This is a genomic window from Mucilaginibacter gynuensis (genome assembly GCF_039541195.1).
GTDB classification, from domain to species: domain Bacteria; phylum Bacteroidota; class Bacteroidia; order Sphingobacteriales; family Sphingobacteriaceae; genus Mucilaginibacter; species Mucilaginibacter gynuensis.
In genome coordinates, this window is sequence record NZ_BAABFT010000001.1 from 576,715 (window position 1) to 692,057 (window position 115,343).

The window sequence follows — 115,343 nt, forward strand, 5'->3', positions numbered from 1 at the left end:
TTTACAAACAGACTTAGTGTTCGGTTATGAACAGCACGTTCGCTTCTATTACATTTTGCGGGGCGCACTTACTCCTAATTAAAAAGGCACCGTATTTTCGGTGCCTTTTTAATGTTACTGAGCCATATATAACTCAATATATGTAAACTGGGTTAGTAAAGCCCCTCTCCGCTCAATCAAACCTGTCCAGGTTCATTACTTTAGTCCAGGTTGCTACAAAGTCCTTTACAAACTTATCCAGCGCATCGCTGCTTCCGTAAACTTCTGCAACCGCTCTTAGTTCTGAATTGGAGCCCAAAGCGAGATCGGCACGGGTAGCCGTCCATTTTACCTCGCCGGTGATGCGGTCGCTGCCTTCATAAACTTCTTTATCGGCAGATGTAGCTTTCCACGCCGTGCGCATATCTAACAGGTTTACAAAGAAATCGTTACTAAGCACACCCGGATTGGAAGTAAATACGCCATGTTTTGAACCATCATAATTGGTATTCAACACGCGCAGACCGCCTAATAATACGGTTAACTCAGGCGCTGTAAGCGTAAGCAAATGGGCCTTATCTACCAGTAATTCTTCGGTAGATACCGGGAATTTAGATTTGCGGTAATTACGGAAACCATCGGCAGCAGGTTCAAGATAACCGAACGATTCTACATCGGTTTCTTCCTGCGAAGCATCCATCCGGCCCGGTGTAAATGGAACAGTGGTTTCTTGTCCGGCATCTTTAGCGGCCTTTTCAACCGCCGCGCTGCCCGCCAACACGATCAAATCGGCTAATGAAACCTTTTTACCGTCAGCTTGTGCCGCGTTAAACTCTTTCTGAATACCTTCCAACACATCCAGTACTTTTTGTAACTGCGATGGGTTATTTACCTGCCAGTACCTTTGCGGAGCAAGGCGGATACGCGCACCATTGGCGCCACCGCGCTTATCAGTACCACGGAAAGATGAAGCCGAAGCCCATGCCGTAGAAACCAGTTCAGACACGCTTAAGCCCGATTCCAATACTTTTGACTTTAATGCTGCTACATCGCTATCAGTTACAAGCGCGTGATCAACCGCCGGGATAGGATCTTGCCAAAGCAATACTTCCTGCGGAACATCAGGACCGAGGTAACGTGCGCGCGGCCCCATATCGCGGTGCGTTAATTTAAACCATGCACGCGCGAAGGCATCTGCAAAAGCGTCAGGATTTTCGAGAAAACGCCTTGATATTTTTTCGTACGATGGATCAAACCTCAAAGCAAGATCGGTAGTCAACATGGTTGGCAGGTGCTTTTTGGTGCTATCATAAGCATCCGGAATAAAAGCTTCCGCATCCTTAGCCACCCATTGGTGCGCGCCGGCCGGGCTTTTAGTTAACTGCCACTCAAAGCCAAACAGGTTTTCAAAAAAGTTATTGCTCCATTGCGTAGGCGTTTTTGTCCATATCACTTCCAGTCCGCTGGTAATGGTATCGGCACCCTTGCCCGAACCATAGCTGTTACTCCAGCCAAAACCTTGCAGTTCTACATCTGTAGCTTCAGGCTCCTTGCCCACGTGATCGGCCGAAGCCGCGCCATGGGTTTTGCCAAAACTGTGGCCACCGGCTATCAATGCAACTGTTTCTTCATCGTTCATGGCCATACGGCCGAAAGTATCGCGAATATCTTTGGCTGCCGCAACAGGATCTGGGTTACCATCCGGGCCTTCGGGATTTACATAGATCAAGCCCATTTGTACAGCGGCAAGCGGTTTTTCGAGGTTGCGTGAATGAACGTCGCCATCGGCATCATCGTCAGATACCAGTACGCCATGCCCCTCTTTTACACCAGGCGAACCATGCGCGTAACGCAAGTCGCCGCCCAGCCAGGTAGTTTCAGAACCCCAGTATACAGATTCATCCGCTTCCCATACATCTTCGCGGCCACCGGCAAAACCAAAGGTTTTAAAACCCATTGACTCCAACGCAATGTTGCCGGTAAGAATCATCAGATCGGCCCAGGAAATCTTTTTGCCGTATTTTTGTTTGATAGGCCAAAGCAACCTGCGTGCCTTATCCAAACTTACGTTATCGGGCCAGCTATTTAACGGCGCGAAACGCTGCAAGCCTGCACCTGCACCACCACGACCGTCGCCCACGCGGTAAGTGCCCGCGCTATGCCATGCCATACGGATGAACAAGCCACCATAATGCCCAAAATCTGCCGGCCACCAATCCTGCGAGTCGGTCATTAACGCGTGCAGGTCTGCTTTTACCGCTTCCAGATCAAGACTTTTAAATGCTTCGGCATAATTAAAATCGCCATCCATCGGATTGGATAAGGAAGAGTGCTGCCGCAGGATATTCAGCTTTAACTGATTGGGCCACCAGTTGTGGTTACGGGTACCGCCACCGCCTGTGTTATGTTTCATACTGCCGTTATGAAACGGGCATTTACTGATGTCATTCGATTGGTTTTCCATAGTTAGTTATAAGTTTATAAATTGAACACTTATTGTACCTGTTGGTTGTATTACGATATAAAATTATGACATTGATTATAACAATCACAATCATTTAATTCTATACAGAATAGCTAAAATCTATTTATCATATATCAAACCATAAATAATTACTATTACCCAATTAAGTAAGATGATGATCTACGCCGGTAAAAACCTTTCCAGTTCTTTAGCCAGGTGTTGTACATAAGGTTCATTGAGTATATCCCTCCTGCTTTCGTGCTCGCCGGGTATACTTATTGCTTTTATCCCATTAGTAATAAGCGTTTTCCATCCCAAGTGTGGCACCGTGTAAATATCCGGCGATCTGAAAACTACCATTTTACCGTTATAAGTTTTTGGGCGATAGCTACACTGTAATATATAAAGTGAGTTACCGGTATATTTTCGTGCCAGTACATCAGGGGCTTTGTGTTTAGTATTTAAATACAACTTAAATAGCGCACCCGAAACTTTATAGTTTACTACGAATACGGGCCCCATCAATTTACTTTTGGCCTGCACCCAAAATCTTTTAGCTATATAATCGAACTTTCCTTTCCAGTTCAGTTCTTTAATATTATTAAGGTGCCGGGATATTTTATCCAACCGGCTTGGCTGTGGTTTATTTTCATTGGTTACCGAAGCAGGTGCCGGGCGGCGGTAATAAGGTGAAATACCATTAAAGTTTGCCAGCAGCGCTACTTCCTGCCCTTGCTGTTGCAGCTGCTGTGCCATCTCAAAAGTGATCATGGCACCTAAGCAATATCCCGCAAGATAATAAGGCCCTTCGGGCTGTACCTTACGGATCTCCTCAATATAATAGGCCGCTATGGCTTCCATATTGTTAAATGGCAGGTCGGTACCGTCAATACCTTTGGCCTGGATGCCGTAAACAGGCTGATCACTATCTAAATGCAGCGCGAGGTTACCGTAAAACAAAACATGGCCATGCCCGGCGTGTACACAAAACAATGGCGTTTTATTACCATGCGGCTGAATAGGGATCAATGATTTTGAACCGGAAAAGGCTTTTACCGGCTCATCAAGTACTGTAGCCAGCAGATGTATGGTAGGCGCGGTAAATATGGCTGAGAGTGGGAAGTTCCGTCGGAAAGTATCTTTTATCTTTACAAAGATCATGGCAGCAAGCAGCGAATTGCCCCCTATTTCGAAAAAATTATCGTGAATGCCGATCTTACCTGTATTTAATACGCTCTCCCATATTTCGGCTAATTTTATTTCGGTGGAGGTTACCGGGGCGGCAAACTTCCTTGAAAAATCTGCTAAGCCTGCCAGCTGTTTTTTATCGATCTTACCGTGTCTTGTCAACGGCAGGTTTTCCAGTTCTATACCGGTACAGGGCACCATGTAGGCGGGTAGTTTCTGTTTTAAAAATTGTGACAGGTTATCTTTATTATAGGAACTATTAGGGACAATATATTGCACCAGGCAACTATTGCCCTTGCTACAGGGTAAAGCAAGCACCACCGCGTGGCTTACCATACCGCTTTGTAATAAAACACCTTCTATTTCGCCGGGCTCAATACGGTGACCGTCTATTTTTATTTGCTCATCTACCCTACCCAAATACTCAATATTGCCATCGGATAGCCATCTTACCTTATCGCCGGTTTTGTACATCCGGTCGGTTGGCAGATAGGCAAACGGATTGACTATAAACTTTTCGGCAGTAAGATCGGGGCGGTTCAAATAGCCGCGTGCAAGGCCGTTGCCTGCTATGTAGAGCTCACCTGTTATACCAACGGGCACGGGTTGCAGGCTATCATCCAGGATATAGACTTGCGTATTTGAGAATGGCTTGCCTATGGGCACGGTTTGATAATCGGCATTGAGATTTACCCTATGTATGGTTTTCCCGATAGTGACTTCTGTTGGCCCGTAATGATTATAAACAGCGCCGCGGTAGTTTACATTGCGCAGATGATTCAATATGCCCAAAGCAAAGGCTTCGCCACCGAAGATCATTACCTTTTTCGCCAGGGCAATTTTTTGAAGCCCTGCGTAGGAAAGCCATAAGGATGGGACTATCTTGATGCCATCGATCTCATTATCGTTCAAATAAGCGACAACCCGCTCGCTATCCATAATTAAGGACTTTGGTAGCACATGCAGGCATGTTCCCATCGAAAAGCAGGAATGTATTATAGAATGCCCGGCATCGAATACCAGCGGCGAAAACAACGCGAAAGATTTACAGCTTTTCAACCCAGCACTTTCAATAACGCCGTAACAATGGTCAATTAAAGCACGATGCTCAATCATCACTCCTTTGGGCCTGCCTGTAGTACCTGATGTGTAAATAACGTAAGCAAGATCATTTGAATTGACTACAACATCGGTCAGATTGTTTGTTGGGTAACTTTCAAGCTTCAGCTCGTCATCGTCTAACACTAAAAGATCAACTGCTTTAAATTCAGCCAAAGCGGCTTTGCTTTTATGGTTACATAATACCAGTGTGGCATTGGTATCTTCCAGCAGGTAAGCTACCCTGTCGGTTGGGTAATCAGGATCAACAGGTACATATGCCCCACCTGCTTTCAGTATACCCAAAATAGCGACAAACATTTCTATAGAAGGATGCATGCAAAGCGGCACGAATATACCCGGTTTTACGCCTTTTTCTATTAGGTAATGCGCTACCTGATTCGCGCGCCTGTTTAATTCGGCATAGGTTAGGTGCTCATTTTCAAACACAAGCGCTTTAGCTTGCGGGGCTTCGGCGGCTTGCTGTTCAAATAACCAGTGTATACATTTATCAGCAGGGTAATTTACATGCGAAGTATTCCATCCCGATGTCAGCTGCTGAAATTCGGCCTCGCTTAACATTGGCAACGTGGCAATGGCGGCCGACGGGTTTAACGTAGCCGCCTCTAACAGCGCCTCAAAATGTTTGGCAAAACGCTGTATAGTTTCGGCTTCAAACAATTCCGAATTATAAGTTAAGGTGATATTAACCTGGTTGCCGGTGTCTTCTACATACAAGGCCAGGTCTATCCCGTGCCGGGCATTTTCCGGAATGCTTACATTGGCTGTCCAGTCTTCAATTTCCTTGCTGCCAATCAGTGTATTTCTGTACGAGTATATAAGGTTATATAAACTCCCCTGCATGCTTTCGGCCTGGTTACCTAAAGCCTCCTGTAACAACTCGTAAGATACATCAGGGTGGCGGGCGTATTCAGAAGTTACCTCGTTAACCTTTGTAAGCAGTTCAATAAAATTAATATCATCCTGAAATTGAATATGAAAAACTTTTGTGTTATGATGGGTATCGTTAATATCCCCTTCTTCATCAACCCGGTACTCAATGGCCGGTAAACCAATAAGCATTTCGGTTTGGCCGGTATACCTGTATAAAAGAACATTATAAACCGTTAATAGGGTTGAATAAGTATTAGTGCCCAAACGCTCGTTCATTTGCCTGAGCGTTTCGCTAAGCGGGTAGCTTATTACAAAAGAAACGTGTGCCGTTTTACTCGCTCCAACTGAGGATCGCGGAAAATCAACAGGCATGGTTATTCTCGGTATGCCCGAAATTAACTGGCGTTTCCAAAACTGTACGGCATCTTCAGCGAGATCCATTGTTTCCTCGTGTTCGGCATCGTGTTTTATGTCGAAATTTTGTGATAAGCCGTCCAAATTCGGGGCTACAGAAAAGGCATTAATATCCTGGTCAAGTTTGTTTAGGTTCATACGATAGGATTTAAAATTGGTTTATAACTTACTGACAGACAGTAGAAATAAATTTACATAAAACCTTTTCAACATAGTAGAGCTATTATGTTTATTTGATAAAAATTTTTCCACATTTTTTATAGGTTGTTAATATGTTTTGGGGCTTCAAACAATGGCTGCGCAAACAAAATCAGTAAATACCGGTTTTAGCTTCACCATTTTGCTCAATAAACGACCTGCCGGAAATAAAAACACATAAGGCGGCGTTAAAGTTGATATCATGACCCGGGAAAATCATCATTATACACGGCCATTTATTAAAGGAAAGATCATCATTATATTTTTGCTGGCCTGCTTCGCGCTGTTAACGGCGTGGGGTATCAGCAAAATCGCCTTTCAACAAATGATGGTAGCCGTTGATAATATATCTGAACCTAATAACAGGCTGCGTTTGGTGAATGAGCTATCGGTAAAAATAGGCCAACTCGATCAAACTCAAAAAGCACGGCTGGCCAGCAACAAGCACAATACGGGAGGTTTTTTCAGCGAAACCAAACGCATAAACCGCCTGATTGATACCTTACAAAGCCAGTATACTCATAAGGATGGGCAATCGGCACGGCTTAACAAGCTGAAAAAGCTCCTATCCGAACGCGACAGGCTTTTTGTGCGTTACATAAAGGTGCGTGAAACCATGATGAACGACCGGCTTTTTACAGCACAGGTGCAATCATTAAACGACCTGCTCGATCAGAATGCTTTGCAGGCCGATAGCGGGGTTATCAGTACCGAAAAGAAAACATCAACCACCATACTTACCCCCGAGGGCGAAGCACAGAAAGATACCCGCAGTTTCTTTGGTAAACTATTTGGAAAGAAGAAACCAGAGGAGGCAAAAACCTACAAGGTTGTTGAGCAGGAACTGAATATTGAGCGCGATACCACCGCCCAGGCCATTAAGGATAGTATTTTGCAAAGCATGGGTAATGCCGTAGAGCAGCTCGAAAAAATGCAGCGTAAAAAGAGCGCGCAATTTATTAACCGCGAAAATATCCTGATCAATGCTAACAATGAGCTCATCAGCCAGATACAGTCTATCCTAAAACAGGTAGAACACGAAGTAATTGCGCAAACTACCTACAACAACAAGCAGGCACAAGCCATTGTAACCGGCAGCATAAAAAAAACGGGCTTTATTACGCTGGGCTTTGTGGTGCTTACCGTAATTTTATTGTACCTCATATTAACTGATATTACACGAAGCACCCGTTACCGTAAAGAACTGGAAGAAGCGCGCGACGAAGCCGAATACCATAGCCGCGCCAAGCAGCGTTTCCTGTCGAACATGAGCCATGAGATCCGCACTCCCCTGCAATCAATATTTGGTTATGCCGAACTGGCCCGCTTGCAGCAGCAAAGCAACAAGCATCATATTGAGGCCATCTACCAATCGTCGAAACACTTAATGCAGATAGTGAATGAGGTGCTGGATTATAATCGTATCATATCGGGCAAGTTTACTTACACCAACAAGGTATTTGATATGCGCGGGTTACTGCAAGAGGTAGAATCAGTAATGAAACTGCCTGCCGAAAATAAATCGCTTAAGTTCACCGGTAATTATCACCTGCCTACTAACAGCCTTGTTAACGGCGACCCGTTCAGGTTAAAGCAGGTGCTGTATAACTTGTTGGGGAATGCCATCAAATTCACCGAGGAAGGTGAGGTATTGTTTACGGTATCTTATGTGCAGAACGGCGATGGCTTGCATTATACCTTCCGGGTAAAGGATACAGGTGTTGGCCTTTCGGCAAATGATATCGACCGTATATTCAACGAATTTGAACAAGCCGAAACTCCCGGCCAGCGGCAGGATAAAGGTACCGGCCTTGGCCTTGCCATTTGTAAAGAGCTGGTTGAATTGCAAGGCGGTAGTATTAATGTAGAAAGCTCACCGGGTAAAGGCTCGGAATTTATTGTTCTGCTTACTTTTACACGCGCTAGTGAGGCAATTAGCAAAACAGGGACATCTGCTAATCCACAGCTTAAAACAACAAAACCTGCAAAAGTTTGGGTGGTAGATGATGATCATTTGATACTCGATCTGTGCGAATTACTGTTAGAAAAGAACGGGATACCGCATAAATGTTTTAACTCGTCGACCGATTTATTAAGTGCGCCATGGGATGATGAGGTACGTGTTATTTTTGCCGACATACGCATGCCGGGGATAGATGGCAAGGAACTTTGTGCAGCCCTAAAAAAGAAAGTACCTGCCGATACTAAAATATACGCGCTTACCGCGCAGGCTTTACCACAGGAACAAACAGCAATATTATCAGCCGGATTTGATGGTATACTTACCAAGCCTTTTTCTGAACATGATATTTTACAGTTGTTGGGGATCAATACCACACATACCGATGCCGGTAAAGCAGCATCGTCAAACCCCGGCCTGGATATGACCATGCTTAAAAGGATGACCTTTAATGATGAAAAGCAGCTGGCCAATATCCTGCATCGCTTTACGGCTGATACCCGCAGCGATATTGCAGAGCTGGAAGACGCGTTGGCAAGTGAAACTGATACCGAAAAAATAGCTTTACTGGTACACCGAATGGCTGGCCGCACCGGGCAAATTGGCGCCCGTGATCTATCGGTAGCGTTAAGGCGGGTTGAGCAGCTGCTGATGGATGATGCTTTATCGGCAAGTGCCGGTGTGCAATTGCAGGCGCTCCTATCTGAAATGCAGGATCTGATTGATTATATTGATACAGCCTACCCGGCAACAATGGAAGTTTAATCGTCTTTTAAACCGTAGCGCTCCATTTTACTATACAGCGTTTTACGATCAATATTCAACATTTTTGCCGCTTTTGATTTATTGAACTTAACCTTTTGCAGCGTTTCCTGTATCAGGGTTCGCTCATTGGCTTCGTTCACTGCTTTCAGGTCGGTATCATTTGCTTTTGCCTGTTGATGGGTAAACAATAGCATCTCATCAGGTAAAGATTCAATACCAGCATCGGTTCCCGGGGTTAAAAGCACCATACGGCGTATCACATTTTTTAATTCGCGCAGGTTACCCGGCCAGTCGTAATTATGCAGCAGGTCGCTGGCTTCGGCAGATAGCGTTTGTACATTGCGGTCGAGTTCCTTATTGGCACGCTTAATAAAGTGACTCATAAAGAGCGTTAAGTCGCTGCCGCGCTGGCGCAGGGCCGGCATATTTATTTTAAACTCGTTAATGCGGTGATAAAGATCCTGCCTGAAATCGCCGTTGCTTACGCTATTGATCAGGTCTTCATTAGTAGCCGATATCAACCTGATATTGGTATTCAGTTGCTTGGTACTGCCAAGCGGCTGTATCACGTGTTCCTGCAAGGCACGCAGCAATTTCACCTGTACTTCGTAGCTTAAGTTTCCTATCTCATCTAAAAATAAAGTACCACCTTCGGCTGCTTCAAACAGTCCTTTTTTATCGGTAATAGCCCCGGTAAAAGCGCCCTTTACATGGCCGAACAATTCGCTGGCCGCAAGGTCTTTAGATAACGCGCCGCAATCAACCGCTATAAAAGGTTTGCCTGCCCGTTTGCTTTGCAGGTGTATAAATTTGGCGGCATGCTCTTTACCTGTGCCGCTTTCGCCCTGTATCACCACCGCCATTTCTGTTGGGGCAACCAGGTCAATATAATCGTACAGTTTTTTGGCTTCGTCGCTGGTACCGCGTATAAAATCGCCTGTTGCCGTTTCTTCTTCGGTACCGGTTTCATCTTCACCTTTTAGGGCGCTTTTGATCACCATTAGCAATTCATCGGGGTTAACAGGCTTGGTGATATAATCAAACGCGCCCGAACGCATGGCCTTTACGGCGGTGCGTACATCGTTAAAACTCGTCATTACAATGGCGGGCGCATGAATATCCTGTTTACGGGCATTCAGCAAGAGATCCAGGCCGTTACCATCAGGTAAACGGTAATCGAGCAGGAAGAGATCATAGGTGTGTTTACTTAGTAAAGCTGTAGCATTTTTTACGGTATTGGTATCATCAACCTCATAGCCGTATTTGCTTAAAAACCCCTGAAGGAGTTGAGAGAAAGTGGAATCGTCTTCAACAAGTAGTATTTTAGCCATAACAAGTAACGGCAAAAATAGCGAAAGCCGGGTAAAAAACCCGGCTTTCTTGCTTATTATTGAAACGCTGGTTGTTTATTTAACCGGTCTGCCATCTTTATCTAAACGAACAAATCTTGCATCGGTACCTTTTTTAAGGTTAACCAGGTAGAATTCGCCGGCAGATGTTTTTACCAAAGAAGCATCGGTTGGAGTCCACTCGCTTACCGGGGCACTTTTTAAAGTTTTGGTAACTGCTTCAGGCAAATCAGTTAATTTAACCTCTGTTTTAGATACTTCCTGTGCAGTAGCTACTGATTCGGTAGTAGTGGCAGGCGCAGTAGTTGTAGTAGCCGGTGCTGTTGTAGCAGGCGCAGTGGTCGACTGATCTGTTGTTGCCGGAGTACCTGGTGTGGTAGCCGGTGAAGTAGTTGTACCTGGTGCAGGAGTGGTAGTTGCAGGGGTCGTGGTAGAAGGTGTAGTTTGTGCTTTAACAATTGAAACGCTTCCTAATGCAGCTACAAATGCTGCTGATAAAATGATCTTTTTCATATTAGATGTATATATTATTATTTGTTATTTGATACAGTATAATACACAACCATGCCAAATGGGCCACAACATGCCAAACACTGATAATCAACCAATTAAAAAATAAGCGCTAATTAAAAAATGGGGAGTATGGCAACAATGTGTTGCCATACTCCCCATTTTTAGCTTTTATAGTAAAAATTCGGAGTGTACAATAAGCAGCCCGTTGCTGTTAAAGAATAGCATCCTCCAAATTCCCTACAGAATTGACCCCGAATTTGGCCTGTAAAAAGATTGTGTATGATGTCAGCAGATATTATTCAGGATGTATCCTTCTTTGTCAATGGTCTTTTTGACAGGGCCTTGCCAAAGGAACTTACCTTCCATCAAAAAAGACATACTGAAGAGGTGGTTGAGCAGGTGCTTTTTATTGGCGAACAAAGTATCATTCTTGAGGAGCAATTGCAGATGCTGGAGATTGCCGCGTGGTTTCATGACAGCGGTTATTGTTATACCTATATAAACCACGAAGTAAAAAGTATTGATATAGCAGTTGATTTTTTAAAAACACGAGACTGCCCTGCCGATTACATTCAAAAAATAGAATACCTCATTACAGCTACCCGTTTACCACAAAATCCGTTCTCGCGGGTAGAAGAAATTATTTGTGATGCCGATATGGCCCACCTCGCCAGCGATAATTACCCTGCCTATAGCGAGAGGTTACGCAAAGAGTGGGCAATATACCTCAACAAAACATATACCGACGAGGAATGGGATAAACTGAATATCGATTTTCTAACTAAACACCATTATTTTAGCAAGTATGGTCAACAGGTTCTTGAACCATTAAAGCAAAAACAATTGCGCAAAATCAAAAGCAAATGGGAGCAATAAAAACCTTTCATCCACCATATAAAAAATATTAGATAGCTTAGATGAAACTTAACCGATCAACGATGAAATGGCTCCCCGTTTTGTTACTCTTTATACTTAGCAACAGCCAATTGCGCGCCCAAACCAAAACGCTTGATTATTATCTGGAGCAAGCGGTAAGCAACAGTCCGCTTTTAAAAGACCTTAATAACCAGGTGGCAAGCAGTAAATTGGATAGCCTGGGTTTACGTGCCAGCTACCGTCCGCAGGTAAATTTAAACACTGCTGGTTACTATGCCCCTGTAATAAAAGGCTATGGCTATGCCGAGGCCATCACCAACAAGCAAACATTTAATGCTTTGCTGGGTGTAAATAAGCAATTGGTGAGCAAGGGCTACATGAACGCGCAAGTAATGGCCATTACCTTACAGCGCGATTCGCTGATCAATGCCGGTAAACTAAGCGCGCAGGATTTAAAACGTACCATTATAGGCCAGTACATTACCGCTTACGGCAGCCTGCAACAGGTTAAGTTCAACATTGAGATTGTCAAACTTTTATCCGGTGAGGAATCGCTGCTTAAGAAACTTACCCGTAGCAATGTATATAAGCAAAGCGAATACCTGGCTTTTTTGGTTACTTTAAAACAACAACAATTACAACTATTACAGGCGCAGTTGCAGTACAAAAATGATTTTGCCACACTTAATTATATTGCCGGTATTGCAGATACTTCGGCGGTTGAACTAAGCGATCCATCCTTACAAAGAGCGACTTCGGCACAAGTGCATAACAGCATCTTTTTTAAGCAATACCAGTTGGACAGCTTGCGGCTTGCTACAAGCCACAGTCTGGTTAACTACAGCTACCGGCCGCAGGCAAACATATTTGCCGATGGCGGTTACAATTCCGATTTTTTGGTACAGCCGTATAAAAACTTTGGCGCCAGTGTTGGCTTTACCATTACTATGCCTATTTATGATGGCGGCCAGCGCAAACTGCAATACAAAAGGATAAAGCTGGAAGAAGAAACAAGGCAAACTTATAAAGCATTTTTTAATACCCAATACCGCCAGCAGATCAATCAACTGAACCAGCAGATCAGTGAAACCGAAAAACTGATCGGCGAAATAAACGCGCAAACAAAATATTCGGAAAGCCTGATAAAGGTTGATACCCAACTACTGCAAACCGGCGATGTTAAAATTGCCGATCTGATATTGGCCATTAATAACTATTACTCGGTAAAAAACCTGCTTACGCAAACAAGCGTTAGCCGCCTTCAACTCATCAATCAGCTAAACTACTGGAACAAATAGTATGAAACTAAACCTACGCGCAAAGGCGCACATTAGCCGCATTGGTTTTTTTATATTGGCTGCACTGTTGTTTTCGGCCTGCCAAAGCACGCCCCCTGCTGATGCCACCGCCGAAACGGAAACCGAAACACCGGTAAAAGTTACCTCAGTAGATAACAGCTCGCTTACCGATTACATCGACCTGAATGCTACCGCCACTTTCTTACAAAAAAGTTATGTTAAAGCCACTGCTATAGGTTACCTGCAAAAAGTGAACATTCAGCCGGGGCAATACGTAGGGCAAGGCCAGTTGCTGTTTGTTATTAAAACCAAGGAGGCGCAAAGCATCGGCAATACCATCAACGTGCTCGATACTACTTTTAAATTCTCGGGAGTAAGCCGCATCCGCGCGGCCGAGCATGGCTATATTACCCAGCTAAACCACCAAACCGGCGATTACGTGCAGGACGGCGAGCAACTGGCCGTTATCAGCGACAGGGCGAGCTTCGTTTTTGTAATGCAGCTGCCTTACGAGTACCGCAATTATTTAGCCATAAGCCAGGATGTGGCATTAACCCTGCCCGGCGGCGAACAGGTTACAGGCAAGGTAAGTTCATTTATGCCCGCTGTAGACAGCCTTTCGCAAACACAGGGTGTAGTGATAAGAACTACCGGCAGCAAAATAATACCCGAAAACCTGGTTGCCAGGGCTCGCATTGTAAAAACTAATAAAACCAATGCGGCTTCACTGCCCAAAAGCGCGGTACTTGCCAACGAAACCCAAACCGATTTTTGGGTAATGAAACTCATTAACGATACCACCGCTGTAAAAACACCTGTAAAAAAAGGGATTGAAACTACCGACAAAATTGAGATCCTGTCACCGGTTTTTTCGCCGGGCGATAAGATCATCATTACCGGGAATTACGGACTGGCAGATACCGCTAAAGTTAAGATCATTAAATAATGGAGAGATCAGCCAATACACATTTAGAAAAAACGGAGAACTTCTTCATTTTCTATCGTAAACCACTGCTGCTGGTTTTAGCACTATTGATAACGGGCGGTATTTTCGCCTATACCAAACTACAAACCTCGCTTTTCCCCGAGATCACTTTCCCTAAGATCAAGATCATTGCCGATGCAGGGCTGCAACCGGTAAATACCATGATGATCACCGTTACCAAGCCTCTGGAAAACGCGGTAAAACAAGTGCCCAACCTGCAACTGGTACGCAGCACAACCAGCCGGGGCAGTGCCGAAATTTCGGCATATATGGATTGGAATGCGGATATAGACCTGAGCAAACAGCAAATAGAATCGCAGATAGCCAAAATACAGAACACGCTGCCTCCCGACGTTAACGTATCGGTAGAGAAAATGAACCCCTCTATACTGCCTGTAAGCGGTTATACATTAGAAAGCCACGAACGCTCCCCTATTGAGCTGAAACAACTGGCTACATTTACGGTAAAACCATTCCTGTCGCAAGTGGCAGGAGTTTCCGAGATCAGGGTAATTGGAGGGAAGAATAAAGAATACTGGCTGGTATTGAAACAGGATAAGATGACCGCGCTCTCGCTTACGCCCGATATGATCAGCGCGGCGCTATCGCAAACCAATTTCATCAAATCTGAAGGTTACCTTGCCGATTACAAGATGCTGTACCTTACCGTAACCGATGCTACGGTAAGCGCGAAAGATCAGCTGGAAAATATGGTGATCAGCAATAACAGCAAGAGGGTAATTCAGTTAAAAGATATTGCCACCATACAGGTGAGCGAAGGTATTGAGTACACCAAGATAAACGCCAATGGGCACGATGGGGTATTGATAGCCGTAATCAAACAGCCTAATGCCAACCTCATTTCCCTATCAACAGATATGGCGGCCAAGGTAAGTGCCCTGCAAAAAATACTCCCTAAAGATGTTACCATTAAACCATATTATGTTCAGGCCGATTTTGTAAACGATTCGGTTAAAAGCGTTACCGACAGCGTTTGGATAGGTTTGCTGCTGGCCATTGTGGTGGCTATCATATTCCTGCGGTCGTTAAAAGCGAGTGCTACCATCCTCATTACTATCCCTGTAACCCTTGGACTAACCCTGATAGTGTTGTATGTAATAGGCTATACCTTTAACATCATGACGCTTGGTGCCATAGCCGCCGCTATCGGACTCATTATTGATGATGCCATCGTGGTGGTAGAGCAAATCCATCGTACCCACGAAGAGCACCCCGAGCAGCCTACCAGCAGGCTGTTAAAAAAGGCCATCGATTATTTGTTCCCGGCTATGCTGGGTTCATCGGTAAGTACTATCGTTATCTTTCTGCCCTTTTTGCTGATGACGGGCGTGGCGGGCGCTTACTTTAAGGTGATGACCAATACCATGATCATTACCCTCGTATGTTCATTTTTTGTTACCTGGATAGGTTTACCGGTTATTTATTTGTTGCTTACGCGTAACCAGTTGGGGCATTCATCAACCAAAAAAGAAGAAGTACACGAGGTAAAAAGGCAAGGCTGGGTATCATTCTTCATTATGAGGCCAATATTGAGCATTCTTATTATAGCAGGCTTGGTAGCGGTGATCGTGCTGGTGCCATCCAACTTACAAACCGGTTTCCTGCCGGATATGGACGAACGCAGTATCGTATTGGATTATACTTCGCCGCCGGGCACCTCGCTCGAAGAAACCGACCGCATGCTGCGCGAGGCGGAAAAGATCATCATCAAACACCCCGATGTGGCGGCATATTCGCGCCGTACAGGTACGCAAATGGGATTTTTTATTACCGAACCCAATACCGGCGATTATCTGATACAGCTTAAAAAAGGCCATCAAAAAACAACGGAAGAAGTAACCAGTGACTTGCGTGCCGAAATTGAGCGCACACAACCTGCTCTTAGGGTTGATTTTGGCCAGGTGATCACCGATATGCTGGGCGACCTCATGAGCTCTACCCAGCCCATCGAGATAAAGGTATTCGGGAATGACCAGCATGTATTGCAAAACCTGTCGAGGCAAATAGCCGAGCAAACAACCGCCGTAAAAGGTACTGCCGATGTATTCGACGGTATTATCATCGCCGGCCCTTCTGTTAACATCGTGCCCGATTATACCAGGCTGGCTCAATATAATATTACCCCTGCCGCGCTGCAATTTCAGGCGCAAACCGCTTTAGATGGCAATATTGTGGGTAACCTGTACGAATCGCAGCAACTATCACCCATCCGCATGGTGTATCCCGGCAACAGATCGTTAAACATCGCGGCCATCAAAAACCTGAATATCTTTTTGGCCAATGGAAAACTGGTGCCTATAAGTCAGCTGGCCACGGTAGATATTAAAGAAGGTGATGCCGAGATAGAACGGCAGGATCTGCAATCAATGGGTGTTATTACCGCCCGGTTGGATAACAGCGATCTGGGTACGGTTATACCTGCCATTCAAAAAAATATAGCAGCCCATGTTAACCTACCTAATGGTTACCATGTTGAATACGGTGGCGCTTATGCCGAGCAGCAACAGTCATTTAAAGAGTTGCTGATCATCCTTGTCACCTCTTGTTTACTGGTATTCGGGGTTATCTTGTTCCTGTTTAAAGAGTTCAGGATTGCGTTTTTGATACTGGTAATGGCGGTTTTGGGTATATCGGGAAGCTTTTTAGCATTGTATTTAACCAACACGCCATTGAACGTGGGCAGTTATACCGGACTAATTATGATAGTAGGTATTATTGGTGAGAATGCCATATTCACCTTCCTGCAATTCAGGGAAAGCGCAAGGGATAAAACTATTGACGAGGCTATCATTTACTCCATATCTACCCGTTTAAGGCCAAAACTAATGACGGCGCTGGGAGCCATTATAGCACTGATGCCGCTTGCCTTGGGTATTGGCGCGGGCGCTCAGTTACACCAGCCATTGGCTATAGCCGTTATCGGGGGCTTCCTGATCGCTTTGCCACTGCTGCTGATCGTGTTGCCGAGTATGATCAGGATCTTTTACAAGCAGGATAAAAATAATGCGCCGGTGATAACAGACTGATAAATCCATAATCTCTACAGAATTATTGATGAATTTTCGCAAAAAAACAACATGAAAAAAAACATCTTATGGTTTGCTATACTGGCTATGTTCAGCCTGGCGCCTGTATGCCTTAAAGCTCAAAATTATGTTCCGCATAGTACCATCGCACTGCCGGGTGACGGCAAATACGATTACCTTTCAATAGACCAGGTTCACCGTAACCTGTTCATTTCACATGGTAACTCGGTAAACATTGTTAATCTTGATACCGAAAAACCGGTGGGTGTTATTGCTGATTTGCAAGGTATACACGGTATAGCTATTGATAATAAAGCGAATAAAGGTTTTATCAGCGACAGCAAAGCCAATGCCGTGGTAGTGTTCGACCTCGTATCTTTTAAAAAGATAAAATCAATACCCCTTACCGGTGCCGAAGGCTGCGATGCCATTATGTATGATAGCTACTCCGATCGAATCTTCACATTTAACGGTGAAACCAGTAATGCCTCGGTAATTAACCCCGTAACTTTAAAACAAGTTGGTACCGTAAAGTTAAGCGGTGCCCCCGAATTTGCGATAGCTGATGGTAAAGGAAAAATATACAACAACCTTGAAGACAAAAGCAGCCTTGACGTGATTGACAGCAAAACACTGAAGGTGATCAAAAATATTCCCTTAGCCCCTTGCGGAGGACCTACAGGTTTGGCGTTAGATGGTAAAAATCAACGCTTATTTACCGTTTGCAGGGAAAACAAAGGCATGAGCGTGCTCAACATCAGTACCGGTAAAGTAATAGCCACCCTGCCTATCGGCGAAGGTGTAGATGCTGTTACTTATGATGCGGCTACACAACTGATCTTTTGCTCAAACGGTGATGGCACAACCACTATTATCAAACAAAAATCGGCAGATGAGTACAGCGTTGTACAAACCCTTAAAACACAGGAAAGGGCTAAAACGATGGCACTTGATGCAAAAACCCATAAAATTTATTTCAGCGTTGCCGAATTTGAAAAGGGTACCCGCAATGTAGTTCCCGGTACTTTTAAGCTAATGATATTTAAACAGCAGAATTAATCTTTTAACATAAACTGGATTTTACAAAAGCGGGCGAACCTATATTTGTTTGCCCGCTTTTGTAAACAATACTTTAAAACAAGTGTAAGTACCTTATATTACCATCTTAATTACTGTTAATGGAACCAACTGCCCGCAAAAAGAAAATATTATTGTATGTGATGATTGGCTTAATTGTTGGCTTTTTGTTGATTACCGCTTTTGTAGTATTACTACCTACTACGTTTATCGATATTAAGTTCTCAGAAGAGATACAGGAACATCGTAATCCGTTACTGGATACTATTATGAAAGCGATAAGCTGGCCCGGCACTGTACCGGCCTCTCCCATTATAGTATTTGTTACGGCATTGCTGTTTTACCTTTTCCGGTATAAAAAAGAGGCTTTGTTTGTGTTATTAACCTTATTATCAGGCTTGCTCAGCACTATTATTAAATGGCTTGTTAACAGGCCACGCCCATCAGATACATTGGTAATTATAATGGGCAAAAGCAGTCAGCAAAGCTTTCCGAGCGGGCACGTGCTTTTTTATGTGATCTTTTTCGGCTTTATCACCGTGTTAATGTTCGAGCTAAAATCTATCGCGAAGCCGTTAAGATTAAGCATAGCCGCCGTATGTATTTTTCTTATCTTTTCTATCCCTGCATCGCGCATATACCTTGGCGCGCATTGGTTTACCGATGTATTGGGTGGCTTTATATTGGGAATACCATGCCTGTATCTACTGGGTTATCAATACATTAAACGAACCCGCGTGTAATTCCCCGGGGTATGTTAAGTTTTCATTTTAATTAGACCAATTATAAACAATGCCATATATTTGCAAGTGTTAACTGTACACTTACTCATATATTTATTTGATGAAACCCCTATTTACAATTTTACTGGCGTTATTGTCAGTCTTCTCCTTCAACTCAAACGCCCAAACAACAACCGGTAATATCTCCGGTAAATTAACCATGGTTGACGGGCAGCCACTGGCATCGGGTGCTGTAACCCTTGTTGAACTGGCCAAAACAACACTAACTGACGAGCAAGGTCAGTATACTTTTAAAAATATAACACCCGGTAACTATACCATCAAAATACAAGTGCTTGGTGCCGCTCAAAAAGATTTGCCGGTTACGGTGATTGCTGGTCAGCAGGCTATTGTTGATTACCAGTTGCCGAAAGAGAACGTTACCTCCTTACAAGAGGTAACCATACCGGGCAACAAAAACAAATTCTTTAAAAAAGAAAGCGTTTACATAGCCAGGCTTCCGTTAAAAAACCTCGAAAACCCACAGGTTTATAACAGCGTATCAAAAGAACTGATACAAGAGCAGGTAGCTTTAGATTTGGGCAGCATCTCTAAAAGTGTTCCCGGTGCCGGTATCCCGATGATTGCTAACCAGGGGCGTGTAACCTTCCGCTCCCGTGGTTTTGAAACCGAGCCCAACGCACGCAATGGTGTTGCAGGTGCCGCGTTCTCTTCCATTGATCCGGTAAATCTGGAGCGTATCGAAGCCATCAAAGGCCCGTCTACTACATTGTTCGGTACAAGTATCTCCAGCAGCTACGGTGGTTTATATAACCGTGTTACCAAAAAACCTTATAATGATTTTGGCGGCGAAGTTGGCTTTAGCGCAGGCAGCTGGAACCTTAACCGCCTTACACTTGATGTAAATACTCCGGTAAATGCCGACAGAACTGCTTTATTCAGGTTAAACGCTGCTAATACGCATCAAAAAACTTTTCAGGATCAGGGTTATACTAACAACCTGACTATAGCACCAAGTTTTTCTTACCAGATAACAGATCGTCTTTCATTATTACTTGATTTTGAATTTGGACAGGAAAAAGGAACATCAGTAGTTCGCTTTAACCCATTCACCGGAAGCGGCTTAACACAATCAATTGTTGATATTGGCTTCCCCTATAACAAAACATTCCTGGGTAACGATTTAACTTACTCAACGCAAATGATGAACATATTTGCGCAAATGAACTATAAAATATCTGAGCATTGGACATCACAAACCGTGGTTTCAAGGGCCCGTTCAACCATTAACGGTTATATAACTGCATTAAACGGACGTGCAAACAGCACCTTGCAACCGCAGATAATAGTAGGTAATACCAACTTTATAGCAACCGATGTTCAACAAAATTTCATTGGTGATTTCAAGATCGGCCAGTTCAGGAATCGCCTGGTTGCCGGTTTAGATTATTACAACAACTATAATGATTTTGACCGCGTTACCGTTAACCTGCCTGCTATCAGTTTCCTTAACCCACCTACCAACTACAGGGTAACCCGTTTCCGTATCGACTCTATTGCTACCAACGGCGGTACTTTACGTAAAGAAAAGAACCGTGATAATACCTACGCCATCTACGTATCGGATGTATTTAACATTACCGATAACTTATTGGCCATGGCAAGTTTACGTGTTGACCGTTACCAGTATCTGGGTGTATACAATGTAAATACCGGCCAAACCGCGGGCGGATTAGGTGCCAATGGTATATCTGCCGGTCCGTACAGCCAAAATACAGTATCACAAAAACTGGGCTTGGTTTACGAAGTGTTTAAAGACCGTTTTTCGGTTTTTGGTAACTATATGGGTGGTTTCTTTAACCGTAGCGGTCAGTCAAAAGACGGTACTCCTTTTAAACCTGAACGCGCTAACCAGTTAGAGTTTGGTGTTAAAGGCGATCTGTTTAACCACATTTTGGCGGGTAGCGTTAGTTACTACGATATACGCGTAAAAGACATTTTAAGAACCGATATAAGTGATACCAATTACTCATTGCAGGATGGTACACGTACCAGCCGTGGTGTTGAGGTTGATCTTACCGCCAACCCATTCACCGGCTTTAACATTTTGGCCGGCTATACCTATAACTACAGCGTTATCACCAATGCTAACGCAGATGTGAATGGCCTTCGCCCGGATGGATCAGGACCTGATAATATGGTAAACTTTTGGTTAAGCTACCGCTTGCCTGCTGGTAACCTTAAAGGTTTGGGCGCGGGCTTTGGTGGTAACTACGGCAGCCAATCGTACCAGTTAAATACGCAAACAACCAAGGTAATTATACCTTCATACACTATGTTTGATGCTACCTTATTTTACGATCAGCCAAAATACCGTGTTAGCTTTAAGGTGAACAACTTAACTAACGAAAAAGCGTGGTCGGTACGTTTAACACCACAAGCGCCGGCTCAATTTATTGGTAGCCTGAGCTTAAAATTCTAAATAGATAAATGGGGCGCAATGCCGGTATCATTAAGTTAAGTGTTTAATCAACTCACCCCGACTACGCTACGCTGGTCGACCCTCTCTGCTTCGCAAAGAGGGTGAAAAAGACCACCTTCTTTGCGCTTGCGCAGAGAAGGTGGTCAAGCGAAGCAAAGACCGGATGAGTAAAATTATATCAAAAGCTTAACTTAATGATATCAACGCAATGCCCCATTTTTAATTCATTACCAAATGAAAGCATTTAAAAAGATTACCGGTTGGCTGCATTTATGGCTTGGATTGATATCGGGTATCATCCTTATTGTGGTAGCGCTAACCGGCGCTTTGTTAACTTTTGAAGAAGAGCTCGACCCTATCTTCTTTAAAAAATCGCGGGTGGTTGAAGTAAGCGGCACACGTTTACCTGTTGATAGCCTGGTACAGATAGCCAACACTGCCTTTCCGGGCAAGAAAGCAGCAAGGCTCATTATACCCGAAACCGCCGACCGCAGCGTTACTGCCCGCATTGGTGCGAGAGGCAAAGGGCTTAAAATAGCCTATATCAACCCTTACACCGGTGCTATATTATACAAAGGCCCGTACGAGAAAGAGTTTTTTCAGCAGGTGCGTAACCTGCATCGTTATTTACTGATGGAAGAAACCGGCAAAGTGATCACCGGTATTTCTTGTTCTATCTGTTTGTTTTTGGTGATCAGCGGTATTATTATCTGGTGGCCCGCCAATAAAAAAGCCATCAAACAACGCTTTAAAATTAAATGGGATGCATCAGGTAAACGTTTAACCTGGGATCTGCATTCTGTATCGGGTTTCTATATTTCTTTGTTTTTATTATTGATCACCCTCACCGGTTTCGTGTGGAGTTATCAGTGGGCCGAAGATTTGATCTATACCCTTGCCGATGGTAAGCAAACCAAAGAAGCCAAGGTTAAAAACCTTGAAAAATTAAAGGTAGCCAAGCCAGGCATTTACCAGGGAATGCTCGACCAAACCAACCAAATTTACACTTATACAGGCACTGTCGCCTTTAACTTACCGGCAAAACCCGCTTTGGCAGTTACTGTACAAAAAGAGTTGGAAGAAAGCGTGAACAGACAGGTTGACGCCGCAAGCTTTGACAGCCATACGGGCAAATTCATAAGCAAATTACCTTATGCCAAACTATCCAACGGCACCAAGATCCGCAGAATGATATTACCTATCCATACCGGAAGTTTACTGGGCTGGCTTACTAAATTGCTTTATCTTATTGTGTGTTTATTCACCGCCAGCCTACCGGTAACAGGCTTGCTGATATGGTTGAACAGAAAAAAGAAGTCGAAAACAAAATCGCCGCGCAGAAGATCAACGGTGGCAAAGCCGAAACTTGTACCTGCTAAATAACAGCTATCCGAATTATCACTTAACCATCAGGCTGTAGTTGCACCTGTGCCTGATGTTTGAGTATGCTATACCTTTGTAATTACCCGCACCGGCCTCTTCCCAATCCTGCCTGATGATGTATAGGCCCGGCATGGTGGTTTTAAATACAGCCTCTCCTTTTTCGTTAACGGTCAATTCCTTTTCCCAGTTTTCAGGGTTAAACACACGCAGTTTTGTGCCGTTTGCAGCAAGTGCATTATTATTAAAAGCTTTTACGGTTACTATCCCCTCTTGCACAGTTGTTAAAATATCCAACAATTGAACAGGCTTTAAAACAGGTACGGCTGTGCCCACCAAGAAATCGGCACAGAGATAATCTATCGGGCGTACATTTTTGCCGCCGGTTTTCGACCTGTCTACCACGGGGTGGCTGTCATTTATACCCAGTATGCGGTAGCTGCCATTGTGCGTTGGCACAAATGTACCTTCCCAGCAATCGGCCTTGCGCGAAATAGGAACGTCAAGTTTTTGGCCTTTATCATCAATTACACTCATTTTAAAATCACCGGCAAGGGTTAATTCATTGCCTCCATCGCGATGGCGAATGCTGTACTCATCAATATGCCCATAAATAACCCTTATCGTAACCGCGTCGTTTACTTTACCCGAACCTATAACTTCCATCCAATAGGCGCTCGCTTTGCTTAAAGCAGGGAAAAGGATCGTCAGCATGGTCATCAAAAAAAGCGCTTTCTTCATACGGCAAAAATAACAACTACAGACTGTAAACATGAGTTATTTGACTGTTCTTTGGTCTGCAAAAAAATAAAATCATATATATCAGTAAAAACAAAACTATTTGTGCTTTATAAACGTAACTACAGCATCGATTATTCATTTAACAACATATCACCATGGGATTAGGCGCACCAGAGATCATTTTAATTATTGTAGCAGTATTACTGTTATTCGGCGGAAAGAAAATACCTGAACTAATGAGAGGTTTAGGCAAAGGCGTAAAAGAGTTTAAAGATTCGCAAAACGGCGTTTCTGAAACACTTGCCCCGGCACCTGTAAGAACAGAAGAAAAAATCTAATAAAAACAAATGCCGCTCTCAAAAATGAAGCGGCATTTGTTTTTTATCAATTTGATTTTGGCTGATATAGTTGGTACTTCGACCAAAAATCTTCCGACTTTGATAAGGCGGTACGGTCAATAGCACCGCCCTCTCCCGCTCCTCCGCGGCCCGGGCGACCACCACCGCCACCCATACCGCCGCCACGGCCTCCGCCACCTCCCATTCCACCACGACCACCACCGCCGCCCATACCTCCGCCTCGCATGCCACCTCTTCCGCCACCACCGGGGCCACCTTCACCATTTGATGGTCGCGTAAATCCGTTGATCTTGATATTAAATGCCCATACACCTTTAACAATATCGGCGGCATCAAAAAACTTCACCGGGATAGCAGCTTCGTATACCATATTGCCATCGGCATCATAATCAAGCGCCGCCCTAAAACCGTAAGTATTTTGAATGGAGAGGTAATCGTAATCTATCTCCTTAAAACCCGTCACTTTAATTTTTTGAAGTTTAGTGAGGTAAGCCTTGTGTTGTTCTTCACGTGTATCCTCATTGGGTTGCTCGCCCGGTTGGGAAGCTTGTTCGCCGGCCGGCATCGCAGGTGGGCCGCTCTCAGGGTCGCGGGATGGAAATGTAAGTGTATAAGCCGCTTTCTTTTTCCCTTTAACATTAATGCCCCAGGTAAGGCCCGCCATTAAAACCCGTTGCTGCTCGGTACGGTCGTTAAAACGGATGGCGAGGTAAACAAATTTGGCATCGTTGGCTATGGTATAGTTCCACTTTTTTTCTTCGTTAAAATACCGCAAACTATCGCTCCAGTCTTTTAGGTTACCATCTATTGTGATAGTTTCCGCAGGCGGAAGTAAGGTTTTATCGCTTTGGCTCATCGCATTATTTGCCAATAGTATACAAAGGAAAATCGCGACAAAAATTGGTCTGTTCATACAAATATTCAATTACGCGTGCTATGTAATAAAACATTGGCACTCTGTAAAAAAATGTAGACCAAAGCCTGTAATGTGTAGATGAAAACGGTAGTTAATTATTGTAGATTATCGCTTCAACAACTTAAAACGGCGCTCAACCATAGGCAACACTGTGGTAGCTTGCTCCCTTAGCGAAGTCGTTCTTTTCATGTTGCTATTGGCTGCTACAGGTATTTGCCCTGTATTGATATAATTGATGGTAGCTTTGAGGCAGGTTTCCTCGGGGTTGCCTAATTCATACAGGTTATCGGGCACAACGGGAATATCAACCTGCATCCCGGTAAAATAACCGGCATTATCGGCGGCGTTCTTTATCAAAAAGTTCGACATAAAAACCGTGTACTCATCAATATTGATACCGATAAATCCAACAGGCTTGCCGTAAGTTGTACTGCCAATCAGTTTCACATTGAGGTAAGGCCTTAAACAATTGATCAGCAATTCACTCGCTGATGCCGTTTGCCCGGAAACGATGAAGTAGATATTTTTCAAATTGCTAAGATTGCCTTTTTTACTGAAGGTATAAGTATTACCCACTTCCGAATAATCAACATCGGCCATAGTGGCCAATCTACCCTGGTAGCTTACAGGTTTTCCGTTTGCATCAAAATATGGCTGATGCTGTAATATCGTAGCCTTACCCTGCTGCATTTGGCTATTGAATTGCTCGTTATACATCACCTTACCGTTAAATGCAGGCGGAATTAACAGATTGGCCACGTATTCGGCAGTTTCGATATAACCGCCGCGGTTGCTACGCAGGTCAATGATAATATCGGCAGAATTAGCTGCGGCTATCTGTGCAAAAGCAGCGTCAATGTATGACTGTGCATTAGCCAGCGAGGGAAATGATGATAAAGCTATGTAACCCACCTTTGTATCGCCCGCGTTTAGTAAGGCCACTGCCGCAACCGGGTTTCCGCTTACTTCATTAGTATTGGCAACGGCCAATGCAAGTCCGGATAATGTGGAGCCTCTATTTGCCAGATATGAGTATTTGGCAACGTTGGCGGTAAGGGCGTTTTCAAAAGGCAGGCTGTTGGCCGGGTTTATTTTGAGTTGTGTTATATCAAACAGTTCTGTTTCGTAAGCCAACAATTGTGGATTGATACCTGCATATTTTATCCGGGGATTAAACGTCGTGTAATCCGGTAGCGCATCGTTCCACAAATACATTTGTTTGGCATACAAATAAATGGAATCTAAAGTAAACTGAAACCGGGTACCGCTGGTTGGCGAAACAATGGCATCCGCATCTCCCTTCACCATAGGCTCTTTTGAACAGGAAAGAATGCCGATTGGTATACAAAGATTTAGCAGGTAGATCCACTGTTTCGCTTGCCCAAATTTCATCTTACTTAAATATAGCTGTTATATTATTTAACAAAATGAACAACATCTCCGGCCTCTACAGAACCCCAGGCCTCTGAACCGTGCGTTTCATCTTTACTGATTAAAGTGATGGTTCTGGTAAAGCCAACAATTACATCTTCAGGTATTTTAAACTTTACGTTTGTAGCCGTTTGGCTGCTCACCGGTAAAACAAGGTATTGAGAGTCAGAAAAATCTTCGGCAACAATATCGAGTATGGCATAGCCAATTTGATTAGTATAATATTTAGATGTAGGGCCGTCCAATATATTTATACTTAGCTCGTCGCCAGCTTTTAATGATTTGCCGCGATCGAGAAATACTAATTCATTACTACGTAAAATAGGGATACCAACTTGAAAGGGGCCTTTTGTTATAGTTTGCGTTCCGTTAATGAGTTTAATATCGTAACTGCCGGTATCCAGCGTTAATGGTGTTGGATAAATAGAGAGGCTGGCATTTGTAAAGGTATTGAACGATGAACCCCAAAGTCTTGTTGCCTTATTGTCCTTTTTATTAATAACATATAGTTCAGTTACGTTGGTATCGGGTATTATGTATTCGCCGGTAATATTCAATGCACCACCTAAATATTGCTCTAAACTAAAGTTAAGATCCAAAGGTGGTTGGTTAATAGCCGGTGAAAGCGTAAACTGTTGCGTGCTGCCATCCTGTGCTGTTACAGTAAAGGTAACACTGCTGTTAAAAGGAATTTTTTTACCGGACGCGGGCGATATACTTGCATTGGCAGATACGCTTATCTCGGGTGTTATAGAATCGGGCACGGTTTGTAACGGCGGCCAATATACAATAACGCGGTTGTTTACAATTACGGCTTTCAGCGGATCGCCTTTGGCATCCTTAATTGTAAAATTTTCAATAGTGTTATAAGGTGTTTTTACATATTCTTTTTTACAAGAAGATGCAAAAAGTGCGATGATGACTATAATTAAAAGTAAAATATTCCTGTTCATATAAAAACGTAATTTATCGGATGTTGAAAGAAGCCACCCGGATATTACCCGGATGGCTATTAAGCATTTGGTATGCAGATTACAAGTTGTTCAATGTACCGTATTGAATAACATAGATACCGCGGTTAGCAGTAGGGCCGCCATCGCCTGAAACTGAATTGAATTTAACAGCATAGCTTGGCAATAAACCTGTTTTTGAAACCACGCCGATGAAAAATCCGGCTACCAATATCGGGTGATTAGGATTTGCAACATCATAAGTATACCAACCATCGTTTGAAGTGCTGGTTGTTGCCTGGCCAATGCTTGCTTTTGCAATACCTGAAGTTGTAAAGTCAGTAATTTTTAATGTTGACCATGTTTTTGAGGTATTGTAGTAGTAATACAGCTTGTATTTGGTAGTATCAACAGCTTGTGCAAATGAGTTATTGTAGCTTACCAATTTTAATACACGTGAGCCTGCTGTTGAAGAGGTATCGGTAGTTGGCGTACCGGTTAAACCAAGGTAAAGCGTAGCATAGCCTGTTGGCGGGAAAACAGTTGGGTTACCATAGTGGCCGTAAACAGTACCGGTTACATTGGTTGTGGCGGCTGCTTGCTCGTTAACGGTGTTTAATTTAGCTACGTTAGCATCTTTTTTACAAGAAGCCAGTACAAATGATAAGGCTATAACTGCTAATCCTGCTTTTGCTATGTTTTTGAAATTTGAATTCATGGTATTTGTTTTTGAACTTAATTTTTTATTATTTTATTAATTATTTAGCTGAAGGCTGGCTGGGCAACATTTATTGTAATTGCTACTACTAATAGGAATTACTTTATTGCTCATCCGGCTTTCTTTTTACCGGTTATTGGCGAGATTGCACCGGTATACTCGCTTTGTTATTTATTATTGTTGTTCTATTTTTTTGCTATTCCTTTCTTCATTGGCGTTTGTTTTAGGTAAATTTTTCGTGTGAATTATATTAATCGCTTACGTACGCTAAGCGGCTTAATGCTTGTTATTTGGCGGTAACCGTCATGGCCTGTGTACCAACATGCGGAGCCCAGCCTTCAAACTCAAATGTTATTCGTGGCCTGTCGGCAAAAGCGGTATAAACGCCAACAGGGAAATCGTCGGGCACTTTTATGGTTACAGACAGGGCGTTAGAACTTACAATAGCGAAATCATACACTTTACCACCAAGTGTTGCCTTTACCGATTTTAAATTGAGTAATAAGCTTTGATAGGCATTGTAAGTAAGATTATCGCCCTGTTTTACTGTAACCGAAGGAGTAGTAACATAGGGTTGACGATGTATAATGTGTACAGGCTGCCCCAGCTTAACATCGTGCCCTAAAAATTTTACGTTAACATCAAAATAACCTGTATCCGCATCGGCTGGTATATTAATGTACTGCATAGTGTAAAGTCCATCATCGGTACTTAAGAAAATTTGAGCGGTTGAATTATCTAAGGGGATAACTTTTGATGAGCTTTTGGCAACCAGCGACACGTTGAGGTTTTGCGGATTCCGGCTGAATAAATTGCCCCTTATAATTGGCAATGTACCTAACGGGTAAGTTACCAGGTTAGATGGATCGTTGTAAATAAGTTCAAGTGAAGGCGTATTTTGCTCAACAATAATCAGTTTATAAACCTTCTGTGAACCATCGGCACCTATTACGGTATAGGTTTGGGAGGTGCTACCGAGTTCAACCGGCAAAATCTCGTCTTTAAGCTTAGCGCCGTCTTCAACTTTAATCAATGGGTCGATAATGCTGAGGTTATAATAAAATGGCACATATACGGTAATGGTATTTTGCTGATTATCAATTGCGCCATAAATTACCGTATCGGTAAGGTTTGAGACCTTGTACTCCACCATGGTATTTTTGGCGAGCGGTTCAAAGTCTACCGTTTTTGTACAAGATGTAATGATGGCGATAACTGCCGTAAAAAGAAGGAGAAGTAAATGTTTCTTATTCATAATAAATTTCGGAGGATTATTTAATTTGTCAATTCGGTACAATTGCTTTTACCTGCAACCTTATCATATTGGTCGGACTTGGTTCATGCTATATAAAGTTTAGTGTAGTTTTCAGACTTCTTTATTTTTAATCAGTCTAAATAAACACAACAAATATAGGCCACTGATTCGATATAATATTTACTAAATCGGGATAATCTTTTCCGAAAACGGGACAGTATTTTATGTTATACGGAAGTTTTTTAAGGAATAATTACGACACAATAACTATTAAGCAATAGTTATTTATTTATTAAAACACTGTATATCAGCATTATGATAAATAACATCATATACCTGCGAACGAAATCCGGTTGCCGGGCGGCTATTCCTGATAACGTAAATGGTTTGGAGATGAATAATTATAGAATGGGGTTGGCAAATAAATGCCGGGGCATTGAGGATGACTAAATGCGAAATATTACACTACCTATTTTAAGGTAGCGTAATTATAAAACTTCAACCTGCCGTTACCTTCAACATTGATGGTTTGGGTTTCAGTTGCACCCTGGGCATTTTTCAGGCTGATGGTGATCTTGTTGTCCCCCTTTTGCAGTGGGATGCGGGCGTAAGAGATAGAGGCCGGTAAGCTTTGCCAGTTGCGGGTATCGGCTTTTTCTGATAATAAGCTATACAGTTGTATACCATAACCAATGCCTTCCAGCAGATCGTTGGTTTTACCATTGCTTTTGGCTGCCGCGCGAATAGAGTATTCGGCTATTTTTTTAACCGCCAGGCGCGATAATATCTTACCCATTTCGTTCAGCATGCGCTGTTGCAGCGTTTTAAAAGCCAGTTCGTTAATATCTTCGGCTTTAGAAAAAGCTATTTGCTCGTTATTGGTGGTAAGTGTAGCACTGGTGTAATAGGGTGCCTGGGCAATGTATTTAGGAAATGCGGCCCGCAAGCTTTCTACCGATTTGGTGTTCACCTTGCTCCTGTCGCCATCATAATTAAACGGGATCAGTATTCCGCCGCCTGCATCGGTAAAGAAGAGGTCGCCGTTACTGTTCCTGATCAGGCTGAAAAAAAGGTCGACCTGTGTTTTGATGGGCGCGCGTCCGTTCTCCCAAAAAAATATAAGCTCGCCGCCTTCCGATGGTTTGGCAGGTTCGTATTTGATCCCGAAGGTACGCTCAAACTCATCGGCCTCGGTATTAAAGCCATTTAATTTAGCTGTGCGGATGACATCTTGCTGCAAGCCTAATGGCATGGTGGTACCATAATAAGTTTTATCCGGACTTTTTAGGTATACCTCCGCGGCGTTACGGTATGAGATGAAGGCGTTATTGATATCGTTATTACGCTCGTAAAGCATGCCCTGCAAGGTGAGCGAAAATGCGTCGTTAGAGTAACGGGAGTCTTTATTGTTAAACTTATCGCCCTGTGCTTGTGCCTGTAAGGTAATGCGGCGTGCCTCTACAATAGCATCTTCCGTTTTATTCAGGTACAGGTAATTAAGCGCTTTATAATAATGGATCATGAATTTCTCAAAATCCTCGCCTTTATATTTCTGAGCTGCCGGGTTAAGCAATACGCCTACCGCGTCGTCACCCACACTGGTCAGCCCCTGGTCAAGCAGTTGATCGGCTTCGTTAAAATACTTGTTGCTGGTATCGTACTGCGCGTTGAGGTGACTTATACGGCCTTTTTCCATCAGATAAAGCAGCTTATTGCGCGATTTTTTTAAGGCGCCGGTATTGCTAAGGTCTTTTTCGGCCTGCTGATAGTTACCTGCTGAAACACTTTTATAATAAGGCGCAATACTTTGATTATAGGTTGAGCAACCCAATAAAAAAAGCATCAGCCCGAAAACAGATGATGCCCGGAAAATATACGTACGTATGTTGATCATTATAAAAGGCATATTGCCCCGAACGAGATAATATCGCGTTCGGGGCAATGTATATTATCAGCTTAGTTTTTTACGTATTTAGCTATTTTTTTCTCACCTATCCAAACTACTTCGTTGGTTTGAATATTGGTAAGCTCAAGATTTACCTGGTAGTAAACCACTTTTTTCTTTTTGTGCGAATCAACAATTGAGTTAATTGAACCTTGCAAAATATAATCGGCACCATTTTCCAAGCCGAATTTTTTCATGCTTGATACGGTGGCGTTAGTTTGCTGATCGGCTTTTTCGGCACGTAACTCTTCACGTTTTTTACCGCCTTGTACCAAACGTACTTTTTGCGATTTGATAAAAGCGCTTTCAATATCAGCCAGGAAAGTTTCGGCTTCAATATGCTCGTGGCTTTTGTTTTGTACAAAACCTACAATCACTACCGGCTTTTTGCCCTGATGATCGCTGGTATGGGTATCTATCCAGTTGGCGCCTAATATTTGTGTAGTAAGGTCGTTGGCAGCCATTCTCGAATCGCTGTTATTCCAGTTGCCGCTTACATCTATAGTTTCCTCGGTGCTAACACGTGTTACCTGTCTTGAACATGAGGCTATAAATATCCCTGAAACTGCTATAGCAGCAACCGTTAAAATCCTATTAAATTTCATTTGAATTGTTATTAATTATACTGTTTTAGATTGAATGCTGCATTATTTGTTACCAGCCAAAACCAACGCCAATACTGGTGCGGCCTCCCCAGCCACCACGTCCCCAGCCGCTGCCGTAACCCCAGCTGCTAAAAGGCGAGTAATAGCTGCCGCCATATAAACCCCATGACGGTGAATAATCATAATAACCATTCATACGTTCCTGGTGTCTCCACTCCCGGTTTTGCTGGCGGCGTTCCAGCTTGGCTTCGTACCAATCGTAAGCCTTGTAGGTATTTTGTACGGTGGTGCCGTGTAAGCTATTAAGGGTATCGGCCATGCGGGTGTATTTCACCTGGCTTACCAAATATCTTGGATTTTGATCGGCTACCAAAGCGGTTTGGGCCTTTGCTATGCCACTATACAGGCCGCATAACAGTACGCAAACCATCATAATGATATTCCTTTTCATCACTTTTAATTTAATTAAGTAAAGTTACGCAAATTGCAGTTGCAAATATTATAAAGCAAGCCCCTATAAGTTAATTTATGTTAATATGAATATATTTTTACTTAGTGATGAACTGCGCCACTTTATAAACACAATTAATAGCCCCGTTACACATACAATAACGGCATTTTGACCCTGAATCGCCCTTTTTTGTTTAATCAACCAAAAAATAAACTCACAGTCTACCTGTACAATTTACCTTACGCCTGCTGTGGCAATACCACACTTTCATAACAATATTGAGAAAAATACCGATATAAAAACATAAGTACCTATATTAGATGTACTTATACCGTATTATCAATTCCTCTGAATAGTGTGAAAGCTATTACTATGAAAAGCGTTTAGCGGAATTCTTGTTGCTACAATTTCACTTTGATCTTTAACTTTCAGGTTATGCAAATTCTTCCGTCTGCGAAATCGGCTGTATTGGCTGTTTCCCTTACCCTCATTTTTTTTATATCGTGGGAGGTTTACCTACGCCAAAAAGGTGTAGCTGCCGATTATGATGATGGCCCCGAACTTTGGGCCGATAAACGCGCCATGGTGTACGAACCATCAGATAAGGCTACCGTTTTTGTAGGCTCATCGCGCATTAAGTACGACCTTGATATACCAACCTGGGAAAAACTTACCGGCACACACGCCATACAACTGGCCATGCCCGGCTCAAACCCAAGGCCAATGTTCGACGACCTCGCTAACGACCCTAAATTTAAAGGCAGGCTGATAGTTGACATAACAGAAATACTCTATTTTAACCCCGCTCCTTTCTTCACCATATCGCCAAACGAAGGCATCAACTATTACAAGAGCGAAACGCTGGCCCAAAAGGCAAGCTTTATACTTAACAGACCGGTTGAAGGTAATCTGGCCTTTTTAAACTCCGATTACCTTTCGCTCAATGGCCAACTAAATCATTTACATATTCCGGACAGGCCGGGTGTTTTTCCGCCGCTTAATTTTCCGTGGCAGTTTGGCCCTACCATGTTCGACAGGCAAAATAAAATGACCGACAGTTTTGTGGCCGATACCAACCTGCAAAACCAGGTTAAAGGTGTATGGGCCATGCTGGGGAAAGACCGTACACCACCCCTTAGCGGCAAACCGTTGGATGAGATTATGCAGACGGCAAAAAGCAATGTAGATAAAATAAAGGCACGTGGAGGCGAAGTCATATTTACACGTACGCCATCAAGCGGCCCCATGTTTGTGGGCGAAAGCATGGGTTTTCCCCGTAAATTATATTGGGACAGACTGCTGAAAACTACTGGTTGCCAGGGAATTTACTTTGCTGATTATCCCGGCACGGCAAAACTGATTTGCCCCGAATGGTCGCACTTAACCCCTAAAGATGCCATTGTGTATACTAACAATTTAGTGGCTATTCTGCAAAAAGAAAAAGGCTGGCAGTTTACCGCAAGCAATTAATAAAACTGATTCATCTTTAACCAAACTAACCATGGTTTTTAATTCCTATACCTTTATTGTATTTTTTGCCATTATGCTGCTTCTGCATAATCTGCCCATATCGTGGAAAGCAAAAAAGACAAACCTGTTACTGGCCAGCTACCTGTTTTATGCCGCCTGGAATCCGCCTTTTATCCTCCTGCTCTGGCTCTCAACCGTAGTTGATTTTTTTGTGGGAAGGGCGCTTTACACCCAACCCAACAAACATAAACGCCGCGTTTTGCTGGTAGTAAGTTTGATTGGCAACCTGGGCATGCTTTGCTTTTTTAAGTACGGTAATTTTTTGCTTGATAACTTTGTACAGTTAAGCAATTTAGTAGGTTTTGATTATCACCCGGCCAAACCGAATATCATATTGCCGGCAGGTATATCGTTCTATACCTTCACTACGCTTTGCTATACTATTGATATGTACAAGCGCAAAAGCGAACCTGTGAAATCGCTGCTTGATTTTTCGTTATTCGTTACCTTCTTTCCGCATTTAGTGGCCGGGCCTATTGTACGCCCGCCGCAGTTGGTGCCACAGTTTGAAACACCCAGAAAAGCTACTTCAGAACAATTAATGAACGGCCTGTTGTTGCTAACCCTCGGTTTGTTTATGAAGGTAGTTTGTGCCGATATCTTGCTATCCGGCGCGGCAGATACGGTTTTTAGTTCGCAGGGAGGTTTCGGGGCGTTAGATGCCTGGACAGGCGTACTGGCATTTTCCGGGCAGATCTTTTTTGATTTTGCAGGATACTCTACCTCTGCCATAGGCGTAGCCTTATGCCTGGGCTTTGTATTACCACAAAACTTTTGGTACCCCTACGCGGCTATCGGCTTTTCCGATTTTTGGCGCAGGTGGCATATTACCCTATCGGCTTGGCTGCGCGATTACCTGTACATCCCGTTAGGTGGTAACCGTGAAGGTAAATTCAGAACCTACCTCAACGTAATGATCACCATGCTGGTTGGCGGCTTGTGGCACGGTGCCAGCTGGACATTTGTAGCCTGGGGAGGTTTGCATGGTTTGTATTTATGGATCGAACGCGCCATTAACGATAGCCGGGCAAGCACATCCTCTCAACCTGAAGGCGGCGAAAACGCACCTGTAATTGCCACCGCCTCCATGGGCATTAGCCTGAGCGGTAAAAATTCCGCAGGGTTTTTATACGCGTTGTTAACCTTTTTACTGGTTTGTATTACCTGGGTATTTTTCAGGTCGAGCACATTTAGCGGGGCATGGCAAATTTTAAGTGCTATGTCGGGCCGTGTACCGGCCGCCGGGCCCCCGTTACTGGCTACCATAACCATTATAAAGGTGGGCGTGGTAATAAGCCTGATGCTGGGTTTCCATTGGTTTATGCGGAACAGCAGCGTTTTAAAAACAACAGCCAAAATGCCGTGGTGGCTCACAGGCGTGGTTTGGTCGGTAATGCTGATATTAATCGTTTTAAGCCAGGGTACCAGTAAGTCTTTTATTTACTTCCAGTTTTAAAAATAAACCCGGAAGGCAATACAGCGCACACAAACAGCTAAAGCTATTGTTATACATAGGCCGGGCATTTACTAAAAGCCCGGCCTTTCAAGCTTTATATGGCAATACCTCCATCAAACGACTGGCGTTTCAGGCTGCACGAAATCATTTACGAATCAAACACCCGCGCGGGCAAAGCTTTTGACGTAGGCTTGCTAATAGCCATATTTACCAGTATACTTATCGTAATGCTGGATAGTGTGGCAAGCATACACCAACACTATGGTAAACTATTGCACACGTTGGAATGGGGTTACACCGCGCTCTTCACCATTGAATATATTCTACGGTTAGTAAGTATAAAACGACCAATACTTTATGTAGTAAGCTTATTAGGTATTATCGACCTGATCGCCCTCATCCCTTCTTATTTAAGCATATTCTTTATCGGCGCACAATCGTTACTCGTTTTTCGGGCACTGCGATTATTACGGGTATTCCGGATTTTTAAGCTGGGGCATTTCTTAACCGAAATAAACTTTTTAAAAGAGGCGCTGAAAGGCAGCGTACGCAAGATCAGCGTGTTTCTGCTCACGGTGCTTACCTTAACGGTTATACTGGGTTCGATAATGTATTTGGTAGAGAAACGCGAGAACGGTTTTTCAAACATTCCCGAAAGTGTTTATTGGGCCATCGTTACCATTACTACCGTTGGTTATGGTGATATTTCGCCGGTAACACCTATGGGCAAATTTGTAGCATCGGTAGTAATGCTTATTGGTTATGCCATTATAGCGGTGCCCACGGGCATCATCACACATGATATTGCCATGGCTGCCCGTCAAAGAAAAGATCTGCCCGAAGCATGTCCATCCTGCGGTCGTGAAGGCCATGAAGCAGATGCCTTGTTCTGCAAGTATTGCGGCTCGTCTTTATTCAGGTAGATATACATTAACGATCAGATCCTAAAAAACACAAAACCCCGGTAAGATCAAGCCTTACCGGGGTTTCTATTCCATATCTATTAAACTTCTTCTACAACTTTGTCAACGGCTGCGGCCCTACATAGATACTGCCATTGTTCATCATGGTTTTACGGGTAATGCTGATGAATTTACCTTGCGCGTCGCGGTTAATGTACGCACGTGAACTGTTAGGGCCAATGTTGCTGTTTAATCCTGTAATTACCAATACATCAGGCTTAAGCTCTTTTATTATAAAGCTTTCAGCTGGTTTACGCGGCTCATTGCGGTTCCATGTAAGGTTACCTTTAGCGTAAGTTACGGTTACGTTGTTGGTGTATTTACCTACCAGTTCGCCGTATTTACTTTTCAAATCGGTAGCTTTTTTAGTAGCAAAAACGCCATCATCCAATATCCATTGAGCGGCTTCTTTCTGGGTGCTGTCCGAGCCATTGCTTGCCATATTCTGTAAGATAAGCCTGCGGGCAACGGCCAGCGCATCTTCCTTACCACTTACTACATCGGGGATAACGCCTGTGCCTTCCCAACCAACATTACTGTTAGGGGCAACCACCATTTTAAATGGTGTAAATACAACCAGGTTATTTTTAAGAGCGACGAACGTACCTGCAATACCAGCGCCCGCTGTAGTTTCGCCCACTATGGTAGCGCGGCGTAATTTCTGCATAGCATAAGCAAAACCTTCAGATGCCGAAGCTGTGCCGGGACCAACCAGTATATATACCGACGTATTGGTTAAACGCTTGCCCGGTACATACGAGTAGGTCCACTCCTGCTCATCCATTTTGCGGTCTTTATAAAAACCGTTCAGGTAAAACTGCTCCTGACCCGGAAAATAAAAGTACGATGCCAAAAAGCGACCCATTTGCCCTGTACCACCCGGATTATGACGGATATCCAATATGATATTTTTACTGTTTGCGGACATGTTCATAGCAGCAGCTGCTGTTTCAAACGCTTCTTGTGAACCGTAGAACGGCCCAGGAATATCAACATAAGCAGTTGAGGTAGCGCCATCTATCTGTACACTTTTAAAACCATAGTTTGATTTACGTTGCGATTCGGCTTCAGAATTTCTGCCGCCACCACCACCTTCACGTGGTTCGGTCAGGTTTTTATAAGTATCCACATTGCGCATAATACGCAGGTGAACGTCTTTATGGGCCTTGCTTAAATCTTCGGTCAGTCTTGAAGCCAGTTCGTCTTCGCTCAGGTTATTGTATCTGCCGGCGGCTTCGTTTTTGGTAAGCGCGTCTTTATACTGCTTGCTTATTTCGGGGAAAGGATATACTTCAACAAGCTTATTGCCTAATTTTTCAACTATTTCGTGCCTGTCGGCATCGTTTACGGTTTGCGCGTAAGCGCTTACGCCGCCCAATAAAAGCAGCGCGGGAATGAGGTAGGTTAATTTTTTCATTTAACGGCAAATATAAGTGTTGAAACGAAGCTGCAAAATGCTTTACGATCAAAATTTGATAAAACGTTATACCAATTGATATACAGGCACTATTGAATTTAATTTCAGTATCCATTTATTTGACGTATGTGTGTTACGCGATGCCGGGATCAATCTGCTCAAAAACAACATTACAAACCCTCATCACTGCTTTATTTCTTTAATTTTTAAAGCGGCCAAATTATTATAGCTACTTTATCGTTATCATTACCGTTAGATATTATTTTTGAAAAGCCATAACAATTAAAGCTTTTCAGATGTAACTTACAGCAGCAATGAGTAAAGTATTTACAATAACGGAAGGATTAGAAAATTTGGGTGCACTGCGCACGGGCGGACAAGGCTCGGTATACAAAGGCAGGCGCACCGGCACTATATATTCGGCAGTTAAGCTTATACCTACACCGGTACACACCGAAAGCCTCGACGATAAAAATTACCGTAATTTTCAGAACGAAGTAACCAAACTGCAAAAGGTAAACGAAAAACCCAACCCCAACGTAGTAAAAATATTAAGCTGGGGTATTACCGAAAGCGGCTCGTTCCCGTTCATCGAGATGGAATATATCGACGGTCCCGATCTGGGTGAACTGTTACAACCGCCTCACGAAAAGATCTTCACCTTAAAAGAACTTATCAAGGTAGCCGATCAGCTCTCCTGCGCTTTGGTGCACTGCCACATGGTGGGTGTAAAACACGGCGATATAAAAAGCAACAACGTAAAATATAACGTACATACCGGCAACTACGTACTGCTCGATTTTGGTTTGGCCATTATGAGCGAGGAACAACGCCGTAGCAGCATACGCCATGCCGGGGCCATTGAGTTTATGGCACCCGAACAGCACGACGGTAAAATGATGCTGCAAACGGATGTATATAGTTACGGTGTGATATTGTACGAATTGCTTACCGGGCAGGTGCCTTTCCCGCTGCAATCTGAAAATGATGCCGGGCGCAACGCCGTGATGCTGGGCCACATGGAAAGCCCTGTGCCCGATGCCATGCAATTGCGCAAGGCCAACTTGCCCGAAGGCTGGTCGGCACAAAGGAAGGCGCAGGAAATGCAGGTGCCTGTTTGGCTGCTGAACCTCATCTACAAGTGTTTGCAAAAGAACCCGGAAGACAGGTTCTCCAGCGGCATGTCGTTGCATGATGCTATTGTGAGTGGCAGCCTGGCTAATGTAGCTGCGGGGCAAGCGCCTGCTGTTAATCCGGTGGTTTTACCTGCGGCAAACTCAAATGCGATAACCGAACCGGTTGCGGATGAATCGAAAGTAACGCTATCTAAACCGGTGTTTTACGCCATGATATCTATGCTCATCATTTTCATGGGCTTTTCTATTTATGCTACCTTTTTGAAAAAGGATGCCCGTTTAAAGGATAACAGCACACAGGATTCGGTAAAGATGAAGAAGGATACGCCGAAGGTAGAACCCAAGTATGAAGAACCGGTGAACGAGTATGCCAACCCGATGAGCCAGGATTCGCTTCAGGATAACGGCAACGAGAACAAACAACCCGAAATTTTACAACCCCAAACAAATACGGATAGTGCCGTGGGGAATCAACCCGATACGGCTGCGAACCAATAAACCAGTTGCTGCACAATCAAACAACGTTTGTTGTTTTTACGTTCAGTTAGCATAAAATATTTTTACATCAATAATGGAACCCAAAAATAACTTTTGGCAGCGCTTAGGCATACAGGATTGGTTTTTAACCAATGATGCCCCTACTATTACCGGCAAAGCCCAGCCCCTTACGCCCGATACGGTTTATAATTACATTATTGAAAAATTTGAGGAATCGATAAGGGAACTCTCTTTTGCCGGGCGTGTGGTTTTTTACCACGAGTTCATCATCAGCTTTAATACAGAAGATTATAACGAGTTTGTGCAAAACAAACAAGGCATTTTCGGGCTGATAGTGCATGAAAGCGTAAAGAAGTTTTACGAGATACTGCGCACCTATCGCGAAGCGGGCAAAACGGTTGAACCATCGGGCTCCAAATGGGTATTCAGGCTGGTTACACACCCCAGCTATGTACGCGGCGATAAAGGCTTTATAGGTAAGCTATTACCCGATAATAGCAACAGCACCAAAAAATCGGAGAACCTGCGGGTAACCTTTATCCCGAGGCAAACGGGTATAGCGCAAACTTTTGATGTGAATGATGATATTTTGAAGGGCTTTACCTATTACAGCGATGGCTATATGGAAATTCCGTATGAGGATCACCTGGAAGCACCTGAAAAAGAAAGCCCGAAAAAAGAGCAGCCTACACTTGCCCGTTTAGAAACCATTATACCAGATAAGCAGTTCGCGGGTAAAAAGGTGGAGTACCTGATGAAAGACGATGACATCATCGTATCGGGTAATGACGAACCACGCGAAGAAGATAACATCTTCGTTATCCCGTCGGAATGGGTTAACTCACCGCATTTGCAGATCCGCTTTAATAAAGCCGACGGTAAATTTTACGTGGCCTCATTCGGTGAGATCACCACGCTGAATGAAAACGTGATCAGCCGCAGTGACGTGAACGCGCCGGTTTGGGTTGAACTGCCTGTTAATTCGCGCATGCTGCTGAACGGAATTATCGGCTTAAATCTGTTTAAAGGCTAAGTATTATGTCGCAAATATTATCCATTGGTCTGTTAGTAATTGTGGTTTGCCTGCTGGCAACGCACTTTATCGACATTAAAAACTCGGGGAAACAAAATGGCTGAAAACTTTTTTGGACTTACCGATACCGGTAAAATACGCACCAATAACGAAGATACCTTTATTGCCCAAAAGGTGATGAATAACCGTTATGTGCTGGGCTGCGTTATTGATGGCGTAGGCGGATACAACGGCGGCGAAGTAGCCGCTGCCATAGCGCACGACGAGATCGTTGCTGTACTCCAACATACCGATGATGAGGTAATACCGGCCATGATCAGCGCGTTTAAGCTGGCCAACAGGCGCATCATCGAAAAAAAGGCACAGGATAGCTTAAACGATAGCATGGCCTGTGTATCAACCATGGCACTGGCCGATGTTGCCAACAACTTGTTTTACTATGCCCACGTGGGCGATACCCGTTTGTATTTGTTGCGCGATAACTCGCTGGTAAAAATATCCAAGGATCACTCCTTTGTGGGTTTTTTGGAGGATACGGGCAGGCTTACGGAGACGGCCGCCATGCAACACCCGAAACGTAACGAGATCAACAAGGCATTGGGTTTTGACATCCAGATGGATACTGACGATACTTATATCGAAACCGGGCAATCGCCATTTTTACCGGGCGATATGCTGCTGCTATGCAGCGACGGGCTGACAGATATGGTAGATAAAACCGAGATCACCGATATTATTACCCAGCCGACATCCTTACAACAAAAAGCCAAAAGCCTGATAACTGCTGCCAACAACAACGGCGGCAATGATAACATTACTGTGGTACTGGTGCAAAACGACAAAGCGCCACAAGTAATTACGGCCACCAAACCGGCAAGTACAACCAAGCTTCCGGGCGAAAATGGCAAAGGAGATACAACCGTTCGGGAGCTCAAAGCTACCGGCACACAGGTTCAACCTTCAGCGAAGAAAGGCAGTTTTTTCACCAAGTTTTTCGCTGTGCTCGCGCTGATATTTTTAATTGCCGCGGTAGGGTTTTACTTTCAATGGAAAAATTCAGAAGTGCCCGAAAAGCCAATTGCCGCGGTTGTTAAACCCGGCCGTAACGCGCAGGAACTAAAGCTGCAAAAAGCTATAGATAGTTTGAAAGGCGATACCCTCGTGCTTTCAGCTGCCGATTATAAAAGCCCGGTGATATTGAGCGACGCGTTGCGGATTCAGAAGGATAGCCTGTATATTAAAGGCAATGGCGTCCTTATTACAAAAGATACTACTTACAATGGCCCGGCATTGTCGCTTTCTGCCAGGTGCCGTTTAACGTTGCTTGATAGCTTACAGTTTAAGGATTTTAAAACCACCGTTTTAATGGTGAATAGTACCCTGGTGCTGAAACATGTGCAATTTGGCAATAGTCCGTTCCCGGTGCAAAGGGCCTATGTTTTACCCAACGGCAAATATATATCAACCCAGTTACCGGCGAATACCATTAAAGTGGATACGTTGATCAAAAAAACAAGCGCGGCCAATGGAGCAAAGTAAGATCATTCCGTCGGTATCGCGCGGTAAGGAGCGGCTGTTTTTATTATTGATCACCATTTTGCTTTCGCTGCTGTTTTACAGGTTGCATACAGTACTGCAACTACGCTTTGCTGATGTTGACAAACGCTTGCAGGATGGCACCATGATCAACCTGAACGATAAAGCGCCGGCCGCAAGCCTGCGCAGGCTATTGCAAAAAGGTTATTACTTTGATGATAAACGCGACATAGCGCTTATTGAAGCTACTGTAGCCCAAAACATAAACATCGGCGACCAGATAGATAATATTGGCGAACTCAACAAACGCAAATACTATATTGGTGCCGATGAGGCTTTTCGCCGTGGTGGCGAATCATTTAAAAAGCGGGTGAGCGCGTCGCGTTCGCTATTGGGATATACCGGTGAAGATTCTTTACGTTTTACGCAGGAACAAACAGCCCCCCCTTCCCTACCTGCCGAAACCAACCTGGGCATAGGCACTTACAGCATCAGCGGCAGCATACAAAACAAAGAGCATTCCGTGCCCGGCGTACTGGTAAAACTCGAAATGATATTACCGCAGGACAGCCTGCTTACCGACGAACTTGCCGAAGACATTACCACAAGCACCAAACACGGCAACGGCTTTACCGAAACATTTTTACCCGATAGCGCAGGCAAACCACGCTTGCAATCAATAACGGCATACGCCCGCACAGGTACCGATGGGCGTTTCAGTTTTAAAAATCTGCCCAATAGTAAAGCATTTAAAGTATTGCCTTTGCAGCCGGGCTTTCAGTTTGGCACCTCGCAGGGTGTGCAAAATTTAGATGAAGATGTATCGCTTACTTTCCATCAATCGCCGCATACGATCAGGTTATTTTCTACGCGCGACTTTAACATCCTCAAAAGAGAAAAATCGCTCATCATCCGTACGCCGCAAGAATTTAATGAATGGTTTTGGATTATTGCGGGCAGCTTCATAGGCGGCTTTGTAGTCATCCATATATTATTATCATGGAAATTTAGCCAGGCTGATCAGTTGATACTACCCATAGTAATGCTGTTAACGGGCTTGTCGTTCTTGACGCTGCTTAGTTTGCAGGATCCACTTCGCGACCGCTTTTTAGCTAAGGATACCCTGGTGTATTTGGGCATTGGCATGGCAGCATTGATAGTGATGCTGAATATAAAACTTCGCCGTTTCAACACCGATTCGTGGTTATACCGGATGCTGCTATTCAAAAACACACGGTCGGCGGCCAGTGGCTGGCCATGGGCTTTGCTGGCAATCACGCTATTGGCCATGACCATCGGTTTCGGTACCGGTCCCGAAGGCAGCGGCGTTAAGGTGAACCTGTTTGGCTTTCAGCCCAGCGAAATTGTCAAATACCTGATCATCTTTTTCCTGGCAGGTTTTTTCGCCGTAAACGAAAAGCTGATCAGCGAATATGCGAGCTGGACAAAGCGCTGGTCGTTCTTTTCAACCGCGCTGATAGCCATTTTGGTAACCTTGATGCTGTTTTTATTGCTGGGCGATTTGGGTCCGGCGATGGTAGTTTGCTTCACCTTTATCACGCTCTTCTCCTTCTCCCGTGGCGATTTTGCCTTTATGGCGGGCGCGGTAGTTATATACGTTATTGTATCGTGGGTGGTAGGCAATGTTTGGCTCTCTGCTACTATAACCGCTGCTATTGTAGCCTTGCTGATACTGTTTCAACGCAGGCAATTGAGCGAATCGGCAGTGATGGTGCTGGTAATTATGGCCGCATTTTTAACTATCGACCAAATACCCTATTTAGGCAAGCTGTTTCCCGGCCCGGTTGAGCGCCTTACCGACCGCAAAGCCATTTGGGAAGACGCCTGGAACAACGAGGTTTACGGCGGCGACCAGGTAGCCAACGGCCTTTGGGCGATGTCGAGCGGTGGATTTTCAGGGCAAGGTGTTGGCGAAGGTTTTGCCAAAACCATCCCCGAGGCACATACCGATATGATACTCCCTTCTATGGGTGAAGAATTTGGCTGGACGGGCATTGTATGCATCTTCCTGCTGTTTTTATTATACCTGCACCGCTCCATTATCATCGGCCGGCGAACGGGTGCGCCATTCCTGTTTTACCTCTGCGCAGGCATAGGCATATCTACATTCGTTCAATTTTTGCTGATCGCGGGCGGCTCTACCGGGGCATTGCCGTTATCGGGGGTGTCGTTGCCTTTTCAAAGCTATGGTGGCTCATCATTAGTGGCTAACCTTTTGGCATCTGGCTTTTTACTGTCGGCATCATTGGTTAGGGGCACGCCGGTGCAAATGAGCTACATCTCTAAGCAACAGGATAAAAATTTGGTACCCGCGCTTATCGCAGCTTGTTTGGGCATCCTGCTGCTTAGCGTAAGTGTATCGCGCTACTTGTTCAACAATAAAAAATGGGTGGTACAACCCGCCTTGGTTGCCGATAGAAGCGGTTCGCGCATGTTCAGTTATAATCCGCGTATAGCCATATTAATGAACAGATTACAGGCCGGGGCGTTGTATGACCGTAACGGCTTGCTATTGGCTACCAGTAACCCTAATCTCATAAAAAAACAACGGCTTAAACTTGCCGCAGCGGGTATTGATTATAATTTGGATTCGGCCGTGCATAAGCGGTTAGACCGATATTACCCATTTGAAGAACAAATGTTTTTTTGGACGGGCGATGCCAATACAGGTGTATTCAACGGCAGCATCAATGGCTACTTTGCCGAATACGAACACGCCGCCGAACTACGTGGCTTTAAACTGCCTGCTACCAAGTTTGATGTAGTAGCCAATCGCTATCGAGAGGATAAGTTTTTAGCCCGCGGCGTAAAAGAAATGACGGTGGTGAAGAAAGACTATGCACAGCTTGCCCTGCTCCTGCTGGCCGGTATTAACAGTCCCGAAGTAGCAGCCTTTAAAAACCGCAACCGCGATGTAAAACTGACCATGGATGCAGGCCTGCAAACCAGCATTCAGCAATCTATAGCTACCGATACTTCGTTGTTTGACAATCGCGTTTCGGTAGTGATCATGAAGGCCGGTACGGGCGATGTGCTCACATCCGCCGTTTACCCGCTGCCGCCTGTACACGATTGGGAAAAGCTGACCATGACCACCGCCGAACAAAACCAACTGGCTAACTGGATGACCACATCCGATCTTGGGTTTACCCTATTTACCCAGCCCGGCTCTACCGCCAAGGTATTAACCTCCCTGGCAGCGTTCAACAAACTCGGCCTGGCCGCTGCCGAAAAAACGTATTCCGTAAGTATGAATGAACGTGTACGTACCAAAGGCATCGAACCCGATGAAACCGGTATAATCACTTTGGAACGGGCAGTGGTAAAATCAAACAACGTATACTTTATTAAACTGGCCAACGAAGAGCATTTGCAGGAGCAAATGGCCGATCTGTACATCAAAACCGGGATGTTTTTACATGGTGCGGGCGGTTATTATTATAACAAACAGGCCACTAACGAAAAACAGGAAGAAAAATGGCGCGAACTATGGCGCAAAACCGAGTTTAATACCAAGCCGCGGTACGATCCTAATAACGTGCATAAAACACGTGCCAAGGGTATTTCGGGCATGGCCTGGGGACAGGGCGAATTGATCGCGAGTCCTGCCGCTGTTGCCCGTATGGTGGCGGGTGTAGCCAATAACGGCAATATGATAGGCAACCGTTTTGTGCTGAAGGTAAGCGATTCATCAACCACGGTAAAACCGGGTATAAAACTGGTGAACAATGCGCAATACGCGCAGCTGATGCGCAAATATATGATTGAGCAGAGCGCGCTAAAAACTTATACCCTCGGCATTTCGGTAGCGGGTAAAACCGGTACGCCCGAACGGATATGGAAAGGCGAACAGATCAACGATGGCTGGTATGTATTTTTTGCGCCGATGGCAAAGGGGAATGATAACGTGGTGGTGTGTATCCGGGTGGAAGCTACCAAAGGCTCGTCTGACGCTGTTAAGCTGGCAGGCAAGCACGTTATACCATTTTTGCTAAAAAAGGGTTATATTAAAAGTATTGTACAGCAAACAAATGAATAAGCTGTAAGTTGAACTAAAATTGAGCACTATTAAACTGATAAAGGCAGTATGATATTTAATCTTTTTAAAAGCGATGCAGATGAGCGCCCTACCGATGTGAAAGGTATACGCCATGCTTTGCTCCAATTTATTAAACAGGAACTGCAAAAGGCCGAAGGCGGCGAAGGCAATAATATTAAGGGCGTACTGCTTTACCTGTCGTGCAATTCGGCCGAAAGGCATGTTTATGAAACAGCCTTGTATACCGATGAACCCGGTAAGTTTAAGGATGAGATACAACGCATTGCCGATGATTACGCGCTTGAGTTACCGCCCAACTGGACATTGGAAGTAATATTTGATGAAACCATTCCGCCAGAAGCCGTAAAGGCTGCCAATGTGGATGCCGCGTTTTTTGTGAAGACCAGTAAACACTTCATTAAGCAAACCATTACTGCTTACCTAAGGCCATTAAGCGGCGAAACTACCGAGCAGCAATACCGCGTAACTTCCGACGATAGCAAGATCAACATTGGCAGGGATAAGCAAGCGCAATCTGATGAGGGATATTTCCGTATCAATCATATCGCTTTTCCGTCTGATAGCGCTAACGAGAGTAATAAATACATCAGCAGGCAACATGCCCACATCGAGTGGAAAAATGAGGCAGGCAGGTTTATGATATTTGCCGATGAAGGCGGCGTACCGCCACGCAATAAGGTAAAGGTGCGATCTGATGCTACCGAGCAACTTACCAAACTACATTCTACCGAAATTGGGTATGAGCTGGAAGAAGGCGACCAGATCATACTGGGCGAATCGGTGGTTTTATTATTCAGTTATAAACCATTATAAATGAGTAAAGTATTTACTATAGCTGACGGACTGGAAAATTTAGGGGCATTGCGTACCGGCGGACAAGGGTCGGTATATAAAGGGCGGCGTACGGGTACTATTTATTCGGCAGTGAAACTGATACCTACCCCTATTTATTTGGAAAGTGCCGACGATAAAAATTATCGCAACTTCCAGAATGAGGTGGCCAAGCTGCAAAAGGTAAACGAAGAGCCCAACCCCAATGTGGTAAAAATATTGAGCTACGGCATTACCGAAAGCGGATCGTTCCCCTACATAGAAATGGAATATGTGGAAGGGCCCGACCTGTGCGAATTGCTGCAAGCGCCGCATGATAAGATCTTCACCCTTAAAGAACTCATAAAAGTAGCCGATCAACTGGCCTGCGCCCTGCTGCATTGCCACAATGTTGGGGTAAAGCATGGCGATATTAAAAGCAACAACGTAAAATACAACATCCATACCGGCAACTATGTACTGCTCGATTTCGGGTTGGCCATCATGAGCGACGAACAACGCCGCAGCAGTGTACGCCATGCCGGCGCTATCGAGTTTATGGCTCCCGAACAACACGAGGGTAAAATGCTGCTGCAAACCGATGTATATGGTTACGGGGTGATCTTATTTGAGTTACTATCCGGGCAGGTGCCCTTTCCGCTGCACGGCGATGGCGATACTGGGCGCAATGCCGTTATGCTGGGCCATATCGAGGGTACAATACCCGATGCCATGTTACTGCGCGAGAATAATTTGCCCGAAACATGGTCGGCAGAAAAGAAGGCGCAGGAGATGCAGGTACCGGCATGGCTGTTGGAAATGGTATACACCTGCCTGCAAAAGAACCCGCAAGATCGTTACAGCGATGGTTCGGCATTGCACCAGGCCATTGTAAAAGGTACACTGGCTACCGCAAACAACCCGGTTACTATCGACCTGAAAAAAGAGAACGAACAGTTGCACCAGCAATTGCTGCAATACCAAACAGCCAATACGGCCGCAGCAGTTCCGCTAAATATCAGTACAGATAAAGTGCAGCTCAGCAAACGGGCATTTGCGGGTTTGATAGGTGTCGCGGTTCTATTTTTAGGCTTGTTTTTGTACGCTGTGCTGGATAAAAGCAAAGCCGTAACAGCTACTACAACCCCTATAACAACAACCAAGCCCTACCGCTCACCTTTTATATTTGTAAAATATTACAACCACGATAGCGTAATGCGGGCCAAACGCGATAGCATAAAGGCACAGCGTAACGCGCTTATGCGTAGCACTATCGATTCGGTTGCGCAACAGGAGATATTGAAACAGCAGCCTCCAAAAAAGAAAAAGCGGAAAAAGTTTTTAGGCATATTTTAGGTATCGCCATAAACCTATTGCCTATTACTTAAATTTGGCACTATTGGGGGATTTTTAATAATGATAAGCAAGCTACAGCAACTCGCTAAACAACTTGATGGTGACCTGTATACCGATAAGCAGATGCGCATACTGTATGCCACCGATGCATCGGCCTACCGCGAAATGCCACTGGCTGTAGCAATTCCCAAATCGATAGCGGATATTAAAGCGCTCATCGGCTTTGCCAATCAAGAAAAAACATCACTTATTCCACGTACGGCCGGCACTTCGCTGGCCGGTCAGGTAGTGGGCAACGGTATTGTGGTTGATGTATCCAAACACTTTAACCGCATTATTGAAGTTAATGCCGACGGAAAATGGGTACGTGTAGAACCTGGTGTAGTGCGCGATGAACTGAACTTGCACCTGCAACCGCATGGTTTGTTCTTTAGTCCCGAAACCTCAACGGCCAACCGGGCCATGATTGGTGGCATGGTGGGTAATAATTCCTGCGGATCAAATTCGGTAACCTACGGCAGCACTCGTGAGCATTTGCTCGAAATAAAAGCCATATTATCAGATGGTAGTGACGCGGTATTTAAAGCGCTTAACTTTGACGATTTTATAGCCAAATGTTCCGGCAAAACATTGGAAGCCAACATATACCGGCAAATAAGAAGCCTGTTAGGTAATTACGAAAACCAGGAAGAGATCCGCCGGGAGTTCCCGAAGAAAAGCATTCACCGCCGTAATACAGGTTACGCGGTAGACGCTTTGCTGAATACTTCGCCGTTTACAGCCGATACTGATGATTTCAATTTTTGCAAGCTGATAGCGGGTAGTGAAGGTACGCTCGCTTTTATCACCGAAATCAAACTGAACCTTACCCCGATACCCAAAGGCGTAAGCGGTTTGCTTTGTATTCATTTTAACAGTGTGGATGACGCGCTGAATGCCAACCTCATCGCGCTGAAACATAAACCTATTGTAAGCGAGCTGATAGATCATTACATACTCGATTGCACCAAAGGCCATATTGAACACGCGCAGAACCGCTTTTTTGTACAAGGCGATCCGGCAGCGGTATTGGTGCTTGAATACTTTGCCACAGACGAAGCAGCTGTAAAAAAGATTGCTGCCACGGTAGAAACTGAAATGCGTAATGCCGGGCTTGGCTACCACTTCCCGCTGCTGTTTGGGGCCGATACTAAACGGATATGGGCCTTGCGCAAGGCCGGACTTGGCTTGTTAAGTAATTTGCCCGGCGACGAAAAGGCTGTAGCTGTAATTGAAGACACAGCAGTTGATGTGACCGATCTCCCGGCCTACATCCGTGATTGTGATAGATTGCTGAAAAGTTACGGACTACATACCGTTTATTATGCCCATGCAGGTTCGGGAGAAATACATCTGCGGCCCCTCATCAACCTAAAAACTGAAGAAGGAAACGCGCTTTTCAGGCAGGTAGCGCAAGAGATTGCAGCCTTGGTTAAAAGCTATAAAGGCTCTTTAAGCGGTGAACATGGCGATGGCAGGCTCCGCGGTGAATTTATAGCACAAATGATAGGCGCGCGCAACTACAACCTGCTAAGGGAGATCAAAAATACCTGGGACCCGAACAATATTTTTAATCCCGGCAAAATTGTGGATACCCCGCCCATGAATACCATGCTGCGGTACACTCCCGGTCAACAAGCCAAAGAGATAAAGACCACCTTCCGCTTTAACGGACAAAACATATTGCAACATGCCGAGCAATGCAATGGCTCGGGCGATTGCCGCAAAAGTCATTTGGCGGGCGGTACCATGTGTCCCTCGTTTATGGCTACCCATAACGAAAAGGATACCACCCGCGCACGCGCCAACATGCTCAGGGAAATACTTACGAGGGGTAATCAAAGCAACCCGTTTAACTACCCTGAACTTAAAGAGGTAATGGACCTGTGCCTAAGCTGTAAAGCCTGCAAATCCGAATGTCCATCCAACGTAGATATGGCCAAGTTAAAGGCCGAATTTTTACAACAATATCATGATACCAATGGCATTCCGTTTCGTTCCCGTTTAATTGCAGGGTTTAACACCATAAACCGTGTAGCTGCTGTAATGCCGGGCTTTTTTAATTTATTGGTGAACAGCAAAGCCACATCGGGTGTCATCAAAAAGCTATCAGGCTTCGCGGTAGAACGCACCTTACCCAACCTGCATAAAACGACATTGAGGCATTGGTTCAATCATCGAAAAGCAGAACCTGTAAATGCCCCCATTGGCACCGTTTACTTTTTTTGCGATGAGTTTACCAATTATAACGATACCGAAATAGGCAAAAAAGCGATCCCCCTGCTTGAAAACCTTGGCTATCGTGTATTGATGCCCGATCATTTTGAAAGCGGCAGGGCGGCTTTATCAAAAGGGTTGCTGCATAAAGCCCGCAAAATAGCCACCGAAAATGTGCGGTTGTTAAGCCAACTCATCACCAATGATACCCCGCTTATCGGAGTAGAGCCATCGGCCATACTTACCTTCAGGGATGAATACCCGGATCTTGTACCTGACCACCAATTGGACGCCGCCAGGCAGCTTTCACGCAATACCTTTTTAATCGACGAATTTTTAGCGCGTGAAGTCGTGAAGAGCAATATCAAAGCATCGCAGTTTACCGGTGCTCATCAGCAGATAAAACTGCATGGGCATTGCCAGCAAAAGGCATGGGCGGCACTGGGTGCTACAGAGAAAATATTATCGCTGCCGCAAAACTATAAGGTAACAATCATCCCGTCGGGCTGCTGCGGAATGGCGGGTTCTTTCGGCTACGAAAAAGAACATTACGACCTATCCATGCAAATTGGCGAACTGGTTTTATTCCCCACGGTACGCCAGGCCGATGCCGAAACTATTATTGCCGCACCGGGCACCAGTTGCCGCCACCAAATAAAAGACGGCACTAAGGTTATCGCCTTACACCCGGTAGAGATTCTTTATAACGCATTGATAAAATAGCGGCCAGCCTTTTCACTTTTAAAGCCGCCCCTATTTCCCAATGCGCTACAAAAAACTTTTAAACTCTGTTAATTCTTCAGGAACTTCAAATTAGTCGGCACTGGTCCATCGGCAGGGTAAGTAACAAAATCAATGTTAAGTAAGTTGCTTTTAAGGCTAAACGTAGCCTTATCAAAAAGTACTTGGTCAAGCGTGGTGGTTATACCGGGTTTGTTGGCTTCCTTTACAAACACTTCTTTAATACTAACAATCAGTTTATCGCCCTCTATTTTGTAAGTGCCGGTTGACGTTGCAGAAAAAAGAGGTGTAACCAGGCCTATGTAGTGCATGGTAAAAGCACTGTCAGCACTAAAGAATATCTCGCGGGTATACTCACCGGCCGGCGGCGTTTCTGTCCAGCTACCTGCCAAAGAAATTTTCTTTTCGGGCTTAATTGTTCTTTCTTTAACACATGCCGTAAATGTAATAGCGCATACCAAAGCGAAAGTAAGTAATTTAGTAAGGGTATTTGTTTTCATATTCATAAAGGTTATTTACAACCATTACGGCTAAGAAAGCACATTGCGACAGCACAATTACCATTTAACAAAAATTTAATACTTAAATTATTAAATTAACATACGATTAATCAACAAAAGCAATTCGGTTCAACTCTCCTGCTTCGATCATCCGCCCGAAAAAATTTCATAGTTTGATAATATTAGTATAACATGCGTACCCCAAATTGCGTTATTGATTTAAACAATGTTTATTACTAACAGTGGCAAAACAAGTAGCAGGATAGCATTGTTATACCATCACCAATTATCCTATTTTTCATGTTACAAAATATATTGATTGTTGACGATCAGCCGGAGATGCTGGAGTTAATGAAAGACATTCTCGAACCGGAAGGTTTCGCGGTTACCACTTTGGTTTATGTTGATGATATTGTGAGCTGCGTAACCCAGCATCAGCCTGATTTGGTAATACTCGACCACCTGCTGGCAGGTGTAAATGGCGGCGAATTATGCCGCGAGATCAAAAATCATCCCTTAACAGCCGCTTTACCAGTCATCTTACTATCGGGTTTCCCAAGGCTACGTGAGGCCTTTGGCGATTTTGGTTCGGATGCCTTTATAGCCAAACCTTTCGATATCAACACGCTTATTAATACGGTAAAAAGCTACCTGGCCGATGGCCATATGCTTGCCCACGCTTAATAGTTTTCAACTAAAATGGTTATCAGCCAAGGTATTTTTACAGCTTGTTTGATAACCATTTTTGTATAATTACTGCTCTATTCTTATCAAATTTCTGCTATCTGTTCTCGCAGTAAAAGGTTGTAAATAATTATCCTCAAAAGTTTCTGTTTTGTAAAATTAAGCCAAATGCCGCCTTTGCAGCCTGCATTGCAGTATTTTTGAGCTTTGGATAATTAAAAAAATGTACAAAGCATTAGCACTAACCTGCCTTATTCTACTAAAACTTGGCTTCGCATCTGCCCAAACAGATTGGCAGTTAAGTACCGAAAAAGAAGGCATTAAGGTATATACCAGCATAGTTCCCGATTCTAAAATAAAAGCCATTAAAGTTGAATGCTCTTTCACCTCCACCGTATCGCAATTTGTGAGCGTGATACTGGACGTTAAAAACGCCGCCGAGTGGGTTTATCATACAAAATCGTGCTCGTTGGTTAAACAGGTTTCCCCTTCCGAGTTATATTATTATTCGGAGATCAGCCTGCCCTGCCTGCCGAGAACCGCGATTTTGTAGCTCACCTAACCGTAACACAGAACGAAGAAACCAAGGTAACCACTATTGATGGTCCATCAGTAAGCGGTTTTGTTCCGGTTAAGGATGCTATTGTAAGGATAGATCACTCCAAAGGAAAATGGATGATCACCCCGTTAAAAAACGGGCAGATAAAGGTAGAATACAGCCTGCACGTTGATCCGGGAGGCGCGTTGCCCGCCTGGCTGGTGAATATGTTTGCTACTGATGGGCCGATGAAGATCTTCAGGAACCTGAAGCTCCAGCTGCAAAAACCTGCTTACAAAAATGCAGATTTAGCTTTCATCAAAAATTAAATCCCCACATAAAAAAGATCCAGTACGTGCGTATGCACATACCGGATCTTTTTATTTAGAAGAAGAATAGAAAACTTTTATTTCACTTTCAGTTCTTTACCTGCAATGTCTTCCCAACGATAGTAATGGAAAGTTTTATCGTCGCTCATTACCACAAATAAGCCATGCTTAAAGGTGCTGTTCAGCGGTGTGGTAGTTACATCCGAACCATCGCTTTGAGTAGCCGTAACATTGGCTATTTTCAATAACTGATGTTTAAACGGTTCGGTTTTGGTACCCTCCCTGCTAAAGATCTGGAAACGGTTAGCTCCCTGGTCTGATACCAGGATGTAACCTGTAGTATCAGTCAGTTTATAAATAGAGATACCTTCATGGTCAACCGCGAAACCGGTAGTACCAAATATGGCCAGTTCCTTATCCCCTTTTTCGGGGTCGGCATAATATTGCCGTACACCTGTTTGCTCGTCAGAGTAGTATACGTAGCCCAGTTCGTTATCAACAGCTATCGATTCTATTTCCTTTTTGCCGCTATACTTACCAAACTTGCGTACCAGCGTAGCTTTTACATGGCCGGTGCCATCATCCTGCAACAAATACTGCCACAGGTAACCACCTGTAAGCGGTCCGTTTTTACGGCCAACAATGGCGTACATCTTTTTATCCTTCGCGGTGTAAATGGCAATCCCCATCAGGTCGCGGTACTCGTTACCTGTTTCGCCCACAAATACATCGATGCCGCCGTTGTCAACGGGTTTCATATCCGGTAACGAAAATATACGCAGCTTGTGCGTTATGCGCTCGGTTGTAATGGCAATATCGGTTGGCTTACCATTTAACATCAGGCCATAAGCCAAATCAACATTGTTAGGGCGTTGCAAACCTTTTACCACTTTATCCTTTACTATCTTACCATTCAGGTCGAACACATACAAGGCACCGTTAGCATCTTTATCTGTACCTATCACGAGGCTTTTTGCCGGGTCTGCCGGATTGATCCATATTGCAGGATCATCAGTATCAAATTGTACCGGCTCGGTAATCACAGCAGGTTTTATCTGCTGTGATGTATCGGCTACACCGGCAACTGTTTTACCTGCCGGGTTTTGACCGCACGCTGTTACGAATAAGCCCAGGGCAAGCGGCGCGAAAGTATATTTACTTAGTTTATTCATTATTAAAAATGCCCTTTTGTTTCAACTACGGTTAAAGGGACCCGCATTACATATAATATATTTTAACTGATTAGTTAGTGCCAAACGCACCGATGTAAGTTGCCGGTGCAGGTGAGCTATACACCAAACCGTTAACTGTAATACCCGCCGCATGATGGCGTGTAAAAGTGGTAATACCTTTGCCCAAAGCCGGTGAACCGGATTGCAAATGAAAATCCCAGGTTAAACTAAAATCAGGGCTAAGCACCGGATTAGCTACCGGGTAGTTAACAAATTTAGGATCGTTATCACCTGCTTTGGTGCCAATCACTTCATTTTTGCCGCCTACTATATCTTTTGATGGTTGAAATTGGTCAACTGTAGTTTGATCGTATCCGTAATACAAGTTATTGCTGATTACCGAACGCGTATCTTCAGGCGCTTTTGTATCTCTTTTTATACCAAAACGGGTATTGGCAAATAAGTTGTTGTAAATATCGGCATGCACATTGCTCTCAATCCAAATAGAACCGCCTTTGGCCGACGGACGACGCCAGCCGGTGTTAACCATAGTATTATTATACGCTATAATATATGCCTGTGGCGTACGATCACCTGAATTTGAAAGCTTCAGCGCGTTAGTATTCGCACTGTAAACAATATTATAAGCCAGATCAGCTAAACAGCCCGATTTAAAATTCATGGCCTCGCCGCCGGTTACGCCGGTAGTGTAAAAAGTATTATTGGCGAAAATAATTTTACCACCTTCAATGTAAGTACAGTCTTCCTGAAAATTCCTGATTGTGCTGTTAACCACAATCAGCTTTCCGTTTAAATTGGAAAACCAAAGTGCAGGCAGGTTTTCACCTGCTTTATGCTTGTATAAACCCATTTTTACTGAGGTTGAACCGTCGGAAGTGGTTGCACCGCCATACTCTAATATAGTATGGTCAAGTACCAGTTCGGCACAGGTAGGCGCGGCTAAAATACCGCCCCACATTTTACCGAATTTGTGAGCGTCGGTTTTGTAAAAATCGTTCACCGTAAACTTGATAGGATTTTCTGCCGTACCCAAAGCATATAAGTTACCCTGTACAATAAACTCGGGTTTGGCAACAGTATCCATTAATACGGTTACGCCTTCTTCAATGGTTAGTGATTTTCCTTCAGGAATGATCACATCACCTTCAATTACGTGTGTACTTCCTTTTGCCCACACACCTGAAATTTCACCAATTGCCGATCCGTCGCTTGAGCTGGTATCAGCATCAATATTAGCTTTTTCGCAACCGGTAAAGGTTATTGCCGATATGGCCAGCGCTGCAAATAATTGTTTTATTTTCATCGTTTTTTGATTGATAATAATTTAATGCTTTATTAAAATTTATAGCGCACACCTAAAAGGTAGCTTTGTTTGTAGTAATCGTTACGTATAAGGGTTTTGCCGTCGAACTGCACATCATCATCTTTCAGTTTTTCATTTTCAGCGTTAGTGCCTTTTATGTACAGTTTGGCTGCTGTATTAAGTACGTTGCCTGCTTTTACAAACACACTCAATTTGTTTTTGAAGCGTTTTTCGGCAGATACATCCATCTGTACGAAACCGGCTTGCCATAGATCATTATTTAAGAATTGCGATACAGTATTGATACGCGGGCCTGTGTAAGCACCTGAAACCTGCACGTCCCAGCCTCTTTTAGTGTTTTTATATAATAAGGATACGTTTGCGATGTGCTCTGATTGTCCATATAATGGCCTGGTCTGTTCAACAGATATTTTTTTGGTATCACCATTATCCTCTTTGATATAGGTATCTTTCGGTGTAGTGATACGTGAGTGTGTATAGGTATAGTTTGCCTTCACACCAAATTTATTGAAGAACTTAATGAAATCTAACTCAATACCATAGTTACGTGCGGTACCAAAGTTACCCGGCGTGTAATAAGTATCTTGTCCTCGTATGGCATCGGCTAAAAAGATATACTCAATCGGGTTTTGAATTCTTTTGTAGAACGCACCTGCCAATAGTTGTGTACCTGCATCAGGAAATAGTTCATACCTCAAATCAAAGTTATCGGCAAGGGCACGTTTTAAATCCGGGTTACCGTTTTCAACAAACTCTTCTTGTTTTGCACCGCCAGGTATTAACTCGTAAAAACCCGGGCGGTTTAACGATCTGAAATATGAAGCATGCAACTGATCCTTTTCAGTAAGGAAATATTTAACGGTTAAACTTGGCAATACATCCGTATATACCTGGTTGCCTTGCGGACGCAATTCTCCGGCCGGGAAAAGCATCTTATAACCTTGATCGGTATGTTCTACACGTGCACCACCCACTACCTGAATGTCTTTAGTGGTGAACTTAAACATACCATAACCGGCACCTATTTTTTCAGATGCATCATTGGTTAACGAGTTGTTTACGGCACCTTCGCGGTTAGTTACAGAAAATGCTATATCGGTATATTTTTGAAAATCTACCCCATAAACGGCATCAGCGTTTACTGCCGAGAAGGAGTAGTTATTGTAAAAACTGCTGCGCTGCTTATCGCGATATAAACCACCGGCCATGAAATCAACATTTACACCTGCAATTGGTGCTGTATAGGTTAAATCAATATAACCTGCCTTATCTTCATCAGTGCTGCGTTCCCAACGGCGGGTTAACGATGTACCGTTGGATAAAAATGTACGTCGTGAAACGAAATTTTCACGTACACCGTTCAAGCTGATCGTTGTATTATCAGGCACCTCGTTTTCAGCGGCCGAATACACTGCCGACCATTGCACCTTCAATTTATCATCAAAAAACTTATGATCGCCGCGTAATGTACCGTTGTAAATTTGCTGCTTGGTTAAGCGACTCCGGGTTGAGTAGCCTAACTGCGCGTTACCCTTTTCAGGGTCATAGTCGGTTGAAAAATTGGTAGATACTTCATCACGTACCTGTATATTATCAAGCTTAACGTAAGTATTGAACAAGCTTAATTTATTGTGGCTATCAATCACATAATCTACTTTTGAGAACAAACCATAGCGTTTTTGCTGTTCAGAAAACTGACGGTCGCTTCTGCTGGTAATAGCTGCATATTCGGTATTGGGATTAACTTTTGAGCTGTAAAATACACTATTGCTACCCCTGTATGTATTTTGGTAACTACCTGCTAATAAAACACCCAGCTTATTTTTCAGGAAGCGTTGCCCTAATGATAAACTACCTACTACGTTTGGCGCAGGATTTTTATTAGTGTAGTCAAGATTGCCTTTCGGAAAATCCAATTGTGTAGCCTGATACTTTTTCCCGTTAATTTCATAAGGTGATTTACGGTTGATGTCCGAGTAATCATAACTCATAAATTTACGATCAAAGAATAATTGGTTATAACCGCCAGCAATATTGGCATTAACGGTAAAGCGCTCCGGAGCATCTTTCATCACCATGTTTACCACACCGCCAACCGCGTCGCCTTCAAGGTTCGGGGTAAGGGTTTTGTATACTTCCAGTCTTTCCAATAGATCGGAAGGGAAGATATCCAGCGGTACGTAACGGTATTTATTGTCCGGACTTGGTATTTTAACGCCGTTAACCAGGGTATAGTTATAGCGTTTATCCATACCACGTAATATCGCGTATTGCCCGTCGCCATTGCTGTTACGCTCTACCGATACACCCGATACACGTGAGATAACGTTAGCCACAGTAAGATCGGGCGATACTTCGATAGCTTTACCAGATACCACATTCATTACCTGAACAGATTGCTGCTCCAAACGGCGTGCCTCTCTATCAGTTGAACCGTCTCTTTTTGAAATGATGGCAACTTCCTGTAAATCTTTACCGGCTTCTTCCATGTATATTTTTATACGCGGATTATCTTCTTTAGTGATTTCTACCTCTTTAACAACAGTACGATATGATACGTAAGATATTTTCAGATTAAATACACCTTTTGGCACATCCTTCAGTTCAAAAGATCCGTCGAGCCCGGTTGAGGCCGATCTGTTGGCGTTTTCCAGTACCACGGTAGCACCTACTAATGGCTCGCCTGTTTTCTGATCGTACACATGGCCTTTCAGTTTTGTAGCGTTTGCGGCCGTTACAAATAAAACCATGTATAACAAGGTTTGTAAAATTTTATTCATTGTTGAAATGATTAATAAAAATTGTTGTTTCGTTTTTGATGGCGCAAAGGTTAGCAACACAAAATGGCTACCGAAATTTTAAGCGTTACAAAAAGGAAACACCGTTACATGTACCGTATACACAACGTCAACACATTTTTATAAATAACTGATTATCAATTATTTTTATAATAACATTAACGCCATTACCATTTCATTACCGTTACATTAAGCAATTGTTAACTGCTATTTTAGCGGCAAAACCGGCCCAATACTTATAGTGCCTGAATAAATGTGGAAAGGTTTTCTCCCTGGTGAATATTGAGCTTTTTACGCAGGCGATAACGGGATACCCGCAAGCTATCCATTGATATGCCCAGCAAACCGGCAATATCTTTTGATTCCATATTTACCTTGATGAGCGCTATCAAACGGATATCGGTTGAGGTAAGATCATTGCTGTAATTTTTCAGCTTATCAAAAAATTGCTGGTGCACCTGCTCAAAAGCGGTGGTAAATTCTTTCCAGTGTTGCTCGTGGTTAAAGCTTTGGTTTATCTGGTAAATGATCTGCTGCATTTGTTTCTTTTGGTCGCGCTTATCCTCTTTCACCATTTCCTGTAAGGTGTTGCGCATTTGCTCCAGCAGCTGATTATTCTTTATCAAATTGAGGGTATGCCCCGATAGTTCCTTGCTTTTTACTTCGAGCTGCTGTTTCAGGCTATCTTCTTCCAACTGTTTATTCTTTAGTTCAAGCTGCATCAGCTCGTTCTGGGCTTCAAAAATAGACCTGTTTTGATCTGCTAGTACCCGCTGGTCGCGCAGTTTAAGCCGTTGGCGACTGAATATTACAAAGGCCAGCACCACTATGAGTAACACGATAATACTACCCCCAATGCCCAAAATGCGGTTGATCTTACGGATGCTGTTAAGGCGGGCTATCTCGTCGCTTTTTTTATCCATATCATACAACACCTGTAAAAAGGCGGTTTGATTGAGGCTTTCCTTCGAGTATACATCTAACGAGTAACGGCGGCTCAATTCAACATAATGGTACGCGCTATCCAATTGGTGCAATAACTGGTAAGCCTTACCCAGATCACGGCACGAGGATGCTAATTGATAAAGGTTATTGGTTTCGCGGGCCATGGCCAATGCCTGGCGTGATAGCACGAGGCTTTCTTTATATCGCCCGGTTTTACGCAATACATCACCCAGATTATTGATCACCTCGATACTGTTTAAGCGGTTATTATCCTCTTTATACAGTTGAAGCGATTTATTGAAGCAGTAGTACGATGAATCGTATTTGGCCAAATCCTCATAAATGCTGCCCAGGTTTTCGTAGATCTTGGCGGTACCGCTTTTGTTATTTATTTTATCATACTGCCGTAAAGCGATGTGCTGGTAATAAAAGGCGCTGTCATACTGCCGGCGCTTTTCATAGAAATGGCCTATCTGCCCGTAAATTTCGGCCTTGCCTGCTATGTTGCCTTTTTGCTCGTACAGGGCAAGCGCCTTACTATACATCTCGCGCGATTTATCGGCCTGTTTGTTATAATAATACAGGTTACCCATTTCGCTCAGGTTTTCGGCAAGCAGGTCTTTATTATTCTCCTTTACAAAAATGCTGTCGGCACGCAGGTAAAACTCCAGTGCCTGGGCATAGTGGCCCTGGTTAAAACAAATCTGACCCATTTGCTGCAAGCTGGTGCCCTCAACAATGGGTTTATCATCTTTTTGTGCCTGCGCGTGTATCTTTCTTAGTTCTATCAGCGCTTCGTCGGGGTGTTGCTGACTTAGCGTGCGTACCTGCTGAAACTCCTGCCTGTCATTTACCTGGCCAAGTGCTGTAAAACACATTGCCACAAATACAAACAGTATTAAAAAAGGCCCTAACCTTAAAACCTTATAGATCATATTTTTCTGATACAATAATTGTGATAACAGCATGTTAAGCGCGGTAACACACCTACCTATTAAACTATATGCAAATGAAATATTTTAATATGATGTTAATGTTAAGTTATCATTCCATGTTAACAGGTGCAATAAAAAAAGCCTCCCGGATATACACCAGGAGGCTTTCAGCTTATATAGGGCTAAAATATTACTTATTTGGCACCGGCAGAAACCTGCATTGGGTTTACCCCTACTGACTGTCCGCGAACCGGGCCGCCTGCTTTAAGTTTAAACAGCTGGAATTTTGAGGGCTCAACCGCTTTCCCCCAAACGTTGTTGGTTTCGTCGATATCGGCAGTTTCGCGCATTGGGTCTAACTTGATAGAGGCGACTTCTTTATCCTGTACGTAGAATTTCGAAGCTTTCTTTTCGTTCAGGCGCCAAATTTGAGCCGGGATACGGTCAAGTTGCTTGCTACCATCTTTAAAGGTAAATTCTACAATGATTGGCATCACCATACCACCTTTATTACTGAACGAAAGCTCGTAGAAATATTTTTCGCCGTACTTTTGTTTTTCAGCGTCGGTTGGCGTTTCCAGTTCTGTGGCCGGTTGCGCGCCTTTTGCTTTAACAATTGAAGCGTATTTAACGGTATCTACAGATGCCAATCCACGATCGTATTTCCAGTAGAAATCGCGTGCGGCAGTATCTCTGTCAGTGTAAAACTTGATCTTTTTATCCTCACGGTTCAATACTTTTGAAAGGTCTTCAAAACTATTTACCGCAGGCGGGGCCACTTTGCTTGCGCCACCGCCATTTACACCACCGTTACCCGGTAATTTGGTAGCGCTCAAATCGGCTTTGGCTACCTTAACCGAATCCAGTGAAATATCAACCGGGTCAGTTCCGTAGAACCAGCCTCTCCAAAACCAGTCGAGGTCTTCACCACTGGCATCTTCCATGGTACGGAACAAATCAGCAGGTGTTGGGTGTTTAAAGGCCCAGCGTTTAGCGTATTGTTTGAATGCGAAATCGAACAGTTCGCGCCCCATAATGGTTTCGCGCAGTATGTTTAATCCTGTTGCCGGTTTTGAGTAAGCATTAGGGCCAAAGCGCACAATGTTTTCTGAGTTGGTCATGATAGGTTCCAACTCATCTTTAGGCAGTTTCATGTAATCAACAATGGTATATGCCGCGCCCTTTTTAACCGGGAATTTGTTATCCCAAAGTTCTTCGGTAAGGTATTCTACAAATGAGTTCAAACCTTCGTCCATCCATGTCCACTGGCGCTCATCGCTATTAACGATCATCGGGAAGAAGTTGTGACCAACCTCATGGATCACCACACCCAGCATACCGTTTTTAGTGCTTTCGCTGTAAGTACCATCTTTTTCGGTACGGCCATAGTTAAAGCAAATCATCGGGTACTCCATACCGTTAGCCGCCTCAACGCTTTGCGCTACAGGGTACGGATACGGGATAGTGAAATCAGAATAAGTTTTTATGGTGTGCGCTACCGCCCTTGTAGAGAACTTGCTGTACAGGTTGTAAGCCTCTTTACCGTAATAGCTCATGCACATTACGGTTTTACCTTCAATGTTTTGGCCCATGCCATCCCAAACAAACTTACGTGATGATCCCCATGCGAAATCGCGTACGTTATTAGCCTGGAAAACCCATTTTTTTTTAGCTGCCGATGGAGTAGTTTCTGCCTTTTTAGCTTCGGCCAGGGTTACAATTTCAACGGGGGCCTTTGCTGTTTTTGCTTTTTGGTAGCGGGCAAATTGTGTTGGGGTTAACACGCCGCTGTAATTAATACACTCGCCGGTTGCGCCTATAATATGATCGGCAGGTACGGTCATTTGTACTTTGAAGTTACCAAAGGTAAGCGCGAACTCGCCACGGCCTGTAAACTGATGGTTTTGCCAGCCCTGGAAATCGCTGTATACACACAGGCGCGGGTACCATTGCGTCATGGTGAACAGGTAGTTCTTATCCTCGGGGAAATATTCGTAACCACCACGACCGCCATAAACCATCCTGTCGGATATTTTATAGTTCCAGTTTACGTTGAAAATGTATTGTTGCCCGGGTTTTAAGGCTACCGGCAAATCAATACGCATCATGGTTTTGTTAATGGTATACGGAATAGTTTTGCCTGTTACATCTGTCAGTTTCAAAATATTGAAACCGTAACCATTGTCTTTGTCCGATTTTTCGCTGCGGTCTACCGATTGCAAGGTTGCTGCCCTCGGCATAGTCGAGCTCGACTGATAGTTTGACGTTTTAAGGTTGTTGTGCTCGTTCTCGTCCAGTTGCAGCCAAATATAGCTCAACGGATCGGGCGAGTTGTTAAAATAGGTAATGGTTTCGCTGCCGGTTAAGGTTTGCGTTTTTTCGTCGAGTTCGCATTTGATGTTGTAATCGGCACGTTGCTGCCAATATTTAACACCGGGGGCACCACTTGCAGTACGCTGCTCGTTGGGGGTGGTTAAAATAGTGCCCAGTTGCTCAAATTTATTACCATGGTTGCTGCCTGGATTGTTATGAATATCCTGCGCATGGCCAAATTTGACTAATGACGAAATGACTAATACTGTGGTAAATAGTTTTTTCATTTGTTAATATATGAGATCAGTAGGAAAAAAATTCATTCTAATTAAAAGGGCAATCTTTCGAGCGCCATTTTCAGTGTTAACGCAAACACACCTGCCGAAACGAAAAAAATCCAATCGCGGCGTTTTACATTAAACATTTTAGTAGCTATCATGGCTACCAGTAATATAATAATCACCACAAATATCTGCCCGGCCTCTAACCCAACGTTAAAGCCAAACAGGCTCCAGCCGAGAGATTGATCTTTTGCCAGCATAATACGTACAGCATTGGCAAAGCCCATCCCATGTATCAGCCCGAAACCAAGTGCCAAAAAGTAATTGGTTTTTTGACTGCCTTGCTTGGCATTTACACTGAACAGGTTATTTAACGCGGTGATAAAGATGGTACAGGGTATTAAAAATTCCACCCATTTGCTGCTGAAGCGAATAATATCCAACACACTTAACACCAGCGTTAGCGAATGCCCAATGGTAAATGCTGTTACTAATATAAGTACTTGTTTAATATTTGAGAAACTGTAAACCGCAACAAGCGCTAAAATGAACAACTGGTGATCGAGCGCGTCGGCGCTGATGATGTGTTCCCAGCCGAGCTTAAAGTAAAAACCAATATTATCTAAAGAAAAACCCACCCCGTTGCGTCAGTTGTATAATAAAGGCTAAATTTAACCCGTTTTTAATAATAAAGAGAACCCAAAGGGTATATATGGTCAGTTTTTTTTCAAAATCCCTATTATATTGTTACATATTTTTAGGCATCACCGCTTTTAAAGCCCCCTCAAAAGCAAATTTTCACCCGTTGCATGTAAGCACTACCGACATTAGCTACAATAAAGATGATGGTAAGTTTGAAGTGATATGCACCATTTTCACTGATGATTTTGAGGCCGCGCTCGCTAAGCAATATCATACCAAAACCGATCTTTCGAAAGAAAGCATGCATGCTGCAATGGATGAGCTGGTAAAAAAATATGTAGCCGACCATCTGCAAATAAAAACATCGGCTACGCCTCTTAAGTTAACATACATCGGTTTTGAAAAGGCGAATGAAGCGGTAAATATATATCTTGAATCGGACAAGACAACAGCCATTAAAAAAGTAGATGCCGATGTGAGCCTGCTGCATAATTTGTACGACGACCAGATGAACATTGTACACATCACCGTAAACGGCGCACGCAAAAGCACCAAGTTAGACTATCCTAACCGTAAGGTAAGCCAAACGTTTTAAGCTAAACCCCGTTCATCAGGGTTTGAAACAGCTGTATTTTGGAGGAAATGGCTATACAGACTTAATAGCTCGCTTGCCCTATATCCAGGCGGTTGATCTTTCCATCAGCATTAATATGGAATTTAAAATAGGTTTTAAAATCGCCCCACTGGTCGCTGTGGAATTTGCCGTATACGCTTAGGCCATCATCCTCTACCCTATCAATACTGTTAAAATGTTCGTGCCCAAGTGCCGAGTCGCTAAAGTATCTGAAACTGATCAGCTTGCCATCGTCATAAAGCTCGGCATCGGTAGTAAAAAGCGAGAACCACACGGTTTTGTTAGCAGTTTGTAAAGCGTTTATAGCCTGCTTAACTACTGGGTTGGTCAGTTTTTCGGTATACATCAGTTTTGTTTTGAGTTTGCTTTTATTTTGAGCACAAGCCGTAGCTGCAAGTAACATAAAACAGATTATATAATTAAGACTTGTTTTCATTTTGTTTTTAAGCCTATATACTTGCACCAGACTATTGAATAGGAAGCTAACACAAAAACTTATACCCCATAAAAAAGCCCTGCATTGTGGTAATGCAGGGCTCCGTAATAATTGTATTTCTACTTATTGTTTTACTTTACCATCGCTATCAAGCTCGGTAATAGGGTAACCTAATTTTTCTAATCCCGGAAGGATTTTAGCTTTATCGCCTACAACTAAAATGATCATATTATCAGTGTTCAGGTATTTTTGAGCCAGCTGATTAATTTGATCTGTAGTGATTGATGTAAGGATGTTATTTTGCTCCGTTACGTAAGATGGTTTAAGATCATACTCCTGCAAGCGCGATAAAAACGCGGCCTTTTGCTGGTTGGTTTCGTACCTGCGCGCATCACTCTGGCCAATCGAGGTTTGGGTAAACTTCAATTCATCGGCAGTGATACCGCTTTGCCTGTAGTTTTTAATCTCCTTGATAAATTCAATTACAGAACTATCAGTTGCAGCGGCTTTAACACCGGCGCTGGCGGTAAAGTCGCCACCAAACTTGCCTGATGAAAAACCGGAACGTGCACCGTAAGTCCAGCCCTTATTTTCGCGCAGGTTCATGTTGATGTGGCTGTTGAAGGCACCACCTAAAATGTAGTTAACAATACCTAATTTATAGAAATCGCCGGTTGCATCATAGTTCAGGTTATCTAAGTAACCTATACGGATCTCTGATTGCGCCGCGCCCGGTACATCAACAATGTATAGACTTGTTTTGTCGAAAGCTTTACCACCGGCAGGTGTAGGTACACTAACCTTTTTGTCGGCCCAGGTATTCAGGAAAGCCAGATTGGTTTTCACAGCCGCTTCGCTGATATCACCCACTACCACTATGCGGGTAAGTGATGGCGAGAAGTTGGCATTATAGAAATCCTGCACATCCTGCAAGGTGATACCCGGTATGGTTTGCTCGTTACCACCTGTTGAATACGTACGCACGTTATCTGTTCCGTACAATATTTTGCTGTATACGCTGCTGGCTACGCCCGCAGGTTGGGTTTTGGCTTGTTTAAAGCCTTCCATTATTTGCTTTTTAATACGGTCGAGCGCATCCTGCGTAAATTTCGGGTTGTATAAACGCTCCTGCAACAAGGCCATAGTTTTAGCTACGTTTTTGCTTAGCGATGATACCTCGATACCAATATTTTCGCTTCCGGCATAAATACCGATATCGCTGCCTATTTTCTCCAGTTCGGCATTAAATTGCTCCGAAGTATAGTTTTTGGTATCCTCATTCATCATACGGGCAACTACACCTGCCAAACCTGCTTTAGACGGGTTAGCAATAGCGAATAAGCCACCACCTTTAATAGAGATAGACATAGATACCGAAGGGATCTCCTTGTTCTCGGTACCGATGATCTGGATGCCATTTGGCGTAGTTGTGCTCCAGATAGCAGGCACCTTGATAGATGGGTTTGGCCCAACACCCGGTTTAGCAGCACGGTCGAAGTTATCAGTTGGTTTTTTATAAGTTAATCCTGTATAACCATAATCAGGTGCTTTGTAACCGCTGGTGTTAATGGTATAGTTATCAGGCGCTACAGGTTGCAAACCACCTTCTTTTGGCAATACGCTAAGTATCACCGCAGGTTTACCTTTAATATATTGGTTGTACACACGCATTACATCAGCCTTGGTAACCGAACGAATATCGTTCAATTCGCGGCCGATTTGGTTAGGGTTACCGGTGAATGTTTGCGCAGCCGCCAATTCAGATACCTTACCGCTTACGCTTGAAAGGCTGTTGATATAGTTTGATTCGGCACTTGCCTTGTAGCGGATCAGGTCTTCATCGGTCGGGCCTTTCTTTTCAAACTCGGCCAATGATTCGTCAACCAGTTTCTTCATATCAGCCAGTGTTTGACCCTGGAATGGTACCACACGAATAGAAATCTCTCCTGCCAGCTCAGTATTCGACGAGTTCATAGAAGCCTGAACTGCTTTGCGGCTTTTTACAAAGTTTTGGTAGAAGATAGAGTTTTTACCCTGACCAATAATTGCCGACAATACATCAAGCGCAGGCAGATCTTTAGCGTACATTTTAACACCCGGGTAGCTGATTGAAAGCAGTGCCAGTTTAGCGTAATTATCTGTGTATGATACATACCTATCGGCAGTTAATACCGGTGCAGGTAGCGATACGTTAGTTACAGACGGGCCTTTTGGTATGCTGCCAAAGTATTTGCTAACCCATGCCAGTGTTTGTTTAGGGTTAAGATCGCCGCCTATGGTAATTGTGGCATTGTTAGGGCCATACCAGCGCAGGAAGAAGTTCTTCAGATCGTTAACGCCTACTTTGTTCAATTCCTCAATATAGCCGATGGTTAACCAAGAGTATGGGTGACCGTACGGGTAAAGGTTTTTAGAAGTGTATTCGCCCGCCAAACCATAAGGACGGTTATCATAGTTTTGACCGCGCTCATTTTTTACGGTAGCGCGTTGTACCTCAAATTTTTGCTGTGTTACGGCATCCAGTAAAAAGCCCATACGGTCTGATTCCAGCCAAAGCATTTTTTCCAATTGATTTGCCGGTACAGTTTCGTAATAGTTAGTACGGTCGCGGTTGGTTGAACCGTTGAGGGTACCACCAGCTTCGGTTATTATTTTAAAGTGGTCGCCATTAGCTACATGGTCTGATCCCTGGAACATCATGTGCTCAAAAAAGTGCGCGAAGCCCGATTTACCTATCTCCTCGCGGGCCGAACCAACGTGGTAAGTAACATCGACATGCACCAATGGATCCGAATGGTCTTCGGCCAGTATTACGGTAAGGCCGTTAGGCAATACATACTTTTCGTAAGGGATAACTAATTCGGTGCCCTTGCGGGTAACTTTTTCAATCAGTTTGGGTTGTGTTTGCTGCGCAGATGCACTGAGAACCAGGCATAATGCCGATTGCACCAGCAAGACGGTCTTGAGGGGTTTGATCATTTGCTTTTATAATTAAGTCAGTCTTCTTTTCATTCCTCATATTTAATAAGAAATTAAAGAAGGTATAATAATAGGAATTTTATGCTGATGCTTATCAAAACAAAGCCCTGCCCGCTGTAAATTTTATTGTAAAGTATTTGTGACGATTGTACAAATAGGCTATACTATCAGTTAATAACCTTACCCTCCTTAATAATTATTTTGGCAGAAAAGGTTAGCCCGGCATCAAGATACCGTGCTGCAGTTTCAGTGATCACGGCTTCACTCCGATTTATTTTACCCTTAAATATGACTTTGCCGCCTATAATTACAGTAACCGGTTTATTAAGGTTCAGTAATTTATCGTTCAGGTAAATATAAAGCTCGCTGTTGTCTTTCTTTTCTATGTTGATGATATTGTCTTTTATGGATGCACTTACTTCCGCTCCGGTTTTTACACCTTGGGGTACGCTGAGCCAGTAAAAATCGGCATGGTGACGGTCGTCCTGTATCCATACCACTTTATTGGGAAGCGGGTTACGGGTTAAGGCTGCCATCCATTTTACAGCTACGGTATCTTTATGCTCCATCCAGTGCGGATTTTCGGGATAGATGTGTGTTTCGTGCTGATAGCCTGCAGGGTCTGCATTTTGCAAACTGTCCAATTTATCACCATATATTTTAGCCAGTTTGTTACGACTATAGGCGGCATCCTTCCCTCCCATATAAATAGAAAATGGCAGGTTACGCAAATTTTCTAATCGCATATCGCCGGGATGCCCGGCCATCATTGCCGCCGCCGCGAAACGGTAAGACATACGTGGTGCCAATTGGTATGTACCATCGCCACCGGCCGAATAGCCCATCAGGTACACCTTATCCGGGTCAATGCTGGCCGCTACAATGGCCGATTTGATAAGCTCATCCAGCATGTCATCTACATGCTCTTCATGCCAAAGGTTCCAGTTATTGGTTGGCGCACGTGGTGCCAGGTAAATACCCTCGGGCGGAGCGTAAAGCGTTATCTGGTTTTTCCATTGCTGATCGTTAACCTCTGGAGCCGTGCCGCCGCCACCATGCAGGGATATGTATAAACTATGCCCGTTTTTCGGTATTGCCCCTCGTGTAACGTATTCAAATTTCATTACCAGGTCACCTTTTTTTATCTGCTTGCTGTTCCAGTTTTTCCAGGCCTGTTGCTGGTAAGCCCGTTGAACCGAATCAAGTGCTTTTGCAGTTATCAGTTCGGCCTGCTTTTTATTGAGCCTTTTTTGAGCGAAACCGGCTGATACCACACAGCAACATAGTAAACCAATCGAAAACAGAAATCTCACAGATTAAACTTTAGTAACAGTAAAATGATTTTTATAATTATTACGAGGATATATTTTTAATAAATTACCAATCGGAAGTAGCGCCACTGCCCGAGAAGCCGCTGTTAGAAGATGAACTACTATCGCTGCTACCGCCTGAACCCCAGTTTCCATACCTGTTTTGATTATCACTCTCTTCATCTCTGCGGCGGCGATCCTCTTCTTGCTCCTCCCTATCCCTGCGTTTTTTTTCCTCTTCCTCCTCGTTATGCTTATCCATAAGGCTTTTGGCCATGTAACCGGCCGCTGCACCACCTAAAAAGGTACCAACTCCGGAGGAACTTCTGCTACCTCCATACGATCCGCCGTAATACCGGCCTGATGATTCACCAGGTGAAAAATTTGATAAATACTGGCGACGATGTTCTTCCTTATCTCGATTGCTTTTATTGATCCGATAGATCAGGTATATCACTGCAAATACCGGTATACCTAAAAAAATCAGGAACGCCAGAAATGTCTCAAAACCGGAAAGAGGTTCAGTTTTACTTTCAGATGCTGCTTGCTCTCCTTTTGTATCTGCTTTTACATCAGCGGAAGTAACTGATGCTGCTCTTTGGGGTGTAACATTTAGCTGTGATTGCACTTGTTCAATCATTGCGGCTAAACCTGCATTATAATCGGCCTTTTTAAAATGAGGCTTAATGGCATTCATTATTTCAAGGCACTTATCCTCTGTAAGTACATCTTCAAGATTACGTGCCACTTCAAGCCGTTGCTTACGCTGACTTATCGCCGCTACGTAAACTAACCCGTTTTTATTTTTACCAATATGCCATTTACGACCAATAAGTAAGGCATAATCCTCTATTTCGTATTCAGGTGGTAACTTATCAATCAATACAATTGCAAATTGAACACCGGTTTGATTTTCTATAGTGTTTATGCTCTTATTCAGATTTTCTACCTCCGAGGATGTTAGTACACCAACAAAGTCATTCACATACGTGTCTTTCCGAGGCTCCGGGATTTGGGCAAAGCTGCCAAATGAAAAGAGTAATATTAAAAGAGTTAAAAATTTATTCATGTTATAAGGTTTAGTTATTGCATGTATCTATTAGGCAACTAATATACTGTTTTTTACAAAAGATGCTTTTAAAACGATATAAAGGCTACAAGCACTTTATATAAATCGTTTTTTATACACTTATTTATTTGGATATATTGCAGTTATGGCTTTTCTTTGTAACAAATTTATTACCACATTTTAATGAGAGATCCCCACTGCCCTTGTTGGGCTGTATTTATACAGCTAAACATTTATGCGCATGGCAGCGTTTGGCCCTTGCCAATAGGTAAAATTCCGTTACACGGATCTTTTACTGCATCTTTTTCAAGTAAGTTTTAGTTTAATTGGTCTACCTACCTCCACCTCGTAAATAGCACTACACGACCCTTTTTATTATTAACTATTGACCCAATTTATGATCAAAAACTTTACTAATTCACTTAAAAAAGCTATTGGCAGCCACCACCTGCTAAAGTTGACTTGCTTTATTCTCACTTTGTTCTCGCTCAACACCGCATACGCGCAAAAGAACGCAACAATTAAAGGCCGAGTTACTACTGCCAACAACGAAACAGCGGCATCTGTTAACATTACCTTAAACGGCGATAAGCAACATGCCACCAGTACTAATGATGAGGGCAGCTACATACTCACCCGTATTGCTCCCGGTACCTATACCTTAACAGCTAAACTGATTGGCCTCGGCACACAAGAAAAGCAGGTTACTGTTAATTCAGGTGAAACTTTGGTGATCGATTTTGTTTTAGCCGAAGACAGCCAATCGCTCAGTGAAGTTACGGTAACATCTGGTTATAATAAATTCGCGAAAAAGGAAACCGAATCGGTAGCGAGAATGCCGCTTAAAAACCTGGAAAACCCTCAGGTGTACAACATTGTACCTAAGGAACTTCTGCAAGACCAGGTGATACTGAGCTACAATGATGTGCTTAAAAACGTTACCGGTGTAAGCCAGGCTGCCATAAACGGCGCCAACTCATTTAACCTGCGTGGCTTTACCACTAAAAGTTTTTTACGTAATGGTTTACAAGATGGCAAGGCCAACAGCATTGAAGTAGCCAATATTGAACGTATAGAGGTATTAAAAGGCCCGTCTGCCACGTTGTTTGGTAATAGCCTTACTTCTTTCGGCGGTTTAATAAACCGGGTTACAAAAAGACCATTCAATACTTTTAAAGGCGAAGTAAGTTATACCGCCGGTGGTTTTGGCTTAAGCCGTGTTACAGCCGATTTTAATACTCCTTTAAATAAAAGTAAAGGACTGCTGCTGCGTACCAATGTGGCTTATACCGATGAAGGTAGCTTTATGGATGCGGGCTTCAGCAAAAGGCTAATGGTAGCGCCATCGTTAAGCTACAAGGTAAACGACCGCTTATCGTTATTTGCCGATGTAGAGATCTATAACCAAAAGGCGAACGATTATGTACGCCTTATTCCGCAGGCCTCGTTCACTAAAACAAATCCGGCTTTGCTTAATGTAAACTGGAAACGATCATACAACAATAACGAAATTTACGAAACTCAAAACTCGGTAAGCGCCTTTGGCGAGGTTAACTATAAAATATCTGATCAATGGAAATCGCAAACCGTATTTTCACGTACCAACGCGCCTATTGAAGGCTTGTTCATGATCAACTTTATACAGGGCGACACGGCAGTATTACGGATGCCCGGATACGAACATGCCGATTATAAATACACTGAGATACAGCAAAACTTTAACGGCGATTTTCATATAGGCAAGTACCGTAACAGAATGGTGATCGGGTTGGATTATTATGTGAATACGCTTAACAGCTCTTTCGTACAGCAGTACGGTTTCGATAAAGTGCGTATTCCCGGTAATGATCCTCAATATAACAAGCTTACCCGTTATTCTGTTGAGCAGGTATTCGCTGCCAAAACCTACACTAAAGATTTTATAGATCAGCGCGTTTACAGCGGCTATTTATCTGATGTGCTCAACCTTACCGACGAGTTGCTTGTAATGGCCAGTTTACGTGTAGATCGTTTTGTGAATAATGGCGATTACAGCATCAACCGTGATACCACTACCGGTCAATTTAAGCAAACCGCCCTTTCGCCAAAATTGGGTTTGGTTTACCAGGTAATACCTCAGCAGGTTTCCGTATTCGGTAATTACATGAACGGCTTTAAAAATAACGCGCCAAGTAAACAACCTGACGGCACACCTGTCAATTTTAAACCGAGCTATGCCAACCAATGGGAAGCGGGTGTAAAAACCGACCTGTTTGATGGCAAGCTGAGCACTACCGTAAGCTATTACCATATTAAAGTGGACGATGTGTTGCGAGGCGATGTTACCCCGGGTCGTCAGGGTTTTATCTTGCAAGATGGTGGACAGCTAAGCAAGGGCGTTGAAGCCGAACTGATCGCTAACCCGTTTAAAGGATTCAACATTATTGCAGGTTATGCCTACAATGATAATTATACCATTAACACTAATAAAGACATTGATGGCCTGCGCCAATGGTCGGGTCCGGCAAGAGCGGCTAATCTGTGGTTAAGTTACCAATTACCCGGACAAACATTAAAAGGTTTGGGCTTGGGTATAGGCGGTAACTACAACAGCAAGGCCTACATTATGCAATCGCGCAGCCAGGGTGAGTTTTATTTGCCTGCCTACAAGGTATATAATGCCGCTGTTACCTATGATCAGCCCTCCTATCGCGTTAGCCTAAAAATGGATAACCTAACCAATAAAGAATATTGGGGAAGCTATGTAAGCCAGATGATGCCAAGGCGATTCAGCGCTACGGCAGCATTTAAGTTTCAATAAAAGAAAATAGCAAGGGCATCCATAAAACGGATGCCCTTTTTGTTTGGATACAAAACGGTATAACCTGCATCCGATTTGTATTTATATAGCTATATATCAAAACAATACAATAAATTAGGGGCATGAAAGCCTCGCGTTTTACTTTGGTATGGATATGCCTCGCAATTTGCGGATGCTCAAAAAATATAAACAAACCCACCATAATTGCCTGGGGCGATAGCTTTACTTATGGCACGGGTAGTACTGATGCCAGTTATCCTTCAGTGCTCGAAAAACTATCGGGGTATAGGGTTATAAATAGAGGTACGGCCGGTAATACCAGTACACAAATTAAAAACAAGCTACTGGCCGATAAGCAATACTACCGTTACCCCTCAATAATATGGGTGGGCAGAAATAACCTGCCCGATAGTGTAACCATATTAAAAGATATTGACGAAATGGTAAACGCGCTTGGCCGTTCGCACTTCCTGGTGCTAAGCATCCTCAACTCCGAAACAGAAGGTATTGGCACAGCAAGGTATACAACTATACAACGCATTAACAGGCAACTTGCCACGGCTTATGGCAACCGCTTTATAGACATTAAAGCTTACCTGCAAACCCACCGTGATACCAGCCTGATGAAAGACGATAATATTACCACTTATGATATTACCCCTACAAGTTTACGTGCCGATAACCTGCATTTGAACAGCCAAGGCTATCAATTAGTGGCACAAAAGGTGTATGAGAGCATCGATATTCTGCTTAAATAAGGCGCGTAAATACGTATTATTATGCCTGTATTATATTATTTTTAACTGATAATAAGCACACTGCGCATAATATTAAAAAAAGCTTTGCGAATAGCCGCAAGATTTCTATTTTTGCAATCTCCAAAACGGTAGATGTAGCTCAGTTGGTTAGAGCATCGGTTTGTGGTACCGAGGGTCGTGGGTTCGAGCCCCATCATTTACCCAAAAAGCCTCTCATGAAAATGAGAGGCTTTTTTGTTTTAGTATGGATATATTTGTATATCTATATATCCCATTTAAATGAAACCTATATTTCTTATTACATTTATATCGTTGGTTGTTTTCGCATGCAACAGCCGGCAATCACAAGCCAATCAATCTACAGGCAATCATTCAATAGACACTCTCAAAAAGAAGATCGTTCAACGTGAGGTATTATCTTCTGTAAATTACAATCAGGTTTTTGAAAACAAGACAGTTGATGGAACTCTTATAAAGCTTCTTGAAATTGGAAATCTTAATGTGCCTACAGGAAAAATAGTAGCCTGTGACCCGCTTGTTACAGTAAATTATACACCTTTTAACAAAACCGTTAAACCCGGAATATACCCTGTTAAGATCTATATCGCTGAAACAAAAGAATCCGGAGAGAGATACGCGATCGCGAAACTGGAATTTAGTTCAAAAAAAGCAGATAAATGGGTGCTCGCACTGCAAGATGGCGAAGACACGGCAGAACTTAAAAATCCGGATGACTATTTTGGCTTCCCGGTAGATGCAGGCCTTGGCGGATTTTTTGATTATAAAGCCGGTTTAGAATATGGAAAATTCACAGATCAATTTCAAAAAGAACACCCTAACGGCAATATTTATGAAGATTATTTGGCATCTGAATTTAAAAAGAATGCCAAAAAACCAAATGAGGAAGGCGATTGGATAAATTTAAAAATCCCAAATTCTGATTTAAATATAACTATGTTTCATTCGGGTTATGGAGATGGAAGTTATCCGGCATATTGGGGCATGACAAAGAATAACGAGATCGTTTCTTTAATTATAGATTTTTTTGTTTTGCCATTAAATAAAAAGTAATTCATGGTAACCACGATACATTGCCTTGGCGTAATCTTAATAAGGTTCATTGTTTTATAACATGATCCGCAATACGTTTCGAATGATGTGCAGCTTACAATATAACAAAATGTAACTTTTGTTATATTGTAAGCTGCCTGATAGTCAGATAATTTTGAGTCATCAATCACTTAAAATAATTACGACTATGAAAAAACGAATAGTATTAATGATGCTCGTTGCTATTTCTTTGGCAGGTGCATGCAAAAAAGATGAAAATGGAGCTGGCAAGGGCGGTGTTGCCATAAATAATGAAAATAGTGCTAAAGGTCTCTTTTCAAAAATGAACAACTTATGGAAGGTAACCTTAAGGCCAACACTTGCAAAAACACCCCAGCTTTATACAAATACCATCCTTAACGGCACATCCGGTACGGCAACTGTTAACGGAGAATATAGCACAACACGTTCCTCATCTTCATCATCAACAAGGTCAAGTTCTACTGTTGACGTAACTGTTACATTTAAAGATTTTGAAGCCGATGGCCTGACTATTAATGGCACGCTTCGCTTTTTTGATTACAGCAATTCACGCACCGCCTGCTCAAGCTCGGGCTGTGCGTCATCAAATCATACCGATTTGGATTATCAATCCAAAAATAGCTCGGGCGGTAGCCTGGGGCCAGTGAGCGTTCAGTTTGAGTACAGCGGTCAAAACTATAAAGACGCGGTGACAATGGATATTAACAAATACGATAACGCGCACTGGGCTATTATAATAATTAACAGCGCTGGTGAAACCATTAACACATCCTACTAAATATTTTTAAATGCAATAAACATCCTCCCACTATATTTTATACATACGGCGTTTAAAATGTTCTAACCCTTTAATAGGTGCAATATATAATACCGAGGCTTCCCCTATCCGCCCGCATCTGAATTAAAGTTTTACCCTTCATTTTGGCAACACGCAACAAATTCGAAAGTATTTGCAACAAATTCGAAAGTTTCTTTTCCTCAATTGGCCTTTATTTGCTTGTTAGTTTTCAATTATTAATCATTAACATCAAACTTTACTTAACATGAAAAACAAGTATTTACTGTTATTATTAACTGCTGCAATGCTATTCACGGCATCGTGCGGCAAAGACGGCAGTGTAGGCCCCAAGGGTGATACCGGCGCGCAAGGCGAACAGGGAGATAAAGGCGATACAGGCGATAAGGGAGCTACAGGTGCTACAGGTGCTACCGGCGCAAAAGGTGCTACCGGTAACGCCAACGTTAGAGTTTACACAAAAGATATTAGTTCGTCAACCTGGCAAACAAATTCAACCGGAGGTGGCAAAGGGTATTTATCATTAAATATACCGGCCACTATACTTACCGAAGATATTATTAACAACTGGGTAAACCTGGTATATGTAAGTTCAAGCGATTTCGGTTATTCATGGGGAATCGTTCCTTATTACACCGAGCGCAACATCAGGGTAACGGCACAACTGGCTGTGGGTAGCATCACGTTAAAACGCGATCAGGATGGAATTGCTTACACGCAGTCGGGCTTTTCGGCCGTGAAAGTGGTATGTATCAAGCCTTCAACCACGGAGCAACTACAATTTAGCAACAAACAAGAGCTTATACAAGCGCTGAAACAAAAAGGCATTGATGCCGGCAATTTCAATTCGCTTAAACAAGGCCTGTCCTTAGCGGATTAATAGAGACACCTGCATGCATTTCTCGGTGTAAGGAATTATGCTTGGAAAAACCATCTATGAGGTTTCTAAAAAGCAGAAGCCGCTTCCCGGTAAACAGGAAGCGGCTTTTGCTTTATGATCTATTAATTGTATATAATACTATTTGTTCTTCGGTATCAAGAGTAATTGAAAACAGCCTATTTAATAAATTCATCCACAAAATGGTTCGGTCTATTACCCATCGTTTAACCCAGAAAAGGCAGTCTCATAAGGGGGCAGTCTCTTTTTATGGCTGAACTACACTTATTGTCTCTACTGAAATAGGTACCTCACCCCAAACTGCATGGCGTAGGTTGAATTGGTACTTACATCATTCCTGAAGGTTTTGTTAACCAGTTCGCTGCCGACAGTAGCCAGTTGAAATACCGGTTTTATGTTACCATTGGGCTGTACCTGCGGCAAATTAGCGGGGATAAGGATAGCGCCTGCATTTACCTGCTTTTTCAAGCCCCAATTGGCGTTTAGCAAATTACCGAAATTGAAAACGTCCCACGTAAGCTGTAAGGTATGCCGGGAGCTTTTATGGTAAAAGTAAAAATCATGCGTTAGGCGCAGGTCTACCTGGTTGCGCCATGGCAATACCGCACCATTGCGTTCGGCATAAGCACCTTTATGTTTGCGCAGATAATCATCTTGTGCTACATACTTGAAAAATGCATCACTTTGCTGCTGCGCCGTGTAAAGTACAGAACGTGTTTTACCCGATACAATGGGCACAAAGGTTATTTCAGAGGCATCTTTTGGAATGTATATCAATGATTTATTGGTACCATCGTGCGTAAAATCCTGCGCATAAGTGTATGAAAAGCGGCCATCGATAGCGCCCTGGTAAACCAACCCTATACCCAGCTTAAATTTTTTCAGGTAAGGTTTATTGTACATGAAAGAGGCCACTACCCGTTGCGGACTTACATAACCTGCATAACCCAATGCAAGCTGGTTAATACCATTTACCGAGGGAGTGGCATTCAGTGCCGACAGCGTTTGATCGCCATCGCCGTCATTATAATTTTTAGCCATACTGCGGATGTAGGCAGCAGAAACGGTTAAACCGGCAAACTTCTTTTCTAATTGCCCGGTGAGCGACCAGTAATACCCCTGCGATGAATTACTCACCAATACCGCGTTAAAAGGCGAGTTGCCTGCGGCATCGGGCATGTTTAAGCCATTGAGCGGATTAATAAACTTTTTACTGTTTGCTGCCGGATAGACCAGCCTTTTATCGGGATAACCTTCAATGTTAAGCCGTTGCGGATTGTTCAGGTTAACATCCTTAAATACAATGGCGTAGATATCCTTATTGTATAACGCGTCGATAGTGCCGGTAATGCCCGCAGGTAATTTCACATCGAGCGCGAGGCTTGTTTTCCAGGTTTGGGGCATCTTAAAATCGCGCGATAACACACTGGTTACCGATGGTATGGTGGCACCGGCGGCAGGCAGGTCTTTTGGCGCGTAAGCTTGCGGATCGGGATTAAACGAGCCGGGTGTATTGCCTTGCCCCTGCCATGTCTGCGTTACCTGGAAAACGCCCGAGTACCTCGCCTGGCTAATGATCCACACAAAAGGGATACGCCCCGTAAAAATCCCCGAGCCTCCCCTTAACCGCCAGCTATCGTTCAATTGCAGTCTGAACCCAACACGCGGCGAAAACAACACCGATGCCTTGGGTAATTGCGAAGTGTGCAAACGTTGGCCCCCGGCGAAAGTTAAATTCGCTATCGCCTGATTCTCTGCAAGCGGTTCGGGAAAGAAAGGAAGATCAAGCCTTAAACCGGCTGTAATATTGAGGTTTTTATTAACGATGATATTATCCTGCGCAAACAAGGCGAGGTTCATGTAATTGAAACTATATGATGGCTGCTGCTTACCGGGCACAATAGAATACGTCATGGCATAATCTACCGGCCTGGCACCGTTAACAAAATCATCCCACGACGCGAAGGTGTAATACCCCGTACCAAAAGGCATGTACGAGTTTTTGGTTCGGCTATAATCTGTTTGTAAACCAAACAACCAATTGTTTTTATAGTAGTTCCAGTTAAGATATGAGGTTAGCGAGGTTAAGTTAACATCGCGACTGTTGGCATAAGTAAAAGGCTCATACCCAAAAGAAGTATAAGGCGTGCCATCCTTCAAAATATCTACAAACGGAAAAATGGCGCTTTCTGATTCGCGTGGTTCGTATTGCCGCGTATAGGATGCCCTTACAGTAGCCGCCAGTGTCGATTTCAGCTTTACATTCCATTCTGCCGCCAGCGAATAAAAATTGGAGAGGGTACTGAAATTGGCATTGCTAAAAGTAAGCGCGTTCATATTACGCCTGCCCAATCCTGCCGGGTATGCTGTTAAAGGGCTGCGCGAGCCATTTACCAGTTCGGGACGGCTGCTGTTGAGTTGATTATAACGTATGCTGAAGGTATTATTTGGCGCGATATTCCAATCGAAACGAGCAAGCAGCCGCATGCTTCGGTTCTCAAAATTATAATCGTTGTAAGGACCTGCATCGTAATGATAGGTATTTTGCAGATAGTCGCGAATAGTGTTCAGATCCGTTTCTGATGGCCGTGCTATGTTGGAGTTGCTGCCATAAGGTACACCGGCACTTGCTGCCACCAATTGCTGCGGATCGTATACCTCCCGCTCAAATTCGGCGCTTATAAAATAAAACAGTTTGTTTTTCACCAACGGCCCGCCAAGCCTGAAACCAAACTGGTTATAGTTGATATCGCGCTTTTCAAACCTGTCGTTACCAGCTTTGTAACCGTAACTGTTTTGGTTACGAAAGAAAGTGTATACCGATGCTTCGGTACGGTTACTGCCCGACCTGGTGAGAATATTAATGGTGCTGCCGATAAATCCTGATTCCCAAATAGTATTATAGGGAGCTACGTTCACAGATAATTGGTCGATAGCATCAAGTGAAATGGGCTGCGCGCCATTGCCGGGCAGGTTTTCGCCTACACCAAAATTATTGTTAAACTCCGACCCATCAATGGTGATAAAATTTTGCCGGTAATTACCGCCTGCAACCGCCGGACCAAAAGCCTGCGGCATCAGCCTTACAAATTCGTTAATACTGCGTTTAATGGCAGGCAAGGTTGATAGCTCTGTTCGCCCGGCTTTAAATTCGGGGCCGGTTTGCCCGGTGCTCAACCTGCTATATTTACCCGGCGGCGCTTTTATCAATACTTCCGACAGGGTGTTTTTCGCACCGCCAAGCACAATACTCAAAGTTACAGGATCATCCAAATACAGGTACAGTTCCTTTTTTACATAAGGCGAATATCCTGTGCCGGTAATGGTAAGCTCGTAAGGGCCGCCCGGTTTTACATCGGGCAGGTAAAAGCGCCCGGTTTTATTGCTGGCACAACCATATTGCGTATTTCCCGGTTGATATATCAGCTTTATAGAGGCGCCTTCAACGGGTATTTTATTTTCGTCATAAATAATTCCGGCTATGCTGCTTTTGGTGGCCTGGGCAAATAAAAGGCCGGGCATTAAAAATACCAGGCACAATAGTAATAAGCGAGACTTGAACATGCTTAATTAAACATTAGCAACGGTGATCATTTTCCTACTATTTATTATCCGGTTGTAAAAGTGTTATCATATATCGTTTTTACTTTATACAAGTAAAACGGGCAGCCTGAAACTGCCCGTTCTGTTATTAATTGTTGTGCATTATTCTGCCGATTTCTTTTTATCTGCTGATAATATCCCGGGATAAAGTACACCATCCGGAGCGTTGAAAGTAATACCCAATAGCTTGGCTGCTACGGGTGCAATATCTTCCAAACCTATCAATGGTAATACCACGTTCTTTTTAACACCTGCCCCGGCTACAATAAAACCGGTTTGGATGTGCTGAAAATCAGGAAAGAAACCGTGGGTACCGCCTGATGCAGGTTTAATGGCATCGCCGGTTAAACTGCCGCTCATGGCAATCCCTTCTACCGGGGCTAATGCCAGGGCTACGTTAGGGTCGGTACCTATCCTATCCAGTTCGGCACGGTCAACCACGCGGAACAGTTTCTTTTGCGACTCAGGCAAAGCACTCAGTATCGCTTTAACCTGTGCCAGGGTTTTCTGATCCTTAGCATCTTTCAGCATTAAAAATGCCGCGGCGCCCGAGGTATGGAACTGTGCTTTCCAGGTTGCTTTATCAGCAGTTTTGCTGTACAAACCATTTTGAGCCAGCCATACGTTTGGTGCTATGGCAGTATGTATATTGGCAAAACCATGGTCGCCGGTTACTATTACGGCGGTACTGTCTTTAATACCGGCCTGCTCTAAGGCTTCCAGTATGTTGTTCACCGCGTGGTCTGCACCTGCTACAGCCTTGCGTACATGTTCGCCATCGCGGCCTTCGCCGTGTTCGGCATGGTCTACCGCGAAAATGTGGAAGGTTAACAAATTCGGTTTGTACTTTTTAATGATGTAGGCCACCATGCGGCTACCGTTCTCATCGGCCGACGAAAAATCGCTGCTCAGCTTTTCTTCATCCAGTTTACCGGTAGCGTTCAGCTCAATTTCTTCAAACAGGCCTTTTGGCGTAGCTGCAGCTCTTTGCGGCGAATAACGCTCCACATTTTTATCAAGCGACCAAAATTCAGGAATGTTATAATCAATTTTAGCCCCTACCGATACCGGCCAGTAAACCGACGCGGTTTTCAGGCCTGCCTTACCGGCAGCATCCCAAAGGGTTGGCACTTTGATAAGGCTGGTTTCCCAATACCAGCGCCCGGTTGCGCCATCGGGTTCAAACGGCGAATTGTAATAGATACCGTGTTTTAATGGCTTGGCACCGGTGATAATAGTAGTGTGCGACGGATAAGTTACACTCGGGAACACACCACGTACGCCATCGGCAGATACGCCTTCGGTAACCAGTTTATGCAAAGTTGGAGTAGCCCATTTATCCTCGCGGTAAAAATCGGGACGAAAACCATCTATACTGATGATAATTACATGCTTGGCTGCCTGGGCAAAAACCTGCGCCGATGCAGAGGCAAGCAAAATGGCAAAAAGGATCTTCTTCATAGTTATATATTAAAATGAGTAGCGTGCACCTAACTGAATTTGATATGGCGTACCACCTGCGGTAGTTACACCCACATTTTCGTTTACACGGTATGTATATTGTTTGGTAGCCTGGTTAAAGCCGGTTACGGTATACAGCGTTTGCTGGCCCAGGTTATAGTTCACGCCTTTTGTTTTATCAAGCAAGTTGGCAAAGTTGAATACATCTACCGTAAGGGTAAGCGCTTGCTTTTTGTATATCTTGAATATTTTAGCCAGCCTTAAATCGATAGTACCCGAGAATGGGTTGCTGCCGCCGTTACGGTTGGCTATTTTACCTATGCTGCTTTTAATGTAATCTTTAGCACGGTTATCAGGATTGCTCAATACTTTTTCCATTGAGGCTTTTACCGCTGCTGGTGTGTTAGGATCGTTAGGGTCAAACACAAAGGCGAGGTCATTATCAGTACTCGGGCCGCCCACGAAATCGCCGTTGATATCAGCATCAACAGTTAATGAATACCGTGTACCGCCTGTACCTGTGTAACGACCGCTTAATGAGAAGCCCTTCCAGGTTGGGGTTGAACCGTAAAGTACCAGTTTACTTCTGAACTGGTTATCAGAATAGTTGTATTCGCTCAGGTCACGCGGATCTGATTTTATAGGGCGGAAGGTTGACGTGTTTGCTACGTTACCATTGTAAGAGGTATTATCCTTGGTATTGTTCCAGGTGTAGCTGAACGACAGGAAACCATCTCTCCAATAACGTACTTCGCCATCAAATACAAAAGCTTGCTGGTTAAGTTTAGCACCGTTGGTTAACTCCAGAGTACGGCCAACCAATTGCGTTTTACGGCCTTTTACGTTATCAGTAACACCCGACGCGCTGATGCTTTCTGCCGGAACGAATACGCCCCTGTTGGCTTCGTTTGAAAGCGTGAAGTAAGGCTTATCAACGAGGTTACGGTCAAGGTATACATAGTTGTTGCTGGTATGGCTCACCAATATATTAACACCTAAACGCAGCCAGTCGCCAAATAAGTGATTATAGCTTAAGTTGGCTTTATAAATACTTGGTATTTGCAGGTTAGGATCGTTCAGGTTGATGGTAGATACCGTTGGCGCGCCTGCTATTAAGCCTGGTACGGTTGAAGGATCATTACGGTAAGCCGGGAAGTTAGGTACCGGTACCAGGTTAGTGCCTGATGACGGACGGGTAACATCAATTGAAGCTACTTTGGTACCGCTGTTTTGGATGTTGTTAACCTGCGCGTAGTTGATTGGGTTGGCCGAGAAGATACCACCGCCTAAACGAAGGATATCTTTCTTTTTACCATCAATATCCCATGATAATTGCACACGCGGTTGAAAGTTATTCCAGTCGGTAGGGTTATTATCGGTACGTAAACCCAAAGCTTTGTCAACCACCGGATTGTATTCGCCCGGGGTTAGGTAGCTGGTTAAATCCCAACGTAAACCAAAAGTAGCGCTCACGTTTTTAACCGGCTCAAACTGCACCTGGCCAAATGCCGACACGTTTAATACATACTGCTGTACCGATGGTATACCGTTAAGCGGCACCTCCCTTACAAAACGGGTTGGATTAAGGTTATCAAACTCGTTGATGTTGTTGAAAATGAAACGGCCATTCTGCTCGTTTGAGATGTAGGTATTGAGGTAAGTCAACGTATTATCGGTACCGAAGGTGAAGTTGTATTTACCTTTAGTAAGATAACTGGTATTCACCAATTGCAACTGGTTTTCCAAATCGCTTTCGGGTGTAAAACGCTGACCGCCCAATTGTACCGATGTGCTGCCCACCGTACCATTTGGCAGGGTTGAACGTACCGTAACGATAGCACGCGGAATGTTAGCCAATGGCAATTCGCTGTTTGGCAGATAATCGCGCTTAGCGGTTTGGAACTGTAATTTCAATTCGTTCAAAAAGTTAGGGCTAAACTGGGTACGTAATGAGGCCAGCGTAGTGTTCTCGTGCGATTTAAAATCACCATATACTTCAAACAGGTTGATGTTAGAGTTATCATCGGTGCTGTTAGGGTTAACCCAATCGCTATAGTTATTCCTGATGGTTAACCTGTTTTTGTCGTTAAGCTGCCAGTCGATACGGGCAAAGAAGGTATTAGCTACCGTATTTCTCGGGAACTCACCTACCTGCGGGTTATTGCTCAAACCATATTTTTCGCGGCCAATACGGATCACGCTATCCAGCATTCCTTTGCTGATCCGCAATGAAATGGCATCGGCATCCGAACGGATATCGGCAATATTGAACGGCGCGGCCTGGTTTTGACGATCAAAAGCGGTAAAAAAGAACACTTTATCTTTAACTATCGGACCACCTAAACTAAACCCATATTGGTTGGTAGTAAAGTTTTGTACACGTTTGTTGCCACGGGTATCATATTTACTGGCCAATTCATCCGAACGGTAATAATCAAATACAGCGCCGGTAAAGGTATTGGTACCCGATTTGGTTACCGCGCTTACTGTACCACCACCTGCACGGCCTTGCGATACATCGTAAATATTGGTTGACACCTCAAACTCCCTTATCGCCTCTAACGATAAAGAATAAGGACCGCTACCTACAGCGCCCGAGGTTAGGTTGCTGCGCGCGCTGGTACCATCAATAAGGTAATTAGTTGATGATGGCAACTGCCCGCTCACCGAACCACCGTTAGCCGTAGGCGCTAATGATAGTAAACTGGTAAAGTTTCTGTTTAGCGCCGGGATTTGCTGTATGGTACGGGCGTTGATAGAGGTACTGCCGCCCAGCCTATCGTTCCTGCTGGTGAGGTTGTTAGCCTTAACGGTTACCTCGCTTAAGTCGGTAGTGGAGTTCGACATGGTAAAATCAGCCACCAAACGATCACCCTGGTTAAGCGATATTTCGTTTTTGGTTTGCGATGTATAGCCAATGTATGATGCCTTTACCGAGTATTGCCTGCCCAGCGGTAACTGCCTGAATGTGAATTTGCCCTCTTTGTTAGTAATAGTAGTTGAACGGAAACCGTTTGATTCGTTTTGAATGGCGATGGTTACGCCGGGGATAGGTTCACCTTTACCATCTTTCACCTGGCCTGAGATAGAGGCATCGGTTGATTGGGCATAAAGGTTGCTGTTAGCTATCATTACGATGGCTATAAGTAAAATAGAAACTTTCTTTAAAAAGCTTCTTTCCATTAAATTTTTTAATAATTGAATAAAAAGGTGCATATTTATTTGCATTAATTAATTTTCGCGAGTTAGTTAATCCTGTCGGTGGCTGCTACAGCCCCTGACCTGTAAGCCGGGAGTGGTTCCAACACTTTCGGCTTTTTGCATTCTGTTAAGTACTTTATTTCATTAAGGGTTGCTTGCGGGGTTAATGGTAAGGTTGTTATTATCTAATTTATAGCTCATGCCGGTTTGCCTGGTTAACTGTTGCAGCACGCTGCCAATATTTTGGTGGGCAATGGTTAATGTATATCGTTTATGATCGAGCTCGGGGTGATCAATTTTCACCTTCAAATCGAAACTGCGGGCCAACTCTTCTCCTATTTCGGTAAGTGTCATATCATCCAAACCGATGGCGGTATTGGTTTTCCATAAGCTCATGCGTTCGGTATCGTTTTTAGCGAGGCGCAGTGTTCGCGTTTCCTGGTCGTAGTGCAACACCTGCCCTCTTATCAGGCCTTTGTTAAGCATTTGATAGTTACCTTGTACATCTGCCTTTTCCACGCTAACCTTGCCCGATGCCACAGCTATTTTATATTGCTTTTGCAAATCATAAGCCCTGATATTGAACGAGGTACCCAATACACAAGTACGGAAACTGCCCGATATTACATTGAACGGGCGCGATTCATCGTGCTTTACCTTAAAAAAAGCCTCGCCTTTATCAAGGTAAACGATTCTGTTTTTGCCTGCGTTAAATTGTTGGGCAAAGCGTAGCCGCGTAGCCGCGTTCAGCCAAATTTCGGTGCTGTCGGCAAGTGTTATCTTTTTGATCTGTCCGTTAGCGGTACTTACCACCTCATAACTTTGCGGATTCAACTGCGATGCAGGGCTCAAATAATTATATGCAATTACCGATAGCAATACCATTACGCCGATACCACACGCCGCCTTAAACCACACTGACGTTGGCCAGATACGTTTTACGGGTGTAGGATGCATCGCCTCGTGAATGCGACTGCTTAGTTCGGCATGAATACGTGCAGAAGCTTCCTCGTTGGCTAACGGCCCTTCAGATTGTCCATTCTCGTGTAGTTGAAACCATTCGTCAACAGTTTTTTTATCCTGCTCATCAATGGTTCCGTTGAGGTAACGGGCAAACAGTTCATTCAGCTCCTGGTAGTCTTTGCGTTTCATTTAGCTAATAGCGCCCGAAAAGCCAAAAAGTACTTTAAGAAATAGTTAAGTTTATATTAATCTTTAAGGATGGTTTTTGTCACTAAAACCGACAGGTACAGCAGCGAACCTTGCTCTACGGAATTGCGTAAACGGCGTAACGCTTCAGAAATATTATTTTTCACGGTTTGCTCTGATAAAGTAAGCTCGCGGGCTATGTCGCGGATAGACCTGTCCTGGTAGCGGCTTAGTTGAAAACACAGGCGCATATTGAAAGGCATTTTTTCAAGTTCGGTGTCAACCGCGTGCTGTACTTCTTTCATCAGCAGTTGATCATCGCTTTGGTTAACGCGTTGGAGGTTATTGAGCAGCGCATCTGTACCCTGTAACCTCACCTTCTCTTTACGAAAAGCCGACATTACATTGTTTTTGGCTACGGTATTTAAATAAGGCAGAAAGGATTCTTGCGCGTAAAGCGTTTCCCGGTTGTTCCATACGTGCATAAACACGTCTTGCAGAATATCTTTGGTACTGCTTCCGTCCTTAGTGAGGCGGTAAACAAAATTAAATAAGGTTTTCCAATGCCGGTTGAACAGTGTATGAAATGCCTGTTCATTGCCTGATGCTATTGCGTTTAACAATTCTTTGTCGGACCTGTTCATATCTACTTCTACCACGACAAATATAGTTGCGCGTTATTAAGATAGCGTTAAATTGACAGGACACACGTAAATAATTTACGTTCAAAAAAACAAACAATTGAATAATACTTACAACACAAATATCTTTTACTATCACCAAATTATACCTGCTTTGCCAGCATACTTTTTATACTGAAGGTATGAAAGTCTTTATCCGTACGTTTTTTATACACTACAAAAGCCGCTGTTGCCAATACACCGATAACACCTTCGGTACATACGGCGTTACGCGGGCCAACCTCGTTAGCTAACCAACCGGCCATCAAACTGCCAATAGGGATCATGCCCTGGTAAGCCATTACGTAATAGCTGATAGCCCTTGCCCGCATAGCAGGGATGGTGTGGGTTTGTATGTAAGTATTTATGGCCGATGTTTGAGCCATCATACCAATACCTGTAAATACCATAATTATCAAGGCAATGGGCAGCTTTACGGCATAGGCTATCAATAAAACACTTAGGCCTAAAACCAAACCGGCAACGGCTATAATATTAACGAGGTGCTTATTGTTCTTTAAATTGGCCAGGTAAACCGCGCTGATCACCGAACCCAAACCGGCGGCACTTTCAAACCAGCTGAAGGTTTTGGCATCGCCATTAAAAATATCCTTGGCGAATATGGGCATCAGGGTATTAAATGGTATTACAAATAAACTGGTTATGGTAAGCATAAAAATAAGGCTGCTCAAATCGCGGTCGCCCGAAACATATTTAAAGCCGTCCTGCAATTCGGCCCAGATACTTTTTTCTGACTTGATTGATACAGGAGTATTCAGCTTCATCATGAACAAACAGGTTAATACCGGTATGTAACTTAAAAAGTTCCCGAAAAAACAGGCGTCTTCACCAAAGATACCAAGTACGATACCAGCTATGGCCGGCCCCATAATACGGGCCAGGTTAGTCATGGTTGAGTTAAGCGCTATAGCGTTTGGCAAATCGGCTTTATCGTCAACCATATCTACCATTAACGATTGGCGGCAGGTAATATCAAACGCGTTGATGATACCCTGTATCAGGCTTAAACCTATAATGGCCGAAATGTTGTAGCACTTAAAGAGGATCATAAAAGCCAATGCACCGGCTTGCAGCATAGAAACAACCTGCGTAATTACCAGTATGCGGTAACGGTTATGCCTGTCAACAATACTACCGGCGTATGGGGCAAGTATTAGTGATGGTATTAAACTTACAAAGCTAACTATGCCGAGTAAAAGAGCGGAACCGGTTAACGTGTAAACCAACCAGCTCACTGCTGTTTTTTGCATCCAGGTGCCGATGAGGGAAATGGACTGACAGTAAAAAAACAGCTTGAAATTACGGTACTTTAAAGAGCGAAAAACATTCATTTATATACGTAAAACAAAAGCAAATTCAGGGGAGATCTTAATGCAAGACTATTGAATTGTTTTATGCTACAAATATCGGCAAAGGTAATATATTTGTGAAATAGATTGTTTTAATGATATTGATAGATAGAAACGATTAATTATGGAATTACGACAATTACAATACTTTGTTAAAGCTGCCGAAACTGAAAACTTTACAGAGGCAGCCGCGGCTGTATATATAACCCAAAGTACACTATCACAACAAATTAAACAGCTGGAAGAAGAACTGGGGATGCTTTTATTTGACCGGGTGGGCAAACATGTGCGTATTACTGAAGCCGGGAATACATTTTTGCCCCATGCCCGTAAAATATTGAACGAGGTACAGAAAGGTAAACAAGCCATCGCCGAACTGAATAACGTTACCGCCGGGGAATTAAATCTTGGGGTGTCTTATGCTTTCACATCGCTCCTACTACCTGTACTGGCGCCATTTTCTACTAAATATCCGGGTATCAGGATATTTATAACCTATGGTAATCCCGAAGAACTTGAAAAGAAACTGCGACTGGCAGAGTTGGATATGATATTGGCTTTTCACAATGAATCGAACGATGAAGACCTGGAAATGCAGCTACTGTTCAGCTCGCGTATTGTGATGGTGGTTGCAAAAACCAATCCGCTGGCAAAGCTCGAAAAAATAACTTTAAGTGAACTGGCTAAACAACAACTGATATTACCCGGTAAGGGCTTTAGCTCGCGGGAGTTTGTAAACAACTTATTTGCCGAAAAAAAGATAATACCCAATATTAAAATTGAGCTGAATGATGTGCATTCGCTGTTGTCATTAATACAAGATGGCCCCTGGGCTACCATCCTCAACGAAAAAGCCTTAATAGGCTGGGATAAAGTTGCAGCCGTGCCCATAGTTGCCAAGGGCCTTAAACGGCAATCGCACATTTTGTGGCAAAAAGGAGTTTACAGAAAGAAGGCCGCCGTTTTATTTATTGAAGAACTATTGGCAGTAATGAGTTCGAGCGGAACGACCTCCTGACGAAGAATGATCGTTTATATTTTAAATAAAGATTTAATGGTACTTTTTCTTTGCCGTGATATCGGGATTTTTTGACTGATATAGTTCATCACCAGATACCCCGAATCTTCATTAAGGATGCTGGCAACATGTGCCTTATTTACCAGGTGCGATTGATGACAGCGTATAAAACCATAAGGGCTTAGCAACTCATCGTATTCATACAAGGGTTTAGAGATAAGGTGCTCCGCTCCGTTGGTTAAATAAAATGTGGTGTAGTTATTTGACGATTCGCACCTTACAATGTCTTTTACCGGTACCAGGTAGGTTTCCTTTTGGGTAGGCAAGGCTATCTTTTGGCTTTCATCCGGTGATTTCCTATCCAATAAATTAAGCAGGTTATTTAACCTTGAATTTTGCTTTCTTGTATTCACAGATTGCTCTATCCTGTTTACGGTATTTTTAAGTTCGGTGATGTTGATGGGTTTCAGCAAATAATCAAGTGCCGAAAATTTAATGGCCATTATACCGTAAGTATCATACGCGGTAACAAAAACCACATCAAAATCAGTGTCGTTCAGCGATCGTAAAAGGTCAAAGCCATTTTTACCCGGCATCTCAATATCCAAGAACACAACATCAGGTTTTAGCTCAATGATATGCTCCCTCGCCTCGTCGGCACCGGTGGCTGTAGCAACCACATCTATCCCCTCACAGTGGCGCATTAGCAAAGCCCGTAAGTTACTGATATTGATGGGTTCATCGTCGACTATTATCGCCCTTATCATGTTATTATTATAACCAGTTATGAAATGTAACTATTGCTTCAGTGCCCAAAAGCTTATTAAACTCCAGCGTGATCGACTGATCTTTTTTGAGTTTATTGATCATCCGTATCCTTTCTGCTGTTAAAGAAAGGCCATACCCCGAACCGTTTCCTTCCACCCAGGTACCGTTATCTTTTACCGTAATTACAAAGGTATCCTTTTCATCTCCTTCCTTACATGTTATCATTAATTTTGCCTTATCGCCAAGCCCTTGTAAACCATGTTTAACTGCATTTTCTATCAACGGTTGTAAAAGCAGCGTAGGTATTTCTATGGCCGACAAATCAAGGCTTTCAGCTACCTCAATATTCCAGGAGAAATTGAAACGCAACGCTTCTAACCTGATATACATCCGCATCATTTCCAGTTCCTGATCGAGGCTGTTAAAAACATGCTGGCTTTTGGCTAATGTCTTTCTTAATAAAGAACTGAACTCCTCCAAGTATTGGTTTGCCTCCTCAATTCTATCTGTATTTATAAGCCCTTGTATAGAACTAAGCGCGTTGAATGTAAAATGAGGGTTTAACAGCGATTGCAACCTGATTGCCGACGCTTCCATTTTTTTCTGCTTCTTTTCAGACGACTTCAGCTTGTTTTTAAATAACAAAGCCATCAGAACAAAGCCCACAGTTACAAGTAGTACAACAAGCGCGATGTAAGTTTTAGGAGATTGATACCAGTAAGGCTTTACAAACAGGTACATTGATCTCACACTTTCATTTTGAGTTACGTAGTTAAACCTCAACTCGTAAACCGTGTTCGCTTTAAGGTTTAGCGAGCCAAAACCTGTTTCACTTGTTCCCCGTTGCCGCCGCCTGGTTTTTTCATCTATCAAAACATACTCTACCTCTAAGCCCTTAAAGGCTGCATTCTCAGCAAAGCCGATATCAAGCTTGCCCGGCATCATACTCAGTTTCTCGGGGCGACCCGTTGGGGGTAAAACATAAAATGGGGCATTACTCTTTTCCTTACGGTAAAACCTGATTCCAGGCATGAGTTTGGGTCTTTTGATGATATACCGGCTTACAAGGGTGTCGGTCTTAAGATCTATTACATCAATAAGTATCTTACTATTAACGGGTATAAAAAGCGGACGGTCATCTATTTGAAAAGCACTTGTGGTTTGCTGTGCCGAATTATTATTCTCATTGCTAATTTTCAAACCGGCGCGGTAATAAAGCATCTTAGAGGATACTTTGAAGGCATCCGTAATACTGATATGTACCCAGCCACCTGTTGTATACATCTGAACCAGTTTCCCCTTAACCTTTTTTATTACCTGATTTTTATCTGCAAATGCAGGCTCTATATTGAGGTACGACTGCTCCGGTATGCTGTATTGTTCACCATAAACACCCTGAAAACAAACAATAAGAAATAATAGAAGCGCACCATGCAGTTTATGTTTCATTCTTTTTTCCGGGAGATCTAAAACGCAATATAATGTTAAAATTCCACAGGCATTTTATTGCTTGCCAATTACAGAGGCTAAAATTAAATGAAGTATTAAACAAAAAACAGCCATACTGTGAGCGTGCCCAACAAGGATGTGAATTTGGTTAGTTTTTTATATCTTATTGACTGTGTTAAGCAAAATCCAAACCTGCCTTATCAACCAATAAAGTTTTTCTTTGAACTTGTCAGTTCTATCGGTTTAAGTCCGAAGTGCTTTTTGAGTGGGGGAACAATTAATTGACATGCAGATGTTGTTTTGTATATTCTTTTGTTTTTGACTGCGAAATTATTTTGGTGAGCAAAGTGATCTCATTTGCATCATACGGCCTGAAGTCGCCGTAATACAGGTCATGTTGCCAAACCTTTTGTTCCGGGTCGCCGGGGCGGTGGCCCCAGGGTAGGTCCGTTTGGGTTTTGCCGTTTACCAATCCCCATAGTGTGCAGCCAATTTTGTTATCATAAAACACATCCAGCACGTCGGGTATGGTCGATTTAAAAGGCCTGTTCATCCATTCAGTATTGATGAGCGGCCGGTTGTATTTCTTGTAGTGCTCAATCGTTCTCAATAAAATTTCGCGGTTGCCATATTCGTGGAAGGTGATCACATCTGAATGCTCAACAATAATATCATTCAATCTCGGGTTTTGATCAAAAGCCCCTATGGTTAATGGCTGCGACGGATTTATCTCGCGCCCCCATGCAATCACCTTTTTCAGCAGAGGCAAGGTAGTGCCGCCCAAGCCGCCATTGGTGGGTTCGTTATATATGTCCCACATCAGCACACGCTTATCATCTTTAAAACGGCTCATCACTGCCTTAACATATTTTTCAAGCTTAGGATAAGTGGTGGTATCAGTAACCATACTATGACCCGGACTCGGCGACCATGCCCAGGCATACCAGCCTTTTAATGGCTCGGGCTGTTTACCAACTTTGGGGTCGGGCGTAATACCAAACGAGCAATCATCAAACAAAGCAGGAATAAATTTTATATGCCGCTTTTCGCAAAGCTTCATAAAAACATCCAGCGTATTCAGGAAATATTGGGGATCATCTTCATAAACGGCATACTGCAATACCGCACGTAAAGTATTCATACCGCTTTTTTCGGCAAGCGCAAGTTCTTTATCAATAGCCACCGGGTCGAAGGTAGTTTTATCCCACATGGCCGTGTAATTAATGGCGTAGGCGGGTATATAGTTGAAGCCGCACAACCAGGGCTGTTTATTATACCAGTCCCAAATACGTTGTTCGCTCCATTTATTTGCAGTGCTTTGGCTATAGCAACACAGGGTACTTATCAGCAGCAATGCCGATAACGCTAATTTTCTTCTCGTCATATATATTATAATTGATTAGGTTTATAATACCGGTGGATTAAGATTTGAGGCCGCGAGGCTGCCTACCTCCAAACCGGCCAGCCAGCGGCGGCGGTCGTTCTCCTGGTGTTTATTTTGAGGTTCGGTTACGTGCGCACCATCCGCATAAAAAATAATGGTCATCACTTCACGTGTTATGTCCGAATTATTTCCCGGCGCGGTGTGCAGCGTCCAGCCGTAATGCCAGGTAGCGTCGCCTGCTTTCATGGTACTCGCGCGAGTTATGGGGTATCCTTTTTCGCGAATGTACTTTTGCAGAGAAGTTTCTGATTCGTCAGAGATAGGGATGTTCTCAGCAAAACCTCCCCTATGCGATCCGGATGCAAAGGTAAGCATGCCCATATCTTCGGTAATGTCAACAAGCGGCATCCACATGGTTACGGTATTGTAGGTATCCAAAGGCCAGTAATACTGATCTTGGTGCCAGGGTGTAAAACCGCCACCGGGCTCTTTAAACAATGCCTGATCGTGGTAAATACGCACATTATCAACTCCAAGCAGATCGGCAGCGATATGGCCAAAGCGTTTCGCCAGGGTAAACTCACGTACGGCTTCATCATTTTCCCATAAGTTCATAACCTGTAAAAATGCTTTGCCGTAAGTATCTCTTTCTTCGAGTTTGCGTTGTTCAGTATTATACTTGTAGGCAGCGTTCTTTATTACTTCGCGATAATGCTTTGCCTCAGCAGGTGAAAGCACACCTTCAATAAGTGTGTGCCCAAGTTCCCTGAAACTATTTGCCTTTTCGAGGCTAACAAGTAGTTTTTCGTTAAGAGGTGATGTATTTGATGCTATCATGCTAAATGATTATTCAGGTTTGTAACAGCATCAAAAAACGGGAATTAAAACTAATGGAGCTATGACTACATTAACTAAAAAATGGGGTATATTATCTCAAAAACGAAATACGGATCTTCTCAAGCATAAATAATCTTTAAAATAGCATTAAATTGTTAAAAGTTCTAAATAAACGCCGGTATAATCAATCGCCAGCTACTGCAACTCGTAGTAAGCTTTTATACAGTATGTACCATTAAATTTTAGCACTATTCAACTATAAGGTTCTTTTAAGCACATCTACAGCAAATTCAATATTATTTTCATCTATTGATGCAAAGCCGAATCGCAAGGCCTCATAACCTAAATTGTGTTTCTTTAAATAGGTGCTTCCTCCAAATTTGAGCCCTAAAGATGATGCTTTGTTAAGGATACCTGCTAATGAATGCTCTTGCTTAAACTTTAGCCAAAGGGCCATACCGCCCTGTGGCTTCACAAATTCAAGTAAATGCGGTAATTCATTACTTAACAAATTTGCAGTAAAGCCACAGCGATGATTGTATAGTTTGTTCGCCTTTTTTATAAACCTCGAAAACTCTCCGCTCTGCATTAATGATGCTATGGTACTCTCCATCAATACATCGCACCTTAAATCAATTAGCGATTTTAGTTTAAGGGCGCCATTTAAGAAATCGACACCCGAGATCATATAACCCAGCCTGAAATTGGCGCCAAGTACCTTGGTCAAAGAGCCAATGTAAATTACGTTTCCGTTGTGGTCGCCACTGGCAAGGGGCAGGTATGGGCTATGCTGATATTGAAAATCATAATCGTAATCATCCTCTATAACCGATAATTGATGATCTTTTATAAGGCGCAGCAATTTAACCCTGCGTACCGAGCTCATGGTAACCGTAGTTGGGTGATGGTGATGCGGGATAATGTATAGCAGTTTTATTGAATTATTGATGAGCGCGCTTTCAATAGCATCCACATCAGCCCCTTCACCATCAACCGGCACCTTTATTAATTGCGCCCCTAATTGTGTAAAGATCGCATCGGCCAAAAAGTAGTTGGGGCTGGTAACCAAAACCTTGTCGCCAGGTTTTATCAGTAACGATGCCGCCAGATAAATAGCCATTTGTGCGCCACGGGTAACTATCAGGTTTTCGGGCTCTATGTTTAGCCCACGGGTATCGTTCAGGAATGCTGCCAACTCATCTTTAAAAAATTTACTCCCGCCAATACTCCAGGTAGATGATGCTTTTTTTAGGGTGTGATGTGTAAGCAATTTTTTATACTCTTCTGCTATCCTTTCAACCGGAAATATATCAGTTTCCGGGAAACCATCATCAACAATAAGCTTATGCTTACCGGATAACACAGCCAACGTGCGCACCTGTGGTTCATTAAATAAAAACGGAGCTTCAGCGGTGTAGTTCGTTCTCGCCTGGCCGGCATAGCTACGGGGTTTTATAATGGGTAAAAGTGTGGATACCCTATATTCTTTTCTTTCATGGCTAACTATCCAGTCTTCGGCAATAAGAGCATTGTAGGCGGCCATTATTGTTTTACGGTGCAAACCAAGGTCTGCTGCCAGCACCCGGGTACTTGGCAGTTGCATACCGGGCATTAAAATCCCTTTTTGTATCAGCAGCACAAGCTGCGATGCAATTTGTTTGTATACAGCTTCGGCGCTGTTCTTATCAAATTTCAGTATACTTTTAAAGGGGAGCATAATTAACCAAAACTAAGTTTTTATCATGCAAACATCAAATTGTACTGGTCCCTCCCATTACCCGGAACTGGTACCCAAAGGCGTTACATGGCCTGTTTAAGTTTGTGCCATACAAAATATACTATCAGGCAGATATATTCCTTATATAAAGCACCTGCCTGTAGAACTAAACAACGTTAACACAATGAAAAATTTATTAGTTATTAATGCCAGCCCACGAGGAGAACGGTCAAACAGCCGTAACCTCACCGAATTGTTCGCTAAAAAATGGATAGAAAGCAACCCCGGATATAGCATCAGCCATCGGGAAGTTGGGCAGGAAAAGATTCCGCATGTATCAGAAACATGGATAGCCGCAGCATTTAAACCAGCTGATTTAAGAAGCGAAGAAGAAATAAACGCGCTAAAGATCAGCGACCAATTTATTGCCGAACTTAAAGCTGCCGATGTAATTGTGTTGGGCACACCGATGTACAATTGGTCGGTTCCGAGCGCGTTAAAAGCATACATTGACCAGATTATACGCGTAAATGAAACTATAAAAGTAACTGCCGATCCGCAGAACCCATATTTAGGCTTATTAAAAGATAAAACAGTATATATGCTTATAAGCAGGGGTAATTCCGGCTACGAAAAAGGTGAACAACTCGCGCATTTAAATTTTCAAAGCGATTATCTTAAAACCGTTTTTAATATAATGGGCATTTATGATATACATCAAGTAATATTAAACGGCGAAGCTTTTGGCGGCATATCATTTGAGCAATCAAAAAAAGATGTAGAGGCAAGCATAAACAGAATTACCGCAGTTCAAAATTAATAACAATAGGGTTCCCGCCCTATCATCATAAAAATACCACAAGCAAAGCAGCCATTTACCGGCTGCTTTGCTTGTTTAAAAAGGTTATTTAAACTTTCTTTTAAAAATAATTTGCGTAGCTGTTTGACTACACATATATTTGTAGTCAAATAGCTACATAATGAATTTACGACGAGATGTTTTCCAGGCTATAGCCGACCCAACCCGTAGGGCCATACTCTTATTAGTGGCATCCCAAACCATGACGGCAGGTGCCATTGCTGCCAATTTTGATACCGCCCGGCCAACCGTTTCTAAACATTTGCAAATACTTACCGAGTGCGAACTACTTGGTCAAACGCAAAACGGCCGCGAGGTTCACTACCATATTAACGCGAAAAAAATGAAAGAAGTAGCCGATTTTATTGAACCATTCCGCCAGATGTGGGATGACCGTTTTAATAAACTGGAAGCCATAATGAAAAACTATCAACCAAAAAAATAGACCAATATGGAACTGAAAACAAAGATTGATGCCATTGATGGCAAACATGACCTGCTTATTACCCGGGAGTTTGACCTGCCGGTAGACTTACTATTTAAAGCTTATGAAGAACCCGAAATTGTAGAGCAATGGATGGGTACCAAAGTGCTGAAACTCGAAAATAAAAAACACGGCAGTTATCGCTTTGAAACTACCGACCCAAAAGGTAACAAACACGGCTTTAACGGAACTATCCACGAGTTTATCCCCAACCAAAAGATCACGCGTACTTTTGAAATGGAAAACACGCCTTTTGAAGTTCAGCTGGAATTTCTGGAATTTGAACAGCTGACTAACGACACCAGCAAGCTCACCATGCATATAGTATACAGATCAGTAGCCCTGCGCGACCAAATGCTGCAACTGCCTTTCGCGCAGGGCATCAACATGGCGCACAATCGCTTACAAAATATCGTAGAAAACTTAAAATAACCTATCATGGCAAAGCGAAATAACATCATCTACTGGATAGCCACCGTATGGCTGTCGTTAGGCATGCTATCCACCGGGATAGTACAGCTCATTAAAATGGAGAAAGAGGTCGAAATGATGCGTCACCTGGGCTATCCCTCCTATTTTTTAACCATAATTGGTGTGTGGAAAATACTCGGGTTGATAGCTGTATTGGTGCCTAAATTCCCGTTACTTAAAGAGTGGACTTACGCGGGTTTCTTCTTTGCCATGTCGGGCGCGGTGTTTTCGCATTTGGCAAGCGGCGACAGCGCGAAAGAACTTTTCGGACCGGTATTGCTGCTAATCCTAACTTTAGTATCTTGGTATTTCAGACCGGCAAACAGACGTATCACTTCATCTAACCAATAAAAACATAAACGAACATGAAAAGCATTAACAAGGAATTATCGGCAGAACAACGCGACGAACTACTTGCTACCTTAAAAGCCCGCTTTGAGAAAAACATGAACCGCCATACAGGTATTGAGTGGGCTAATGTACAGGCAAAACTGGTAGCTACCCCGGAGAAACTATGGTCGTTAGATGAAATGGAGATCACCGGCGGTGAACCCGATGTGGTTGGTTATGATGAAAAAGCAAGTAAATATATCTTTTATGACTGTACGGCAGAAAGCCCTAAAGGTCGCAGAAGTATTTGTTACGACCATGAAGCATTGGAAGCCAGGAAAGAACACAAACCCGCCAACAGCGCAGTTGAAATGGCGCGCGACATGGGTGTTGAGCTTTTAACAGAAGAGCAATACCGCGAACTGCAAAAACTCGGTAAGTTCGACACAAAAACTTCCAGCTGGATAAAAACACCTGCCGATATCAGGAAGCTTGGCGGCGCTATTTTTGCCGATTTCAGGTACGGAACCATCTTCATATATCATAACGGTGCCGAATCTTATTACGCTGGCAGGGGTTTTCGTGGGGCATTAAGGGTATAGTTACGGAAGAGGCGTGCTATCGAAACATTGGAGCTTTCCCCTTGCGGTCGTATTCCATCTGTCGCGGCAAATGAATATATTTACCAATAACATTATCACTATGAGTAAATTACTGCCATTCATTCTTATTGTGTTTATTGCCGCCACAAGCTATGGGCAGGAACTTCCGGCCGACAGCGGTTCGTTTTTGCTGCATAAATTTGAACAGCATATTGGTAAAGAAACTTACCGGGTATACAACTATAAAGATTCGAAAAAGTACCTGGTAGATTTTAAGTTTACAGATCGCGGGCAGCCTGTGCCCCTGAAAGCCGAAATTAAGGTTAACCCGGTCGGCGACCCGCTGGAGCTCAATATCAAAGGCAGTACATCAAGATTTTCCGCCATTAATGATTCTATTAAAATTAAGGGCAATACAGCATTTTTAAGGATAGACGATTCCATCTATCAGCAAAAAATAACACCATTAACATTTCCTATTGCAGGTTACTCGCCCGCTACTTCACAACAGCTATTACTCCAATACTGGAACCGTCATAAACAGCCGTCAACCATAAAAACACTTCCATTTGGTGAGCTGCAAATTAAGAAGGACGGTACAGACAAGCTATTATTTAAAGGTAAACAACTCGTATTTGACCGGTACACCATAGGCGGACTGATATGGGGAAACGAACTACTTTGGACCGATCAGGCAGGCAGATTAATTTGTATCCTCACTATTGACGCGGAGGGTGATAAGACCGAAATGATGCGCGAAGAATTTGAGCCTTTGCTAAAAGAATTGATCAGCCGCGCCGCCGGATATGGAATGGCCGCTTTCGCCAAAGCCGCACCGGATACTGAAAACCCCACGCAAACCCTGGCTATTAAAGGCGGGCAATGGGTGGATGTTACAACCGGAAAAACTATTGCCAACGATGTAATACTGGTAAAGAACGGGACTATTGTAGCGATAGGTAAAAATGCAATTATTCCGAAAAATGCTAAGGTGATAAACGCTGCCGGAAAAACTATTGTACCCGGTTTGTGGGACATGCACGCCCATTTTGAGCAAACCGAATGGGGACCGGCCTATCTTGCCGCAGGGGTAACAACAGTACGCGATTGCGGTAACGAAATTGGTTTTATTGATGGTATCCAAAAATCAATTGATAGCGGTAAAGGCATAGGCCCCAAGATATTGATGGCAGGCATTATTGATGGTAAAGGGCCGATGGCTTTGGGTATTATTCAGGCCGATACTAAACAGGAAGCTATCAGCGCGGTGGATACTTACAAGGCCAAAGGCTTCGATCAGATCAAGATCTACAGTTCGGTTAAGCCCGAAATAGTAAAAGTTATATGTGATGAAGCCCACCGGTTGGGGCTTAAGGTAACAGGGCATATTCCGCGCGGCATGAACCTTAAGGCAGCAGCAGATTCGGGAATGGATATGGTTAATCACCTGCAATATGTAACGGCACTGATGAAAACCAATCCAGACCGTACCATCAACTTTAACGACAGCACTACCTTAAGCGCCATCAAGTTTATAAAAGACAAGCATATAGTTGTTGACCCTACGCTTGGGGTTTACACCTTATCGGCACGTAATTTAAAGGATGATGTAACCAAAATGGAACCCGCGTTTTACACCTTGCCGTTACCTTTGCAAACCCAATTTAAAACAACAGGTGTTGACGAGGCCACAGCCGCGAAATACAAGCCGGTATTAAAAAGCTATGCTGTACTGGTGAAAAAACTATACGACGAAGGCGTACCTATTGTGGCGGGCACTGATATGGGCTTCCCCGGTTTTAGTGTGATACACGAATTGGAGATCTACGTAGAAGGCGGTTTAACCACTGCCGAAGCCTTGAAAACTGCCACCATTATACCGGCACAAGTGATGAGTCTTGACAAGCAAACCGGCAGCATAGCCGTAGGAAAAAATGCCGATCTGGTTATAATTGATGGCGATCCTTTAACCAACATTAGCAACTTGCGTAATGTAAAAACGGTGATCAAGCACGGTAAAATTTATGATCCGGTAGTGTTGCATCAGATGGTAGGTTTCAGTAAATAATACGGCTATGATGTGTTGAGTTAATTATCACAAACAAATAAAATTAATGATGTATATGTTCAAAAAAACTAAGTTGTCATTAATACTCACATTTGCTTTGTTAATGATATTCTTTTGCATGGCGCTCACTAAACCGGCCGAGCTGCCTACAATTTTGCCCGCAGGCATATTTCCTAAAGTTTCCCGACCAGGTCAGGATCTTAAGATCACCTATAACTGGGATGCCGTACCAATGGACAAAAACTATAATGTTTGGGTGCATATTAAAGATGAATCGGGCGTTACCGTGTTTCAAAATGATCATGAGCCACCTTTTCCTACCGAAACTTCAACATGGTTGGGTAAGTTCAGTTATACGCAAACTGTTTATGTGCCCGATTCGCTGAAAAGGGGTACGTACCACATCGTAGCCGGCCTATATCATAAAACCGACAGGCACCTGCTTAATGCCGGGAAAGGCGTTAAGGCTGTACCGGGACTTGGGTATGAAATTGGCCAATTTTCCATTAACCCGAATGCACCGATACCTCCGTTGGCATCTGATAAAAAAGCCACTCTTGATCTTAAGGGTTACAAAATTTCTTTCAGGGATGAGTTTGACGGGCCGCTGGATGTTTCACCCTTGGGAGGAGGAACCAAATGGATTGCGCATACACCTTATGGTGGTGATTTTGGCGACGCGCAGTTTACAGATCCGCAGGATGGTTTTCCTTTTTCTACTACAAAGGGATTTTTATCTATTTCAGCAAAAAAAGATGGAGATAAATGGCGATCAGGACTTTTATCATCTTTGGATACAGCTAACAAAGGGTTTTCGCAACTGTATGGTTATTTTGAGATGAGGGCCAAACTACCTGCCGGACCGGGTACCTGGCCTGCCTTTTGGTTATTAAAATCGCCAAGAGTAAAAATGGGATTTGAAATTGATATTGTTGAACAATATGGTCGCTGGCCTGACATTTTACATACCGCCCTGCACTGGTGGTACCCCGACAGGAAACACAAAGGTGTGGGCGATAACTTTAGAGTAGAAAACATGTCGAAGCAGTTTCACACATACGGCTTTATGTGGACAAAGCAGGAAATGATCTGGTATTTTGATGGTAAAGAATTATGGCGCAAGCCAACACCGCCCGAAGCAAATGAGCCCATGTACATACTGATCGATCTCGCCCTCGGCTCGGGCTGGCCGATAGATCAAACGCCCAACCCATCAGTTATGATAGTTGATTATGTAAGGGTTTACAAAAAGCAGTAAAGTAATTATTTATTACCCTGTTACGACAACTTAAGATTTACAGGTCTGTATTTAGCATCAGCCTTGTACCTTTCATACACACTGTCATCAATGGTTTGATTGTACTTAGGATCTTTGAGGTTGATCTCTCGGTATTTTGAGCCGAACAGCCAGTATTTGAATCCATACGAATCTCTTATTTCGCCATTGTAGTTGGCCTCATTTGGTATGGTCAACGGATCATGAAAGCATAAGCCAATATTCTGCGCTTTGGTGGCCAGCCACGATAGCGGGATGTCGCTCAATCCACTATCGGCATAACCTCCTCCAATGTTGGAGTGTACACCTACAAACCAGCGTTGTTCCAGCTTTTGATCTTCGCGGGCTTCGCTGTTGTTTGATGATACGCTTTTTTCCCATAAGGTAGGTAAGAACAGCCTGCGGTGTTCGTCAATAGCCAGCGCGTGGTAAGCGTTTTTAACATAACTACTTAGCGTACAATCATGAAACTTATATTTCTCTTTGTTGTAAGTGGCTAATGATGATAGCGGGATTCCCAAACTGCCCACGGTATCCCACACGCCAATAAAAGTGATCGGCGTTACATCTTCAAAACAGAAATTAGCCCTCCATGCTGTCATCATATCCGATTCGGGACTGCTGTAGCTGTTCCTGTCGCGGTATAAATTGTAAGCCTTATCAACCATCTGGATGTTTTCGGGTTTCAGCAAACCGCAATTCCTGATAAATCCGCCTATGCTGCGGGCAGTGTAAGCGCCCCTGCTGAAACCGAAAAGATAGATCTCATCATCAAGGGCATAGTTGAGGCAAATAAAGGTGTACATATCCTTTATATTTTTATCAATGCCCGCCCCTTCCAATCCGCCGGTTATGCGGTCTAAAGCGCTGTAGCCGGTGCCTACGCCTTGGTCGTAAGCTTTCACCTGCTTTACATCGCTGCTTGTTTGCACATCTTTACCTATAGCGCAAATGTTATTATACATTTTCTCTACATTGGTTTTTACCTCTTTGCCCCTGTCAAGGGTACCCGGCTTGTTTCAGGTACCGTCGGAGCATGTAATAATACGTTTCATTTAGGTTATAATTAAAAAGCGCGGAACTGCCTGTTATTCTTTCTTGGCGGCCACCTTTACATATTTCTGCAAAAAGGCCAGTGTGGTGTTATCAGTAGTGATCAGGTTTTCCTTTTTACGGAAACCGTGCCCTTCCTGTGGATACACGATATACTCAACCGGCACACCATTCTTTTTCACCCCGGCAGCTATCTCGTCGCTTTCAATTTTTAATACGCGCACATCATTCGCTCCCTGAAAAACAAGCAGCGGGTCTTTTATCTTGGTATAATTATACAAAGGCGATGTGTTTTTGAGCAACACGCTGTCCTTAGTTTCAGGGTCGCCCATTTCAACGTAGAGCGCGTCTTTAAACGAGGCCCAATACGGCGGTATGCTGCGCAGGGTACGCAGCCAGTTGGCCACCCCAAACAGATCAACCCCGGCTTTAAACTCACCCGGATACATGCAAAGGGCGTTAAGCACCATGTTACCGCCATAACTGCCGCCGTAAATAGCCACGGCGTTGCTATCGATATACTCCTGCTGACTTAACCATTTTTTTGCCCATACGCAATCTTTTAAATCGCCGTACCCGTGGTCGCGGTTATCCAGTTTATAAAAAGCCTTGCCATAGCCGCTGCTGCCACGGTTGTTGATAGCTAGTACGGCATAACCATGGTTAACCAAAAACTGGATGGAGTTATTGAAATTTTGTGTGCTTTGGCCACCCGGACCTCCATGTACCCACACCAACGCGCCAACCTTATTATCTGCGCTGGCTTGTAATGGTTTATAATAAATGGCCGGGATCTCTTTACCATCGAACGATTTCACGTGGATCACCTCCGCCGGGGCCAGGTCATTTTCGTCGATAGCTTTATTTAATGATGAAGTTAGTTTTTTAAGCTCTTTATCTTCAAAGTTATATACATATAAATTATCCGGACTGGTGCTGCTACCTACCGAAAGCAAGGCTTTCTTTTCGCTTTTCGAAACCGAAGCATAGGTAACGCTGCCGCCCTTTATTTCAGGGAAATCAACCGGCTTATTAGTAGCATGATCAAACAGGATGATCTTGTTCTTGCCATCTTCGTTAATAGCGATGGTATAATACTTTTCGTTCTCGCTCAACTCAAACCATTGCACATCCCAATTGGTGCTGTACACTTTCTCTTTCGCGCCGGTTGAAATATTGTATTTTACCAGATAAGTAAAATCGCTGCCATCATTAGTGGTGTAGTAAAAAGTATTGTTATCCTTTTCTATGGCCTGCGGGTTCCATGCCGATTCGCTGCCGTTACTTAATTGTTTAGTGGTTTTGGCTTTGATATCGTATAGGTACAGTTCATTTTTATCGGTAGTGATGCTTTTGGTAAAGCTGATATAGCGTTCATCCTTACTGATCACTATCGGTATGGGAATATCATAACCCGAATCATTTTGAAATACCAGTGATGCTTTCCACGAAGCGGTATCCAGTTTGTACAGATCAAAGAATTGCGGATTGCGTTTATTGCTGGTTACGTATACCGATTTTTTATCGCCGCTCCACCCTACGAAAGCATTTTTACTGCCCGGCCATGGGGTAAGGTCCTTAGCGGTAGAATCGCCGATGGTGGCCAGGTATAAATGGTCGTTCTCGTCGCCGCCTTTGTTGCTGTAATAAAGAAACTGATTGGTACCTATATAATCGGCAGGAAAAAAAGCGTCTGTTTTTGATTTGGTGAGTGCTTTTGAGGTAGTATCGGCAATGTTAAGTTCGTACACGTTGAATATGCCCGTAGAGTTATTACCCGTCAATACATGGGTTTCATCTTTACTAAAACCAGCCCCGAAAAGCGAGATATTTTCGCGCAGTTGTTCGCTGGTATACGGTTTAGGTGTGCGGGCTTCGGAACCATGTTGTTTACATGCCGAAAAAGCTGCAGCCAAAAAGCATGCAGCCAAAATTACATTGAACTTTCCCATAGTGATTAATAATTTAGATTTAAGCTAAAGGTATTGATTTTGTGCAATATACGTTAACACAATATTAATTACAAATAGTTACATCCGCATTATTTAATGAGAATTATCAACCCAAAATGAGATTCAAATAAGCATCATTTTTTACCGGTAGTTAAATTAAATCCGGCGAATTTACCATAGCCTTCTTTTGGTCCGTAAGAACATTGGTAGAGGCCAATTTGTAGTTTTACATTATTAAGATCGGGCCGTATAAACGGACTGCCGGGCAGCTCTTCCCACGTAAATCCGTCAGCACTGGCCCTTAGATGAAAAACTTCACCGGTTTTTTGTATCTGGATGAATTGCTTATAAGCCCAACCCGATTGCGTGTTGAACTGGTTACGGCGACCGCGTTGTAAATTAGTGACCAAATTACCGCATTTCCAGGCAGGGAAAATACCATTCTGAATTAAAGCTTCTGAAGATGGCTTGTCTGTTGCATCCGGAGCCCTCCTCACCATTAAACCCGCCTCGTTGTTACCATTTACCTTTTGCGTGGCGAAACCTGTAATATCTGTTACCCTTACCTGCGCAACAAAATCGCCGTTTACTTCTTTATAAACGAACGGCCCAAGGGGCTGGTTACCATCCCAATTGGTGCCTTTTGATTGTAGTTTTAACTGCTTATCGGCAATCTGTGCCACTGTTGCTGTTGCGGTATCAGTACCACCTGTAAAACCGTCCCATTTGCCCGATCTGTAATCGGCATCCGTTTCAAAATCATCCTTAAATACACTAAACTGATTAGCAGCGGTATTCACTTTACCCACACTTGCCCACGCCGATACATTGCCCAGGTTATCCTTCACTTTAAAGGTAAAATCATAAATACGATCGGGCTGTAGTTGGGTAGCAAGGAAATAGGGTTGATCTGTCCATGCATTTTGCGTGTTACCGATGGTTTTATCCGTAAATAAATATTGCAGATTGGCATCACTTTCGGAGGTAGCGGCTGTCATTTCTGCCATTGTTGGCGATATGGCCAGCGGCATCTTCTCAAATTTTACTACGCCCGCTATTGGCGGGTGCAGGTTCTTTAACCAAAGATCATTGATCTCTATAATTTCTGCCGACCTTAAAACGCGGTTATATACGATCAGCTTGCTTATAGCGCCATCTATATTACTTATCTCTCCTTTTTCTATAGCTAAAAATATACTATTGATCTTTTTATAAAGTGCCGATTGCCTATCTGTCAAAGGTTTTTCATCTAAATAGATGACATCGGTATCATTAGTTTTTACTGCAAATTGCCAGTATTGCCGCGCGGATTTTGGAGCGGTAAAATACAAACTCATGGCTATGGTTGATGGCTTGCCTGTTTTTTGAAAATTTGCAATCTTTAACTCTTTTCCTTCGCTGAAATCAACCGCTATTTTACCCGCTACATCGCGTACAGCAGGCGTGTTGTTAGTTGTTGAGCTAAACTCTCTCCCGGTTGAACCGCTGTTTGCCCATGCCGGCAGGTTACCATAATTTAAAGCGGCAGCATCAAGGTAAACATCAATATCCGACGATTCCTTGTTAACCGCCATGCTTTTCACCACCGAATCGGGCAAGGCGCCTGCGAATACCTTAAGCGAAGCTATTGCCCCATTAAAATAAGCCGATTGGTTAGTTTTTGAACCGATGATGAATCTTTCGGCTCGTTGAAGAAAAAGCATTTTTTGTTCGGAGTTATCCAATTGACCGTCGATAAATACCTTTTCTAAATTACCATCGAACGTAATAGCAACGTCGTGCCACTCCCCTGCTTTGGGCGCATTTTTAAACGGAAAATCAGATACGCCAAAATGCTGCGCCGCTCCCCAGGTTTGATTACTTCCCGCGCCAAATGTAGCGGCGGTATGGTCGGTTTCGCCTGATGTCCAACTCAAAACAGGGTTATCATCCTTAAGTTCGGGGTAGTAAACGGAATATAAAACAGAAAAGCTGTTGTTGCCCCAAAGCGAACGCGGCACTTCAAATGACGACTGCAATTGTTGTGTGCCGTTAAAAACGATAGCTTTCTTGCCCTTGATAAGATCTGCATAAGGCGGCTTACCTTCGGCGTTCCAGTTACCTGTAAGCTTACCCTCGTTTACTATCGTTTTTACCGTTTCTCCCGGCTGAAATTTCGCTGCATCTATCGATACAAGTAATCCTTCGGGTGAAGCCGTCGTTGCGCTCTCCTTCTTTACAGTTAGATTTTCGGGTTGGGTGGCCTTTGATTCGCTGCCAAACACCCTGATATTCCATACCGCCTTAAATAAACCGGGGTATTCGGTATCGGTAATGGTTAAACGCACGTATCGCGCCTTTGCTTCGCCCCTGTCAATCATCGGCGAACCATGCTGAACGTTTTTGGTACGGTCGGCAAAGGGCTGCCAGTTTTCGCCATCGGCAGATGTTTCTAATTTATATTGATAATACCATGTGGCGTATTCAAACTGGGTTTCAATTTGCTTAACGGACTGTACGGTGCCCAGGTCAATAGTGAGACATGCGGGTGACGCGTCATTTTTAGCCGGTTTCCAAACCGTTCCGTTATTATGATCGAGCACATATTCAGGCTTGTAATCGTCGCTGTAGAATGAGGAAGCGCCTACCTTTTTTCCGTAAGCCAGGTCGGGCCTTGTATCGGTCAGTTTTGCCAACGCGCCTACGCCTTCGTGGGTAGGGACGATCTTTTCGATATTACCGTCCTTATCAAAAACTATCTTATCGGCACACACCTGCCGGTGATAACCACCGTTAGCATGCGGATTATTATGCCGGTGATATACCATATAAAATTCCTTGCCCACTTGAACTACTGACTGGTGACCGGGGCCATGTATGGTTCCATCGGCATTGGTACTCAATACCGGGTTGTTTTTGCCGAACTCGAACGGCCCCATCGGTCCGGTTTTGCTGATGGCATATTGCACCCTGTAGGTTTCATTTTCGCAGGCGCCCGATGAATAAGTAAGGTAGTAGATGCCATTGCGCTTAAACATAAATGGGGCTTCAAAAAACTCTTTGGCAATGGTATTGGGTATTTTAGCCGTTTTTGCAAAGGAGTGCATATCGGCATTGAGCAAACCTACTCCGCAGCCATGATCTGGATAAATGCCCCAAGTGCCCCAAAACATATATACCTTGCCATCATCATCTTTAAAAGCCTGTCCATCCAAAGTGATCACCCCCTGCACAAAATAATTAGTGATCATTGGTTTATTATCCGGCAATAATGGTGTCCAAGGCCCGGTAGGACTTGATGACGATGCCCCATAAATATCAACCGGCTGGCAGTAATACATGTAATATTTATTATCGTTTGCCTTGATCACATCCGGTGCCCAGTAGTAAAATGAGGCAGGCCAGTTCATGTCTTGCAGGGTCCAGTTCACAAAATCTTTGGAGGTCCACACCTGCGACGGGCCGTGCCCGCCGCCATTACCATCTGTGGTGGCATAAATGTAAAAGGTATCGCCAAATTTTCGCACGGTCGGGTCGGCAAAATAGCCGGGAATAATCGGGTTGCCATTTCCCGCAGCCTCGGCCGGTTTACCCTGCCCTTTTGCAAAGCCACAGGTAGCCAGTAAAACAACCAGTAACAGATATTTAAACATGGATCGTTTCATTTATTTAAGCTTTATTAAACGCACACCATGCGGCGGTATATTGAACATTATGCTTTTGCCATTATACGAAATAGCCTGCTGGTTCCAAACATCTCGCATGGAACTTATATTTTTGATCTTCAAGTCAGCAGGGTTAAACGTGTAGGTTGCAAATTTACTATTCAGGTTAAAAATCCCTACACCTGTACCACCATCGGCCAGCGGCTTAACCCAAACCTGGAATTTTCCATTATCAAATACCCTTTCGGCCTGTTTGCCCAGTTCGTCCTGATCAATAGCGATCACTTCCCTGTTCTTTAACAGGTTGAGCGTAAAATCATCCAGTTTGCTCATATCACAGCCGATAAGTAAGGGGGCTGACAGCAGGCTCCACAAACTGATATGCGTATATTGTTCGTACGGCGTTAGGCCGGTTTGGTGCAGGTTTTCGCCCCAACCTACCATACCCAGTATCAGCATATCCGGGTCGTTCCAGCCACCGGGACCGGCATATTTAGCGTTGTTTACCTGGCTGAAACCAATGCTGTACAAGCTCTCCCATGTATCTGTAATATCTTCGGTTGTACGCCACAGGTTGCCGTTCATTTGTCGGCCCCATTTCCATACATCGCCAATGCCGTACTGACAAATGCTGTATATGATATCGCGGGGGTATTTTTTCAACTCATTGCCCATTAGCTGGTAAGGCTTTTGCTGCGCGAAAAGCGTGGTATCGCCGGCCGTATTGTCGGTGTAGCTGCAAAGATCATACTTCAAATAATCTACCCCCCACTTAAAATAAGTGGCCATATCCTGCACCTCGTGTCCCAAAGAGCCCAAATAACCACCACAGGTTTTAGCTCCCGGAGATGAATAGATACCGAAACGCAATCCCTCGTTATGCAATTCATCACCTAATGCCTTCATATCCGGGAACTTCTCATTCGGAAGTATTTCGCCATCAGTGGCCCGGGCGGGTGCCTGCCAGCCATCATCTACATTGATATAGCTCCAGCCGTAATCGGTAAGCCGCTTATCAATCATCGCATTTGCCGAACTTTTAACCTTTTCTTCGCTTACATTTAAGCCCCAGCAGTTCCAGCTGTTCCAACCCATTGGTGGCGTTAAAGCGATGCGGTCGCCGGCTTTTATAGTGAATGTACCCTTGTTGTTGCCGTATTGGTTACTTACCTGTATCTGTAATTTGTAATCGCCTGCTTTTGTCAGTTGGCCTGTTATAATCCCCGTGGTTTTATCCAGCGTTAATCCATCCGGAAGATTGCTAACCTTGTAAGTAAGCGGACGAGCGCCACTAACCGGAATCCTGATAATTACCGGTGAACCGGGATGAACGCCAACTAATGCGGGGCCGTTGATTACAGGTGTCAGCTTTTCTTGGGGAGTTAAAATGTAAGGCGCAATTTCTGCAAAAGCCGCTTTTTTTCCGGATACCTTTTCGGTAAAACTATACTGTAATTTAATGCCTTCGCGGTGCGGAAAAACTACCGAAAATAGTTTGTCACTTAAGGGCGCAAGCTTCACCTGAAACTGTTTATTCTCAATAGCCTTGCCCGTAACGTCATCAATAATGCTGTATTTAAACACACCAGTTATAGTTGTGTTAAAGGAGTTTTGAAGCTGCAATTTACGTACGCCTTTTTTACCGGTTAAAAACTTAATGGCTTGCTGGTTAAAGCGAATGCCATCAAATTTCTCTAACATATCAATAAAAGGCTGGCCCATAAAAATACCGCCTGAGCCGCCGCCATCATAAACCCGCACGACAATAACATTCTCTTTATCCCATTTAATAATATCGCTATTGGCAGCTACATGATAATTGCGTACAGCGGGCCACTTGCTTTGGTAACCACCTTTATCGGTAGGGAAAGCACCGGTTTTACCGATCAGTTTACCATTCAAAAATGTTTCGTCGGCATCGTTTACGTGCGCCAGGTGAATACGCAGGCTATCGCGCCAGTAAGCCTCCTTTTTTAACGACGACGGAATGACCACTTTAATGCGGTACCAGGCATACCCGTGGTAATCCGGAAAGCCCTGTGTTTGCCACACCTCACCTATTTGGGCTGCTTTCCATTGGGTATCATCAAAATTTGGGCTTTTCCATTCTGGCTGATCACCGGTAATAAACTTGCCGGTTTTCAGATTGATGAATTTTCCGTTTTGGGCAAATGCGGTTCTTGCTGTTGTTGCCAACAGCAGCAGTATAAGCAAGCGCGTAAAGTAAGTATATGATGATTTCAAAAGCTCAAGGTTTTATTGTCGACCGTTATAAATGGCCGATCTTATTTAAAGGAAGTAAAGTTAGTTACTGCCACACGCTACAGCTCACCCGATTTTGCCCTGTTATGATCGTAATTTACCCTTTCCGGTTAATATACAACTCACGTGATTTTGCGCTAAACTCTTCACGTAAAATTATTTCTTTCAGCCCTATTCGTTTTAATTATTATATTTGCGGCTCATTCCTTATTTGTTAATCTTTTAAATACCAAGGAATCATGACAGCGCAAATCCACATATCGCCCCTTTCGCTCATTGCCTAATAAGGCAGGCAAATACTGCATTTTATCGAAATAAATAAACGGTTGCTTTTTAGCTACCTGCTATTTCTTTGCCTGTCTTTTTACAGCGTCGGATTTTTTCTGTGAGCATTTTTTGTAAAGGGTATATCCTTACTCAAGGACGAACCGGGATCAATAATTAATTCATTTAGCACTAAAAGAAAAATCTGATGACTGAACGCATATCAACCTGCCGTGCAAAACCGGCATGCATTAATATTAATAATTTTCAGAAAACATCTCCGGGCACGGCATTAAAAAGCTCACCCGGAATTAGACATATAACCCCAAATGGGCAATTTAAGAACAAAAGATTTAAGTAAAATAGGTTATCATAACGATCAGCTGCGAAGCCTGGTGATCGGCATAGCCTCAAAAAATTTCAAACACCACAGCAAACAGCAATTGCTTGACCTGCTGGTGAATATTAACAACAATCCGGAAGCGTACCTGGAAGATGAACTAACATGCAGAATAGCCGAAAAAATAATTGGCAAGCCCGAAGAGCAAGCCTTTAAGATTTATGACCTGCGTACCGAGCCTGTATTTTGTAAAACCTACGGTGGCAAGGGTATTGAAGCATCGGCCAAGAAACAGATGGAACTGGCTAACCTGTTACCCGTAAGTGTGCAGGGTGCACTAATGCCCGATGCCCATAGTGGTTTCGGCTTGCCTATTGGCGGTGTGTTAGCTACCGATAACGCGGTTATTCCGTATGCGGTAGGTATGGATATTGGCTGCCGGATGGCACTTTCCATTATTGATGAAAGCGATGCCTTTATTAAACGATTCGACTATCAAATTAAGCAGGCCTTAAAAGCGTATACCCATTTTGGCATGGAAGGCGGGCTTGATGTAAGACAGGAACATGAAATACTGGATAGCCCCGTGTTTAACGAGGTTTCTTTCTTAAAGCCGCTGCGCGGGAAAGCTGTAAGACAATTAGGTACATCGGGTAACGGGAACCACTTTGTTGAGTTTGGCGAGATAGAACTTTTGCCCGGCAACCAGTTAGGCTTACCGGCCAAAAAGTATGTAGCGCTGTTATCGCATTCGGGCAGCCGTGGATTGGGTTCGGCTATTGCAAGGCATTACACGCAAATTGCCATGAATACCTGCAAACTGCCGCGCCATGCGCAGCAACTGGCCTGGCTGGATATGAACAGCGAAGCCGGGCAGGAATACTGGCTCACCATGACATTGGCTGGCGATTATGCCAAAGCCTGCCACGACCGTATACATGCTAACTTGTTAAAAGCATTAGGCTTAGAGGCTTTACATATAGTTGAAAATCATCACAATTTTGCCTGGAAAGAAACTCTTGCCAATGGCAAACAGGTAATAGTTCATCGTAAAGGGGCCACACCTGCGCACAAGGGCGAACTGGGTATTATTCCCGGCAGCATGACCACGCCTGCTTATCTCGTATCGGGCAAAGGCGCTAACCATGCCCTGCACTCTGCATCGCATGGAGCAGGTCGTGCTATGAGCAGACAAAAGGCAAAGGATAGCATGACGGTTTCGGCCATGAAAAAGCTGTTGAGCAGCGCGGGTGTTACCCTGATTGGCGGTACGGTTGAAGAAAACCCGCTGTCTTACAAGGATATTGAAACAGTAATTGCCGCACAGCAGGAACTGGTGGATATACAGGGCAAGTTTTTTCCGCGCATTGTACGCATGAATAAGGAGTAGTGATGAAAAAGATGATGATTCAAATTACCGCAGGTAAAGGCCCGGCAGAATGTTGCCGGGTTGTAGCCTGCGTACAAAACCTGATGCTCAAACAGGCCAAACAACAAGGCATCGGATTAAAGATCCTTGAAAATAATGCCGCTGAACTTAACGGAACATTATTATCGGCCACCATGATGGCACAAGGCGATAACCTTGATGCCTTTGTAAAAGAATGGGCGGGCACCATACAATGGATAGCGCAAAGCCCTTATCGTAAATTTCACAAACGTAAAAACTGGTTTGTGGGCGTGGGCTGTTTTGATGTACAGCAACTCATGCAGTGGAACCCAAAGGATGTAAAGCTGGAAACCTGCCGCTCATCCGGGCCGGGAGGCCAAAACGTAAACAAGGTAGAAACCGCTGTAAGAGGTACACACCTGCCGTCAGGTTTACAGGTAATGGCCATGGATACCCGCTCACAGTTGGAGAACAAAAAGCTCTGCCTTGTCCGGTTAGAAGCCAAAGTAATGGTTTGGCAAACAGCCCAAATTATGGAGCAGCAACAAAACCAGTGGGAACAACACCATTCGCTCGAACGGGGTAATCCTGTTAAAGCTATTAAGGCGAGTTTGTTTTAATAATGCTCCTCAAACAAAAGCAGGCCGCTTTTATAAAAGCGGCCTGCTTGTTTATCTTTATTATGGATGATCTGCTACTCCGATACCGAAAAAGGCCTGTCCCCCTGCCCTACACTCCGGCTTGTTTCGGGCTTACTGCCCATGGTGAGGTTAAAGCTGCCGCCATTATTGATATCACCATAAGTAAGGTAATTATGCGTATAAGCTTTCCCATTCAGCATTGCCGATTGGATGTATACATTATCGCGGTTATTGTTTTTCGCGTCGATAACAAACTTCTTACCATTCTCCAGCGTAATGGTGGCTTTGGTGAATATCGGGCTACCCACCACGTACTGATCTGTACCGGGACAAACACTGTACATACCCAAAGCACTCAATACATACCATGATGAGGTTTGGCCCTGGTCTTCATCGCCGGGGTAACCGTTTTCGGTTGAATTGTACAGTTTGGCCATAATGTTACGAAGATGATATTGCGATTTCCAGGGCTCGCCGGCATAGTTATATAAATAGCCCATGTGCTGTATTGGCTGATTACCATGCGCGTATTGGCCCATATTGATCATTACCATCTCCGTCATTTCGTGAATAGGGCCGCCATAAGTACCTACTTTATAAGTGTTTGGTGCGGTAAATACCGAATCTAACCGGTTCACGAAATTCTTTTCGCCGCCCATTAGTTTTATGAGGCCTTTTATATCATGAAAGACCGACCATTGCCAGTGCCATGCATTACCTTCCGTAAACGGACCACCCCACTCTATCGGGTCGAAGTTTGTTGACCATTGGCCATTTATATCCCTGCCCTGCATAAAGGTGGTGGCCGGGTTATAAACGTTTTTGTAATTGAACATTTGGCGGGCAAAAATATCCTTGTAATAATCGTTGCCTGTCATTTTAGCCAATTCATATCCACAAAAATCGTCATAAGCATACTCCAGTGTTTTGGCGGTAGCTTCGCGATATTGCGGATACGGCACATAACCCATGCTGTAATATTCTTTCCAGCCGTGCCGGCCATTAGCTGGCCCCCATGGGCCTTTGTTGGTAGCCTCGTGCAGGTAAGCTTGCAAGGCCTCTTTAGGATCGAAACTTCTTATGCCTTTAGCCCAGGCATCGGCCAGTAAAGAGATGGCATGGTTACCTATCATGCTGCCCCCTTCACCCGGGAACGACCACGAAGGTAGCCAGCCGCATTGCTGCTGAGCAGCTAATAACGCCTGCATATATTGCCCATGCATTTTAGGGTACATCAACACATTAAGCGGAAACTGCGCCCTGAAGGTATCCCAAAAGCCGGTATCGGTATACATATAGCCCTTATGAATCTTCCCGTCATACGGACTATAATAATAAGGTTCGCCGTTGGCATCATACTCAAAAAACTGGCGCGAGAACAAGCTCGCCCTAAAGAAACAGCTGTAAAAAGTAGCCCGTTCTTCTTCTGTACCACCTTCCACCAGTATCCGGTTCAGGTGTTTGTTCCATACTTTGCCAGCGGCCAGTTTAGTTGCTTCTATATTTTTATCGTTACCCAATTCGCGTTTCAGGTTAAGCGTTGCTTGCTCCGGGCTTATGTATGATGAAGCTACCTTAGCCTGCACAACCGTACCCGGCTTAAATTGCACATAAATGCCCACGTTGCGCCCCTCCACGTCGCACGATGTTACCATTACCTTGTCGCCCCCCTTGCGCCATGTACCGCAGGCAATAAAGGGTTTGTCAAAAACTATCTCAAAGTAACTTTTCAGGCTATCGGTAAGGCCACGGCCATTGTGTACATAGCCTGTAATTTTACGTTCGGCCTGGTTAACTTTTATGTTGGCCATACCTGTGTATCCGTCAAGCACCAGGTAGCTGTTTTGCGCTTTCGGATAGCTAAAGCGCAGGTGTGCGCCGCGCTCGCTGGGTGATATTTCGGTAGTGATGCCATTGTCCAGTTTTACGCGATAGTAATTGGGTTTGGCTACCTCATTTTTATGACTGAATTTAGCGGCACGCTCATCTTCATTCACCGTTAAGTTGCCAGTTACCGGCATTAGCGAAAACACGCAGTAATCATTGGTCCACGAGCTGCATTGGTGTGCTTGCTGAAACCCGCGAATAGTGGTTTTAGCGTACTGATATTTCCATCCGTCGCCATTCTTACCGGTTTGCGGTGTCCAGGTGTGCATGCCAAATGGCAATGCTGTAGTTGGATAAGTGTTACCCCGGGTTAGTTTAAACTCGGAATTAGTACCCTGCAAGGTATTTACATAATGAACCAGATCTGTTGTTTGGGCCGACGACCTTAAAGCAGCAAATAAAAAGGCGACCGCTAAAATTTTGAATTTCATAGGCAGATGTATGTGTAATGTGTTTAGATGATTGGTATGCTTACCATGTCAAATTTACATTTATTCCGTCAAGACTGTTATCAAATTTAAGGTAACATGTTGATGACGAAGCATCCCATGAGGTTACTACAGCACTTATCTTTTGCCCTTTGTCATCGGTAAGTACAATCGCTTTTGCTTGGGCAGGTAAATGCACACGCATGCTGTTTATAGTTTTAACTGGGCTTTTGGCAGTAAAACTGTAGCTGTTCTTATCCCACTTTTCGTTATACACACGCGATGCCGACGCCAGCACCTTAGCCTTTTGTTTATCGGCAACACGGTTCATATCGTACAAATACGCCTGCCTGCCCGGGTACACCTTCTTTTCGGCCAGTACGGGTAGCTCGGGGTCAAACAGATCAATTACCGGGCCTTTCACCACGTAAGGTTTGTTACCCACGCTTTCGTCCATTACTGATACGATATCGTACGGACCGCGTTCAAGATATAAATAGTTATTGTAGGTTATTTTACCCGCCTTCGCTTCATTTTCATAGGCATTTTTCACTGCATTAATATACACATCGGCAGTATGTGATTCCATCACAAATTCTTTAGGATTT

At 43.7% G+C, this 115,343-nt stretch carries 77 protein-coding genes, 1 tRNA gene and 3 pseudogenes (1 of these 81 running past the window's edge); 39 read left to right on the forward strand and 42 right to left on the reverse strand.

Translation table 11 applies throughout. From position 1 onward, the window contains the following. Positions 1 to 172: 172 nt before the first annotated feature. Together katG and ABD894_RS02440 are read right to left on the reverse strand one after the other, a co-directional pair. Entirely contained in the window at positions 173 to 2,443 is a 2,271-nt protein-coding gene (gene katG, locus ABD894_RS02435) for a catalase/peroxidase HPI (RefSeq protein ID WP_345209388.1), read from the reverse strand. A gap of 180 nt (positions 2,444 to 2,623) precedes the next feature. Beyond that, a complete protein-coding gene (locus ABD894_RS02440) occupies positions 2,624 to 6,175 on the reverse strand; it encodes a non-ribosomal peptide synthetase (RefSeq protein ID WP_345209389.1) in 3,552 nt (1,183 codons plus the stop codon). 262 nt (positions 6,176 to 6,437) lie between these two features. On the opposite strand from ABD894_RS02440, the gene ABD894_RS02445 reads away from it, so the two are divergent. Further along, positions 6,438 to 8,960, forward strand: coding sequence for a hybrid sensor histidine kinase/response regulator (locus ABD894_RS02445; protein WP_345209390.1), 2,523 nt, complete (start codon positions 6,438 to 6,440; stop codon positions 8,958 to 8,960). On the opposite strand, the gene ABD894_RS02450 is transcribed toward ABD894_RS02445, so the two are convergent. Beyond that, positions 8,957 to 10,291 (reverse strand): sigma-54-dependent transcriptional regulator, encoded by a 1,335-nt coding sequence (locus ABD894_RS02450; RefSeq protein ID WP_345209391.1) that lies wholly within the window; start codon positions 10,289 to 10,291, stop codon positions 8,957 to 8,959. The two genes, ABD894_RS02445 and ABD894_RS02450, sit on opposite strands and share 4 nt — an antisense overlap. 75 nt (positions 10,292 to 10,366) lie before the next feature. Beyond that, positions 10,367 to 10,822, reverse strand: coding sequence for a hypothetical protein (locus ABD894_RS02455; RefSeq protein WP_345209392.1), 456 nt, complete (start codon positions 10,820 to 10,822; stop codon positions 10,367 to 10,369). Positions 10,823 to 11,101: 279 nt separating this feature from the next. Between ABD894_RS02455 and ABD894_RS02460 the strand changes: the two genes are divergently transcribed. The 8 genes from ABD894_RS02460 (at position 11,102) to ABD894_RS02495 (ending at position 22,713) form a co-directional block, all read left to right on the forward strand. Continuing rightward, complete coding sequence (locus ABD894_RS02460) at positions 11,102 to 11,698, forward strand: HD domain-containing protein (protein WP_345209393.1); 597 nt, start codon at positions 11,102 to 11,104, stop codon at positions 11,696 to 11,698. Between the two features lie 62 nt (positions 11,699 to 11,760). Further along, positions 11,761 to 12,996, forward strand: coding sequence for a TolC family protein (locus ABD894_RS02465; RefSeq protein ID WP_345209394.1), 1,236 nt, complete (start codon positions 11,761 to 11,763; stop codon positions 12,994 to 12,996). A 1-nt stretch (position 12,997) separates the two neighbouring features. Then, the gene (locus ABD894_RS02470; RefSeq protein WP_345209395.1) at positions 12,998 to 13,942 is read left to right on the forward strand and encodes an efflux RND transporter periplasmic adaptor subunit; all 945 of its coding nucleotides are present in this window, start codon (positions 12,998 to 13,000) and stop codon (positions 13,940 to 13,942) included. Next, the gene (locus ABD894_RS02475; protein ID WP_345209396.1) at positions 13,942 to 17,028 is read left to right on the forward strand and encodes an efflux RND transporter permease subunit; all 3,087 of its coding nucleotides are present in this window, start codon (positions 13,942 to 13,944) and stop codon (positions 17,026 to 17,028) included. The genes ABD894_RS02470 and ABD894_RS02475 overlap by 1 nt, the downstream gene beginning before the upstream one ends. A 51-nt stretch (positions 17,029 to 17,079) precedes the next feature. Next, entirely contained in the window at positions 17,080 to 18,087 is a 1,008-nt protein-coding gene (locus tag ABD894_RS02480; protein ID WP_345209397.1) for a YncE family protein, read from the forward strand. A 119-nt stretch (positions 18,088 to 18,206) separates the two neighbouring features. After that, positions 18,207 to 18,848: a phosphatase PAP2 family protein gene (locus ABD894_RS02485; RefSeq protein WP_345209398.1), complete on the forward strand. Its 642-nt coding sequence runs from the start codon at positions 18,207 to 18,209 to the stop codon at positions 18,846 to 18,848. A 100-nt stretch (positions 18,849 to 18,948) separates the two neighbouring features. Continuing rightward, on the forward strand, positions 18,949 to 21,330 hold the full coding sequence (locus tag ABD894_RS02490; protein ID WP_345209399.1) for a TonB-dependent receptor domain-containing protein: 2,382 nt from the start codon (positions 18,949 to 18,951) through the stop codon (positions 21,328 to 21,330). A 234-nt stretch (positions 21,331 to 21,564) separates the two neighbouring features. Beyond that, the gene (locus ABD894_RS02495; protein WP_345209400.1) at positions 21,565 to 22,713 is read left to right on the forward strand and encodes a PepSY-associated TM helix domain-containing protein; all 1,149 of its coding nucleotides are present in this window, start codon (positions 21,565 to 21,567) and stop codon (positions 22,711 to 22,713) included. Between the two features lie 15 nt (positions 22,714 to 22,728). On the opposite strand, the gene ABD894_RS02500 is transcribed toward ABD894_RS02495, so the two are convergent. After that, entirely contained in the window at positions 22,729 to 23,451 is a 723-nt protein-coding gene (locus ABD894_RS02500; RefSeq protein WP_345209401.1) for a hypothetical protein, read from the reverse strand. 155 nt (positions 23,452 to 23,606) lie between these two features. Between ABD894_RS02500 and ABD894_RS02505 the strand changes: the two genes are divergently transcribed. Next, positions 23,607 to 23,789: a Sec-independent protein translocase subunit TatA/TatB gene (locus tag ABD894_RS02505; RefSeq protein ID WP_345209402.1), complete on the forward strand. Its 183-nt coding sequence runs from the start codon at positions 23,607 to 23,609 to the stop codon at positions 23,787 to 23,789. Positions 23,790 to 23,835: 46 nt separating this feature from the next. On the opposite strand, the gene ABD894_RS02510 is transcribed toward ABD894_RS02505, so the two are convergent. From ABD894_RS02510 to ABD894_RS02545, 8 genes are all read right to left on the reverse strand, one after another. Next, a complete protein-coding gene (locus ABD894_RS02510; RefSeq protein WP_345209403.1) occupies positions 23,836 to 24,666 on the reverse strand; it encodes a hypothetical protein in 831 nt (276 codons plus the stop codon). Positions 24,667 to 24,831: 165 nt separating this feature from the next. After that, on the reverse strand, positions 24,832 to 26,118 hold the full coding sequence (locus ABD894_RS02515; RefSeq protein WP_345209404.1) for a S41 family peptidase: 1,287 nt from the start codon (positions 26,116 to 26,118) through the stop codon (positions 24,832 to 24,834). A gap of 23 nt (positions 26,119 to 26,141) precedes the next feature. Beyond that, a complete protein-coding gene (locus tag ABD894_RS02520) occupies positions 26,142 to 27,110 on the reverse strand; it encodes a hypothetical protein (RefSeq protein WP_345209405.1) in 969 nt (322 codons plus the stop codon). A gap of 79 nt (positions 27,111 to 27,189) precedes the next feature. Further along, a complete protein-coding gene (locus ABD894_RS02525) occupies positions 27,190 to 27,825 on the reverse strand; it encodes a hypothetical protein (RefSeq protein ID WP_345209406.1) in 636 nt (211 codons plus the stop codon). Between the two features lie 286 nt (positions 27,826 to 28,111). Beyond that, positions 28,112 to 29,080 carry a hypothetical protein gene (locus ABD894_RS02530; RefSeq protein WP_345209407.1) on the reverse strand — a complete coding sequence of 323 codons (969 nt, stop codon included), beginning with the start codon at positions 29,078 to 29,080 and terminating at the stop codon, positions 28,112 to 28,114. A 469-nt stretch (positions 29,081 to 29,549) separates the two neighbouring features. Beyond that, entirely contained in the window at positions 29,550 to 30,974 is a 1,425-nt protein-coding gene (locus ABD894_RS02535; protein ID WP_345209408.1) for a COG3014 family protein, read from the reverse strand. Positions 30,975 to 31,036: 62 nt separating this feature from the next. Further along, complete coding sequence (locus ABD894_RS02540) at positions 31,037 to 31,630, reverse strand: penicillin-binding protein activator LpoB (RefSeq protein WP_345209409.1); 594 nt, start codon at positions 31,628 to 31,630, stop codon at positions 31,037 to 31,039. A 49-nt stretch (positions 31,631 to 31,679) separates the two neighbouring features. After that, the gene (locus ABD894_RS02545; protein ID WP_345209410.1) at positions 31,680 to 32,081 is read right to left on the reverse strand and encodes a hypothetical protein; all 402 of its coding nucleotides are present in this window, start codon (positions 32,079 to 32,081) and stop codon (positions 31,680 to 31,682) included. Between the two features lie 435 nt (positions 32,082 to 32,516). Between ABD894_RS02545 and ABD894_RS02550 the strand changes: the two genes are divergently transcribed. The 3 genes from ABD894_RS02550 (at position 32,517) to ABD894_RS02560 (ending at position 35,990) form a co-directional block, all read left to right on the forward strand. After that, positions 32,517 to 33,551 (forward strand): hypothetical protein, encoded by a 1,035-nt coding sequence (locus ABD894_RS02550; protein ID WP_345209411.1) that lies wholly within the window; start codon positions 32,517 to 32,519, stop codon positions 33,549 to 33,551. 31 nt (positions 33,552 to 33,582) lie between these two features. Further along, positions 33,583 to 35,067: an MBOAT family O-acyltransferase gene (locus ABD894_RS02555; RefSeq protein WP_345209412.1), complete on the forward strand. Its 1,485-nt coding sequence runs from the start codon at positions 33,583 to 33,585 to the stop codon at positions 35,065 to 35,067. Between the two features lie 98 nt (positions 35,068 to 35,165). Beyond that, a complete protein-coding gene (locus tag ABD894_RS02560; RefSeq protein WP_345209413.1) occupies positions 35,166 to 35,990 on the forward strand; it encodes an ion transporter in 825 nt (274 codons plus the stop codon). Between the two features lie 91 nt (positions 35,991 to 36,081). Here ABD894_RS02560 and ABD894_RS02565 read toward each other — a convergent pair whose 3' ends face one another. Then, the gene (locus ABD894_RS02565; RefSeq protein ID WP_345209414.1) at positions 36,082 to 37,446 is read right to left on the reverse strand and encodes a S41 family peptidase; all 1,365 of its coding nucleotides are present in this window, start codon (positions 37,444 to 37,446) and stop codon (positions 36,082 to 36,084) included. A gap of 314 nt (positions 37,447 to 37,760) precedes the next feature. On the opposite strand from ABD894_RS02565, the gene ABD894_RS02570 reads away from it, so the two are divergent. The 7 genes from ABD894_RS02570 to ABD894_RS02600 all read left to right on the forward strand — a co-directional run bounded on the left by ABD894_RS02570 (position 37,761) and on the right by ABD894_RS02600 (position 50,875). Continuing rightward, complete coding sequence (locus ABD894_RS02570; RefSeq protein ID WP_345209415.1) at positions 37,761 to 39,080, forward strand: serine/threonine protein kinase; 1,320 nt, start codon at positions 37,761 to 37,763, stop codon at positions 39,078 to 39,080. Positions 39,081 to 39,153: 73 nt separating this feature from the next. Then, positions 39,154 to 40,113 (forward strand): hypothetical protein, encoded by a 960-nt coding sequence (locus ABD894_RS02575; RefSeq protein WP_345209416.1) that lies wholly within the window; start codon positions 39,154 to 39,156, stop codon positions 40,111 to 40,113. Positions 40,114 to 40,209: 96 nt separating this feature from the next. After that, on the forward strand, positions 40,210 to 41,652 hold the full coding sequence (locus ABD894_RS02580; protein ID WP_345209417.1) for a PP2C family protein-serine/threonine phosphatase: 1,443 nt from the start codon (positions 40,210 to 40,212) through the stop codon (positions 41,650 to 41,652). Continuing rightward, positions 41,639 to 45,709 (forward strand): FtsW/RodA/SpoVE family cell cycle protein, encoded by a 4,071-nt coding sequence (locus tag ABD894_RS02585; RefSeq protein ID WP_345209418.1) that lies wholly within the window; start codon positions 41,639 to 41,641, stop codon positions 45,707 to 45,709. Before ABD894_RS02580 ends, ABD894_RS02585 begins: the two co-directional genes overlap by 14 nt. A gap of 48 nt (positions 45,710 to 45,757) precedes the next feature. Next, positions 45,758 to 46,543 carry an FHA domain-containing protein gene (locus ABD894_RS02590; RefSeq protein WP_345209419.1) on the forward strand — a complete coding sequence of 262 codons (786 nt, stop codon included), beginning with the start codon at positions 45,758 to 45,760 and terminating at the stop codon, positions 46,541 to 46,543. After that, positions 46,544 to 47,896 carry a serine/threonine protein kinase gene (locus tag ABD894_RS02595; protein ID WP_345209420.1) on the forward strand — a complete coding sequence of 451 codons (1,353 nt, stop codon included), beginning with the start codon at positions 46,544 to 46,546 and terminating at the stop codon, positions 47,894 to 47,896. Between the two features lie 60 nt (positions 47,897 to 47,956). After that, positions 47,957 to 50,875, forward strand: coding sequence for an FAD-binding and (Fe-S)-binding domain-containing protein (locus tag ABD894_RS02600; protein WP_345209421.1), 2,919 nt, complete (start codon positions 47,957 to 47,959; stop codon positions 50,873 to 50,875). A gap of 68 nt (positions 50,876 to 50,943) precedes the next feature. Here the strand turns inward: ABD894_RS02600 and ABD894_RS02605 are convergent, their stop codons facing one another. After that, positions 50,944 to 51,393, reverse strand: a complete 450-nt coding sequence (locus ABD894_RS02605; protein ID WP_345209422.1) for a hypothetical protein — start codon at positions 51,391 to 51,393, stop codon at positions 50,944 to 50,946. 300 nt (positions 51,394 to 51,693) lie between these two features. Here ABD894_RS02605 and ABD894_RS02610 point away from each other — a divergent pair, with 300 nt between their 5' ends. Then, positions 51,694 to 52,077 (forward strand): response regulator, encoded by a 384-nt coding sequence (locus ABD894_RS02610; protein WP_345209423.1) that lies wholly within the window; start codon positions 51,694 to 51,696, stop codon positions 52,075 to 52,077. A 223-nt stretch (positions 52,078 to 52,300) separates the two neighbouring features. Next, positions 52,301 to 52,944, forward strand: a pseudogene (locus tag ABD894_RS02615) (START domain-containing protein). Positions 52,945 to 53,021: 77 nt separating this feature from the next. On the opposite strand, the gene ABD894_RS02620 reads toward ABD894_RS02615, so the two are convergent. The 6 genes and pseudogenes from ABD894_RS02620 to ABD894_RS02645 all read right to left on the reverse strand — a co-directional run bounded on the left by ABD894_RS02620 (position 53,022) and on the right by ABD894_RS02645 (position 63,371). Beyond that, positions 53,022 to 54,116 carry a phytase gene (locus ABD894_RS02620; protein WP_345209424.1) on the reverse strand — a complete coding sequence of 365 codons (1,095 nt, stop codon included), beginning with the start codon at positions 54,114 to 54,116 and terminating at the stop codon, positions 53,022 to 53,024. 70 nt (positions 54,117 to 54,186) lie between these two features. Then, positions 54,187 to 55,440: a right-handed parallel beta-helix repeat-containing protein gene (locus ABD894_RS02625; protein WP_345209425.1), complete on the reverse strand. Its 1,254-nt coding sequence runs from the start codon at positions 55,438 to 55,440 to the stop codon at positions 54,187 to 54,189. Positions 55,441 to 55,472: 32 nt separating this feature from the next. Next, entirely contained in the window at positions 55,473 to 58,241 is a 2,769-nt protein-coding gene (locus tag ABD894_RS02630) for a TonB-dependent receptor (RefSeq protein WP_345209426.1), read from the reverse strand. 254 nt (positions 58,242 to 58,495) lie between these two features. After that, positions 58,496 to 60,139 carry a tetratricopeptide repeat protein gene (locus tag ABD894_RS02635; protein ID WP_345209427.1) on the reverse strand — a complete coding sequence of 548 codons (1,644 nt, stop codon included), beginning with the start codon at positions 60,137 to 60,139 and terminating at the stop codon, positions 58,496 to 58,498. 908 nt (positions 60,140 to 61,047) lie between these two features. Further along, a pseudogene (locus tag ABD894_RS02640) lies at positions 61,048 to 62,739 on the reverse strand (M1 family metallopeptidase); the annotation flags it as partial. Positions 62,740 to 62,780: 41 nt separating this feature from the next. Further along, positions 62,781 to 63,371: a HupE/UreJ family protein gene (locus ABD894_RS02645; protein ID WP_345209429.1), complete on the reverse strand. Its 591-nt coding sequence runs from the start codon at positions 63,369 to 63,371 to the stop codon at positions 62,781 to 62,783. A 74-nt stretch (positions 63,372 to 63,445) separates the two neighbouring features. Here ABD894_RS02645 and ABD894_RS02650 point away from each other — a divergent pair, with 74 nt between their 5' ends. After that, the gene (locus tag ABD894_RS02650; protein WP_345209430.1) at positions 63,446 to 63,970 is read left to right on the forward strand and encodes a DUF6702 family protein; all 525 of its coding nucleotides are present in this window, start codon (positions 63,446 to 63,448) and stop codon (positions 63,968 to 63,970) included. A 61-nt stretch (positions 63,971 to 64,031) separates the two neighbouring features. Here the strand turns inward: ABD894_RS02650 and ABD894_RS02655 are convergent, their stop codons facing one another. The 4 genes from ABD894_RS02655 to ABD894_RS02670 form a co-directional block, all read right to left on the reverse strand. Then, positions 64,032 to 64,355, reverse strand: a complete 324-nt coding sequence (locus tag ABD894_RS02655; protein WP_345209431.1) for a hypothetical protein — start codon at positions 64,353 to 64,355, stop codon at positions 64,032 to 64,034. A gap of 213 nt (positions 64,356 to 64,568) precedes the next feature. Next, on the reverse strand, positions 64,569 to 67,424 hold the full coding sequence (locus ABD894_RS02660) for a M16 family metallopeptidase (protein ID WP_345209432.1): 2,856 nt from the start codon (positions 67,422 to 67,424) through the stop codon (positions 64,569 to 64,571). Between the two features lie 167 nt (positions 67,425 to 67,591). Next, on the reverse strand, positions 67,592 to 68,737 hold the full coding sequence (locus ABD894_RS02665) for a dienelactone hydrolase family protein (RefSeq protein WP_345209433.1): 1,146 nt from the start codon (positions 68,735 to 68,737) through the stop codon (positions 67,592 to 67,594). Between the two features lie 64 nt (positions 68,738 to 68,801). Further along, positions 68,802 to 69,803 (reverse strand): TPM domain-containing protein, encoded by a 1,002-nt coding sequence (locus ABD894_RS02670; protein WP_345209434.1) that lies wholly within the window; start codon positions 69,801 to 69,803, stop codon positions 68,802 to 68,804. Positions 69,804 to 70,200: 397 nt separating this feature from the next. Between ABD894_RS02670 and ABD894_RS02675 the strand changes: the two genes are divergently transcribed. The 6 genes from ABD894_RS02675 to ABD894_RS02700 all read left to right on the forward strand — a co-directional run bounded on the left by ABD894_RS02675 (position 70,201) and on the right by ABD894_RS02700 (position 76,129). After that, complete coding sequence (locus ABD894_RS02675) at positions 70,201 to 72,603, forward strand: TonB-dependent siderophore receptor (RefSeq protein ID WP_345209435.1); 2,403 nt, start codon at positions 70,201 to 70,203, stop codon at positions 72,601 to 72,603. A gap of 122 nt (positions 72,604 to 72,725) precedes the next feature. Further along, positions 72,726 to 73,361, forward strand: coding sequence for an SGNH/GDSL hydrolase family protein (locus tag ABD894_RS02680; RefSeq protein WP_345209436.1), 636 nt, complete (start codon positions 72,726 to 72,728; stop codon positions 73,359 to 73,361). Positions 73,362 to 73,489: 128 nt separating this feature from the next. Then, positions 73,490 to 73,563 (forward strand) — tRNA-His (locus ABD894_RS02685). A 77-nt stretch (positions 73,564 to 73,640) separates the two neighbouring features. Next, complete coding sequence (locus ABD894_RS02690) at positions 73,641 to 74,432, forward strand: DUF4241 domain-containing protein (protein WP_345209437.1); 792 nt, start codon at positions 73,641 to 73,643, stop codon at positions 74,430 to 74,432. 187 nt (positions 74,433 to 74,619) lie between these two features. Next, positions 74,620 to 75,231: a hypothetical protein gene (locus ABD894_RS02695; RefSeq protein ID WP_345209438.1), complete on the forward strand. Its 612-nt coding sequence runs from the start codon at positions 74,620 to 74,622 to the stop codon at positions 75,229 to 75,231. A 265-nt stretch (positions 75,232 to 75,496) separates the two neighbouring features. Continuing rightward, positions 75,497 to 76,129 carry a collagen-like protein gene (locus ABD894_RS02700; protein WP_345209439.1) on the forward strand — a complete coding sequence of 211 codons (633 nt, stop codon included), beginning with the start codon at positions 75,497 to 75,499 and terminating at the stop codon, positions 76,127 to 76,129. Between the two features lie 291 nt (positions 76,130 to 76,420). Here ABD894_RS02700 and ABD894_RS02705 read toward each other — a convergent pair whose 3' ends face one another. The 6 genes from ABD894_RS02705 to ABD894_RS02730 all read right to left on the reverse strand — a co-directional run bounded on the left by ABD894_RS02705 (position 76,421) and on the right by ABD894_RS02730 (position 87,593). After that, a complete protein-coding gene (locus ABD894_RS02705) occupies positions 76,421 to 79,711 on the reverse strand; it encodes a TonB-dependent receptor (protein ID WP_345209440.1) in 3,291 nt (1,096 codons plus the stop codon). Positions 79,712 to 79,852: 141 nt separating this feature from the next. Next, the gene (locus ABD894_RS02710) at positions 79,853 to 81,211 is read right to left on the reverse strand and encodes an alkaline phosphatase family protein (RefSeq protein WP_345209441.1); all 1,359 of its coding nucleotides are present in this window, start codon (positions 81,209 to 81,211) and stop codon (positions 79,853 to 79,855) included. Between the two features lie 9 nt (positions 81,212 to 81,220). Then, positions 81,221 to 84,394 (reverse strand): TonB-dependent receptor, encoded by a 3,174-nt coding sequence (locus ABD894_RS02715; RefSeq protein ID WP_345209442.1) that lies wholly within the window; start codon positions 84,392 to 84,394, stop codon positions 81,221 to 81,223. A gap of 162 nt (positions 84,395 to 84,556) precedes the next feature. Then, positions 84,557 to 85,564 (reverse strand): FecR family protein, encoded by a 1,008-nt coding sequence (locus tag ABD894_RS02720; RefSeq protein WP_345209443.1) that lies wholly within the window; start codon positions 85,562 to 85,564, stop codon positions 84,557 to 84,559. A 56-nt stretch (positions 85,565 to 85,620) separates the two neighbouring features. Further along, positions 85,621 to 86,220: an RNA polymerase sigma factor gene (locus ABD894_RS02725; protein WP_345209444.1), complete on the reverse strand. Its 600-nt coding sequence runs from the start codon at positions 86,218 to 86,220 to the stop codon at positions 85,621 to 85,623. A 125-nt stretch (positions 86,221 to 86,345) separates the two neighbouring features. Continuing rightward, positions 86,346 to 87,593 carry an MFS transporter gene (locus ABD894_RS02730; RefSeq protein ID WP_345209445.1) on the reverse strand — a complete coding sequence of 416 codons (1,248 nt, stop codon included), beginning with the start codon at positions 87,591 to 87,593 and terminating at the stop codon, positions 86,346 to 86,348. Positions 87,594 to 87,735: 142 nt separating this feature from the next. Here ABD894_RS02730 and ABD894_RS02735 point away from each other — a divergent pair, with 142 nt between their 5' ends. Then, the gene (locus ABD894_RS02735; RefSeq protein WP_345209446.1) at positions 87,736 to 88,629 is read left to right on the forward strand and encodes a LysR substrate-binding domain-containing protein; all 894 of its coding nucleotides are present in this window, start codon (positions 87,736 to 87,738) and stop codon (positions 88,627 to 88,629) included. 14 nt (positions 88,630 to 88,643) lie between these two features. Here ABD894_RS02735 and ABD894_RS02740 read toward each other — a convergent pair whose 3' ends face one another. From ABD894_RS02740 to ABD894_RS02760, 5 genes are all read right to left on the reverse strand, one after another. Then, on the reverse strand, positions 88,644 to 89,396 hold the full coding sequence (locus ABD894_RS02740; protein ID WP_345209447.1) for a LytR/AlgR family response regulator transcription factor: 753 nt from the start codon (positions 89,394 to 89,396) through the stop codon (positions 88,644 to 88,646). Between the two features lie 7 nt (positions 89,397 to 89,403). After that, entirely contained in the window at positions 89,404 to 90,846 is a 1,443-nt protein-coding gene (locus ABD894_RS02745) for a sensor histidine kinase (RefSeq protein ID WP_345209448.1), read from the reverse strand. 277 nt (positions 90,847 to 91,123) lie between these two features. Further along, positions 91,124 to 92,230, reverse strand: a complete 1,107-nt coding sequence (locus ABD894_RS02750) for a cellulase family glycosylhydrolase (protein WP_345209449.1) — start codon at positions 92,228 to 92,230, stop codon at positions 91,124 to 91,126. 21 nt (positions 92,231 to 92,251) lie between these two features. Beyond that, positions 92,252 to 93,067: a phytanoyl-CoA dioxygenase family protein gene (locus ABD894_RS02755; RefSeq protein WP_345209450.1), complete on the reverse strand. Its 816-nt coding sequence runs from the start codon at positions 93,065 to 93,067 to the stop codon at positions 92,252 to 92,254. A 256-nt stretch (positions 93,068 to 93,323) separates the two neighbouring features. Beyond that, positions 93,324 to 94,784 (reverse strand): aminotransferase-like domain-containing protein, encoded by a 1,461-nt coding sequence (locus ABD894_RS02760; protein ID WP_345209451.1) that lies wholly within the window; start codon positions 94,782 to 94,784, stop codon positions 93,324 to 93,326. Positions 94,785 to 94,968: 184 nt separating this feature from the next. Between ABD894_RS02760 and ABD894_RS02765 the strand changes: the two genes are divergently transcribed. The 7 genes from ABD894_RS02765 to ABD894_RS02795 all read left to right on the forward strand — a co-directional run bounded on the left by ABD894_RS02765 (position 94,969) and on the right by ABD894_RS02795 (position 100,856). Then, entirely contained in the window at positions 94,969 to 95,604 is a 636-nt protein-coding gene (locus ABD894_RS02765; protein ID WP_345209452.1) for an FMN-dependent NADH-azoreductase, read from the forward strand. Between the two features lie 160 nt (positions 95,605 to 95,764). After that, on the forward strand, positions 95,765 to 96,088 hold the full coding sequence (locus ABD894_RS02770) for an ArsR/SmtB family transcription factor (protein WP_345209453.1): 324 nt from the start codon (positions 95,765 to 95,767) through the stop codon (positions 96,086 to 96,088). Positions 96,089 to 96,094: 6 nt separating this feature from the next. Then, positions 96,095 to 96,559: an SRPBCC domain-containing protein gene (locus tag ABD894_RS02775; protein ID WP_345209454.1), complete on the forward strand. Its 465-nt coding sequence runs from the start codon at positions 96,095 to 96,097 to the stop codon at positions 96,557 to 96,559. A gap of 6 nt (positions 96,560 to 96,565) precedes the next feature. Beyond that, positions 96,566 to 96,949, forward strand: a complete 384-nt coding sequence (locus tag ABD894_RS02780) for a DoxX family protein (protein ID WP_345209455.1) — start codon at positions 96,566 to 96,568, stop codon at positions 96,947 to 96,949. Between the two features lie 14 nt (positions 96,950 to 96,963). Then, positions 96,964 to 97,530 carry a DUF4256 domain-containing protein gene (locus tag ABD894_RS02785; protein WP_345209456.1) on the forward strand — a complete coding sequence of 189 codons (567 nt, stop codon included), beginning with the start codon at positions 96,964 to 96,966 and terminating at the stop codon, positions 97,528 to 97,530. Between the two features lie 100 nt (positions 97,531 to 97,630). Then, the gene (locus tag ABD894_RS02790) at positions 97,631 to 99,598 is read left to right on the forward strand and encodes an amidohydrolase family protein (RefSeq protein WP_345209457.1); all 1,968 of its coding nucleotides are present in this window, start codon (positions 97,631 to 97,633) and stop codon (positions 99,596 to 99,598) included. Between the two features lie 118 nt (positions 99,599 to 99,716). Beyond that, positions 99,717 to 100,856 carry a family 16 glycosylhydrolase gene (locus ABD894_RS02795; RefSeq protein WP_345209458.1) on the forward strand — a complete coding sequence of 380 codons (1,140 nt, stop codon included), beginning with the start codon at positions 99,717 to 99,719 and terminating at the stop codon, positions 100,854 to 100,856. A 20-nt stretch (positions 100,857 to 100,876) separates the two neighbouring features. On the opposite strand, the pseudogene ABD894_RS02800 reads toward ABD894_RS02795, so the two are convergent. The 4 genes and pseudogenes from ABD894_RS02800 to ABD894_RS02815 all read right to left on the reverse strand — a co-directional run. After that, positions 100,877 to 101,854: pseudogene (locus ABD894_RS02800) on the reverse strand (DUF2235 domain-containing protein); the annotation flags it as partial. A gap of 108 nt (positions 101,855 to 101,962) precedes the next feature. After that, positions 101,963 to 103,879, reverse strand: a complete 1,917-nt coding sequence (locus tag ABD894_RS02805) for a S9 family peptidase (protein WP_345209459.1) — start codon at positions 103,877 to 103,879, stop codon at positions 101,963 to 101,965. A gap of 134 nt (positions 103,880 to 104,013) precedes the next feature. Continuing rightward, positions 104,014 to 107,523 (reverse strand): family 43 glycosylhydrolase, encoded by a 3,510-nt coding sequence (locus ABD894_RS02810; protein ID WP_345209460.1) that lies wholly within the window; start codon positions 107,521 to 107,523, stop codon positions 104,014 to 104,016. Then, positions 107,524 to 109,767: a putative Ig domain-containing protein gene (locus tag ABD894_RS02815; protein ID WP_345209461.1), complete on the reverse strand. Its 2,244-nt coding sequence runs from the start codon at positions 109,765 to 109,767 to the stop codon at positions 107,524 to 107,526. A gap of 611 nt (positions 109,768 to 110,378) precedes the next feature. Here ABD894_RS02815 and ABD894_RS02820 point away from each other — a divergent pair. Beyond that, entirely contained in the window at positions 110,379 to 111,779 is a 1,401-nt protein-coding gene (locus tag ABD894_RS02820; protein ID WP_345209462.1) for an RtcB family protein, read from the forward strand. A gap of 11 nt (positions 111,780 to 111,790) precedes the next feature. Beyond that, positions 111,791 to 112,399 (forward strand): peptide chain release factor H, encoded by a 609-nt coding sequence (gene prfH, locus ABD894_RS02825; RefSeq protein ID WP_345209463.1) that lies wholly within the window; start codon positions 111,791 to 111,793, stop codon positions 112,397 to 112,399. Positions 112,400 to 112,473: 74 nt separating this feature from the next. Here prfH and ABD894_RS02830 read toward each other — a convergent pair whose 3' ends face one another. Both ABD894_RS02830 and ABD894_RS02835 read right to left on the reverse strand, forming a co-directional pair. Next, entirely contained in the window at positions 112,474 to 114,738 is a 2,265-nt protein-coding gene (locus tag ABD894_RS02830) for a GH92 family glycosyl hydrolase (protein WP_345209464.1), read from the reverse strand. Between the two features lie 40 nt (positions 114,739 to 114,778). Next, positions 114,779 to 115,343 carry the end of a hypothetical protein gene (locus ABD894_RS02835; protein ID WP_345209465.1) on the reverse strand. 1,622 nt of this gene lie beyond the right edge of the window, so only the last 565 of its 2,187 coding nucleotides appear in the window; its start codon lies beyond the right edge, outside the window — the gene reads right to left on this strand; it ends in the stop codon at positions 114,779 to 114,781.

Excerpts from the sequence above, each read along its gene's own strand:
- ABD894_RS02585 (WP_345209418.1), top strand. The coding sequence starts at position 41,639 with ATGGAGCAAAGTAAGATCATTCCGTCGGTATCGCGCGGTAAGGAGCGG.
- ABD894_RS02560 (WP_345209413.1), top strand. The coding sequence starts at position 35,166 with ATGGCAATACCTCCATCAAACGACTGGCGTTTCAGGCTGCACGAAATC.
- ABD894_RS02580 (WP_345209417.1), top strand. The coding sequence starts at position 40,210 with ATGGCTGAAAACTTTTTTGGACTTACCGATACCGGTAAAATACGCACC.
- ABD894_RS02760 (WP_345209451.1), bottom strand. The coding sequence starts at position 94,784 with ATGCTCCCCTTTAAAAGTATACTGAAATTTGATAAGAACAGCGCCGAA.
- ABD894_RS02660 (WP_345209432.1), bottom strand. The coding sequence starts at position 67,424 with ATGATCAAACCCCTCAAGACCGTCTTGCTGGTGCAATCGGCATTATGC.
- ABD894_RS02485 (WP_345209398.1), top strand. The coding sequence starts at position 18,207 with ATGGAACCAACTGCCCGCAAAAAGAAAATATTATTGTATGTGATGATT.
- ABD894_RS02820 (WP_345209462.1), top strand. The coding sequence starts at position 110,379 with ATGGGCAATTTAAGAACAAAAGATTTAAGTAAAATAGGTTATCATAAC.
- ABD894_RS02740 (WP_345209447.1), bottom strand. The coding sequence starts at position 89,396 with ATGATAAGGGCGATAATAGTCGACGATGAACCCATCAATATCAGTAAC.
- ABD894_RS02445 (WP_345209390.1), top strand. The coding sequence starts at position 6,438 with ATGACCCGGGAAAATCATCATTATACACGGCCATTTATTAAAGGAAAG.
- ABD894_RS02455 (WP_345209392.1), bottom strand. The coding sequence starts at position 10,822 with ATGAAAAAGATCATTTTATCAGCAGCATTTGTAGCTGCATTAGGAAGC.
- ABD894_RS02575 (WP_345209416.1), top strand. The coding sequence starts at position 39,154 with ATGGAACCCAAAAATAACTTTTGGCAGCGCTTAGGCATACAGGATTGG.
- ABD894_RS02505 (WP_345209402.1), top strand. The coding sequence starts at position 23,607 with ATGGGATTAGGCGCACCAGAGATCATTTTAATTATTGTAGCAGTATTA.
- ABD894_RS02805 (WP_345209459.1), bottom strand. The coding sequence starts at position 103,879 with ATGGGAAAGTTCAATGTAATTTTGGCTGCATGCTTTTTGGCTGCAGCT.
- ABD894_RS02670 (WP_345209434.1), bottom strand. The coding sequence starts at position 69,803 with ATGAATAAATTTTTAACTCTTTTAATATTACTCTTTTCATTTGGCAGC.
- ABD894_RS02495 (WP_345209400.1), top strand. The coding sequence starts at position 21,565 with ATGAAAGCATTTAAAAAGATTACCGGTTGGCTGCATTTATGGCTTGGA.
- prfH (WP_345209463.1), top strand. The coding sequence starts at position 111,791 with ATGATGATTCAAATTACCGCAGGTAAAGGCCCGGCAGAATGTTGCCGG.
- ABD894_RS02610 (WP_345209423.1), top strand. The coding sequence starts at position 51,694 with ATGTTACAAAATATATTGATTGTTGACGATCAGCCGGAGATGCTGGAG.
- ABD894_RS02595 (WP_345209420.1), top strand. The coding sequence starts at position 46,544 with ATGAGTAAAGTATTTACTATAGCTGACGGACTGGAAAATTTAGGGGCA.
- ABD894_RS02705 (WP_345209440.1), bottom strand. The coding sequence starts at position 79,711 with ATGTTCAAGTCTCGCTTATTACTATTGTGCCTGGTATTTTTAATGCCC.
- ABD894_RS02810 (WP_345209460.1), bottom strand. The coding sequence starts at position 107,523 with ATGAAACGATCCATGTTTAAATATCTGTTACTGGTTGTTTTACTGGCT.
- ABD894_RS02515 (WP_345209404.1), bottom strand. The coding sequence starts at position 26,118 with ATGAAATTTGGGCAAGCGAAACAGTGGATCTACCTGCTAAATCTTTGT.
- ABD894_RS02650 (WP_345209430.1), top strand. The coding sequence starts at position 63,446 with ATGGTCAGTTTTTTTTCAAAATCCCTATTATATTGTTACATATTTTTA.
- ABD894_RS02480 (WP_345209397.1), top strand. The coding sequence starts at position 17,080 with ATGAAAAAAAACATCTTATGGTTTGCTATACTGGCTATGTTCAGCCTG.
- ABD894_RS02450 (WP_345209391.1), bottom strand. The coding sequence starts at position 10,291 with ATGGCTAAAATACTACTTGTTGAAGACGATTCCACTTTCTCTCAACTC.
- ABD894_RS02750 (WP_345209449.1), bottom strand. The coding sequence starts at position 92,230 with ATGACGAGAAGAAAATTAGCGTTATCGGCATTGCTGCTGATAAGTACC.
- ABD894_RS02790 (WP_345209457.1), top strand. The coding sequence starts at position 97,631 with ATGAGTAAATTACTGCCATTCATTCTTATTGTGTTTATTGCCGCCACA.
- ABD894_RS02655 (WP_345209431.1), bottom strand. The coding sequence starts at position 64,355 with ATGTATACCGAAAAACTGACCAACCCAGTAGTTAAGCAGGCTATAAAC.
- ABD894_RS02630 (WP_345209426.1), bottom strand. The coding sequence starts at position 58,241 with ATGAATAAAATTTTACAAACCTTGTTATACATGGTTTTATTTGTAACG.
- ABD894_RS02715 (WP_345209442.1), bottom strand. The coding sequence starts at position 84,394 with ATGGAAAGAAGCTTTTTAAAGAAAGTTTCTATTTTACTTATAGCCATC.
- ABD894_RS02770 (WP_345209453.1), top strand. The coding sequence starts at position 95,765 with ATGAATTTACGACGAGATGTTTTCCAGGCTATAGCCGACCCAACCCGT.
- katG (WP_345209388.1), bottom strand. The coding sequence starts at position 2,443 with ATGGAAAACCAATCGAATGACATCAGTAAATGCCCGTTTCATAACGGC.
- ABD894_RS02795 (WP_345209458.1), top strand. The coding sequence starts at position 99,717 with ATGGCGCTCACTAAACCGGCCGAGCTGCCTACAATTTTGCCCGCAGGC.
- ABD894_RS02470 (WP_345209395.1), top strand. The coding sequence starts at position 12,998 with ATGAAACTAAACCTACGCGCAAAGGCGCACATTAGCCGCATTGGTTTT.
- ABD894_RS02440 (WP_345209389.1), bottom strand. The coding sequence starts at position 6,175 with ATGAACCTAAACAAACTTGACCAGGATATTAATGCCTTTTCTGTAGCC.
- ABD894_RS02525 (WP_345209406.1), bottom strand. The coding sequence starts at position 27,825 with ATGAATTCAAATTTCAAAAACATAGCAAAAGCAGGATTAGCAGTTATA.
- ABD894_RS02475 (WP_345209396.1), top strand. The coding sequence starts at position 13,942 with ATGGAGAGATCAGCCAATACACATTTAGAAAAAACGGAGAACTTCTTC.
- ABD894_RS02500 (WP_345209401.1), bottom strand. The coding sequence starts at position 23,451 with ATGAAGAAAGCGCTTTTTTTGATGACCATGCTGACGATCCTTTTCCCT.
- ABD894_RS02690 (WP_345209437.1), top strand. The coding sequence starts at position 73,641 with ATGAAACCTATATTTCTTATTACATTTATATCGTTGGTTGTTTTCGCA.
- ABD894_RS02710 (WP_345209441.1), bottom strand. The coding sequence starts at position 81,211 with ATGAAGAAGATCCTTTTTGCCATTTTGCTTGCCTCTGCATCGGCGCAG.
- ABD894_RS02780 (WP_345209455.1), top strand. The coding sequence starts at position 96,566 with ATGGCAAAGCGAAATAACATCATCTACTGGATAGCCACCGTATGGCTG.
- ABD894_RS02620 (WP_345209424.1), bottom strand. The coding sequence starts at position 54,116 with ATGAATAAACTAAGTAAATATACTTTCGCGCCGCTTGCCCTGGGCTTA.
- ABD894_RS02765 (WP_345209452.1), top strand. The coding sequence starts at position 94,969 with ATGAAAAATTTATTAGTTATTAATGCCAGCCCACGAGGAGAACGGTCA.
- ABD894_RS02680 (WP_345209436.1), top strand. The coding sequence starts at position 72,726 with ATGAAAGCCTCGCGTTTTACTTTGGTATGGATATGCCTCGCAATTTGC.
- ABD894_RS02785 (WP_345209456.1), top strand. The coding sequence starts at position 96,964 with ATGAAAAGCATTAACAAGGAATTATCGGCAGAACAACGCGACGAACTA.
- ABD894_RS02490 (WP_345209399.1), top strand. The coding sequence starts at position 18,949 with ATGAAACCCCTATTTACAATTTTACTGGCGTTATTGTCAGTCTTCTCC.
- ABD894_RS02465 (WP_345209394.1), top strand. The coding sequence starts at position 11,761 with ATGAAATGGCTCCCCGTTTTGTTACTCTTTATACTTAGCAACAGCCAA.
- ABD894_RS02550 (WP_345209411.1), top strand. The coding sequence starts at position 32,517 with ATGCAAATTCTTCCGTCTGCGAAATCGGCTGTATTGGCTGTTTCCCTT.
- ABD894_RS02730 (WP_345209445.1), bottom strand. The coding sequence starts at position 87,593 with ATGAATGTTTTTCGCTCTTTAAAGTACCGTAATTTCAAGCTGTTTTTT.
- ABD894_RS02775 (WP_345209454.1), top strand. The coding sequence starts at position 96,095 with ATGGAACTGAAAACAAAGATTGATGCCATTGATGGCAAACATGACCTG.
- ABD894_RS02700 (WP_345209439.1), top strand. The coding sequence starts at position 75,497 with ATGAAAAACAAGTATTTACTGTTATTATTAACTGCTGCAATGCTATTC.
- ABD894_RS02555 (WP_345209412.1), top strand. The coding sequence starts at position 33,583 with ATGGTTTTTAATTCCTATACCTTTATTGTATTTTTTGCCATTATGCTG.
- ABD894_RS02635 (WP_345209427.1), bottom strand. The coding sequence starts at position 60,139 with ATGATCTATAAGGTTTTAAGGTTAGGGCCTTTTTTAATACTGTTTGTA.
- ABD894_RS02675 (WP_345209435.1), top strand. The coding sequence starts at position 70,201 with ATGATCAAAAACTTTACTAATTCACTTAAAAAAGCTATTGGCAGCCAC.
- ABD894_RS02570 (WP_345209415.1), top strand. The coding sequence starts at position 37,761 with ATGAGTAAAGTATTTACAATAACGGAAGGATTAGAAAATTTGGGTGCA.
- ABD894_RS02600 (WP_345209421.1), top strand. The coding sequence starts at position 47,957 with ATGATAAGCAAGCTACAGCAACTCGCTAAACAACTTGATGGTGACCTG.
- ABD894_RS02545 (WP_345209410.1), bottom strand. The coding sequence starts at position 32,081 with ATGAAAAGGAATATCATTATGATGGTTTGCGTACTGTTATGCGGCCTG.
- ABD894_RS02520 (WP_345209405.1), bottom strand. The coding sequence starts at position 27,110 with ATGAACAGGAATATTTTACTTTTAATTATAGTCATCATCGCACTTTTT.
- ABD894_RS02605 (WP_345209422.1), bottom strand. The coding sequence starts at position 51,393 with ATGAAAACAAATACCCTTACTAAATTACTTACTTTCGCTTTGGTATGC.
- ABD894_RS02590 (WP_345209419.1), top strand. The coding sequence starts at position 45,758 with ATGATATTTAATCTTTTTAAAAGCGATGCAGATGAGCGCCCTACCGAT.
- ABD894_RS02535 (WP_345209408.1), bottom strand. The coding sequence starts at position 30,974 with ATGATCAACATACGTACGTATATTTTCCGGGCATCATCTGTTTTCGGG.
- ABD894_RS02745 (WP_345209448.1), bottom strand. The coding sequence starts at position 90,846 with ATGAAACATAAACTGCATGGTGCGCTTCTATTATTTCTTATTGTTTGT.
- ABD894_RS02530 (WP_345209407.1), bottom strand. The coding sequence starts at position 29,080 with ATGAATAAGAAACATTTACTTCTCCTTCTTTTTACGGCAGTTATCGCC.
- ABD894_RS02510 (WP_345209403.1), bottom strand. The coding sequence starts at position 24,666 with ATGAGCCAAAGCGATAAAACCTTACTTCCGCCTGCGGAAACTATCACA.
- ABD894_RS02565 (WP_345209414.1), bottom strand. The coding sequence starts at position 37,446 with ATGAAAAAATTAACCTACCTCATTCCCGCGCTGCTTTTATTGGGCGGC.
- ABD894_RS02720 (WP_345209443.1), bottom strand. The coding sequence starts at position 85,564 with ATGAAACGCAAAGACTACCAGGAGCTGAATGAACTGTTTGCCCGTTAC.
- ABD894_RS02735 (WP_345209446.1), top strand. The coding sequence starts at position 87,736 with ATGGAATTACGACAATTACAATACTTTGTTAAAGCTGCCGAAACTGAA.
- ABD894_RS02755 (WP_345209450.1), bottom strand. The coding sequence starts at position 93,067 with ATGATAGCATCAAATACATCACCTCTTAACGAAAAACTACTTGTTAGC.
- ABD894_RS02540 (WP_345209409.1), bottom strand. The coding sequence starts at position 31,630 with ATGAAATTTAATAGGATTTTAACGGTTGCTGCTATAGCAGTTTCAGGG.
- ABD894_RS02695 (WP_345209438.1), top strand. The coding sequence starts at position 74,620 with ATGAAAAAACGAATAGTATTAATGATGCTCGTTGCTATTTCTTTGGCA.
- ABD894_RS02830 (WP_345209464.1), bottom strand. The coding sequence starts at position 114,738 with ATGAAATTCAAAATTTTAGCGGTCGCCTTTTTATTTGCTGCTTTAAGG.
- ABD894_RS02625 (WP_345209425.1), bottom strand. The coding sequence starts at position 55,440 with ATGAAAATAAAACAATTATTTGCAGCGCTGGCCATATCGGCAATAACC.
- ABD894_RS02460 (WP_345209393.1), top strand. The coding sequence starts at position 11,102 with ATGATGTCAGCAGATATTATTCAGGATGTATCCTTCTTTGTCAATGGT.